The sequence below is a fragment of the Solibacillus kalamii genome (assembly GCF_002174535.1).
GTDB lineage: Bacteria > Bacillota > Bacilli > Bacillales_A > Planococcaceae > Solibacillus > Solibacillus silvestris.
In genome coordinates this window covers 1-115,343 of sequence record NZ_NHNT01000010.1, presented here as the reverse complement: position 1 = coordinate 115,343, position 115,343 = coordinate 1, and the positions used below count along the sequence as shown (strand labels likewise).

Here is a 115,343-nt window from a genome sequence, read left to right as displayed (position 1 = left end):
GCAATGACAAGGCCAGGAGAAAGAATAACTATACAAGGCCGTGTTGTCGGTGAAAATGAAACTTGCTGGATTTGTGAGGCAGAAGCAGTTAATGAGTCTGATGAAGTAAAGGTGAAAGCATTTTTTGAAATAAAAAAATAATTGCTTCCAACGTTGTTCTAGAGAGATGACTCGTTACGTAAAATTTGTGATGTTGACTGCAATATTTACAGGAGAATCTCTTATCATTACGCAGTTATGGAGTAACAAACAAAATTTAAGGGGGAGCTCGCAATGAGAGAATATGTAACGACTAAACAGGAAATCAACAAAAATTCACTACCGTATAATTTGTACCAAAAAGCAAAAAAGTTCGGAATCTGGAATCCGGTAGATATCGATTTTACGCAAGATAAAGAAGATTGGAAGAAATTAAATGAAGAACAGCAACTAGAGGTGCTTACTCAGTTTGCCCAATTTATTGGCGGTGAAGAAGCGGTCACACAAGATATTTTACCGATGATTATGGCGGTTTCTAAAAAGGGATGGTTCGAAGAGGAATCTTATTTAACAACGTTCCTTTTTGAAGAAGCAAAGCATGCTGAATTTTTCAGTCTGTTCCTGGAAGAAATCGGCGTAAAGGATGATTTGACTCATTTACTGTCACCAGGTTACCGGAAGTTATTTGATGAAACGTTGCCAGCAGTTATGGGCAGATTGATTGAAGATCAGTCACCGGAAGCAATGATAGATGCTGCGGTTACTTATAATATTTTTGCAGAAGGAGTTTTGGCTGAAACAGGTTACTGGTTCTTCCATGAAGCACTATCAAGCGCAAATTTGTTCCCGGGATTTATTTCAGGAATTCGAAACGTTAAGCGTGACGAAGGACGTCATATAGGTTTTGGTACATTCCTCATTCAGCGCCTAATTAGTGAGAATCCTGAACTGGAGCTGTTTGAACGCGTACAGCAAAGACTGCAGGAGCTGTTACCGATTGCGATGATGTTAACAGAAGGAAAAGAAGACAAACAAGTAACAAGTCTTGGAATTGAACGAGGAAAATCGATGGAATTTGCCATGAAGCAATTACAGGCACGTCTGACAGTTCTTTCCAGAGCTAAAGGAAAGACGTTAGAAGAAATCTATAATACGGACATTGCTTTAGAAGAAGTATAGGAAGTATTCATTCAGACGCTGTAATAAACAGTTTGCTATTTAGAGGGGGATGAAGGATGACGACAGACGTACAAGTTAAGATCTTTCCGCAGTTTATCAATGGTGAATGGACACCACCTGCTTCAGGTGAATTTTTTGATGTGATCAATCCGGCTACGTCAGAAATCGTAGCGAAAGTTTCAAAAGGAAATCAGGAAGATGTGAATAATGCGGTTCAAAATGCGAAAGAAGTTTTTGAATCAGGTGTCTGGTCAGGAAAAACGCAGGCAGAACGTGCACAGATCATGATGCAATTTGCGGGGAAAATCAGACAGCATGCGCAGGAAATCATTTTCTTAGAAGGGATTAGTACGGGGGCGACACTTCGTAAATTGGGTGGCGCAGATATTCGGCAGTTAGTGCTTTCTCTTACTCAAACAGCGGATTTATCGCTGAAATATGAGGCAGTAACAGCTCTTCCGGTCAACGAACAATTAGGTGCAAATCGTAGTCTGCTTGTTCGCGAACCACTCGGTGTAGTAGCGGCGATTACACCATTTAACTTCCCGCTAGTTTTGGCGATGTGGAAAATCGCACCGGCAATTGCGATGGGGAACTCCATCATTATTAAGCCGGCTTCCAATACACCATTAGGTACATTGAAGCTTGCACAATTAGCAGTTGAAGCAGGTATTCCACCAGGGGTCATCAATGTCGTAACAGGTCCTGGAGCTGAAGTGGGCGACGCACTTGTTACACATCCGGATGTATCGAAAGTGGCGTTTACTGGATCTACAGAAGTAGGCAGAAAAATTATGGCACAAGCTGCAGGTACAGTAAAGAAAGTTACGCTTGAACTTGGAGGGAAAGCGCCTGCGATCGTGCTTCCTGATGTAAATCTCGAAGTGGCTATCCCAGGAATTCTGCTCGGCGTATTTTTCCATTCAGGACAAGTATGTGAAGCGAGTACACGTCTCATCGTACATGAATCCATTTATGACATTGTCGTGCAACAACTAGTTGAAACAACAAAGAAAATAAAACTTGGCCAGCCGCTTGATATGACGACCGGAATGGGACCGGTTATCTCGGAAACACAGATGAATAAAGTCCTCGATTATATTCAGTCTGGCATTGATGAGGGTGCAAAACTTGTATGTGGCGGTAAACGTGCAGCAGGTCCAGGGCTGGAAAACGGGTATTTCATCGAGCCGACGATTTTCGCAGATGTGACGAACGATATGAAGATTGCGAGAGAAGAAATCTTTGGGCCGGTTCTATGCGTGATTAAATATTCAACAGAAGAAGAAGCGATCGCCATCGCAAATGATACGGAATATGGATTAACAGGCGGTGTTTGGGGCCGTGATGTGACGAAAGCAAATGAAATTGCTACGAAAATCAATGCCGGAACAATCTGGATCAATGACTGGCATATTTTCCGTACAGATGCTCCATTCGGTGGCTATAAGCAAAGTGGCTTAGGTCGTGAACAGGGAGCTCAAGTGTTTGATGACTACACAGAGCTTAAAAACATTTGCACTTCACTTACGACGGAAAATGCACAGCGCCCAGCTTTAGGACTAATCTTTTAATCGAAAAATGAATGGAGAGATACGATGAAAACGACTTCCTATTTTGAATTCACACATCGCCCTGAAATCCGAAGTGGTGCAGGTTCACATATTTTAGTACCCGATCTAATCCAAGGTTTAGGTGGAAAGCGCCCTGTTCTATTTTCTGATAAAGGATTGACGGATGCAGGCTTAACACAAAAAATCAAAAGCTTATTTGATATGGTCCCTGGCATAAAGCTCGCTGGCGTATTTGATGATATTCAGCAAGATGCGAAATCGAGCAATATTAACAGAGGCCTGAAATATTTTAAAGAATGCAATGGCGACTCCATTATTGCCATTGGCGGCGGGAGTGTTATTGATACAGCTAAAACTGTCAAATGGGCTCTTTACAATGGTGTTAACGAAGTTGAGTATATTTTAACAGGGAACGTTTTAGAGGTTTGGCCGGATGCAAAGCCATTCGGTATTCCGCATATTTCGATTCCTACTACAGCTGGAACGGGTTCTGAAATTTCCAGTATTTCAGTAGTGTTCAATGAAATGCTGAACCTGAAGTGCAATTTAATGAATCCGTATTTGAGTTCTGATATTGCGGTATTAGATCCTGACTTAACAGTTGGTTTACCGCCAAGAGTAACAGCGTTTACTGGTATGGATGCACTGACACATGCTGTAGAAGGATTTTTCTCAACAAAATCAACGAATTTCTCGGATGCATTTGCACTGCATGCCGCAAAAATCATTGTCGAAAATTTGACTACAGCTGTGCATGATGGGAAAAATGTGGCTGCACGTGCGAATATGCTACAAGCAAGTGCAATGGCTATCACAAGTTTCCAATCGGCCATGGCCAATATACCAATCCACAATATAGCCCATACGTATGGCGCGAAATACGGCATTCCACATGGGCTGGCAAATGCAGTTCTCATGCCGAGTGTGGTGAAAAATATGCCGAGCATGTATTTACCGAAAGTGAATGCATTTGCATCTGCACTGGGAATTATTCCAAACGCAGAAAATCCGCAAGAAACATTGGAAGAGTGCATCAATGTAATTGTTGACTTAAGAAATACAGTCAATCTACCGGACAGCTTCGACGAGTTTAATATTGATGCGGCAGATATTCCGCAACTTGTCCCAGCCGTACAAAATGACCCGTCATCATTAAGCTTCCGAATTCCTGATGACATCATTGTAAACGTTTCTAAAGAAGTAATCAGTTCTAAAGTAAGTATTTAATTAAAAGCAATTGCTCTTCATCAGGAAAGGGGGATCCTCCTTTCCTTTGATCGATAATTTGATAGTAGGAGGTTACTATTATGAATATTGTTGAATTGCTTAATTCAACAACTTCCCGTTTGCCAGATCAACCTGTCATCCACTTCAAAAGAGCTCAACTTACTTATAAAGAATTACAAGATAAAGTTTACAATGTCGCTGCAGGGTTGAAAGATCAGGGTGTCACAAAAGGTGCGAATGTGGCATTAATGATGACAAATCGCCCGGAATATATTATTACGTATTTTGCTATTTTAGCAAATGGAGGTACGGTCGTTCCGATCAACCCTACATTTAAAGAGCAGGAAGTAACATATATCGTAAACGATTCGGAAGTTGAATTGTTGATTATTGAAGATACGGCGAAACCGGTTATCGAAAACGCCATGGATCAATTCAAAACAGTCAAAACTATTATTAATTACGGTGATCATGTTGATGGACGATTTTTATCATGGGATCAGCTAGATACATCTGACTCTATTTCAGAAATTGTCCCCCTTCATGAATCTGACGTCGCACAAATCATCTATACTTCCGGTACGACCGGTAATCCAAAAGGAGCAATGATTACACACGGAAATTTAAACTGGATGGCGATTACAGCAGCCGTATACAACCAGTTAGTTCCGAGTGATCGTGTCCTATGTGTATTACCATTATTCCATGCTTATGCAAAACTTCAAGGCTTCCTGGCACCGATTGCTCATGGATGTGCAATCTATTTGGAAGAAAGGTTCCACCCGGTTGAAACATTAAAAGCGATTGCCGAACATGAAATTACAATATTTTTAGGTGTGCCGACAATGTATGCCTTTTTTGCCCAGGTTCCTCATTTAGTAGAGCAACTGGACTTCTCAAAATTACGGACAGCCGGTTCAGGTGGGGCAAGCTTACCAGCGGAGCTATTGCATAAGACGAATGAATCGTTCGGTGTCAGTATTTCTGAAGGATACGGTTTAACGGAAAGTACGGTCATGCTGATGACAACACATCGAAGCTTACCGAAAAAAGTCAATTCAGTCGGGATGCCATTACCGGGAATCGATTTAAGACTGGTAGATCCGGAAGGTAATGAAGTAGCCAATCATGAAGTAGGCGAAATCTTATTTAGAGGGCCGAATATGATGAAGGGGTACTATAAGAAGCCGGACGAGACCGCAAATACGATCAGGGATGGCTGGTTGTATACAGGGGACTTGGCGTACCGTGATGATGAAGGCTACCACTTTATCGTTGACCGTAAAAAGGACATCATTATTCGTGGCGGATTTAATATTTACCCTCGTGAAATAGAGGAGCTGCTGTATCAGCACCCGGCTGTCGTGGAATGCTCTGTAATCGGCAGACCGGACCCGTTATTCGGTGAAAAAACGGTAGCGTATGTCGTATCGAAAAACACCGAGTTAATAGAAGATGATGTTCGTGACTACTGCAAAGCGAAACTTGCCGAATACAAAGTGCCGGATTATATAATTTTCATTGAAGAAATTCCAAAGTCCGGAACAGGTAAAATTCTGAAGACGGCTTTGAAAGACTTAGACAAAAACGCACTGCCTAAATAATAAGCGTCGGTTGGTCGGAGTTCTTAAACTTCAGTACACGAACTAGAACGCAGATTATGTCGTTATGGACGAGCCGCGTATTGCGTAGCCCTAAATGACAAATAGGTTAATGATTGAACAGGAATAAGGAGGGGTTAATAGATGAATTTTGACCAAAAGGCATTTATCGTGACGGGTGGAGGATCTGGTTTAGGTGAAGCAACTGCACGAAAGATTGCATCTGCTGGAGGCTATCCTATCATATTGGACTTAAACGAAGAAAAGGGGCAAGCGGTAGCCGATGAATTAAATGGTTTATTTTTTAAAACGAATGTTGTGAAGGAAGAAGACGTACAGGCAGCAATTAACGGTGCAGTAGAAAAATATGGTTCGATCCAAGGTGTTGTGAATTGTGCAGGTCTTGGTACTTCAACACGTGTAGTGGGCAGAAAAGGTGTATTCCCATTAGATGAATTTAATTATATTATCCAAGTTAATTTAGTTGGTACATTTAATGTCATCCGTTTAGCTGCAGCTGCCATGATGACAAATGAACCGAATGAACACGGGGAACGCGGGGTTATTGTGAATACAGCTTCTGTCGCGGCATTCGATGGACAAATCGGTCAGGCTGCCTATTCTGCATCCAAAAGTGGAATTGTAGGAATGACATTGCCAATCGCAAGGGACTTGGCTAGCTATGGCATCCGCGTTATGACGATTGCACCGGGAATTTTTGATACACCTTTAATGAACAGTGCGCCTCAAGCAGTTAAGGAAGCGTTAGGAAAACAAATTCCATTCCCGTCCCGTTTAGGGGAAGCGGATGAATATGCCCATTTAGTAACGGCCATTTTTGAAAATCCAATGTTAAATGGTGAAACGATTCGACTCGATGGAGCGATTCGCATGGCCCCAAGATAAGGAGGATAACGGATGAACCTTGAAACAATGACGATTGAGAAGCTTAACTACGGTGTACACGTCGTAACAATTAATAATCCGCCTGCCAATACATTAAATGCAGGAATTCAGCAGGACTTAGTGCAACTGATTGAGGAAGTCGAAAAAAATCCGGCAATCCGGGCCATTGTGTTCAAATCGGCCAACCCGAAAATCTTTATTGCAGGTGCAGACCTGGGTGCAATGGGCAGCTCTGATGAAAACGTGGATTTTGCTGAAAGTTCAAAACATGTGCAGGGTATTTTCAACCGGTTGGAAGCATTGCGGGTACCAACTATTGCCGCTATTAATGGTCATGCATTAGGCGGTGGCTGTGAATTCGTGCTTGCATGCGATTTCCGTATAATGGGTGGCGGCACAATAGGATTAACGGAAGCATCATTGGGATTATTGCCTGGTGCTGGCGGTACACAGCGTATGACGAGATTAGTAGGCGGAGCAAAAGCGCGCGAATTAATGTATTTAAGCAAACGTTTAAAAGCAGAGGAAGCAGCAGCAATCGGCTTGATTACAGAAGCGGCAGCTCCGGAAGCGGTGGAAGAAAAAGCAATCAAATTCGCAACGCTGCTTGCTCAAAGTGCTATTGGAGCAATCGGGCTCATTAAAGAGAGTATTTTAGCTGCGGAAGAATTGCCGTTAGAACAAGGATTATTAGTAGAACGGGAAGCCTTCGCAAAAACATTTACTACAGGGGAAGTAAATGAAGGCATCCGTGCGTTCTTTGAAAAGCGCCCTCCAAATTTTTTGAAGCCGGTCACAAATCAATAAATGGAACATTTGGGGGCCGTGTTGAAAGTTCAGCTTTCAGTACGGCCTTTAATTTAATATGGAAGGATGAAAAATTTATGCTGTTAAAAGGATTAAAAGTGCTGGATTTCTCCACATTATTGCCAGGCCCGTTTGCAACGATGATGCTGGCGGATCTTGGAGCTGAAGTTGTACATGTTACCAAACCGGTAGAAGAAGGGAAGCAATGGGGGCCGAATGATTATTTGCAGCGCTCTAAAAAGTCGCTGGCGGTCGATTTGAAGTCTCCGGAAGTAGTCAAATCGCTAAAGGAGCTTTTAAAGGAGCAGCAATATGATATTGTAGTTGAGCAGTTCCGGCCTGGCGTGATGGCGCGCCTTGGTCTCGATTATGAAACGCTTAAAGCCATCAGTCCTGGCTTAATTTACTGTTCCATTACAGGCTATGGTCAAACAGGTCTATATCGTGAGCGTGGCGGGCATGATATTAATTATGTATCCTTGTCGGGAGTGCAAGGCTACTCCGGCACGAAAGAAAATGGCCCGGCAAATATAGGTTTTCAGGTGGCAGACTTGGCAGGTGGATCAATGCATGCAGTGATCGGTATTTTATCGGCTGTCATTTATCGGGATAAAACGGGGGTAGGGCAGCATCTTGATATTAGTATGACAGATTGCGCATTAACGCTAAATGCCTTGTTTGCCCATGATTATTTAGCAGAAGGAAAACCGCTGCCACGTGAAGAACTGATCTTAAACGGCGGCTCATTATATGGTTATTATGAAACGTTGGATGGTCGGTACCTTTCTGTAGGCAGTCTCGAACTGAAATTCAGACAGCAGTTATGTCAGGCAATCGGTCATCCGGATTTACTTCCATTAGCGATGAGTAATAAACCGGAAGATATTGCAAAGGTGAAAGAACAGCTGCAAAGTATTTTCCTGCAAAAGACGTTTGAAGAATGGCAATCTATTTTCTTCGAAGTGGATGCCTGTGTTGAACCGGTATTGACCTTTGAAGAAACGGTTGCACACCCGCTTTTCAAGGACCGGGATATGTTTGTGGAAATAGCAAAGCCGGATGGATCAACCCAAAAACAAATTGCATGTCCGATTAAGTCCAATCTCTTCAAAGCTTCGTATGGGACGGTCGGGGTACATGCAGGAACACATAACGATGAAATTTTAGGAAGCCTGTTAAAGAAGTAGGGAATGCGATACGGATGAATGCATGTATAAATATATCTCCTAAACTGCATAACACTGGAGGTATGGGAGTGCAAGTGTAAAAAATATTAATTTTTATTGCGTTCATATTAAAAATACTTAACATTTATAAGAGTAATTACTGTTCTTTTTTTGAAAAATATTTTAAGATATAAACGAATTACAAGATTGTTGAGCAGGTGAACTATGAAAAACTTAAAACTTAGTGTTTTCCTTCTAACCGTTCCACTTTTACTGGCAGGTTGTGAGAGTGTTGAGAACAAAGAAGGCTTCTTCTATTCAACATTTGTACGTCCGATGGATTGGACACTAAACACATTTGGTGAATTATTTAACGGCAGCTATGGTTTGGCTATTATTGCTATTATTTTAATTATTCGTCTCGTACTAATGCCGTTTATGCTTAAAACTTACCGCAGTCAAGCTACAATGAAAGTGAAAATGGATTTTGTCCGCCCGCAAATGGAGGATATCCAGACACGTTTAAAAGCAGCAAAAACTCCGGAAGAAAGAATGACAGTTCAGCAGGAAATGATGTCGCTCTACAAAGAACATAATATTAATCCGTTAAATATGGGCTGCCTGCCAGCGCTTATACAAATGCCGATTATTATGGGCTTGTACTATGCGATTTTATATTCAGCTGAAATTAAAACACATTCATTCCTATGGTTTGACCTTGGCTCTACAGATATTTGGATGACTGCAATCGCAGGTGTCGTTTATTTTGTACAAGCGAAAGTCTCGCTTCAAACCGTACCAGAAGCTCAGAAGAATCAAATGAAACTGATGATTTACGTATCGCCGATTATGATTGTCATTATTTCATTGTCTTCGATGGCTGCACTCCCACTGTACTGGGCAGTCGGAGGGTTATTCTTAATTGTCCAAACTTATATTGGACGCAAATTTTTCTCAAGCATCCCTGAAACTAAGGGAAATGAATAAATATAAGTTATGCCGCTGCTAAAGGCTTACTGAACTAAAACTACTGAGACGATGATTTCAGTAGTTTTTTTATGCTTTCCGCTTATCGTGTATTTATTTTCTAATAAACTTGTGGATTGTTCTAATATATTTTAAAAGCTTCTAATAAAAAACTTATTTTCTAATATATTTGTCAGTTGTTCAAATAAGTGGTCAAGATTGTCGAATAAAGCGTCCAGTTGTTCTAATTTGTCATAAGCATCTTCTAATAAACGTATCAATTGTTCTAATAAAGGCAATTTCAGGTATTTGAAAGCCCCATTAGTAACGGGAAAACTTAGCATACTGGCTATATTTCCGGTAATTTTCTAAAATATAGTCGCTATTGACTAATTAATATCCACCTCAGATTATCTAATAACAACGGTTATTTAGTAATTAAATTTACATACAATTTATATTGACATTGATTATCCTTAATGGATATAATTCAGTAAATTTAAATTCAATGAAAAAGAAAGTAATTTACAATTGTTTTGGTAAGCGAGCTGGGGATTGGTGAGAGCCTGGTGCAAAATATGTAAATGAAGCGCACTTTGGAGAAGCAGTCTGAACATAAGTAGGACCTGCCGGGGAGTCACCTCGTTATTAATGGAAAGTGGTCACAATTTGTGTGGCAACTAGAGTGGTACCACGGGAATTCAAAGCTCTCGTCTCTATTTTTGAGACGGGGGCTTTTTATATTGGGAGGAGATAATATGTATAAAAAAATTGCATCAATTATTCAAGATGCTGTGCCGCAGAAAATAATAACAAATACCGAAATTGAACAGCTATTAGAAAAGCCAAAGTATCAGCATTTAGGGGATATAGCTTTCCCATGCTTTACGCTTGCTAAATCATTAAAGAAAGCCCCAAACGTTATCGCTCTGGAAATAGGCGACAATATTAAAAGTGATTTTATTCAGGAAGTTCAAGTTGTTGGAGGCTATATAAATTTATTTTTAAATAAGTTACAGGTGACAAGAGAAGTCATTGCCAAAATTATGATCGCTCACGAATCATATGGACAACAAGAAATACAGCAGAAGAATATCGTGATTGATTTTTCATCACCGAATATTGCAAAGCCATTCTCAATGGGGCATCTTCGTTCTACGGTCATTGGAAATGCTCTTGCAAATATTGCAGAAAAGAACGGATACAATGTCATTCGGGTAAATCATCTTGGCGACTGGGGTACCCAATTCGGTAAATTGCTTGTGGCATTCCAATTGTGGGGAGAAAAAGAACGTGTTCAACAATCACCTATTGAAGAACTTTTGAAGCTATACGTGAAGTTCCATGATGAGGCAGAAACAAATGAATCCTTAAATGAGGAAGCAAGATCGGCATTTAAAGCGCTCGAAGATAATGACCCGCAGGCAATGGCATTATGGACCTGGTTTAAAAGTGCCTCCTTACAAGAATTTAAGCAAATCTACGAGCAGCTTCATATTCAGTTTGATTCGTATGAAGGGGAAGCTTTTTATAATGAAAAAATGCAGTCTGTTGTTGATGAATTAAAAAAGAAGCAATTACTCACAGAGTCGGATGGTGCGAATGTTGTTGAGCTTGGAGATATGCCACCTTGTTTAATAACAAAACAGGATGGTGCAACATTATATGCTACCCGTGATTTAGCCGCAGCTTTTTATAGACAGGCGCAATATGAACCATCCCAAGTTTTCTATGTGGTAGGGAATGAGCAAACACTGCATTTCAAACAAGTATTTCAAGTTATCTCAAAAATGGGCTATCCATGGTCGGGAAATCTGAAACATGTACCATTTGGAATGATGTTGAAAGATGGGAAAAAGATGTCCACACGTAAAGGCAGAGTCATTTTATTGAAGGATGTATTAAAAGAAGCAGTGGAAACAGCGTCGAGAAATATAGAGGAAAAAAATCCGACGTTAAATAATAAACAGAATGTTGCTGAGCAAGTAGGGATTGGCGCGATAATATTTAATGATTTAAAAAACTTCCGCTTAAACGATATTGAATTTTCATTACCTCAAATGTTGAATTTCGAAGGTGAAACAGGTCCTTATGTACAATATACGCACGCCCGTATCCATTCCATTTTAGAAAAAGCAAAGTTTACAGCAAGTAATGAAGTAACAGGGAAGGAATTGGAGGATTCAGCTTGGGAGGTTATTAAGCTGCTGCAACAATATCCTCAAGCAATTACAGATAGTTTCGAACAAGTAGATCCTTCCTTAATTGCGAAGTATGTATTGCAATTAGCGCGGCTGTTCAATAAATATTATGCAAATACAAAGATTTTAGTGGAAGATGAACAGCAGAAAAGTCGTTTACAGTTATGTTTTGCAGTAGCAACCGTTTTAAAGAATGGTTTGAAGTTACTGGGAATAAAATCACCGGAAAGTATGTAAGAATTAAATTTTCTTTGAACGATTTAAAAGTCCTCAATAGTATTTAATCGATGTTTAAATATAAAGATAAAAATATTAAATACTCATTGTATACCCAGACCAACTATGCGAAAATTTATTAGAATATTAGAAAAATAAGGGGTGGGACTATGTGGGAACAGCAGCTAATTGAAACGAAGCGTGGAATTTTTGAAGTTTTTACAAAAGGCGAAGGGAACCCGGTCTGTGTAACGCATTTATACAGTGAATTTAACGAAAACGGGAATCGCTTTGCGGAAATGTTTGTCCCGTACTATAAAGTGTATTTAGTGAACTTACGTGGCTGTGGAAAATCAACGGATGATGTGTCTGTTTTTAATTATGGCATGCAGGATAGCGTAGAGGATCTGGAGGCAATACGTTTAGCATTAGGTTATGACATATGGGGATTTGCCGGGCATTCAACAGGCGGGATGCTGGCATTAAACTATGCTATTTTGCATCCGGAAAGTGTAGAATTTCTCGTAGCTGGCGGCCTTTGTGCTTCTGCAGAATATATGCATCATCCCGCAAGTATTTACTGCAAGGAAAATCTGAACAATAAAAGAATTCTTGAGATTTTAGCGATGCTTCGAGATCCATCTTCAACGGTCGAACAAAGAAGAGCGGGTTCTAAAGAATGGGCGCTTATGTCGTTATATAAAGAACAAAACTATGACAACATGATAAGTCGTCCGAACAGCGGAAAAACAGTTTCGAAAAGACTGGATTATTTTTCATATAAAGAGTTGCCCAACTTCGATTTGCGACCACAATTACCGACTGTGAAAACAAGAGCTTATATATACGGCGGTTTATACGATGCGCAATGTCCATATGAATTTGCAGTGGAAGCGGCGGATTTACTGGCGAATGCGACATTGACGACATTTACAGAAAGTAACCACCACCCGGTTATTGAAGAAGAAGAAAAGTTCTCGGTATTTGTGCGCAACCTATCTCAACTGCAATCCATTCGATAGTGAATACAGGAGTCATGCTAAATGTATACAAAGAGCGAAAGAGAAAATTATTTTCGAAATGTAGTGTCTAAGATCAAAGGAATCCAGGATGTGGAAGGAATTATCCAGTTAGGCTCTGGAACTATTGGCTACAGTGATCAATACTCTGATATTGATTTAATGATAGCAACGACAGAACAGGTAGGTTTGGCAAAAGATTTCATTAAAGCTGAGCTTCAAAGGATGGGTGCCTATTATATAAAGGAAGGAAAGTTCAGCGATGAAATTTTTTTACTTATACCTTTCTTTGAAAATGGACTAGAAATGAATATATCTGTATTATCGACCACTCATCTGAATGTAAAATCACCTTTATGGAAACTTATATTTGACCGTAATGGTGGAGTTCAGTCAAAAATGATTGAAGAAAATGAAAATTTCTTAAAGCTAGATCAGCCTTATATGAAAAAGTTCAATATTACATTTGAATTTGCCTATCATTTGAGAAAATTGCGTATTGAAGTTCGACGCGGGAATTTAATATATGCGATGAAGATGCTTGAAGTATTGCGGGAGTTGACGTTAACAGCTCAAATATTAAACGAACAAAAAAAGCTTCATCAATTTAAAGCCTATCATACATTAGAGAACGATTTTGTGACTCAATTAATGGGTAGTTATCCTACATTAGTAGGCACTACAGCTATTGAGCAGGCTGCTTATAGAGTAACCGAACTTTTTAAAAGTACAGTAATGAAAAATGCAATGTTTGATTATGACGAACAATTATTTAAAATCACCGAGATTTGAAAAAGTGAAAAGGAGAAATATATGGAAGAAATAATAGTAGAAAACGACATCGTCAAATTAAGACCGGTCCAAATGAGCGATATTGAAGCTATTGCAAATGTTGCGAATGACGAGCGGATTTGGGAGCATATGTCGGTAACATTGCTTACGCAGGAAGCAGTTGAGAACTATATCGTAAATGCGATTAAAGAAAGAGAAAAAGGCATTTCGTATATGTTTGCGGTGATCGAGAAAAAAACGGATAACATTGTAGGCTGTACATCTTTTCTTGATATTTCATTTCCCCATAAACGGCTGGAAATAGGGGCTACTTGGTATAACCCGACTGTTTGGCGTTCAGCGATTAATACAAATTGCAAGTTTTTATTATTCCAATACTGTTTTGAAGTACTTAATTTAAATCGTATTCAAATTAAAACAGGGCACGAAAATTACCGTTCACAAAAAGCCATTGAACGCATTGGCGCAGTAAAAGAAGGCGTTTTACGCAATCATATGATACGAAAAGAAGGAACAATTCGTCATACCATTATGTATAGCGTCATTGTGAAAGATTGGGGAAAACTAAAAACCAGGTTCATTGATAGTTTGTTAAAATAAATTTTAAGATTAGTTAATGGCAATGATAAGTATTTATAAGAAAATCACATTTTTTCGAGCCTTTTAACACGAATTGTATGGAATAAACGAACATTATCGTGTCATATCCCAAATTTTCATATACAATAAAAGAGGTTAATCTTTAATAGGGATACTCATTACCTATTAAATATAGATATATTCGGTGTAGGTGAAAAATTTGGAACGAACGAAAACATATATAAGTATAGATATAGAAGCCGCCCTTATACGCGGTAAGCAGTATATTATTGAAATTGGTGCGGTTAAATGGTTGCCAGATGGTACAACAGAGACGTTTACACAACTTATTCAGCCTTATAAATTCAAAAAGCTGAACGCGCATATTCAAAAGTTAACTGGTATTACTACAGAGCAGCTAGTTGATGCACCTTCTTTTAAAGAAGCTTTTACTAAATTTAAACGTTGGTGTAAGCAGGATTATGTATTTTTAACATTTGGTGAATTTGATCGGAAAGTATTAGAAGAAGAGCTGTCACGCAATTACATAAAAAATGATTGCTTATATCCAATGATCGATTTTCAGCAAAAATATATGATTGCAAACGGTTTAAAAGAGCAGCCTTCATTAGGCGGGTTAATGGCACAGCTTGGATTGGAAAACGAAACACAGCACCGTGCTTTAGCTGATGCGGCAAGTCTGCTCTCAATTTTTGTTAAAGTGGATGGAGATAAAATCATTGAACAGCAGCAGACGAATGATTTTATTTTATTACTGACAAATTTCAAAATGCTGGAAACGACATATGAGCTTGTTATTTCTGCGACAAATTGCAAAATCGAAGATAACGGAATAACGATTCAATCAATGGAAACTTTCCGTGATGAGCTTCCTTTTACTGTTCAAATGGTTGAACGTCAAGGAGAAGACGGGGAAATGACAACAGTGGAAAAAGTTTCGATTAAACCGAATGTGCAGGCAAAGCAGCTGTTGCAGCAGATTTCCGAAAATATGTCCGGTAAAATTTTAATTTCCCGAACGGCATTACGTTCAATGTCAAAAATATTGAAATTACATCAAGTAACTATACCAAAAACAGAAGTGATGACATTAGTAAATTTATTGAAAAAAGAAGAGATTATTGCAAGATTTAATTTGGATGATGAACCTACAAATACATACGAAGCAAGGGTTTTACGTTTACTTAATAAGTATGAGCATATGTTTGTTTCCGAGTTTTATAAACGGGCATTAATCGAGGAAAATATAATACAAGTATAATAAATTCTCCATTTTTAGGAGAATTTTTTCTTTAATGCCGACTCCTATTACGTTATGATAGGGGGGTACGAATCACTCGTGGGATAATAAAGGAGATTAATTTATGTCAGCATGGATCGGAATTGATACAGGGGGTACGTTAACGAAGCTTGCCTATTTAGATGAACGTCAGGAGCTTAAATTAACGGTCTTTCCATCTAACGAAATGCATTTAGTAAAAGAATGGTTGGAAAATCATCCTCAAGTGGAAGAAATCGGCTTAACTGGAGGACGCACAGAGCAATTGCTGGACGTTTTAAAGACGATGAAGTCGATTGAATATATTGTAGAATTTGAAGCAACTTTAAAAGGTGTGCGCTATTTGCTGGAGAAAGAAGGCCACACAATAGATCAAAGTATCATTACAAATATCGGTACGGGTACATCGATTCACTATATGGATGGCAATACTCATGCCAGGGTTGGCGGTACTGGAGTAGGCGGAGGTACCCTGATTGGACTATCAACGATTATGACCGGAATTTCAGATTTTGATGAGATAAAAGCAAACGCTTTCAAAGGAAAGCGGGAAGGCATTGATTTACTCGTAAAAGATATTTATCAAGGAATGGATACACCGATTGACGGGAATTTAACAGCCAGTAATTTCGGGAAGGTCGGGATTACCGATCAACGTGAATTTGAACAAAATAATGTACTGGCAACAACACAGGGTCTCATCGGTGAAGTGATTTCCACGTTAAGTATTCAGCTTGCCGTACAGCATGAGACAGAGCATATCGTATATATAGGATCAACGCTGATCGACAATGAACAGCTTGTAAAGGTAATTGAACATTATACTATATTAAAAAAACATAAACCTATTTTCTTAGAGGATTGCGGATTTTCCGGTGCAATTGGTGCATTGTTGAATATTCGTGAGCACAGCAGAAAATAAAGGACAGCATTTAGGCTAGCAACATAGTTTAAATGCTTCTTTTTTGCCATTTTTATCTCATTTGCTTTACTTAGGTTTTTAGGAAGCGTAGAATGGGAAAGTAAATTATTTAGTTAGGTAAATAAGGAGTGATTGCGATGAATCCGTTATTTCATATATTTTTTCAGCAAAATCGTTATTTAGTAAATCAGTTAAATGATGTTTTAAAACAGCATGGACTATTCAGCTCACAATGGACGGTTCTTTTTTTATTGCATCAAAACGGACCAATGACACTTACAGCTATATGGAAATACCTTGATGTAGAAGCGCCAACTGTTACGCGAACAGTCACTCGTCTGGAGACGCTTGGATGGGTGGAGAGAGTTCATGGAGCGGATAAACGTGAAAAAATGATTGATTTAACGACCAAAGCAATTGAAAAATTTCCTCAAATAGAAGCATCCGTCGTTTCGTTCGAGCAAAAAATGACTGATAATCTGTCTGAGGAAGAACAGGTGCTCCTAATTCACTTACTAAAAAAGATGGAAGGTTAGAATAAATGGAGCTTCAAGAACAAACAAATAAAATTTTCACGAAACGATTTATTAGTCTATTCTTTACAAATATGTCGATATTCCTTGTGTTTTACGGATTAATCACAACATTGCCATTATATGCTATTGGTGAGTTAGGGAAATCGGATGACGATTCCGGACTCCTTGTTACGGTATTTTTAATTTCAGCGATTATCGTTCGTCCGTTCAGCGGAAAACTGCTAGATCTCTTTGGCAAGAAGCGATTGCTGATTTTAAGTCTTGTACTTTACTTTGCATGCACAGTATTGTACTTATTTTTTAAACCTTTTCTGCTTTTGCTTGCACTTCGTTTTTTCCAAGGGATATGGTTTAGTATTGCAACGACTGCATCGGGCTCTTTAGCAGCCGATATTATTCCGAAAAGACGTAAAGGAGCAGGATTGGGCTATTTTGCAATGTCTACGAACTTAGCTGTCGTATTCGGTCCTTTTATTGGGTTGCTCATTATTCAATATTCAGGATTTGATATGCTATTTATCGTATTGTCTGTATTGGTGGCAATTGGCGGTTTACTGGCACTAACTATTCAAACGAAGGACTTGCCAAAACCAGTAGTAACAGACCGCAGCTTTAAATTTTCATTTAATGATTTATTTGAACGAAGTGCATTGCCACTTGCCGCATTAGCTAGCTTGATCGCGTTTTCTTATGCGAGTGTTCTGTCGTTTCTATCTCTGTATGCCGAGCAGAAAGACTTACTGAGTGTTGCCAGTTATTTCTTTGCAGTATTTGCAGTTGCAATGATTTCGGTTCGTCCATTTACAGGAAGAATCTATGATACAATAGGCGCAAAATTTGTTATCATTCCGTCCTTCTTTATTTTTGCATTAGGGCTGATTATTCTAGGCAATGCAGATCAGGAAATACCGTTCTTATTATCGGCAATCTTTATCGGTGCAGGGTACGGTACGTTAACAACAAGTTTCCAGTCACTGTGTATCCAGTCAACATCGATCCAACGCAGCGGTTATGCAACGGCCACTTATTTTACGCTGTTTGACATAGGGATTGCTGTCGGGTCATATTTATTGGGGATGGTAGCGGTGAAACTTGGCTATGAATTTGTATATTACATTGCGGCATCCATCATCATTGTCGTATTTGCGCTTTATATGCTGTTACTTAATCGTCAAAAACACAAAATTGAACAATAATAAAAACGATTCATCGTTCCTTTACTGGAATAGATGAATCGTTTTTTGCCACAATTAGTTTTAGGGATTTTTGAATATTGATTTGTTGTAAATGAATGTTTGCTTAAAAATTTTACCGCTAATCCGATTGCTTCATGGAAGAGCCCTAACTATTTTTCAATATGGCCTCACGTGCAAGAACATCTGCTGCTTTGTTTTCTTTTTCTGGAATCCATTTTATGAAAAATAGGTCAAATTGTTCGATTAAAGAGAGGGCCTGCTCTAAATAAGGTTTGAAGTCCTCATTTTTCACATAAGCTTTGTCGATTGAGCTTACAACAATTTTTGAATCGGAGCGCATGGAAACAAAGGACGAACCGATTTTCAACGCTTCTTCCAAACCACGTAAAAGCGCAGTAAATTCAGCCTGATGATTGTTCGTATTACCGATTGGTTCACTGATTTTTACATGCTGACCTTCACCTTTTATAAATATTCCAATCCCGCTAGGACCTGGATTGCCGGCACTGGCACCATCTATATAGACTTCTAGCATAATTTCGCTCCTTTTATGTTCTGTTCGTTTAAGTATAACAAATACATGTAAGTTGGAGAAAATAAAAAAATAGCGTACAATAGTAAAACAAATTATTGGGAGGTACATGACTTGAATAAAGTAGATGTTATGAAAGATATTGATGAATTAATGGATATGTACTGTGCTGATTGTCTAGTCATTCAGGACCTTCGCAAAGAACGAGGTAAACATGGTGCACACCGTTTCTGCATTGAATCTTGTACAGTAGGGGAACAGCTTCAGTTTCTTGGAAAAGAGATAATGAAAGTTTCCGAAAAATAATAATTTTAAAACATTATTCATACTATTGAATATTAATGTTTTTTTGATATAATAATTAAGTATTTCTTATTTACCTAGTATAAATCTCTGGTACAGATTTATTATTAATAGGTAAATACTTCAGCGGAGTGGTTACCGTTGAAAAATTTCTTTATTTTTTTATCCTTTTTTATCGAAAAGGGAGAGACAACTTGTAATGAGTAGCGCATAACTACTATATTACAAGTTGTTTTTTTGTGAATTTGTTGTGAAAAAAAGCATAATAAAAAGCTACTTTCGACGTCTCGAAAGTAGCTTTTCTGTTTTGTGTTTAACTATTAACAAGTTGCTTTTCATTATAGAAAGCATTTAATTCCTGATAATATTTATTTAAAGAAGATGGGGAAACACTGAAGCTTTCGCCAATTTCTTTTACAGTGAATTTTTGATCAAATAAATCGTTCTCCTGACCAAATCGTACTGCACCGGCTGCTATCGCTCCCGCTTTACGTGCTGTAGGCTGCTTTTCGATTAAGTAATCTTCAACCAACGCTACGAAGCTCTCGTTATTAATTGCTTTTTCAGCCATGAATGCTTTTAACTGTTCCACTACTTCCTGCTCGAATGGTGTAAATTCTTCCCCTTCATAGCCGTTTTCGACTAAACCTTCCCATAATAATAAATGGTTTTCTTTTGTGAATTGCTCAACAGGTAAACGACTTGTTTTGTACGCTTCTGTAAACTGTTCAAACGAAATCGCATGCTCTTTATGGAAGAAGATTAGTGTAGAGACAGCTAATACGTGGTTTTCCTTGTTTGAACCATCCGGTAATAAAAAGGCGAACACACGCATTCCTAGAGGGATTGATTTGTGGCTTTCTCGCTGAATATGATATGTTGTGCCAGTTAAAGCAGAGATAGCTGTAAAGTAATCGTCTTGCACATCTTCGACAGTTCCGATGAAGAAAATCGGCTGTTCCCATGATTTCAATAATTCGATCATAGATGGGCGAAGTGCTTTCTTAGCTGTTTTAGCTAAGAAGTTTTGCCAAATATCAGGTCGTTGATGGAAGAAGTATTCGTCCAAAGCAACAGCTTCCACTAATTCCTTGTGTAATTTTTTTTCTAGTTTCGGTGCCCATGTACGAACCAATTCCATAAATTCACGGATATCTTTTCGTTCTGGATAATTACTATAGAAAGTTTGTAATACGTTTTCAATTTCATCTTGGAAAACGTTTTGTGAAGTTACTTGATTTTTTCCTTCACAACATTTTTTGTATTTTTTTCCACTACCGCATAGACATGGGTCATTACGTCCAATCATTGTAACACTTCCTTTAATACAACTTTTAAATACTAATGTCGCAGTATTGCTACTAATAATAATAACGTCAGATTGTTATTATGAAAACTGATTATGTTTTTAGAACTATCAGAAAAATTGTTGCATTTTACATTATATTAAACTTTACATAAAAATAGAACAATAATAGAGTTAATTCTATCATTAATCTATAAAAAAAGAGACATTGCACGCTCGATGCGATGTCTCTACCTATTATAACGTAGTTTCAGAGTGATTAGGTGCCGGAATTTTTTTCATTGCTATAAATTGTTCTAACTGAGCAACAGTATTGCCGATTAAAATAAATGCGCCACCAATCACAAGTTGTGCAGTCAATCCCTCGCCCAGGAAAATCATGGCGAAAAGAGCTGCGAAAATCGGTTCAAGTGAAAAGATTAACCCGGTATGTGTGGGAGAAGTATATTGTTGTACAACAGCTTGAGCAATAAAACAAAACGCCGTACAGATAATACCTAATCCAAGTACAGCAATCCAACTTGAAGAATTGGAAGGGAACATTGGAGATTCGAACATCACTGTGAACACTGCGCCAAACAAACCGGCAATACCTAACTGATAGACACCATAAGAAATAGATTCAACATTTTTAGTGAATTTGCTGTTTAATATTAAATAGATTGAATAGCAAACTGCTGCAATCGCAACTAATAAATCTCCTGTCTGGAACGTCAGAGATTCTTTCAATGTCAGAACCGTAATTCCAATCATCGTAGCAACAACGGCAAAGCTCACTGCTCGCGAAGGAAGCCGTTTTTCAATGAAGCTTGTCATGATTGGTACTAATACAACCGTTAGACTTAATATAAAGCCTGCGTTACCTGCTGAAGTCGTTTTCAATCCTAAAAGGGATAAGGCAAATATCGTGAACAATAAAAAGCCTTGTATCGATGCATATAAAATCGTTTTAATATTCACACGCAACATCTTCGGTAAAAAGATTAGCCCTGCAATGATAAATGCGATTAAGCATCGAAGTGCCACAACATTAAAAGCTTCCAAACTCTCCAGGCCCATGACCATGAATGTATACGATAGCCCCCAAAACATTGTAACAATCACCATTAAAATATTTGCTTTTCCTTGTAAACTCAAAGATGTCACCACATTTCTAAAAAGTAAGTTTTAAATAACCAGTAAAAATATGTATTATACGCCAAATTTAACTATAAGAATAATAGATTGAAAATGTTATATCATCTACAAATCCGATCTGTTATAAAACAGTATAAACACGATGTTGTGATTAGTAAAACGAATGTTTATAATGATTGATATGAAAATAATTCATGTTTAAAATTTATTAGTGGAGTGAATTATAATGAGTTTAGTAAAATACGAAATTTTAAATAAAGTGGCGGAAGTACATAGCTTTACTAAAGCGGCCTCTATTTTGGGCTTGACGCAATCAGCGGTAAGTCATGCGGTTTCAAGTTTGGAAAAGGAATTTGGATTTAATTTAATTCACCGAAATCGTACAGGTGTAACGCTGACTGAAGACGGTATGAAAATGCTCTATGAAATGCGCAAAGTATTGTTGGCAGAGGAGCATCTGCAGCAGACCGCATCCAATATTATAGGTGTAAGCCAAGGGACAGTTCGAATTGGCCTAATATCGACGATTTCTACACATTGGATGCCGAACATCATTCATATTATGGATTCGCAGTTTCCGGGTATTCGTATTGAATTGCGCGAAGGGGATTATTATGAGATTGAACAGTGGCTATTACAGGGGGAAGTCGACTGCGGATTTTTAAATCGGACAAGCTCCAAACAGTTCGAATTTATGCCTTTAAAACGCGACCCGCTGTTATGTATTGTCTCGTCGCATAGTCCGCTATATGATAGAGCAGAGATCGATTTATTTGAAATTGAAGATACCCCGATTATAATGCCTTCCTATAAAGGAACAAATGATGTTATGACAACATTTGAGAAATATGGTGTATTTCCGAATATACGTTTTGAACTTTATGACGAAAAAGCCATCGTATCAATGGTAGAACATAATCTAGGTATTAGCATACTGCCTGAAATGGCGATTTCGATGCTGCCGGATACTGTAAAGGCACTGCCTCTAGTACAGGAAAGTTACCGTATCCTCGGTTTATCGACAAAGCAGAAGCTGTCACCGGCATCGCAAAAATTTGTGGAAATATTAAAACAGTGGCTGGAAAACGAAGAACACTAAAAGGGGAAACTACAATGCTGACAGGAAAAAAAGTATTAATAACGAGTGGCGGGACATTTGAAAAATGGGATAATGTCCGCGGCCATACAAACTTATCAAAAGGAACGATGGGGTGCTATTTAGCAGAGGCCGCACTTGAAAAAGGTGCGAGTGTCATATATATGCACGGTGTATTTACACAGCTGCCGGAACATCAAAATAAGATGCAGCTTATTAAATTTGAAGGAATTGAGGACTTAGGAGAAAAGCTTAAAACAATTCTTGAGTCCGAGGAAATTGACTATATCATTATGGCGGTGGCCGGCTCAGACTGGCTTATTGACAAAGTGTTCGATCAGCAGGGCCATGAGCTGACGGAAAAAGGGAAAATGCCATCGGATGAACCACCGATTATCCATTTTAAAAAAGCGCCGAAAATATTGGCGCAAATTAAAAAATGGGCTCCTGAAACAACATTAATCGGTTTTAAACTGGAAGCAACGGATGATGAAACGTATTTGTTGGAACGAGCTTCTGCAAGAATGGAAACGGCAAAAGCGGATTATATGGTCGCAAATAGTTCCAAATCTTTATATGGTGCGATGGAGCCTCACTATATTATTCATAAATCAGGGGAGACTGTTAAAGTTGATGGGAAAAAGAACGCTGCAACTACATTAATCAGTGTCATTTCTTAAATGGAGTTTGCTCATTTTCGATTGTCTATATATGTTATAATTTAGAATATTTAATCTATTTTAAACTGAAAAGAGGTTGAAGCATGTACCAGTTCGATCATCTCGTCCATTTTGTTCCATATCCAGAACAGACATTGTTAAAACTACAAGAAGAAGGGCTTCATGTTGTGCCGGGAGGAAGCCATGAAGCGTGGGGTACATATAATACACTAAGCTACTTTGATTTGGCTTATATTGAATTGATCGGCATTGAAAATGAAGAAAAGTTTCAGGAAGCGGCAAATAAGAAGTATTCTTTACATGCGAGCTATAAAGAAAATCGCCGACGTGATGGATTGACGCGTTTTGCTGTTCGTACAACGACAATTGAACATGATGCGAAGCTATTTGCGCAAGCAGGTTTGGAAGTAGTTGGACCGGTACGTTATTCCCGAAAACGGGAAGACGGCTCTGAAGTAAGCTGGCAACTGCTTTATATTGGTCACCCGAAATCGAAAATTGAATTCCCTTTTTTCATTCAATGGGATGAAGCGGATACACTTCGACGCAAAGAACTGACGGACCGCGGTATTATAGCGCAACATCCGTTAGGGAATTTAACGCTTCAGGCTGTCCATTTTGTTGTACCGAATTTTGATGCAGTGGAGCAAATTGCCCAACTATGTGGTGCGACAATTTTAAAAAAGGTCAATGAGGAAGAGAATGTAGAATACTCGATTATTCTGCTTGATGAAGTGAAGCTTATATTTGTCAAGCCGATCGGTGAAGGAGTCGCCTGGGATTATATGCTCGAACATGGCTACGGCATAAAAAAGGTCGTCATATCAGGCGCGACAGAGCAAAAGCATTTTACAATTGATGGCGCACAATACGAAATTAATAAGAAATAAAAAAAGCTGTAAACGATGAAAATCTTTCGTTTACAGCTTTGTCTATTTTTTTATAACATTCGCTGCCTGTGGACCCCGGATACCATCGACTAAATCGAATTCAACCACTTGTCCTTCATCCAGTGAACGAAATCCTTCTTCTTGTATGCCAGTAAAGTGTACAAAAACATCTTCACCATCTGCAGATTCTATAAATCCATAACCTTTTTCATTATCAAACCATTTTACAGTGCCTTGGTGCATCCGCTTTCTCCTCCGATACTGTCAAAATCAATTGATGAAACATAAAGATTCCAGAATATTACGAATAAACTATATCCTATAAAGATAAGAACTGTCAATAATTTGTCGATTTACATCGCTTTTTATATTTAACTTCTATTAGCGTGTAAATAAGACACGCTAATAGAAGTAGCCGCTGGCAGATGTCACAGATTTGGTAAGGAGTTCTTTGCGTCAGCGCAAAGCCAAATCTGGACGCAAATACGCTAAAGCGTATTTGATTAATTCAGACAAAACAGACTATAATAAAGTGACTACATATAGAAAGCAGGGCAAAGCATGACAACAACTACGAAAAAACCATTATCAGATATTGAAATAGCCAACAAAGCGACAATGAAGCCAATTTTGGAAATTGCTGAAAATGCACAAATTCCATTAGATGCGGTTGAACAATATGGTCGCTTTAAAGCAAAAATTGATACAAGTAAAATTAGTGGTGAAGCAACGGCGAACGTGGTGCTTGTAACAGCGATAAGTCCTACACCTGCAGGAGAAGGGAAATCAACGGTAACAATCGGTTTGGCGGATGCATTGCACCAATTGGATAAGCGAGTAATGGTCGCTTTACGAGAACCTTCATTAGGACCGGTAATGGGTGTAAAAGGCGGTGCTACTGGCGGCGGTTATGCACAGGTATTGCCGATGGAGCAAATCAATTTGCATTTCAATGGCGATTTCCATGCAATTACGACTGCGAATAATGCATTATCTGCATTGATTGATAATCATATCCACCAAGGGAATGCATTGAACATTGATCCAAGACGAATTGTCTGGAAGCGTGTACTGGACTTAAATGACCGTGCACTGCGCCATGTAACGGTCGGGTTAGGTGGTCCCATGCAAGGCGTACCTCGTGAAGACGGATTTGATATTACAGTAGCTTCTGAAATTATGGCCATTTTCTGTTTGGCGACAAGCATGAAAGATCTGAAACAGCGTTTAGCACGCATTGTAATAGGTTATACGTATGATCGTAATCCGGTAACTGTAGGTGATTTACAAGTAGAAGGAGCACTTGCTCTTATTTTGAAGGAAGCAATGAATCCAAACTTGGTTCAAACAATTGAAGGCACACCGGCCCTGATCCATGGAGGACCATTTGCCAATATTGCCCATGGATGTAATTCAATTACAGCAACGCAAACAGCACGTAAACTTGCGGATATTGTTGTAACAGAAGCAGGATTTGGTTCTGATTTAGGGGCGGAGAAGTTTTTAAATATTAAAGCACGTGAAGCTGGATTTAAACCGAGCGCTGTTGTTATTGTTGCGACAATTCGTGCACTAAAAATGCATGGGGGTGTAGCAAAGGCTAACTTAGTGGAAGAAAATGTGGAAGCATTAAAACAAGGTATTGCCAATTTAGCACAGCATGTAGCCAATGTTCGTAACTTTGGATTAGAGCCGGTCATTGCTTTGAATCGTTTTATTACGGATTCTGAACAGGAACTGAAAGCTGTTTTACAATGGGCCGCAGCAAATGAAGTTCGGATTGCCCGCACGAATGTTTGGGAAGAAGGCGGTAAAGGCGGTATTGAGCTTGCCGAAAAAGTACTCGAAGTAATTGAACAGCCGAATACTTTCCACCATTTATATGATTTGCAAGAAACCGTGGAACAAAAATTAACGAAAATTGTACAACAGGTGTATGGTGGTGCAGGTGTGCAATTAACAGATGCTGCAAAAAAACAGTTAGCAGTCATCGAAAAAAATGGGTGGGACACTTTGCCGATCTGTATGGCGAAAACACAATATTCATTATCAGATCAACCAAGCTTAGTAGGCAGACCAACCGATTTCGTTGTTACAATTCGTGAAATTCTTCCGAAGTTAGGTGCGGGATTCCTTGTTTGCTTAACTGGGGATATTATGACAATGCCAGGCTTGCCAAAACAGCCGGCAGCACTGAATATGGATGTGGCCGAAGACGGAAGTGCACTTGGATTATTTTAAAATGAAAATATATAGCGACCGACAAGAAATTTCTGTCTGAGGACAAAATAACGCCGGAGCGATTAATAAAAGTAAAAGAAACGTATTCGTTTGATTATTCATTCGAATACGTTTCTTTTATTTGCTGTGAATATTTAGTTTAAATTTACGTTCGTCCATTAAAACATGATTTGTAGAAGGTTAGTCGCAATCATAAAAGTGGCACTTAATCCGTATGCAACCGATCCAATTAAAATTGGTGAAATAACAATTAGTCCCTTACGTTGACTTTCATTCATATTTGGTGCTACAGCTTGCATCATTCTTTGCATAATTAACACTCCTTTTTCCTGTTTTATGTTTCCTTATTTCTAGTATATGTCACAAATTTGTAAAAAACAAGCATTTAGTTCACATTTTGGACAAAAATTATCTCCGCATAATGAAGGATACTTGATTTTTTGTGTAAAAGTTGCTAGGGAGGGGGTTAGGGCAAGAGTGGGGAAGACGGAAACTTTTAGCAATAAACATGTCAAATAACTGAAGTCATCCCACTTCTCGTGGTAATATAATTATGTAAACTATAAAAAGAAAATGGTGAATGTAACATGTCCGAAGTAATCGTACGTTGTGAACAATTAGTAAAAGAAATTTATGAAACGATGGATGCAAGCCATGATTTTCAACATATTGAACGTGTCTATCAAAACGCTATGACTATCCTGAAATCAGAACCTTTAGCAAGTGGAAAAATCGTAAGTTTAGCCGTGCTGCTGCATGATGTCAGTGACGAAAAATATGCTGTTGATAAACAGCAGGAACAGCGGATTCTGGATGAACTTGATTTAACGCAAGAGGAAAAACAACATATCCAAACGGTTATTGCAGAGGTTTCATTTAATGGGGGCAATGAACGGGAAATTACAACAGTTGAATCCAAAATTGTTCGGGATGCAGACCGACTGGATGCGATTGGTGCGGTAGGGATTGCGCGGACGTTCGCATACGGTGGTGCGAAAGGACGCAAGTTATATGATGATGCCGAAGAAGTGCGTGTAAATATGACGAAAGAACAATATCGCAGTCAATCCACAGCCTCTGTTACGCATTTTTATGAAAAGCTTTTATTATTGAAAGATTTAATGGTAACTGCAAAAGGGCGCGAAATGGCTGAAGAACGTCATGCCTTTATGGTACAATTTTTAGAGCAGTTAAAAAAAGAAAGAGACGGGATTTCATGAGTCATTTAATCGTATCAAATTTAACAAAAACAGTTGGCGATAAAACGCTATTTCAAAATATTGAATTTACCATTTATGACGGGGAACGTGCAGGCTTAATCGGGATAAACGGGACAGGAAAATCAACTTTATTATCGATTATCGCTCGAAAACAAGATGCGGATTCAGTGGAATTTGACCATCCGAATAAATACCGCATTGCCTATTTGGAACAAGATCCCCAATTTCCGCAAGATTTAACGGTTTTACAAGCTGTATTTAGCGGAGATTCACCAATATTACAGTTAAACCGTGCCTATGAAGAGGCGGTAGCGGCATTGTCCCAAAATCCGCAATCTGAAAAGCTGCAAAATGAACTATTCCGGTTACAGCAGCAAATGGATACGGAAAATGCCTGGGATGTCAATGCATTGGCAAAGCAGGCATTGACAAAACTGGGGATCGATATGTTTGACCAGCAAGTAACGAGCCTTTCGGGTGGACAGCAAAAACGGGTTGCATTGGCAAAAGTATTAATCGAACCGGCAGACTTATATTTACTGGACGAGCCAACGAACCATTTGGATGTCACATCGACGGAATGGCTGCAAGAAATGGTAGCACGTCTAAAAGGTGCGGTCATCTTTATTACCCATGACCGTTATTTCCTGGATGAAACAGCAACACATATTTATGAATTGGCAGATAAAACATTGTACCGTCATACAGGATCGTATGGTGATTTCCTGGAAGCGCGGGCAATTCGTGAAGAAATGAATGCAGCTTCCCAGGCGAAACTGCGTAACCGCTACCGTTCGGAATTAAAATGGATACGCCGTGGGGCAAAGGCGCGTACAACAAAGCAAAAGGCACGAATTCAGCGTTTCGATGCATTAGATGAATCAATCGACCGTTCGAATGATCAGACGGATCTGGAATTAGGGCTGGCAACAACACGTTTAGGAAAAAAAGTGTTGGAATCAGATGGGATTTCCAAAGCTTATGGAGACCGAGTCATTATTCAGGATTTCGAATTTTTACTGCAGCACGGGGACCGTATTGGCATAATTGGCGCAAATGGCTACGGAAAATCGACACTCCTTAACATGCTTGCAGGGGAAATTGAACCGGACAAAGGTGAGGTCATTGTCGGGTCCACAGTAAAGCGTCTGCATTTCAAACAAGCATTGCCTGCCATGAATGAAAATGCACGAATGATTGATTATATCCGTGAAGCTTCAAATGATATTACCGATTCTGACGGTGTTCGTTACTCTGCATCGCAAATGCTTGAACGTTTTTTATTCCCGCTGAACTCACACGGGACACCGATCAGCAAGTTATCGGGCGGTGAGCGCAAAAGACTTCACTTGCTTCGTCTATTGATGGAGCAGCCAAACGTATTGCTTTTAGACGAACCGACGAATGATTTGGATATCGAAACATTGGGTGTACTTGAAGATTTCATCGAAAACTTCCCTGGCGTTGTTATTACAATCAGTCATGACCGTTTCTTCTTGGACCGTATTGCGAAAAAGCTGTGGATTTTGGATGGAAAAGGCGGTGTATCGGAAAGCCTGGATATCTATACCGATTATTTAGCAAAACGCGAGTCCGAGCTGCAACAGGAAGCGAAAGAAATGAAGCTGGAAAAGCCAAAAGTTGAGAAACAGAAATCAGAAAAGAAAAAGCTATCATTTAAAGAGCAGAAAGAATGGGAATCGATTGCTGATACAATTGCTCAAGTTGAAGAAAAAATTATGACAACTGAAGATGGAATTTCATCAGCTGGTTCGGATTTTACAAAACTTCAACAACTGACGTCTGATCTTGAAAAACTAAATCAGGAATACGAGCAATTAATCGAGCGTTGGAGCTATTTAGACGAAATTGCAAATGGATAGGAGCATAACAATGAAAATTTTATCAATTGAACCAACACCAAGTCCAAATTCAATGAAAGTAATCATCGATCAGGATTTACCATTTGGTAAAAGCTTTAATTATACAAAAGACAATATTGGTGAGGCATCACCTGAGATGCAAGCCATCTTTGGAGTAGAAGGTGTAAAAGGCATTTACCATGTATCGAACTTCCTGGCGATTGAACGTAATGCGAAATATGCATGGGAAAATATTTTAGCCGATATTCGCCGCGCAATTGGCGGAGAGGCAACGGAAAGCACGGAGTATGAGATGAATGAGCATTATGGGGAAGTAAATGTACATGTTCAAATGTACAAAGCGATTCCATTGCAAATTAAAGCATTTGATGGTGAAGGAGAAGTGCGAATTAGCGCTGGAGACCGTTTCACGACAGCTTTTAAACGTCTGCAATTCAGTGTGACTGACGAAAATTATATTTTTGAACGAAAATGGGTCGATTTTGGTGTTCGCTATGGCGATAAAGAACAAGTTGTACAAGAAGTGCTTAAAGAGGTAGATGCACTTTATCCGCAAGATCGTGTGGAAACAATTGTTCAGTCTGCTAACGAACAAGTTGTCACAGCAGCGCAAGAGCGTAAAGAAGTGACATTAGAACAATATGAGCGAGTGGAAGATTGGCAGCAACGCTTCCAGCTGTTGGATCAGTTACCGGATCCGGAAGTAAAGGATATTCCTTTGTTCGAAAAAGCGCTGGAAGATGATCAAATGTCGATACGACGCCTTGCAACCGTTTATTTAGGGATGATTGAAGATGTTGCGGTCGTACCAGCTTTGACGAAGGCATTGAATGATAAAAGTGCAGCCGTTCGCCGTACAGCAGGCGACTGTATGAGTGATTTAGGATTACCGGAATTTGAGACGGCCATGATCGCTGCATTAGGTGACAAAAATAAACTCGTCCGCTGGCGCGCGGCAATGTACTTGTATGAAGTAGGTACAGAGCAGGCAATTGACGCATTAAAAATAGCGAGTGAAGATAAAGAATTCGAAGTAAAACTGCAGGCAAAAATGGCGCTTGCCCGTATTGAAGGCGGGGAAGAGGCTAAAGGATCAGTATGGAAACAAATGACAGAAAGCCGCAAAGCATAAAATTTAAGCTGCTAACGAAATAATCGTCAGCAGCTTTTTTGTGTATTTAAATTTACATTATTTCGTTTGGTAAATGGTATAATTTGAGAATATGGTATATATTTAAAAATATACTAAAGAGAGGTGGGTCCATGATGGAGGAGCTATTGTTGAAAAATCCTAGCTCTTTAAGCGCTGAGCGTAAAGAGGCACTGTTAAAGTTACTTTATTCCGAACAATGCACTGACTCCATAATATTGAAAAGTGATGATTTTTATTTATTTTTTCATGATATTTGGTCACTTTTTGAAATTGGAGAAAAGTATGAAAGTGAAATTGTAGATGGAGATATTAGACTGAAAGAATGGCGGATTTTTATATTGGAATTTTTTTCTGCCAGAAATTTAGATAAATTGAACTTTGAGTACTTAACCAATTCCTCTGTAAAAAAATTTTTTATAGCACTATACATATGGAAAAAAATTAAAAGAGAATATTTTCTGGATATGCGGAAAACATTGAAGATCGAAAAATATAAGAATGAATTTGTGAAGGAACATGCCGATAATCAAGTTAATAAGGACATTTATCACGAAATGCATTTGAAGATTCAAAACAATTGGTACTTGAATTTATTTAAGTTCAATTCTATTTACGACAGAATTTTCGAAGAAGCCCTGGAAGAAACCAAAGCGGTAGAACTGCTATTCAGTGACACGATATGGGAAACAATCAGCAATGATAATTTAAAGAAATTAATGAGTTATATTGAATCAAGACACTTTTCAGAAGTTTTGTTTTGGAAATCCAAATTTCAGACAGAACAATTTCTGAAAGTTGGTCTGGATCCGAACAGTACATATGTATTTTGTGTTCAAAAAGATATATCAATGAAACGCAGCCTTACTTTACAAAAAGGATTGGCACTGGCCGTTTCGGAATTTTCACAAAAACATGAACACAATTTTGTTTTTTTACCATTCATAAACGCAATTGATCAGGAAATGATTACACATAAAGATACTACAGATTATAATTATTACTTTGAGCTGGATAAATCATTCGGACTTAAAACCGAACCGATTAACTATAAAGGTGTGATTAATTATGCCTTTACGATGTTGAAGTTAGAATTATCCCATAGCAGTAGCGGAAAAATCTTTTTAATCTGTAATGAATTACTATTTGATGACTTTCCAAATGAAGAAGATTGGATATCGGCTGTAACCCACTACAAAAAGGTAAAAAAGATTGAAATTGTCGTTATTTATATGGGTGATAAAACAACACTGCAGCAAATATGGTTTGCAGATAAAATATTGATTCCCCAACAACTGGTCCAGTTTAAATAATAAAAAATAAACTCTAAATAGTAAGCGCTTAAATTCAGCCCACTATTTAGAGTTTATTTTAATTTTGGATTTTATTGTGAACTACTTGTTTTACCTTGTTTACGGTTTGTTGAGGATAGAAAACGGTGTATAAAATACTTCCGAAAATGAGTACAATTCCGAGCACTTGCAATAAACCCGGTCGGAAGGATAGCAGCAAAGCATCCAATAATATGGCTACTACCGGATCGACAAATACGAGTACTGATACGATAACAGTAGGGAGGTCTCGAACACTGTCAAAAAATAAATAGTAGACAAATCCCGTATGGATTAAACCCGTACCAAGTATGTAGAGCCAGTTTGTATTCGTTAAACCTTCAAAAGCAGCAAAATCGCAAAATGGGAGCAACAGTATAATTCCGGTAATCGTTTGAATATATGTTAGTGCATAAGATGACATGCCATGAATGGTTTTACTCGTGAACATTGTCAGTGCATAGCAAATGGCCGAAAGAAGCGCCCATATAAATCCTGAATTCATAAATTGCGAAACGCTTGTAAAGCTCTCAATACCGATAATGAGAATGCTGCCGAAAAAGCAAATAGCTGTTGCACAAATTGAACGAATTCCCATTTTTTCTGCCAAAAAAACCGAACCTAAAATTAATACAAATATCGGCGCTAAATTATAAATCGAAATGGCGATTGAAATTGACATAACTTCGAACGCTTTAAATAAAAACACCCAGTTTAAGACAAGAAATATGCCACAAACGATTGTTTTCATCACTTCGCTTCTGTTCCAATCTTCTGTTTTATGACCACCTGTAATCAACCACAATCCGCCTAAAAAGATTGTCGCACATATACAGCGTACAAAAACTAGTTCCACTGCAGGCAATCCGGTTTGTGTTGTAAAGAAGCCGATAGAGCCGAAAATAGCCATGGAAATAGTAAGTTTAAGCATCGAACGTACATTCATATGGTGAACCTGCTTTCTTTATCCCGCATTAACGGGTAGTAAAATGTATCTGCCTCGAAAGGGTAGGGGCACAGGCAAGACTCCGCCTCCAGACAATGATCGAAGTTTCACTTTACAGAAGGTGAAGGATAATACTATTCACGGATCTGGCCGTTGCCATGAATATAATATTTAGTAGATGTTAATGCTGGTAAACCCATTGGGCCTCGTGCATGCAGCTTTTGAGTAGAAATTCCGATTTCAGCCCCATACCCGAATTCAAATCCATCCGTAAAGCGGGTGGACGCATTATGATATACTGCTGCCGCATCAACAGAATTTAAAAAGATGTCAGCATTATGACGATCATCCGTGATAATGGCTTCCGAGTGATTTGTTCCGAACTGATTAATGTGATGGACGGCTTCAACTACGTCCTCCACTACTTTGACACTTAATGTCAGCGCCAAAAATTCTTCAGCGTAATGTGTCTCTGTTGCCTCGATTGCTTCTGGCAGTACAGCACATACTTTTTTATCGCCATAGATTTTGATATTAAGTTCACCCTGTAAGTAATGTAAAAATTCTGTACCGTAGTTTTGGAAAAATTTCTGGTGAAGCAATAAACTCTCCGCTGCATTGCACACCGACAAACGCTGTGTTTTCGCATTTTTTACAATTGATTTTGCCATTTCAATATTAGCGAATTCGTCCAAATAAATATGGCAATTCCCTGCACCGGTTTCGAGGACAGGAACCGTTGATTCACGCACGACCAAATCGATCAGGTTCTTCCCGCCACGCGGAATAAGTACATCCAAGTATTCAGTCAATGTAAATAAAGATTTCGCTGTTTCACGGCTCGTATCTTCAATAAGCAAAACGGCGTCTTTCGGATAGCTGACAGCGTCCAATGCGCGGTGAATCGATGCAACGAGTGCAATATTAGAGTGTTTGGCAGATGAGCTGCCTCGTAAAATGACCGCATTACCGGTTTTAATCGAAAGTGTTGCTGCATCAATCGTTACATTCGGGCGTGCTTCATAGATCATGCCGATAACTCCGAGTGGAACACGCTTTTTAATAATTCGCAGACCATTTTCTTTCGTAATCTGTTCGACTACTTCACCAACAGGATCCTCTAATTCTATTAGCTGTAAGATTGCATCGCTCATCGCCTGAATACGGCTTTCATTCAGTAAAATCCGATCTAAAGTAGCTTGATCGAGTCCGTTCGCTTTTCCGGCAGTAATATCTTTTTCGTTTTCCGCCAGCAAAACATCCAAATCGGAAAGAAGCTGCCGTGCAATACTTCTTAATGCTTCATTTTTTTCTGCTGTTGATTTGGTATTTGTTAAATAGCTTGCCTTTTTTGCGCGCTTGCCTTTTTCCACAACTTCGTTTGTTATCGTTTTTGACATAAAATGACCTCCTTAAATTTTGACCCATTGATTCCGGTGAATAACTTCAATCGGGTAATGCATAAGCTCTGTCGTTCTTTTCCCCATCGCTTGCTCCAATTCTGTTGAAGAATAAAGAATTTCTCCACGCCCGATACAAATATGCCGGTCAAAAACTTCTACAACATCACCTTTTTCAAATTGTCCTTCAAATGCATAGACACCGGCCGGCAATAAACTTTTTCCGCCAAATTGCAATGCTTGAACTGCACCCTCATCTATAAAAATTTTCCCGGAAGATTTTGAGAGCTGGACCCACTGTTTATTTGTCGGTATATACTTTTCATTGCGTTCAAAATAGGTACCGTCCCCATTATTATCGAGAATATCTGTTAGTTTTGTATGGCCGATACCTGTGCCGATAAAGACTTCGACACCTGTATTGACGGCATAATTGGCTGCAACAAGTTTTGACTGCATCCCGCCGGTACCAACTTTTGAGCTTGACCCGGAAGCAAATTGAAGCATTTCTTCTGTTACTTTTTCGATACGATCAATACGAACAGCATTTGCGTTTGTTAAAGGATTTGCCGTATAGAGCCCATTCACATCTGTTAGAATAATTAACTGATCTGCGTGAACGAGCCCACTTACTAAAGCGGAAAGCATGTCATTATCACCAAAAGTCAACTCAGCAACAGATACAGTATCATTCTCATTGATAATTGGGATAATTGAACGCTCCAATAGCTCTGTTAATGTTTCATAAGCATTTCTATAGCGCTGTTTATCATTAAAGTCAGAGCGTGTAAGTAAGATTTGGGCGGACGTCACATTATATGTGGCAAATTTATCTGCATAAGCTTGGATTAATATACTTTGGCCCACCGCGGCAGCAGCTTGTTTCCCTTTAAGGGTAATTGGTCGAGAAGGGTAGCCAAGTTTTTTGAAACCTGCCGCTACTGCCCCTGAAGATACTAAAATGACTTCATGACCTGCCTGTTTCAATGTGGCAATGGCAGCAACATGGTCATGAAATTTTTCATGATCAAGCTCACCCTTACTATTTGTTAAAGAACTGCTTCCGATTTTTACTACAACTCGTTTTCTTTCCACCAAAAAATCCCCTTCCATAGAAATATTGAAATTATCCCGCTTTAACGGGTAGTTAGACTCCCGCATTTGGGCGGGAGGTCAACTACTCGTAAAAGCCCGATTGGTTCAACTAACAATCAGTGGGGAGGTAAAGATTCCCCACTGATTGTAGTTTCACTTTATCCCGCATTAACGGGTAGTTAGATTCCCGCATTTGGGCGGGAGGTCAACTACTCGTAAAAGCCCGATTGGTTCAACTAACAATCAGTGGGGAGGTAAAGATTCCCCACTGATTGTAGTTTCACTTTATCCCGCATTAACGGGTAGTTAGACTCCCGCATTTGGGCGGGAGGTCAACTACTCGTAAAAGCCCGATTGGTTCAACTAACAATCAGTAGGGGAGGTAAAGATTCCCCACTGATTGTAGTTTCACTTTATTACATTAAAAAAGCACATTTCGATCCTATCGATTAGGACGAAATGTGCTGTTTCCGTGGTACCACCTAAATTGAACGCTAATACTTGCATTCCACTTCATCTCATAACGCTGAGTCTGCGCCTATTTTTCTAGGAGCTGTTGAAGTAGGTTCGGCAGGTTTTGCTATGCCATTCTTTCAGCCTGTGGAATGTGCTCTCTTGTTTAGCCAATTGCTACGTACTCGTCTTCAATATGCCTTTATATTTTCTAATAGCATGCATGATAGCCGGTTTTTTGTCAATATCGTTAAGTCTGATTTATTTGAAAACTATGCGAAAATCTTCTTTTTGTACCGATTTACTGCATAAAAGTGTGAATTTTACGACTATTTTCTATTCAAATGTTATTTTTCATGATAAATCCGTACTTTGTTTCTTTTTAATTATTTTTTAAATTTGTAGTACCTAGGAATAATCAGTTGTGCACAGCTTAAAGGATTTGGAATCATGCTGGATGTGGAGCAACTTATTTTTGAAAATGAAACATTAATAAAAAAGGTCATTTTTAATCTTAAAATTTATCGAGATATTGATGAATATATGCAAGTAGGGAGGATCGCTTTATGGCAGGCATTGCAAAAATTTGATGAATCAAAAGGGGACTTTGCGATGTTTGCTTACATGAGCGTTAAATATGCAATTATTCGAGCGTTATCCAAAGCCAATCATGTATCTGAGCATGAATTAACAGTGGAAGATGACGTAATGATCATTAATTCGCAACATCATTTTATTACATCTAATATGGAGTGGCCCGAATGGTTTGAGGAGTTAAATAATGATGAGCAATTTCTGTTGATCGAGTTGTATGAAAAAGAGCTTTCGGTAAAGGATATTGCTGACAAGTATAGGCTGAATTATGAAACAATAAAGAAAAGACGGCAGCGATTATTGTCGAAATTAAGAGGTTTATTAATATAATTTAGGAGTTTTTGATATATAAAAAGTGGAAGCTTATGAAGTTTCCACTTTGTAATGTTTTATTGAATTGTATCCAAAAACGCTGTTCGCTGCTCTTCGGATTGCTGTTCACCATCAACAAGCATTGCCCCAATACGGTAATCTGTTTGTCCTTTTTCAACAACATACTGTAAATTAACAGGCTGTACTTTGTTATCAATATTGCATTTACCTTTAAATTCCACAACATGCTCCATCATTTTAGTTTGGAAATATTCCCAGCGGCTTTCTTCACAATAATTTTTGAGGGCATCTTCTATTGTAATATCGCTATTTTCCATAACGGGTGTAGCATGAATATATGTAATGTAGTCGTTATCTGTTACGGCTTTTTGTGGACCGAAAAAATAAAAAAATACCCCGATTACCCCGATTGGTATGATCCAAAATATCGTCCGCTTTCTTTTCTCCATAAAATAAATCCCCCTTTTTGTATCATTAGTATAACATTGAAAAGTTCATATTTTCTACATTGGGATAATATTTATCTCGGTGAGGATTATTGTTGGTCAATAACACTGTTAACGGTTTTAGATGGATTTGAACATGTATTTCAAATCAACATATCGTTAAAGGAGGAGCTTCCTTCATGACGCTGCTCCTAGTTATTGTTTGGATATCAAAGGGATTATTACGAACTTTATAGAATATGAATATTAAGTAGTTAAAAGTGACCGAGGAAGGGCTGGGCTGGAGAGAAATGAAGAAAATCTTGAAATCATAAGGGTAATATTTTGAGTGTATATGGACGAAAGGAGTACATAAATGAAAATGAGACAAATAATTGCGATGGGTGGCGGGGGTTTTTCAATGGAACCCGATAACCCGTTATTAGATCGCTATATTTTAAAACAAGCGAAGACTGCTAATCCGAAAATCTGTTTCCTTCCTACAGCTAGTGGTGATTCCGAACAATACATATCAAGGTTTTATAGTTTTTTTAATGACCAAAATTGTGAACCTTCACATTTATCTTTATTTAACCCACCTTCTCGGGACTTGGAAAGTTTTGTTTTAGAAAAAGACATTTTATATGTAGGTGGCGGAAACACGAAAAACCTTTTAGCTTTGTGGAAGGAATGGGGATTAGACAGTATTTTGAGAAAAGCATGGGAGGAAGGTGTTATTTTAGCTGGGCTGAGTGCAGGAGCAATCTGTTGGTTTGAACAGGGGGTGACGGATTCCTATGGGGATGGACTTGAGCCTATTCACTGTTTGGGGTTTTTAAAGGGAAGTAATTGTCCGCATTACGATGGAGAAACCGAAAGAAGACCTGCATATCATAAACTGATGGAGACCAATAAATTACACTCTGGAATTGCTTTAGACGATGGCGTTGCGATTCATTATAAAGAACAGGAAATTCATAAAATCGTAAGCTCAAGACCAAATGCCAAGGCATACAGTGTGTCTCTGGAAAAGGGCCTTATAGAGAGGGAACTCCATGCAGAATATATGGGTTCTGAATAGTTTAATTTAGACGAGTGAATAAAATTCTGATAAAAGTGAGCTGTTCAAGTATGTTTTTTGTACAAATGTCCGGGTTCCCGGGGTCTGGCAAGTCGACGCTTTCTCGACAGATTGCCGAGAGAACAGGGGCAGTCATAATAGATCATGATATTGTAAAATCCGCGTTACTGAGGTCGCTAGAGGAAATTTCGATCGATGAAAAACTTGTTGGTAAAATGGCCTACAATGTTGATTGGTCTTTAGTGGAATTTCACTTATCTCAAGGACAAAATGTCTTGTTGGATAGTCCATGCCTCTATCAGGAAATGGTGGATCGAGGCATCGAGTTGTCAAAAAAGTACAAAATCACATACAAATACGTGGAGTGTTATCTGAATGATTTTCAAGAAATTAATAATAGATTGAAGAGCCGAAATAGGATGGTTAGCCAAATTGAAGTGGCCAGCTCAGAAGAAACATTTAAATTTACCATTGAAAATAGTAAGAAACCAAATGAAGGTTCATACATCGTTGTAAATACTAAGCAACCTTTAGAGAGATACATAGATCAGGTAATCCGTTTTATTAAGGAGTAAGCCATACTCTGCATATTGTTTTTTTATTTAAGGAAATTGTAAGTGGGAAAGGGTAAAAAAAGGGGGATTTTAAATGAAAAGCAGAATGTTAATCCTTTTGTTTAGTGTTGCTCTTTTATCTGCCTGCATACAAAAAGATTATGTGTTTTTTGGTGAAAGTGAAAATTGGAGAGTTCAATATGTAGTGACTGACGATAATGGCTGCAATTCTACTAAAGGCTATATAAAATACCTAAATAATGATCCGCTGCCTGAGCAATTGGAGTTTAGTGTGGATAATAAAGAAGGGGCCTCCATTTCTTTAGATGAAAATGGAATGTTTTTTATGCCTTATGGCTGTTCGAATGCAACGGAAGGATCAGAACTTAAAGCGACTATAAAGTGGAACAGTCAATCAGAAACAATCCAATTACAGTTAAAATGATAAATGCTTTTTTAAAAAAAGGCAAAGTGTTTTATAAACTATATATTAGTAGGAGGCTCTATTATGAAACAGTCGACTTATTTAATGGGAGCAGTACTGTTGGGTTTATCTGTTGTAATATCTGCTTTTATATTAAGTAATTCAACGAACATACCGAATTCCGATATAGATTCACAAAATGTCAGTAGTTCAATACCAGATTTGATGACAATCACTCAACTGGCTGACTACCTTCAAATAAGCGAACAATCGATTGAAATCATTATATCGAATGATGCTTCGTTAAGAGAGGGGTTAAGCAGCTATGATACTTATCAGTTCATCCCCTATGTATTGCTCGATAATCAGAAAAGATTTATGAAAACAGAAATAGATGCGTGGTTAAAATACAGGAATGATAACAGGTTAAATTATTGATTAAGAGATAAGAAAATTACCCCGAAAGTTAAATGTTCGACACTAACTTTCGGGGGGATATCTTTTAAAGGAAGTTGATTACTTTGTATTTGTAAACTTAAAACTTGTCTTTCGTTCCTTCTCGTCCCAAATGAGGTGGGCGTTGAAGATTTTACCGCCTCTTTTAAATCCTTTGATCAAGTCTGTTTCACCGGAAGCCAAAAGTTTCTTCAAATTCGTTTGCGTAATTGTTTTTCCGAGAATTTTTTTGGAAACCGAGAATTTACAGTTGGCTTTCTTATAATTCGAACAACCGTAAAAAGTACCGTGGTCGACAATGGATCCATCACAAAGGATGCATTTACCGATAACTGTTTTTACTTTGTTATACTTTTTCGTATATGGATTGTTTTCGGTAATTTTCTCCACATCATTTTGGTTGAATACCCACTCTTTTTCACGTTCGCCTGCATCTACTATCATTTTATCGGCCAGTTTTTTCACCTGTTCCATAAATACTTGCGGGGAAGCGTTCCCTTCACCAATTTCAGAAAGGCGCTGCTCCCATTTAGCTGTCATTGAAGCGGACGTTAAAATGCTTTCACCTAGTGCTTCAATGAGCAGCATTCCTTTCGTCGTTGCAAACACTTGGTTTTTCTTCACTTCGATATAGTTCCGGTCTTTCAGTGTACCAATAATTCCGGCACGTGTAGCTTCCGTCCCTAAGCCTTCCGTTTTCGATAAAACCTTTTCCAGTTCCGCATCTTCCAAATGTTTGCCCGCTGTTTTCATAACTGTAATTAAATTACCTTCCGAATAGCGGTTTGGCGGCTGGGTTTCTCCTTTTTTTACATTTGCCTTCTCGACAGTCCCTTGCTCATTTTCTTGCAGAAGGGGGAGCAGTTCATCTTTGTCAGCACTATCTTTCGAATGATGAATGACTTTGCGCCAACCTTCCTCCAGCAATACTTTCCCTTTAGAAATAAACTCAGCACGATTTTCGACAAGTGAGTGAATCGTTGTATAGGAGAATACGGCATTATTGTAATGTGCCGCAATGACTTGTCTTGCAACTAAATCATAAATCTTTGCTTCTTCGGCACTGAGCTTTGCCATATTCGGAACTTGTTCTGTAATGATAATGGCATGGTGATCGGTTACCTTTTTTTCATTCACGAACCGTTTATTGTTCATAAGTGAAGTTGTCGGTGGAGGCAACAGATTTTTATATTGATCTAACTTACCTAGCTGTCCGAGAATGGCCGGCAATGTTTTCGCTTCCTCATTAGTCAAAAATTGGGAATCTGATCTAGGATAGGAAACGACACCTTTTAAATAAAGCTTCTGTAAAATATCGAGCGTCATTTGCGGTGAAAATTTAAACGCTTTGTTTGCTGTTGCCTGTAGTGCAGACAGATTGAACAAAAGAGGTGGTGCATATTCCTTCGTTTCCTTTTTGATATTCGTAATTTCTACGTTTTTATTGATGCAAAAATTGGCGGCAGCAATTGCTTGGCGTTCCTCTAGAAGCCTTGTCACGCTATTTTTATGCCATTTCGCTTTTAGTATCTTGCCGTTAAAATTAAATTCCGCTTCCACTTCCCAAAACGGTTCAGGTTTAAAGTTTGCAATCTCATGCTCTCGTTTTACAATGAGTGCTAGTGTCGGTGTTTGAACTCGTCCAATGGAAAATACATCCTTTACTCCATTTCGCTTAAGGAGCACCGTGTACAATCTCGATGTATTAATCCCGATTAGCCAATCGGCACAGGAGCGGCTGAGTGCTTCAAAATAAATATTTCTCGTTTTTTCTTCCGGTAGTAAGTTTGCAAATCCGTTTTTCACCGCATTTTCCGTTAGCGATGATATCCATAAACGTTTCATTGGTTTATTCACGCCGCAAACTTTTAAAATGGTCCTTATAATAAGTTCACCTTCGCGCCCTGCATCCCCGCCGATGATAATTTCCCGAATATCCGGTCTTTTCACGAGTGTCTTAATAATATTAAACTGCTTATATTTTGTTTTCGTTACTTTATACTCGAAACGTTCTGGAATGATCGGCAATGTTTCCAATGTCCATTTTTTCCAGGAAGCGTTGTATTCTTCCGGGGCCTTCAATTCACAAAGATGACCTATTGCCCATGTTATAAGAGCACCTTCCGGAAAATATGTGTTTGGCTTTACTTCAAAATAACCAGCCTTTTTAGTAAATGAAAATGGGGCAGCCAATTTTGCAGCCTGGTCTGGTTTTTCTGCAATTACTATTTTCATATATCCTTCTCCTACTAATAATAATTACAACTTCTTTTCTAATAATTATAGATTAATTTGCAGTAGAATGGGGGAACAAACATTTTTTCATTGCTAGGGATTGACGGAAAGGTTGTTTAACTATTGTGACACTTCATCTGCCTAACAAATTATATTTATTTTTTATTGTAAAAATGTTATAAAATTGAACAAATAAATATCATTTTATATAAAAATCTCATATAATATATTGACAAAATGACGAATTATTCGTATTTTGACAAATAGATTAATGAATTTACTGAATAGTCTTGACTGAAATAGGATAAATTTGTACACTGTGTAAAGTCAAATGTTTTTTCGGTGAGTACAAATATCAATTTTGAGAGTAAGGATATGATGAGATGATAGTATGTAAATTTGGCGGCACATCTGTCGCGAGTGCAGAACAAATCAAAAAAGTAGCAAGCATTGTGAAGTCTAATCCTGAAAGAAAGATTGTCGCTGTTTCTGCGCCTGGTAAGCGTTCAAGTGATGATATTAAAGTGACGGATTTATTAATAGATTTAGCAAACACCGTGATTAATAAAGGCGATGTTGAAGCAAAAATTAAAGCTGTTGTAAATCGTTACCGTAATATTGCTGAAGATCTTGGTTTAGACAATACAATTTCAGATATTATTGAGCAAGATATACGCGGGCGTGTGACAGAAAATTGGTCAGACAAAGACTTATTCTTAGATAATATGAAAGCAAGCGGTGAAGATAACAACGCAAAATTAATTGCGTGTTATTTTAATGCAATTGGCATGCCCGCAAAATATATAAGTCCAAAAGATAAACTAATTTTAAATGACTTCCCGGAACGTACGTATGCACTGCCAGAAGCATACGAAAACTTAAGTGTATTGAAAAATACAGAGGAGATTATTATTTTCCCGGGATTCTTCGGATATACAAAATCAGGCGTATTACGTACATTTGACCGTGGCGGATCTGATATTACTGGTTCGATCTTGGCATCAGCTGTTGGTGCTGAGCTATATGAAAACTTTACGGATGTGGACTGTGTGTTCGCTGCTAACCCTAAAGTCGTAAACGATCCAGTCGATATTAAGGAAATTACGTATCGCGAAATGCGTGAGCTATCGTATGCCGGTTTTTCCGTGTTCCATGATGAAGCATTAATGCCAGTCTATAAACAAGGTATTCCGGTCAATATTAAAAACACAAATAACCCCTCTGCATCTGGGACGTTAATTTTACCGACTCGTCCGGCAACGAATCGCCCGGTTACAGGGATTTCGGCAGATAGTGGTTTTTCAATTCTATATGTATCAAAATATTTAATGAATCGAGAAGTTGGCTTTGGCCGCAAGCTTCTTCAAATTATTGAAGAGGAAAACATTTCTTATGAGCATACACCATCTGGTTTAGACGATATTTCAGTTATTATGCGTTCAAGCCAGCTGTCACAAGAAATTGAAGCGCGAATTGTAAAGCGCGTTAAGGAAGAACTATGTGCAGATGATGTTCAATTCAGCCATAATTTTTCAATGATTGTCATTGTCGGGGAAGGCATGCGCCATAATACAGGGTTGGCAGCACGTGCAGCCACTGCGATTTCTGCAACAGGTGCGAATATTGAGATGATTAATCAAGGTTCTTCGGAAGTTAGTCTTGTATTTGGCGTTCGTTCGGAATATGAAGATCAAATATTAAAGGGACTTTATGAAGAGTTTTTTGCAACAATTACTTCATTTTAGATAATATTTAGTCGAATCCATGTCGGGTTCGGCTTTTTTCTTTGGATTTTTGGGTATTGTAATAAAAAACCCATAGAATAGAGGGATATAATTACATAATTATTAGGGGGAGACAATATGAAAATAGAGATTTTTTCTGATTTTGCTTGTCCGTTTTGTTATATCGCTAAAACGAAGTTATTCCAAGCAATCAAACAATTAAATTTAGATGAAGAAACGGAAGTCGTTTACAGAGCGTTTGAAATAAATCCTGCCGCTTCAAAAACGGAAACGTTATCTTATGTGGATTCCATTTTTAAAAAGAAAAATAATGATCTCCGCAAAACAGAGGATTTCATGGAAGCGTTGCAAATGCATGCACAGGATGTAGGAGTCGTATTCAACTTGGATAAGATAGTTCTCGCCAATACGAAAAATGCGCATCGCTTAACTAAGCTTGCAAAACTCTATGAAAAAGAACTGGAGTTTGTAGATGTTGTAATGGAACATTATTTTTCGGAAGGTCTTAATTTAAATGACACTGAATCACTTCTGGCCATTTGCGAACAGATTGGCATCGATCGGAGCATGGCACAAAAAATAATAAAGGAAGAACAATTCACAGAAGAGTTAGTGCTGGATCGATATGAAGCACAGCAACTTCAAATAAAGATTATCCCTTTTTTCGTATTTGAAGACCATTACGGAATTAGAGGGGTGGAACCAATGGAAGTATTTACAAATACTTTGCTTCAAACAAAGGAATATATTAAGAAAAACCAAAAATAGAGATAGAATTGACTAGTCGGAGGAAGCCTTGTGGACAGAATTAAACGCGTTATTCAACTGATTTTCAGAAATCTATATTATTATCGAGTCGATTATATACGGACGTTTGCGATATTACGGATTGTGCAGGCATTCATTTTACTGCCTATCATCTGGCTGATTACCGCAGTTGTCATGGATATTACCGGAGTACAGGTAATTACGCAAGATAGTATCCTTTATTTACTGACAAATCCGTTTGCGTTATTTGGAATAGGAATTATTTTATTTATCGGAATTGTATTCATTTATTATGAATTAGGATTTTTAATACTACTGGCATACTATCAGCAGCGTGGAATTCCATATACATGGAAAGAGCTTTTAAAACGGTTAAATCAGAAGGTTGTCTATTTTATCAGCTTGCAGACATTATTAATTGCAGTTTACTTACTATTATTGATTCCACTTATTTCATCATTTTTGCCAGTTTCGTTGATTCAAAATATAAATATACCAAGCTTTATTATAGATGAACTTTTAAATTCTCGTAATGGTACGTTTCTATATGTTGTGCTAATAATTATATTGAGTTTTATAGGCTTACGTTTCATTTTTACATGGCCGTTTTTTACGGTTTATCAAGAGGTATCAATAGTTGAAGCATTAAAGATGAGCTGGCAGTTTTCAAAAAGAAAACTAATTGAGACGGTCGGGATGATCGGGGTTATTGTCATCGTCAATATAACGCTTTTGTTGTTCGCGTTATTTATCGTATTGACACCGCTCTTTATCATAGAAAAATTTAAGCCGAGCTGGGGACTTGTCACTGCAAGTTTTACAATGACACTTGCACAGGGCGTCATCATCCTGTTCTTCACAATATTGCAGGTTTTGTTTACTCAGCTAATCGTTATGGTGGCATTCCAGTTAACACGCCATAAACCGTTAATCATACAGGAAGAGCCATTTAGACTAACAATTCGTCAGTGGTCCTTTCTAATTGCTGTATATGCGTTTTTCCTTGTGAGCGGTATTAATTATATCAATTTGGGAAAAACGATTTACGAACCGGACACAAATATTGTTTCCCATCGCGGCTTTATGGATGGCGGTGTGGAAAATACATTGAGTGCGATTGAAGCGGCTAAAGAAGCAGATGCGGATTTAGTGGAAATCGATATCCAGCAAACGAAGGACGGGGAGTTTGTCGTCTATCATGATAAAACTTTATCACGTTTGTCAGGGGAAGATGATATTATTTATGATTTAACGCTAAATGAATTAGTCACAACAACCGTTTTGGCGGATGGATTCAGTGACACGATCGCTTCATTTGAGGAAGTGCTTGAAATGAGTCATGATTTAAATATAAAATTGCTTATTGAGCTGAAAACTCATGGTTTTGAAACAGAGGACTTTTTACAGCGCTTTGTTGATCTGCTTGATGAATATGATGCCTTGGATTATCATTATGTTCAATCACCTGATTTACCGACAATGGAGCTGCTTGAAGAACTGGAACCCCGTGTTCATACTGGGCATGTGTATTCCATCGCATACGGCAAGTTACCAGAATCCAATGCCGACTTTATTTCGGTGGAGCAGTCTTTTGCTACGAAAAATATCCAGCAGCAAGTAGAGGATCGTGATATGGAGCTGTTCGTCTGGACGATTAATGATGAGTCGGATATGCAGAAATTTTACGAGAAAAATGTAAATGGTGTCATTACCGACCATCCTGATGAGGCACTTTCGATACGGAAAAAATTTGATGAAAAGCAAAATTTTTTACAACGGATACTCAATAAAATTAAGATTATTTATTAAGGGGAAATCAATGCAGACTTATACGTACGAAGTATTAGGAAATATAAAATCAACGGAACAACAGCCTGTTTACAATGAAGCGGGGGAGCAAATCCTAAAAGTTCAGCGTATTTATGATAACGGTTTGAAAAAACTGCTGGACGGCTATTTCGATCACCGCTATTTTTTGAAATACAAGGTGCTTGGTAATGATGGACAATCATTATTCGAAGTGAAGAAAATTTTCAGACGCGGAAAAGTGTGGTTTGAAGGAAAAGATCTTGTTTTAAACGAAAAATATATCATTAATTATGAGAACTGGCGTATTGGCGTTCCCGAACTGTTTATATCAAGCGATAAATTTAAAATGAAAATTGATAAAGAAATGGAAGACTGGTCCAACTTTATTATAAATGACGAGGTTATCGCAAGGTGGCTTGCTGTTTATAATGAACAATCAGATATGTTTTCGGTTAAGCTGGTAGTATGGGATGAAGCACCGGTACAGGACCCGGCGTTTTATATCGCCATTGCGCAGGCGACACTATTCATAGGGGTATAGGAGAGTAAAAAAGATGAATGTTGTATTTGTATTAACAGAAACGGCTGAAGAAGTATTGCAGATGGTCAGTAATGATGTTGCGGGACTGCTAGCTGCTGTAAAAGGCGAAAGCGTTTCATTTCCATTTGGCAGCTATCAGTATGACAGCCATACACTTGATCATTATTTACTGGAAAATGGTACATATCAGCAAGAGCTTGTCATATATTTAAAGCCAGAGCAGAAAAATAATGAAACGATTTTGCCATTACCAAAAATGCAGGATTAACGTAGTTGACTGCATCAATTAGATTCATGTTTCACCTAAATAAAGGAAATTAAATTCACTTGTCGAATGTAATGTTGAATACATATTGGCAGGTGAATTTTTTTTGCGGCAGCTAAATTTATTTGAACTGGAGTTTGAACAGCATCAGCCGAAGTTTCAATTGATGGACACTGTAAAAGTTATCTTAATCGATGAACAATTGGATAGTGAAACGTATCATTATCGCAAATTTTATGAAGCCCATATCATCAATAAAGTAGGGGAAATAACAAACATTCATATAAGTCCAGCCGGAGTCACCTATGAAGTGGATATATACGGAGCAAAATATTATTTGCTTGAAGAGGAACTGATTTAAAAATGATATAGGCAAAGGGAAAATTCCGAGTACTCATGCGGTACTCGGGATTTTTATTTATTTTTCCGTTCAAGTTTCATACCGATAATGCGGATGACGATGCCGATTAGGATAAACACCCATCCGATGCCGATAAATACATAATTCAATGTTTGGGTAGTGTTAGGCAGGATGCCAAACAAACCTAAACAAACGACTATAATGCCGGAAAATGATACAAGCATTCCTGCTGTTACAATATTCACGAACTTCACCTCTGAAAGATTCTATCATGACTTACTATTGAACACAATCTATAGTATTTTCCTGGAAAAAAGTAATAATTTTATAAAATGTACAATATATTGAAACTATTGCCAATAATTAGGCGTATAATAGATAGAACACAAAGGAGGAATTGAATATGAAAAAATGGACAACCGCTTTAGGCATGTCGATTGTTTCTTTAGGATTGATTGCCAGTCCTGCTCTTGCAGAGGCTTCTGTCAATCCGAAAGAAGAAAGGGTACCCATCTATGTTGCGATGACAGATGAAAGTGTAACAAAAGAACAGCTGATTAAAATTTTGAAAACGAAATTACCGGAGATGTTTGCTACATACTCTGATAGTGATTTCCAAATGACTTCTATGAGTTATCATTATGCCGATGATTTGACTACACGTTATGAATTAATGTTCCAGAAAAAGGTCAATAAACAGATGGAAAGCGGCAGTGTTTCATTCAGATCGGACAACCTAGAAATTGAGCATTTATATTTCAGTCCTGCAAGTTTGAAGGATGCTTTATTCCCAGGTAAAATAACAGAAGAACAAGGACGTAAAATTGCAGAAGATTTCGTTAAAAAGGTGTCTTCGTCATCCAATTACGTAATATCAACTGAAACACCTAGTTATTTCAGCCGTCTAATTACTGAGCCGATCACGTACAATTACAGCTTCACTTCAACCGAAAAAAATATTCCAATTCAGGATCAGTCAATTATAGTAAGTGTACTTGGCGATGGTAAAATCCAATATTTCACACAAATGAGTCCTGATCAAAAACGCATGTCGTTTGAAGAGACGACAAATGTTGTTACAAAAGAAGCAGCGTTAGAAAAAATGAAAAATCAACTAAATTTAACTTTGCAATACACGGTTGATTATTCCCTAACATCTTCCAAGCCTGCTGTTAAACTTGTTTACTTGCCAGCCCCAAATGTAATAGGTTTACATGCGACTTCTAATAAATGGGCAACTACAACAGGCAAAGTGGATTCGTTAAATGGCAAAGTAGCATTACAACCGCTTGCGCCAAACCAATTAAAAGAACCATCACCAATTACAATTGATGACGCAAAAGAAATTGCAAAACAGTTAGTAGCAAGCCAGGGGAATACAACAAAATTCACAATTGACCATGCCTATGAACATGAAATGAATGATCAAGCCGTAATCAGTGTTTCATATTCTTACCGCTACCGAAACGGCTCGTTCGGTTCATCAATCGAATTCAATAAAAACACAGGGGAACTTATCTCTTACTCTGACTTCTATAGTCCACTACCGCTTGAAGATGATGAAACGGAAAACACAGTTCCAAGACTGGATAAAGATAAGGTCCTCGCAGCAGCGGAAAAATATGTGAAGGAGCTTGCTCCAACATCCGTACATGAATATGCGAAGGCACATACAGATCCGGTTTATGATAAAGAATCAAAAGTGCATTATGTGAATTTCCCACGAATTAAAAATGGACTGATTGTAAATGGTGACAGTCTATCGGTAACAATTGATGACGAAGGGAAATTGAAATCATTCTATCGCTATCCATTGGATATTGAGGAATGGCCAGATGCATCAGCAACAGTTTCAGGCGAAAAGGCAAAGAAACTATTTGCAGATGCACTGGATGTTAAACTTGTTTACCACCGACTGCAAAATGAAGACGGTAAATACGAGCTTGTATATGTGCCGACAGTAAAGGGACAAGAGTACTACCAAATTGATGCCAACAGTGGCGAGATTGTCAGTCCGTATGTACAAACTGAAAAAGCGAAAGTAACTCACCCGACTGCCGAAAAGGAACTGAATTATTTAATTCAGGCTGGTGCAATTGAAGTGAAGGATCCGAAAACTTTCAATGCGGATACGGCCATTTCACAAGGGCAGGCGCTTCAAACAATCATTAAGTCCATTACTTATTTCTATGAGGATTATTATGCATATCGTCCGGAACAGCCACCAGTTTCATTCGATGAAATCAATCCGGATCATCCGTATTATAATGTAGTGGAAACAGCAACACGTCTAGGCATTTTAAATCCGCTGGAAGATGAATTAAACATCGACCAAAAAGTAACAAATGAGCAATTAGCCGTTTGGTACATCCGAACACTAGGTCTTGAGCAAGCGGCAAAGCATGCGGACATTTATCAGTTAACGATAAAAGATGCGGCTGATGTTGATCCGGAAAAAATCGGATATGTGGCAATTTCGCATGTATTAGGACTTCAAGGAGCGGAACAATCGATGTTCTTACCGAAAAAAGAAGTAACATATGCACAGCTTGCAAAATCTATTATTGAACTTGCTTATGAAATAGCAGAAAAGCGCAATAGCGGTTCATATTACTACTAACTTTTATAATGGTTTTAAACTCGTGAAGTTTCTAAAGACTCCACGGGTTTTTTTATTTTTTTCATAAAATAAGGAATATACGTTCTCTTTTGTGCAATAGTTAGTGGTTTAACTGTACCGACTTGTGATAAAATAATTTAAAGTGCTAAACTGAAAAAAATCGCGATAATTTTTTTGAAACGTTGTAAGATAGTACAAGTAACGAATCAATAATGGAAGTTGGGAAAAAAATGCAAAAAAATAAATATCGAATTCATAGTAATGTTCTGTTTGAAATTGCACAAAGCCGTTCATTCACAGAAAAGGATAATATCGAGGAACGTTTTGATGAAGAGGGAAAAATCAAATTATTAAGTGACCGAGCTGGAGCGGATTTATCACTATCGATTGTAAAAACTGAAGATGGGATCGCTTATTCAGTAAAATGGGATGACTCGGAAGAAGTTTTCAAAGGTTGGAACATGGCTTGGGAAGAATTTATTTGGTGCCTAGGTGTTGTCAACAAACCACTTGAAGAAGCGGCGAAAAAAGCTGCAGAAGAAGCGAAACGTCGTGCAGCTGAAGAAGCATTGCTAGCAGAAGAGAATGCAGAACTTGAAGAAGCTGTAGCAGAAGAAGCGTCAACTGAAGAAGCTTCGGCTGAAGAATCATCTAAATAATAATGTTAAACGCCTTCTCAATATAATTGAAGAAGGCGTTTTGATTACGCCATACAATAGTAAGAAGCCGATAATTTAAATGGATTACAAATAAAAAAACATCCATCTCCTCACATAGGGGGAGATGGATGTTTCAATATATCTATTTATCTGAACTAACAATGGCATAGCGTTCCCATTTTCGACTGCGCCAGCGGAAAATAACGAGCACTGCGCGGATCCATTCATCACACGCAATAGCAAGCCATACACCGACAAGGCCCAAGTCAAGAACGAAGACGAATAAATAACCTAGGGATAAACCGATAACGATCATGGAAATAAAACCAATACGGACAGGATAAGCGGCATCCCCTGAAGCACGCAAAGAATTAATGATCGTAATGTTAATCGTACGTCCTGTCTCCAGTAAAATACTTAATAATAGTACGCTCGCCCCGATTTGAATAATTTCTTCATTGTCAGTAAAGATGCGCATGAACGGTTCTCTAAAGAGGATGATAATTGCGACCATGGACAATGTAAAAATTAAAGCCGATTTTACACCAAACCATACTTTACTATAGGCAAGTTCTTTCTCGCCTGCTCCGACATACCGGCCGACTAAAATAGCTGTCGCCATCCCGATTGCCATTGCAAAAAGATAAGTAAACATCGAGATATTCACGGCATACTGACGGGCAGATAATGCCTCTGCTCCAATAAATGTTACATAATAGAGAAGGACAATTTGATTTGTCTGGTAGAGCACCTGCTCAAGGGCAGACGGGATTCCGATTTTCAATATTTTTGAAATATAGTTTTTGGACAATCTATAGTAATCTGCCCATTCAATACGAACCTCCAACGCCTGGTATAAAAGCCAGAAAAATACAACCGATGCCAGGACACGACTAACAACAGAAGATATCGCTGCACCTTCCACGCCAAGTTCCGGCATTCCAAACTTACCAAAGATTAAAATATAGTTTAAAACAACGTGTACAATATTCATTGCAAGCGACACGTACATCGTTTGCTTCGTCCAGCCCTGCACACGAATAATTGAAGACATGGAAGTAATTAAAGCCTGAACGAATATAAAGCCTCCAACAATGACCAAATAGCTTTGCGCCGCTTCCAATACAGCACCTTGCAGGTTCATCATCTTCATTAGAACATCGGAAAATAATATAAATAACCCACTAATGACTAAACCGACAAGTAAATTGAGTGTTACCGATAAAGCTGCGATTTGGGATGCTTCAGCAATTAGGCGGGAACCTAAATATTGAGAAACGACAATGGATGCACCCGTACCGATTACCCCTAATAATAAAATTGCAATTTGTATATATTGATTGGCTGTTCCAACGCCTGCTACTGCATCATCCGATACAGCACTTAACATAAATGTATCCGCTAACCCCATCAGCATAAATAGGAACAACTCTAAAAATAATGGCCAAGTTAACTTAAATAAACTCAATTCTTTCGTGCTATTTTCCAATCAGTTCACTCTTTCTATTGTTTAAATCAAAACAAAAAATATATTAGCATAAATTGTTACTGTAGGATAGTTTTTTACTCACCGCTCAAAAGAAGGTAAAAAGTCATGCGAAAATTGTTAATAATTCAGATATTTGTAATATATTCTCGACATATTTCGACTTTTTGTTATCGAATTGTAATATTGACGGCATGAAGATGTCATCTCACTGAAACATTGGGAGGTTATGCTAGGTCATGTTGAATCAAAAAGATTTTTCACGACACTTTTTCTGGAGGGAAATATTCAAGTATGATCAAGAAAATAGTAGCATTTATTGCGGTTATGATCGCAAGCACATTTATTTTTGCAGGAACGTCAGAGGCAGCTTCACATACAATTAAAAAAGGCGAGAATTTAACAATGCTTGCGAAGAAATATGATACATCAGTAAAACAACTTATGGCATTGAATGATTTAAAGACTACAAAAGTACAAATTAAACAAGTCCTTAAGTTACCAAGCCATATTAAAAATAAGCCGGCAGCAAAGAAAGCGACAACAAAAAAATCAGCTACACATCCTTCTAATGTAAAAAAGACAATTAAGATGTCATCAACGGCTTACACAGCTAACTGCAAAGGCTGTTCTGGTATTACGAAAACCGGGTTAAATTTACGTAAAAATCCTAGTTTGAAGGTCATTGCAGTAGATCCGAAAATCATTCCGCTTGGCTCTAAAGTATGGGTGGAAGGCTATGGTATTGCCGTTGCGGGTGATGTTGGCAGTGCCATTAAAGGAAAGAAAATTGATATTTTTATGAGTAAAAAATCGACAGCTAAAAATTGGGGTCGAAAAACAGTCACGGTTAAACTTTTAAAATCATAAAACAAAGCCTATTGCGATGAAAACTAACTTTTCGCAATAGGTTTTTTTTATTTTAAGTTATAATATAAAAAGATTTTGCGGAAGGAATGGATTAGAAATGTTTTTTTATGAGACAACTTGCCTGTATTGCCGGAAGCCAGTCAAGTTGATGGAGGGTACAAAAAAATATAACCAATATAAAAGTAAACCGACAAGCAAGCATCAGTTGTGATGATTGTGAACGGCGGATCGAAGCAGATTCAAGAAAATATTTGTTTAATCGGGATTAGGGTTTGCCCATCATTTTTCTTATTTGCCGAAGTTCCCGAATTAATTTATCGATTTCATCTTGCATTTGCTTAAAATCAGATTCGCTGCCATAGGAAGCAGAAGCCTGCTGTCCGTTTTGCTCCTCAAGCAGCTTTAATGAAATTCCTGCAGAAATCATAGACAATACATCGCCAATTGTTGTAACAGCAGCACCTGCATAGGCAAGCCTGGCTGCGATTACTTCTAAAGAGGGTGTAGAATCCGAACCATTTTTCAATTATATTCCTCCTATTCATAGGCAGATGCCTTTACCTTATGTATATACGCCTGAAAAATTTTCATTACAGGTATCATTGCGTTTAGAACGAAATAAAAGGAGTTGGTAGTCATGGATGGCAAAAAAGTAGAAATTGAATGCAGAAACTGTCATGAAAGGATGACAATAGATTTTTCTACAGATCATTTTTCTTCGGAAATCCAAATATTCAACGGAAAAAAACAACAGAAAAGGACTTATATTAAGGAATGTCCGCATTGCCAATCTATTAACTCCGTCACGAGTGATAAAAAAGAGGAATGGGGCGGTAGGAAAGGACCGAATATAAAACTTTTTATGTTTTCAGGCCTATTCGGCTGCTTAGGATTTATCGTAATTTGTTTCCTATTACTTTATTTTGCTTTTAAAGGTTTCGGTTTTTTGGTCGATTGGTTATTTAATTAAGGAAATGATAAATTTTCATGCTATAATAAATAGCTTGTGGAGGTGTAGTTAATGTCAAAAAAATGGACAATCCATTCGATTCGCGAATATGTAGAAAAGAATACAGATACAAAATTAATATCAACAGAATTTAAAGGGTTTTCGCAAAAATTAGATTTCCAATGTGCATGTGGGAACACATTCCAAAAACCTTGGAAAAAATTCAAAGAAAACAAACAGCAAAAATGTGAAGTGTGCCAGCCACCGAAAGAATCACGCTAATGAAATAAACGGTATTCAAATACGTCAAAAACGCTGTCTAGCAATAAACTGGTCAGCTTTTTTGACTGTTGCTCCGTTTTTTTTATGAATGGCTAACGATTGTCAGATTTAGTTATTATAAAGTTCATAAAAACTTTTATGTTCAGTATTTTCTGCAGAGCCTATATAAACAACACTATTTTTAAAGTGCAGGCTGTTTGACAGTACTTCATAATATTTATCAGAAATGTACAGAAACTTTGAACGTATATCAAACTAATATAGGCTCCAATTTAATAAAAAAGGAGCTAATTCAGAAAATTAGCCCTAATTCTATATTATATTATTCAGTTACAGGTTCTGTTTCTAATTTCACCTTTTTCAGTTCAGGGTGAGCCATTTCCAATATAGAAGGGCGGAGTAATAATAGTACGATACCGATTAGGATCAGCCCGCTGACAATTAAAATACATTGGGCCGGAATGAATTCGTATAAAATCCCGAATACAAGTGTTCCGGCTGGCATAGCACTCATCGCCATCATTTCAATAATTCCAAAAACCCGCCCCCGGTATTCTTCTTCAATCGAAGTTTGCATCAATACGCCAAGCGGGGTATTTGTAATAACACCCAATGCTCCAAATAAAAACATGATAATTAAATAATAAATGAAATTCATCAATGCCGAAAATGTTACAATGAGCGGCAGTGCCGATAAAATGACAACAATAGAAGAGGCGAACACGGACCGTTTAACTGTCAGTAAAGGAAATTTGACGGTTGCTCTTGATGCGAAATAAATGGAAGTAATTAAAATTCCGACTGCACCTCCAGCCTCTGTAAAACCGATGTATTTTGGATCTAAATTCAAAATCGTCAATAAAATATAATCCCCGCCAACATTGATTGCTGTGAAAAATAAGTTTAACCAGAGTGCTGTCCATAAAATCGCTTTAATAATCGGCTTTGTATTGACATAGCGGAAGCCGGCTTTGAAACTTTCGAACATCGATTCTTTTTCAGCATTATCATGTATTGTTTCTTTCTTATATAGTACAAAATTCATTGTTGATTCCAGCATTAATGTCATTACAGCAGCGCAGATAAAGATAATAAGGAACATTTCCATCGATACAAAACCAAATAACATCCCGCCGAAGATCGGTCCGCCAATTCCTGAAATAGAATAGGACAACTGATTAAAGCTCATCGCCTTTTGCAGTCTTGCTTCATCGACCAGATTGGCAATAGATGCGGAAAACGCTACACCGGAAAAAGTACTGGAAATACTATTGAACACCGTTGCAATATAAATCGCCATTAAAGATAATCCGAATTCATGCGTGTAGAGCAATAAGCCGCTTACTGTCAGGATGACCCCGGTTTGCCCACCGAGCACAAGCCATTTCCTGGGGAAACGATCCCCTAAGAGACCTGCAATCGGTGACATGATTGTGCGCGGCAAGTAGCTTAAAATAATATTTGTCGCAAAACTAAGCGAAGAGCCTGTCATCGATAAAATATACATACTGATCCCAAAGCTGTAAACATGTGACCCAAGTGCACCAATCATTTTACTTACTAGAAACGTGTATAAATGATACGTTGCTTTTTTCAATTTCTGTTGTTCATTCATAAACAAACCCCTTTGTTTAATTTAATTAAACTTATTATATGGCGGAGTTTTTTGAATTGCAATACAAAAGTTTAATATAATTAAAATTATTTCTCTTTTTTACATTAAACTCCGAATAAAATGTTTAATAAGGTTAAAATATTCGCCTTTTATATGATTTTTGGTAAACTGAATGTAATGAGGTGACGACGTGTTAAATATTGGCGCAAAAATAAAAGAACTAAGAAAAGAACGTAAAATGACGCTTGCCCAAGTAGCGGGGGACCGAATAACAAAAGGGATGCTCAGCCTGATTGAAAACGGGAAGGCACAACCGTCAATGGAGAGCCTTCAGCATATTGCGAAACAGCTCGACATTGATGTGTCCGAGCTTATGCAAACCGAAAATCATCAGCAAATGAAAGAACTATACCGTGATGTTGAAATAAAACGTTTAGCACTAAATAAAGAGCATGATGATAAAAAAATAAACGAAAAAGTTCTCGAACTGTATCATATGATTCATCCATTTCATGAAAATGGCAGCCTTAAAGGGGCAACTTTTGAGGAAGTACGCATTTACGAAGTGTATTTGACAATGCGCTACTTTGCGAAAATGGATTTATCGGAAAAGCCATTCGTCAAGCTCGTTAGAATGTATGAACAAGTGCATGGCTATTCGAAAATATTGAAGATTTTTGGTCGCATGGGAAACATTAAGTTTCTGGAAAATAATTATGCGGAAGGTCTGCGCTATTTACACGAAGGGGAAAAGTATATCGAAAAATACGGAGATTTGATTGATGATCTTGAAAAACTCGATTTATACTATAATATTACGGTTTCATATGCAGCGCTAAATGATGATGTTCAAATGGAAAAGTATTTGGAAAGAGCATTAAAATTAGCAAAAGAGAAGAAAATCGTATATCGGTTAAATGATTTTTACCGCTTTTTATTTTTCATTCACTGTTCAAAAGAAGAAGGGGAAAAAGCTTTTTATTATTTTAAAAAAATCCGGGCATTCGCAGAAATTATGGAAGACCCGAATGAAACGCTCATGGAGCAGCTAGTTACGCTTCTATATACAAATCAAATTGAAAAAGATTATGAAAAAACGGTTGCGACCAGATTTGAGACTAATTTTGCATTAGAAGGCGTTTCATACAGCGCGGATATTTTCTTTAATGGACAATATGGTTATGCCTACTACATGCTTGAGCGGTATGAAGAAGCATTGCAAACTTTGAAAGACATCGAAATAGTAGAATACAATCAGCACCCTATTGATTTATCGATGATGTACAGGGCGTTTGCTGTAAGGTCATTATGTTATTTCAAACTAGGGGACAAAGAAAACGCCAAACGTGATATCCTATATGCAATGGATGGTGTGAAAGATTTGAAAGTCACAAAAGAAATCCAGTTCATCATTGATGCATATGAAGAAATAATGAAGTAATCGAAGACACGGATAATCCTAGAGATTATCCGTGTTTTTCTGCTAGTAAATACATGTTAAATTTCCAGGAATTATTTTGGATTAAGTTCTAATCATTTTGTGGGACGAATAGATTGGTAGGGTGAGTTTAATTTTTGTGACATGGAGGAATGAAGATGATCAAACGAGTAAATCCAGAATTTTTAGCCGGTTTAGAATCATTTACGGACTTTGATTTTAAGGTAGAACAATTGGAAGCTATGCGTGAAGGTATGGCACAAGCGGTACAGCCTTTAACGAGCACTGAAACAGTGGATATTAATAATAAAACAATTACTGGCATTGATGATAATGAAATTCGCGTTCGTATTTATAAACCAGCCCATCAAGATCAAGAATTACCGGTTTTACTGTGGATTCATGGCGGGGGTTATATACTAGGTAGCATTGAAGACAATGATCATCTTTGTGTACAAGTTGTAGAAACAGCAAACTGTGTCGTCGTTTCCGTGGATTACCGTTTAGCTCCGGAATATCCTTACCCTGCACCACTTGAAGATTGCTACAGTGCGCTTGCATGGATTGCGGACAATGCATTAGAACTGCAAATCGACAAAAATCGTATTGGCGTAGCCGGGGCAAGTGCCGGCGGTGGGTTGACAGCGGGTTTAACATTGCTAGCGCGTGACCGTGAGTATCCGTCAATTTGTTTCCAAATGCCGCTTTACCCGATGATTAATGACAGTAACGATACACCTTCTGCCAACGAAATTACGGAAGGTATGATTTGGAACCAAAAAACGAATGATTTTGGCTGGAAATGCTATTTAGCCGAATTGCACGGACATGATGAAGTACCGATTTATGCTGCACCGGCAAGAGCTGAGGATTACCGTAATCTTCCCTATACGTATACATGTGTAGGTCAGCTGGATCCTTTCCGTGACGAAACAATTACGTATGTATCTAAATTGGCACAGGCAGGTGTTGATGTGGAATTCCACTTATATCCTGGCGCATACCATGGTTTTGAATCACTGAATCCTCAGTCAGAACTTGCTCGGAATGTGATTAAAGAATATGTAAATGCAATTAAAGTAGGCTTTGACCGCGTGAAAGCAAATGCTGACCAAGTGGAAGAAGTGAAATAAATTCATTGTTTTTAAATAGACAAGTGCTCGGTTCTAAATTGAACCGGGCATTTTTATTCTGAGAGGTGTTACTGAATTTAAAGATAGGATTTAAACGAGAGCACGTTATAATTCCGTTTTTCATACAGATCGATTATATGAGCGGCTAATTGCTGAAGTCCGAGATGGATTTTGGTTTCATTTACTTGTGAAATACTTAGTCGAATTGCTTTCTGACTATATTCGCTTAAAAACATCCTCGAAGCATTATCTACATAAATATGGTTTTCATGCAGCATGTAAATTAATTTATCGACATCAATACCGGAAGGCAAGAAGATGGTGAGATAAAAACCGGTTTTAGGCTTTGTAAATTGTACATAGTTAGGTAAATGCAATGAACAAGCTTCTAATAATAGATTCATTTTATTTGAATATAATTTTTTCACCTTTTCTAAATGGTATTGAAACATCCCGTTTTTTAAATAGATTTCCAAAGCCCCCTGTGAAAGTGGCGATGTATTGAAATCCGCACTGAATTTACTGTGTACAAAGGAAGAAATCATTTTTTCAGGCAGAACCACTGTTGCGATTCGCAGTCCAGGCAAAAATACTTTGGAAAAGCTCTTAACATAAATGACTCTTTCATTAGGTTCATATGCAAACAAAGGATCCGCTTTTAAATCTGTATCAAGTTCTGCCAAGTAATCATCCTCTACAATATAAACATCGTATTTTTCTGCAAGAGCAACAATTTTTTTCTTTTCCTCATTAGTGTAATGATGTCCTAATGGATTGTGGCATCTTGGGATGATGTAAAAGAATTTAATATCAGCGGAGCGAAATAACTTCTCCAGTTTTTTTAAATCCATTCCTTCCATCGTCACTTCAATTCCAAATGTTGTAATCCCGTTTACTTGTAAGGCATCAATCATACCAAAGTAAGTGGGCTGCTCAATTAATACATTCTTTTTCCCGTTTGGAAACGGCATGGCAGAAAGAATATGGAGGGCCTGCTGTGATCCGGACGTAATGACCAGTCGATCGGGTTTCGCAAATACTTGTAAATGTTGTAAATACTTCGCAAGCTCCTTACGTAAAGAAAAGAGTCCCTGTTGATCACTATAAGTAAATAATTGTTCTTTATAATGATCGATTGCCTGGTTAATACAATGTTGAAAGTCCTCATAGGGCATAATCCTTTGATCTGGACCGGCCGATAAAAAATCGATAGCAATGTCCTGATGATGAACGGATGTGTTATGATTATCCACTACATAATAGCCACTTTTCGGTTTAGCGTAGATAATATGCTGTTTTTCCAACTCAAGTAATGCTTTCGCGACCGTATTTTTGCTGCATTGAAATTGTTCAGCGAGAAGTCGAATTGATGGTAATTTATCTCCTGTTTTTAACTTCTCATCCTGGATTTGTTGTTTGACCCATGACAAAATGCCAATATATTTAGTTGTCATCCAGTTCTCCTTTGCTATCTGTCCCATGACAGATGGGGAATTCTCTTATTTTAAAAAGAGCGGATATTCCTTACAATCTGTTTAATTAGCTTAATCATATTAACTAATTATGGAATATTTTTTTAAAACTGTGAAGGGGGAACGAAATGGAAATCAGTATGAAAAAAGGGATGCTGTTAGGCTTTATTGGAATCGTTTGTTTCAGTTTTACATTACCCGCTACAAGTATTGCTGTCCCTTATTTTGGTGAGACAATTGTCGGATTGGGTAGGACAGTTATTGCAGCAATTATAGTAGGAACAGTATTTATTGTGAAAAAGCAGCCTTTACCGAGTATAAGCCAATTTAAGAGCTTACTTATTGTCGCTGTTGGAGCTGTACTGGCTTTTCCGTTATTAACAACTTATGCGATGAAGTCATTGCCGGTTTCACATGGTGCAATTGAATTGGCCTTACTTCCACTTGCGACAGCAGGCTTTGCGATGTGGCGAGGAGGCGAAAGACTTTCGAAACGCTATTGGATTGCGAGTGCAACAGGGGCGATAACGGTCATTATTTATGCCATCTATTTAGGATTAGGGCAATTGCATAAAGGAGACTTTGCTCTGATTGCAGCGGTCATATTACTTGGATTAAGTTATGCAGAAGGTGGCAAACTTTCAAAGGAACTTGGTAGCTGGCAAGTAATTGCTTGGGCTATTTTAATTGGTGCACCCTTTTTTATTATTCCTGTAGGCCTTGGTTTATCTGACAGTATGCTGGATGCGCCTATCGAAGCTTGGATCAGTTTGTTCTATTTAGGGATCGTCAGTCAGTTTTTAGCTTATGTAGCATGGTATGGTGGTATGTCTTTAGGAGGTATAGCTAGGGTAGGGCAGATTCAATACTTGCAGCCTTTTTTAATGATTGGATTTTCTGTATTATTCTTAGGAGAATCGATCACATGGATAACAATTGTTTTAGCAATGATCGTTGTGCTTTGCGTTATAGTAGGGAAAAATGCTGACAGTAGACAAAACTTACAAAACTTGGTACAGAAATAGAGAGATGCAAAATTTATAGATTATCTAAAGAATGATTTCCGTATTGGATTTCATTCTTTTTTATGTGGTGAAAAAGGGTAAAAACGCTTTTTGTTGAAGATAATTACATAGGACTGCTGTACATATGTTTGTGATAAATGATTAAGCGTGGTATAAGTGTAAATGAATTTTATTCGGGAATCTAAACGCTATAAAGGAAGTGAACGTATGTCAAAAATCGTGATTATAGAAGATACAGAAACGATAAGAGAAGAATTGAAAAGCTTTTTAAACACATATGGATTTGAGGCAATTGCACCGACAAACTTTGAAAATATTATTCAAGAAACGCTAAACGAAGCACCGGACCTTATTTTGCTGGACATTAACTTACCCATTTTTGATGGTTACTATATTTGCAGAGAAATAAGGAAGCAATCGGATGTGCCGATCATTGTCGTGACGAGCAGGGATAATGAAATGGATGAACTGATAAGTATGAATTTAGGCGCGGATGATTTTATTACAAAACCTTATAACACTCAGATTCTTTTGGCGAGAATTGAAACCATTTTAAGAAGAGTTCAGGGGTCAAGTATGCGGGATACCCTTGTTTATAATGACTTAAAGCTCAATTTATCCAACGGTTCTGTTATTTATAAAGGGGAGAAGGCAGAGCTCACTAAAAATGAAATCAAAATACTTTCCTGCCTATATAAAAACAAAGGAAAAATCGTATCAAGGGACGATCTAATGGATTTTATGTGGAACGCAGATGTCTTTGTAGATGATAATAACTTGTCGGTCAATGTCACCAGATTAAGAAAAAAACTCGAAGCGTTAGGTATGGAGAAAAATATCGAAACGAGACGGGGGTTAGGATATATACTTCCATGACATTTAAAGAATATGTTAAAGACAGAACAGTTTTCGTACTCATTAATGTCATCTTATTTATCATTATTGGCGGCATTATGGTACTTGTCAGGATGAATGTCCAAACAGTTTTTCTTGTTTTCTGTATTTGGTTTTTCCCTCTCATCACATATGTATTGATCGAATATTTTAAGCAGAAAATATTTTATAATGAATTAACTAGCATCATAGAAAATTTAGATCAGAAATATTTGCTGCCGGAAGTTATGAAAGAACCTGAAACTGTGGAAGGTAAGGCATTGTATGAGGTATTGCGTCAGGCAAATAAAGATATGCATGAGCATGTAAAAAGTTATCGGGATCGGGAAAATGAGTATAGGGAATATATTGAAACATGGATACATGAAATTAAAACACCCATTGCCTCAACACGGCTGATCATTGAAAATAATCAAAGTAGCGTTACTCGAAATATTAAAGAGGAAGTTAAGAAGATTGAAGAATATATCGAGCAGGTTCTCTATTATTCAAGAAGTAACAATGTGAGCAAGGATTACCTCATAAAAGAGGTTTCTTTAGTTGATCTTGTAAGAAGTGTTATAAAAAGAAATTCAAGAGACTTTATTAGTAAAGGGATTTCGATTAATCTTGAAGAAGTTGAAGGGACTGTTTTCAGTGATGCAAAATGGCTGGAGTTTATCTTAAATCAGCTGATCGGGAATGCAATTAAGTATATCCGTGAACGTGATGGAAAGGTGATCATCCATACGGTCAGAAATGAAAATAATATTGTCCTTACGATTGAGGATAACGGTATAGGGATTACAGAAAAGGATTTACATCGGGTTTTTGAAAAGGGGTTTACCGGGGAAAATGGACGGAAATTCGGGAAATCTACCGGTATCGGGCTTTATTTATGTAAAAAACTCGTAGATCAGCTTGGCCTAGGACTTACAATCACGTCAAATATGGGCGAAGGAACAAAGGTGAGTATTATTTTCCCTTTAGCCAGTGGGAACTTCATACAGTAATACAACATAGAATAGCGGATTTATAGAGATTGTTCATTACAATAGCTATAGATCCGTTTTTCAATTATTAGGGAATCATTATCGCATTGTAAATCCCTTAAACTAAAAATTTTATTTGCGTCTAGGCTAAAGCGCCAACTCCTTGGCCATTTCGGCCCCTCGTGCAAAAGTGATGGTACGTTTACTTTTGCGTCGGGACCTCCAATGGCTGGCGGAGTTAATCGGGCGCTTTAGCGCTTTTGTTTATAATCTTGCAAAAATGTCACTTTAATAAAATATAAACCAATATGTCTTCCCCAGAGCTATTGATAAGATACAGTTAGAAATCAATTAGGGGGAATAAAAAATGAAAAAAGCTATTCCAATAGTATTAGGAATCTTTCTGTTAGGTCTTGGAATTTTCCTGGTGTATGAATATGCGACAGAACCAAAAATTGTAGAAGGTGTCATGTCAAAAGCGATTGATGAAAAAGGCAAACCTTCTGATATAACGAATATGTTTACACAAGGGGAAACAGTTTATTTTTCCGCAAAGAAAAACCGATTCTGGATTAATGAAGCCGAAATCGTTTGGTATAAAGGCGAAATAAAACGAGAGAATCGATTTTTAGTGGAGGAAGAAGTACTTGTGAACGATGCAAAATATTACACTGCCGAGCTATCTGTTCCGGAAGGTCTTGAAGAAGGGCACTACGGTGTCACGATATATGTAAAAGGGAAAAAAATTATGGAAACATATGCCGAATTTGATGTGAAAAAATAGATGTATCTTGGAGGAAAAGCATGCAACCGATATTAAGCGTAGAAAAAATCGAAAAATACTATGGAAATAAAGGCAATATTACAAAAGCAATTGATAATATCAGCTTTAAAGTCAATGAAGGTGAGTTTTTAGGAATCATGGGTCCTTCCGGGAGCGGAAAGACAACACTGCTGAATTGTATTTCGACAATTGATCATGTCACAACGGGAAAAATTATTATCAATGATCAGGATATTACGACTTTGAAGAAGAAAGGCCTTGAAGCTTTCAGACGTGACGAGTTAGGTTTTATCTTTCAGGATTTTAACCTGCTGGATACGCTGACAGCTTATGAAAACATCGCTTTGGCGCTGACGATTCAAAAAAGAGAAGCAAAGGAAATCGATCAACTCATTAAAGCCGTTGCACAAAAGCTTGATATTTCCAGCATCCTTAGCAAGTTTCCATTTCAACTGTCAGGGGGGCAAAAGCAAAGGGTCGCTTGTGCAAGAGCGATTGTTACGGAACCTTCCCTTATCTTAGCCGATGAACCAACGGGTGCACTTGATTCGAAATCATCACGATTATTGTTGGATTCCTTTGAAAAGCTGAATAAAGAATACCAGTCAACAATTTTGATGGTTACCCATGACTCGTTTACGGCAAGTTATGCCAATAGGATATTGTTTATTAAAGACGGTAAAATCTTTAATGAACTCTTGCGCGGAAATGATACGAGAAAGGAATTCTTCAATAAAATCATTGAAGTGGTGACTTTACTTGGAGGCGATGTCGGCAATGTTCTCTAAAATCGCAATCAATAATGTTAAAAGAAGCTTTAAGGATTATTCAATCTATTTTCTGACATTAACTCTAGGAGTGTGTATATTTTACAGTTTCAACTCTCTTGACTCTCAAAATGCTATCCAGGAAATGAACAAAAATACTGTTTTTCGTGAATCATTGGAATTGCTTATGTCTGGAACATCAGTGTTTGTATCAGTTATTCTTGGAGGTTTGATTGTATACGCCAATAACTTTTTGATCAAAAAGCGGAAAAGAGAACTTGGCTTATACATGACATTAGGTATGTCAAAAGGGAAAATCTCGAGAATTTTAATCGTCGAAACTCTCCTGATCGGTGTAGTTTCTTTAATTGCGGGAATTGGACTTGGGATTATTGTATCGCAGGGCCTGTCGGTGCTGACGGCAAACATCTTGTCTATGGATCTTGATAAATATAAGTTTGTTTTTTCACTTGGAGCCATGATGAAATCGATTGTCTACTTTGGCATCATCTATTTACTTGTCATAATTTTCAACCAGTTTACGATTTCCAAACACAAACTGATCGATATGTTAAATGCTTCAAAACGTAATGAAGAAGTAAAGCTGAAAAATCCTTTCGTATCAGTGCTAACCTTTATTTTATCAGTAGCATTTCTGATATTCGCATATATGAGAATCCTAGAGACAGGTTTAAATGCTGAAGGTACGGATCTGATAATTACGATCTTAATGGGGATCTTCGGAACGCTCCTATTCTTTTTCAGCCTATCGAGCTTCTTTATACAAATTGCGCAAAAGAATAAGGGATTCTATTTTAAAGATATAAATATTTTTGTCTTAAGACAAATAAACAATAAGGTCAACACGAACTTTCTTTCGATGACAATTATCAGTCTAATGCTTTTTTTAACTATTTCACTCATCTTTACCGCGTTTGATTTAAAAGGAACGATTGATAAAAATTCAGCAAATACTTCTCCTTTTGATGCTTCGGCATTTCTTGTTGTTAATCAAGAGGAAGAGGATCCTGCGGTAAATGATATTGAAGCTTATTTAAACAATATTGACTTTACATTTGAAGCATATGAAAAACATGCCTTCTTTGATGAATATCTTCTTGATTTAACGCTTGAGGATCTGTTATCAAAGTATTTAAGCGACCAGGAACAGATTGCTATACAGGAAAATTACATGTATGGTCCGGTATCTGCACTAAAAATATCGGATTATAATGCAATTATCAATCTGAAGGGGCAAGAGTCTGTTGATTTAAAGGAAGACGAAATACTCGTTGTATCAACCTATGGCGAGATGATTCAAGCTTTGCCTGAGTATATGAAAAATGAAGAAAATATTATCATTGAGGATAAAGCATATACAATAAAAAATGATGTGCCTATTGAAGAAAATATAAGAATTAACAAGGGCATTAACTTCTTTTATCTTATCATTCCTGATAATTTTACAGGAAACCTTCAATTAGAGTACACAAGTTTTAACGTAATATATGAAGATCGCTACATTGAAAAATCAGAAGAGAAATTTTCAAACCTGTTTAATGACCTTGATAAAGATAAATATAGAACCATTAATCCGGGATTTGTCATCGGAAGTACAAAAGATCAGATTAAAGAGCAGGAAAATGGTTCAGCGGCATTATTTATATTCCTTGGTCTGTTTTTAGGGCTCATCTTTATTATATCGAGCGCGGCCGTAATGGCATTGCAGCAGTTATCTGACGCAAGTGACAGTCTGGAACGATATAAGTCGTTAAAAAAAATAGGTGTCACGGATAAATTAATTAACGAGGCAATATTAAGACAGTGCCTCATTTATTTTTTACTCCCTTTAGGTCTGGCTGTCATTCATTCCATTGTCGGAATCAAGGCGGTAAGCGGAATGTTCCATTTCAACTACGATAGTGTACTGATTAGCTCAATAATTCTTGTCATAATTTATAGCGGATATTTTTATGCGACTTATGTGGGCGTGAAGAATATCGTTAAAGGTAGTAACTAATAAAAAATCGCTGAATTTAATACAAAGTAAGACGAAGCAGAAATACCATTGGATAAGAAGAACTAAATAAGGAACGGATAGCACTCAGCAAAAAATGCCATTTTTCTCTCAGAGAAAAATGGCATTTGGGTTATGTCCTGCCCCTATGCTGTTTTATAGCGGTTATGAATTAATATCTAGAATCACTTTCTCCAAGAATTCACCCATGCGTTTAACAGTTGACTCTGAAAAGTCAAAATCGACGCCGGTTTCTTTATAAATCGCTGCAATGGATTGATTGTAATCGGCACTTGCACCTTTTTTATAAAATTCGACAGCTTGCTGAGGATTCTGTTGATATTTTTCAAGTAATTGAAGAGCACCGAGCATTGACATCGAGTATTCAATATCATAGAAAGGGTATTGAATGAAGTGTAGGGTACCGATCCAGCTCATGCCAATTACCTCTTCAAAACCGGTCGTATCAACTGGGTTCAACCCGTAACGTTTTGAAATTTCATAGAATTTCTCATCACGTTCCTGTGCTGTATGTTGAGGATTTGTATACATCCAGTGCTGGAAAAGGTCTCCTGATAATGGGCCGAATAACATCGTAAATGCCCGCCTCAGTTCTTCACGTTGTGCGCTTTTGAATTCCTCTTCTTCCGGATAAAATAGATTAAATTTATCCAATAATAACAATTCCATTCCGTGTGAATACAATTCAGCTATTTCCGCCCGCCACTGGAATTCTTCAATTGGACCTTGTTCTGAAGCTTGGAGGTAACCATTCACCGCATGCCCCATCTCATGGATTAAAGCAATGAGCGAGAAGAAGGAAGGACTAAAGTTTGCAAAAACAAATGTATCACCGGAAACAGGTAACGGGACACAGAAACCACCCGGACTTTTACCTTTACGGTCTCCAAGATCAAGTAATCCATGTTCTCTCATGTACTGCAAACGGTCTGAAAAATACGGGTCGGTCTTTCCTAACATTTCAGCAACCCCGTCCAAAAGCACTGATGTCTCTGCGTAAGGAGGATTTTTCAACAGTTTTGCAGTGTTATCCCAAGGCCGATATGTTTCGACACCAAGTTTAGACTTGAAAACATCTGCAAGCCTGTTCCAAGCCGGGATAATATGCTTTTCAACATTTTCATGAAAGTCGTAACAATCTTCAATACTGTACTCACGGTTTTTTGCGACAAACATATAATCACGGTAATTTTCAAATCCGGCATTGATTGCGATTTGGTGGCGTAGTTGAACGAGTTCATCCATGAGCGCATCCGTATCCGGCTTAATTTGACGGTAAGCAGCTCTAATTAAATGATAAGCTTTTTCCCGAACGTTTCTGTCCAAATTGTCAAGCTGCGATTCGATAAAAGGGAAAGGTTTTTCCTCTCCGTCCCATTCCACAGTGAGACCACCCATAATTTCACTGTACTTTGTGCATAGTTCTTGTTCCTTAACTAATAGAGGGATATTCTCATTTCTAAACAGTTTCACTTTTGACTCACGAAAACGTTTCATTAAGCCGTAATGATTTTCATCCAACTCATTGAAATAAGGGGATTCACAGCATTTATCATTTAACTTTGCCTCGTATGTCATTAAAAGAGGCTGAATGACTTGCTGATCCTGAAGGTAGGTTGATTTGATATGCGGATCTTCTGTATTTCGGTAGAAGTCGACAAGATGGCCTGTTAACGCCTCTTCGATTTCAAAGCGTATATTTTTTTCATCCTCGATCCAATTCTCCAGATCATGGATGGATTCAATTGAAACATCAAGTAAACGTTGAAACTGGGCTTCAATCCCTTCGATATCTTTCAAATCAATTAATTCTTTGTAATAGTTAATACTCTTCGTTTGAGACATGAATAATTCTCCCTTTACCTTCAGATTATTTTGACTAATGAATTAATTATATTATAGATTGCTGGTCATTCATTCTTTTTTTGAAAATAAATTACTAAATAATAAGAGGATGAAGAGAACAGTTTGTAAAAGAAGAAACAAAAGGATAACATGGTCTCATTGGAAATCGATCGGTAAAAGGAGTTCTTGTCATGATTTCAAGAGAATTGCTTGAAAAGAATCAAGTAACGATATATATCATAACTTTACTATTGGCCGGAATTACAGGATTGAATTTTCTGGAGTTTCAAAATGAATTGGAAAAATTAATCCCGTTTATCCTTGGCATATTAATGTACAGTATGTTTGTTCAAATTCCATTTGCAGCTTTAAAAGAATCTTTTTCAAACCGGCTTTTCTTTTACGCACTCTGTATAGTCAATTTTATTGCGGTTCCGGTTGTCGTATGGACCCTGACGTTCTTTCTTCCAGATTATCCGCCACTACTTTTAGGCGTTTATCTTGTTTTACTCACTCCATGTATAGATTATGTCATAGTATTTACAATGCTTGGCAAGGGGAATGAAAAAGCGATGCTCAGTGCCACACCCTTTCTTTTTGTTGCACAAATGCTGTTACTGCCGTTTTATTTATGGTTGTTTATCGGCGAACAAGCGGCAAATATAGTAGAAGTGGCTCCATTTTTTGAAGCGTTTGTCTCATTTATTGTTTTTCCATTAGTTGTTGCACTTATTGTACAAATTTCATCAAAAGAGGGCGGTCGTGGTTATGAGATATCTTCGTGGCTTCCGGTACCATTTATGGCTTTAACTCTTTTTGTAATTGTTGCATCACAAATCGGCAAATTGTCGGGTTCATTTGAATGGATTTTAAAAGTAATCCCCATCTACATAGCATTTATGATCATTATGCCTTTCATCTCAAAGATCATCGCGAAAAGGCTTCAGCTGGATATCCGGACAGGCCGTGCATTGATCTTTAGCGGATCGACACGTAATTCACTTGTTGTATTACCGTTTGCACTTGCAATGCCTGAGGAAATCCGATCGCTCGTTGTGGCGATTATTGTCACCCAGACACTTGTTGAAATTGTGGGGGAGCTTATCTATATTCGCATCATTCCACTTATCATCTTGCGTGATGAATAGAGAAGCACTTTATTAGCTATTGTCCGTTAGCTGTTTTACAATTTTGAAAAGAAGGGTCAAACTGCGCGTTTTGTGTAGTATAATCTTCATTACTATGTATTTTAAATAGAAAAGGAGTTTTAGCATGAAAATCGAGGACTGGTTAAATAAAGAAACATCAACAATCGCTAATAAGCTAATCGACTATAACAAAAAACATATTGAAGTTGAAAAATCGATTGGATTCACTGGCCGTGATCAAATCCATCATATATTGGATAGTTTTTATGAAGTTTTCTTCCCGACGATTTATAATCAAGGTGTTGTCGATGAAACACGTACATTGATGAAACTGAATAATAATCTTCGTCAATCAGCGTTGGATTTGCGTGATATTATCGAGAAAGTATTAATCTACCAAAACTTTGATAATTGTGATGGCCAATGCCGAGAAAAAGCGGATCATGTTGTAATGAAGTTAATGGACCGTTTCCCTGAAATCCGTGAAACAATTCAAACAGATATCCAGGCTGCATATAACGGAGATCCTGCTGCTACATCAACGGAAGAAATCATGTTAAGCTACCCGTCTATACGTGCTGTATTTATCCATCGTATTGCACATGAACTGTATAAAATGGATGTCACAATCGTTCCGCGTATCATGTCTGAATATGCACACCAGTTAACAGGAATCGATATTCATCCAGGTGCCAAGATCGGCCATTCGTTTTTCATTGACCACGGCACAGGTGTCGTTGTTGGAGAAACGTGCACAATCGGCAACAATGTTAAAATCTATCAAGGTGTAACGTTAGGTGCATTAAGTTTCCCGCTTGATGAAAACGGTAACCCGATTAAAGGTGTAAAACGTCATCCAAATATTGAGGATAATGTTGTCATTTACGCTGGAGCTACAATTTTAGGCGGGAAAACGACAATTGGTCATGACACGGTGCTTGGCAGTAATATTTGGCTGACATATTCGGTGCCGCCATATTCACGTGTTTATAATTCACAGCCATCTCCGAATATTAGCAATAGTAAAGAAGTTGTAATCGAATACGAAATTTAATCGGAAAAAAGAATATGTTGAACGGACGGTATGGAGTCATATAACTTCATTCCGTTTTCTAGAAAGATTCTATTATGGCGTTAATAGGGATTAAAGAATGTGCCATGGAAGAAAGGAAAGCAGGTGTAACCATTAAAAAGGATACACCTGCTTATTCATTACTTAATATATTTATTGCTCACCAGCACATCCTGAAGCAGCTCTGTCGGAATTTCAAATGTTACAAGTCCCATAAAGCCTGGTGCTGCTTCATATTCATCAAAGGAGATCACAAGCTTACCTGCTTCTGTAATATAGAAGTTTTGCTCAGGTGAAATGCCTTCAAAGACACCAAATGATTCGTCATGCCATTCAGTTCCGCCTACCCAGTACATTTCATCACCTTTCGTTTCAATCATTTTCCTGCGCATTTCATCTTCCAAATAGCGACTGATAATTTCTACGTAGCGATCGTCTTTAAACAGACTCGGTAATGTAATGACCGTTTCCGCCTGTTTATCAATCGTAGTGTACTGCATAACAGATGAAGAGGAGGCGACAATAACTTCTACATAACGACCGACTGACAATATTTCATCGGTATCTGTTTCGATAACGTAGCCGCTGTTCACTGCCATATTTCCAGCTTCCATTTCCTCAATATCCGTCTTGAACTGCTCATAAAGTATTTTACCTTCCTGAGCGTATTTTTCGTTCAATGCTTCGATGTCAGCAGAAGAACCAGAAATTTGAGGCACTTGGATATCAGCTGTATATTCATCCTTGACCATTTCATATTCTGTAAATGTAAGCACCTTGACGACTTGACCGATGACTGGTACATCAGCCAAATTTTTCGCCATCGCAGGATTTGTATTAAGGCCTACTGTAAACAGTATTGCCGCCGCAGCAACAGATGTTAAAAAAAGAGGCAGTCTACGTTTTCTCTTCATAGGAGGTCGTTGCAGATTTTTTTCAATCATCATCTCAAGTTCCTGTGGAATCGGTATATCCTTATATTGTGTGTGTAGCTTTTTTAATTTATCATTCATGATTTAAATCTCCTCCGTTTCAAGCTCAATTTTTAATAGCTTTAACGCTCTATAAAGTCTTGATTTCGCCGTGCTTAGAGGAATCGTCAAAATGTGCGCGACGTCTTCGATTTTCAGATCCTCAAAATAGCGCAGCACTACCACCTCACGCAGCTGTAGAGGTAAACGATGCAATGCCTGCTGTAAATCAAGATTGAGGTATGAATCTTCCTCAGATAATAGCAGAAGGGAATCGTCCCCAATGAGCTCGACCCGCTTTTGTTTACGTAGTAAATCAATCGCTGTTCGGACTAAAATCGTATAAAACCAGCTTTTCATCTGATCACGGTTTGTCAGTTTCTCAAGTGCAAGCCAACCTTTTTGAATACTGTCCTGCACGACATCGAGTGCATCCTGCTCGTTTTTTGTATAGCTATATGCCAGTAAATATAGCGAATTTTGCTGCGTCCGGATAAATGTAATAAATGCATTTTCTAATTCTTCAATCATTATTTGAAGCTCCTTTTTTACTCTGTCGACAATTATAAGACGAATGATGGTAGGTGGAAAGTTTAAAAGGGTGAAACTTTTTAATAAAATACCATTCTATACACTTGTATTCACCAATTTATGAAGAAGAGGTACCCCCCACATAAGCAGCCGATGCAATTACAATCCTTCAAAACACCAATAAAGAAAAAAATTATAAGAACCACTTGACGTTTGTAAAATCCTTTGTTATATTTATCTCAAGTTCGAGATATTTAATTTCGGAATTTATTTTTGTGATATATCTTGAAATCGAGATAAAATGGAGGAGAATTTAAAATGACAACATTTACAGTCGATCAAACGCATTCAACAATCGGTTTTGAAGTAAAACACATGATGGTATCAAAAGTAAAAGGTCAATTCAATGACTATACTGCTAATGTAAAAGCAGAGGATTTAACGGATTTAACGACAGCGACAATTAACTTTGAACTGGATGTAGCAAGCATCAATACAAGTAACGAAGACCGCGATAACCATTTGAAATCTGCAGACTTCTTCAATGCAGAAGAATTTACGAAAATCAAATTTGCTGCTACGAACATTGCGAAAGACGGCGATGACTATAAAGTAACTGGTGACTTAACAATAAAAGACGTAACAAAGCCGGTAACATTTGATGTGGAATACGGTGGTAAAGGTACGAACCCATGGGGCGTAGAAGTATACGGTTTTGAAGCGGAAACAAAGATTAATCGTGAAGATTTCGGATTAACTTGGAATGCTGCTTTAGAAACAGGTGGTGTACTCGTAGGGAAAGATATCAAAATTAAAGTAGAGTTAGAATTTAACCCTGCTGCTTAAAATTTGAAGGCATTTATAAGGATAAATTGTCAGCAAAACGGCAATAATGATTTACGTTACTGATAAGAATGCATAATAGTACAAAATTAAAATTTGAGGCAAAAACTTCAATTCTTTATATGCATACCTAAATCAATCTATTAAAACCCTCAAATTTTTAATTGATATCTTATTTCGAGATAATTGAAGGAGTGTAAAAAATGGGATTCATCAGTAAACTATTTGGAAATAAGAAAATGGAGGAAACAAAAATGGAAAAATTAAACATTGGTATTATTTTAGGATCAACTCGTGAAGGCCGTGTAAGCCCTCAAGTAGGTGCATGGGTAAAAGAAATCGCGGATAAACGCGGAGACGCGAACTATACAATTATTGATATCGCGGACTTCAAACTACCATTGCTAGGCGAACCTGGTGGGGATGCGTCAGGTGCTGCCGGCTGGTCTGAAGCAATCGCAAAACAAGACGGTTTCGTATTCATTGTTCAGGAATACAACCATTCAATTACAGGCGCACTGAAAAATGCATTAGACTACTTACGTGAAGAGTGGAACAATAAAGCAGCTGGTATTGTATCTTACGGTTCTGTAGGAGGAGCGCGCGCTACTGAACATTTACGCGGTATTCTAGGGGAATTATTGGTTGCGGATGTACGTGTACACCCGGCATTATCATTATTTACGGACTTCGAAAACGGAACAGACTTTAAACCAGCTGTCCACCAACAAAACTCAGTTAATGAAATGTTAGACCAAGTAATTCCATGGTCAAAAGCTTTAAAAACAATTCGTTAATTAACAATCATCGGTCTAGCACATGTTATTTCATGTGCTAGACTAATTACATAAAAATTGGACAGAGTGTTTTATCAAATAGAATATTGTGTTCAGTTTTTACGAATGGAGGAAATGAATATGAAAAAACATACAACGGGTATTCATCATATTACAGCAATCGTCGGTCATCCTCAGGAAAATGTCGATTTCTATGCAGGTGTTCTCGGATTACGACTTGTAAAAAAAACAGTCAATTTCGACGACCCGGAAACATATCATCTATATTTCGGGAATGAAGGCGGGGAGCCAGGGACAATCATTACATTCTTCCCTTGGCCGGCAGCATATAAAGGCAAAATCGGCGATGGTCAAGTTGGCGTGACGACATACTTGGTGCCTGTGGGAGCAATGGACTTCTGGAAAGAACGGTTAACAAAATTCAATATACTATTTAAAGAAGAAACGAGATTTGAAGAGAACTATCTACAGTTCGACGATCCACATGGACTGCATTTAGAAATTGTTGAACGTGATGGGGGTTCAACAAATGGCTGGACGTTTGGTGGAATCACTGCGGATGTAGCAATCAAAGGCTTTGGAGGTGCAATTTTATATTCATTGCAGCCAGAACAAACAATCAATACATTAGTTGACGTAATGGGACTTGAAGAGATTGGCCGTGAAGGAGACTTTGTACGACTAAAAGCAACAGCATCAATTGGCAATATTGTCGACGTAAAAATGACGGTCGGCAATCGTGGGGCAATGGGTGTAGGAACGGTACACCATATTGCATGGCGTGCAAACGACGATCAAGATCATAAAGAATGGCAGGAATACGCGTTGGATAAAGGTCAGCATGTAACGGAAATAAAAGACCGCAATTATTTCAATGCTGTTTACTTCCGTGAGTCGGGTGAAATTTTATTCGAAATCGCGACAGACCCACCAGGATTTGCGCATGATGAAACACCGGAAACAATGGGCGAGCAGCTAAAGTTGCCGATACAATATGAAACCTACCGAGACCGTCTGGAAAACTCTCTGTTCCCGATTAAAGTGAGAGAGCTAGATTAATAGTGTGACACAATGAAAAGGGGTTTACTCAGTCTTACTTGAGTAGACCCCTTTTATAATTAAAGTAATTTTGCCATATATAGTTCACTTACATATTGTCCGTCAATAAGTAAAGAATTGCTTTTTACACCTTCAACTTCAAACCCCATTTTCTTATAAAGATGGACAGCTTGTTCATTATGTTCAATGACCGTTAATTCCAGTCGGTGGAGCTGCACCTGTTTTGCCCACTGAATCATATGGGCGAACAAAGCGGTACCGACCCCTTTACCGCGACTTTTACTATGTACACCGACAGCAATTTGAGCTCGGTGAGAAGTGCGGGATAACGTTTCCGCTTTTAAAAGGAGATACCCTAAAATCTCATCCTGATGCTCTGCGATAAAGAAACCGGATGTTGGTGTTTGGTTAATGGAATTGATTAACTTGCTTAAAGCAGCTGGTGCCATGTTTCTTTCATCCGGTGCAAAGAGCATAAATCCGGACTGTTCTGCATCTTTCATCACTGCAAGTATTTGTGATGTATCACTTTCGTTCGCTTTTCTGACTATACTTTCTTCACCGATTTTGTTCATCTAATTCACCTCTATTTTATTGTAATAAAATTATATCATTTCCAGAATATATAAACTAAAATTAATTATAATGAAATTCAAAGGGGACTAAATATGAAATTATTAAAAAACGGGTTTATCGTCAATATGGAAACAGGGGAGTTTAGTAGGCAGGATCTTTATATTGATAATAATGAAATCATAAAAATAGCTCCCAATATTCAAATGGATGATGTAGAAGTAATTGATTGTACGAATAAATGGCTAATTCCTGGATTGATTGATATGCATGTGCATATCAAAAAGCATTTTGCCAATTACTTTACAGCAGCAGGTATTACAACGGTTCGCAATACTGCAGGAAGCATTATTGAACTTAAACCATTTATCGATGCGAATGGGAGTAAAATGGAGCCGCGCGTTATTTCTGCAGATCGTATGATTGACGGACCTCCAGGGTTATGGGGAGATGATACTGCCTATAACATTAATGTCGACAATGCAGATCTTGCAAAACAGGAAGTAGCGCGGCAAGTAGAGCTTGGTGCACATTTTATTAAAGTTTACGGCTGGCTTGATCCGGAATATATGGAAGTAGTAGTAAGTGAAGCACGAAAACATAATTTAGAAGTAAGCAGTGATATATTATATTCAAAAAAAGTAGATGCACTTCATGCGGCAGACATAGGGATTGATTGGCTGGAACATGGCTCTGGTATAATTCAGGCGATGTATCCAGAATGGTCAATGGATGCACCGAAAGAAATCTGGGATTCAATACCTTGGGAACAGCCGGATGAACAATTGATAGAAAGTGTATGTAAAGAATTGTTAAAAAAGGATATTAAACTTTGTCCAACAATCGTTTTATATGACCAAATGCGATTAGCAGATCGCTATTGGACAACAACACATGAAGTTGTTCATCATATGGAAAATAGTGACTACTTATTTAAGCATTGGCCACAAGCTGTACAGGCAAAACAAGGACAGGTTACGTTTGGAACTCAAACGAAAACGATTCAAAAAATTGCCTATACCTATTATAAAATGGGCGGCACTGTCGTGACAGGTACAGATACTCCTGCGGGAAGCTTTACATATCCGGGCTTTGCGTTACACCGGGAGCTTCAGCTGTTTGTTGATGCCGGATTTACACCATTGGAAGCACTTCAGCAAGCAACATTGAATGCGGCAAAAGCATTGAAAATAGTCAATTTAGGAGATTTAAAAGAAGGTTATATCGCAGATTTTTTAATATTGAATGAAAATCCATTGCGTAATATAGAAAACACAATGAAAATCGATCGTATTGTAAAGGATGGCAAACTGTATGCCATTGATGAGTTACTTGAAAATATTCCGACGGAGCAAGAGATAAACGATTATACCAAAGGATTAATTAAAACTTTTGAAGAACTAGGATTAAATGCAGGAAATTAGATATCATCAGGTTTAGTCTTGAGGGCAAGAGGGGAATTTCTATTATCGAATATGTTGTGAAGTATTTGGAGAAATTAAATGTAAGTAATTACACGTAAAGGGGCTCTAAAGTACATGAGAAATAACAACGATAAAGAAGTTTCGCGCCGTAACATGTGGTCAGGTATTTTGTTTGGTGTCGGTTTGATTGCCTTTATTGATGAAACCGTTTTTCACCAGTTATTAAGATGGCACCATTTCTACGATAAATCGACAACGGATATTGGGTTGATTTCCGATGGTATTTTTCATGCATTCAGCTGGTTTGCAACGATTGCAGGATTATTTTTATTTGCGGATCTGCGTCGGAGAAATGGCTTAATCTTTCAACGCTGGCTTGGAGGCGTATTACTAGGGATTGGAATATTCCAGTTGTATGACGGCCTTATTCAACATAAATGGATGCGAATTCACCAAATTCGTTATGTGGATAATGTCATCGTTTACGATATTGTATGGAATGTCAGTGCCTTTATCATTTTACTTATCGGTCTTTTTCTTTTATTCCGCACATCCCAAAACAGTAAATTAAAAGAGAAGACTGCAAATGAGTAGCCTGTACTTGTTGCATAGTCATAACCATGCTGAAATGAACCATTCGGCGCCTGTTATCAACATTCAACTATTGTTCGGATTATTGTTAATACTGTTATTTTCCGCATATATTATCGCTGTTTTCATAACGAACCAGCGCTATAAAAAATGGCCCGTTTTCCGTACAGTTTTCTGGACAATAGGGATCGGGTTTGCAATTGTCACCGTTGTCGGTCCGTTGGCAAGCAGCGCTCATACCAATTTTACGGCACATATGGTGAGTCACTTATTATTAAGCATGATCGCACCGATTTTTATGGCGATTGCCAAACCAATGACTTTACTGCTCAGAGCAGCAAACACAACATTAGCACGTAAGCTGACGTCCATTTTAAAAAGTCGTTTGCTAAAATTCATTTCGCATCCGATTACTGCCGCCGTCTTAAATGTAGGCGGACTATGGCTGTTATATACAACGAATTTATATACTTACATGCATGAAAATGCGTTTATTGCCTTATTTGTTCATTTCCATTTTTTCATTGCAGGGTATGTATTCACAATTTCCATAATATATTTCGATCCGGTCTACCATCAGTATTCCTACCGGTTCAGGGCAGCTGTTTTAATTGCTGCGATAGCCGGTCATGATATATTGTCGAAGTATATGTATGCGAATCCGCCGGCAGAAGTTTCACGGCAAGAAGCAGAGATGGGGAGTATGGTCATGTACTATGCAGGGGATTGGATTGAAGTGGTGCTCATTGTTATTTTTTGCTGGCAATGGTATAAATCGACGAAGCCGCGCAGAAGTGCTGCAGTTGAGTTCAATCGGGACGAACAGGTTGCTTTGTATGGAAAGGAAGGTTAGTCTTTAAGTCTTTTCAACTCCTTGTAACGGTAAAACTTTTATCACCCTCGACTAATACAAAAAAAAGCGCCGCAAATTTGCGGCGCTTTTTATTTGAAAGTCAGCCATCTTTTTTCTGACCATCCGGGGTATGCTGTTTTTTCGGTCGAATATATAGTCCTAATTTCTTCCGTTCTGCCATTAATGATTTGTAGAGTGAAAGCATCATTAGTAATATGATAAACGAAAACGGGAAGGCAACTATAATCGCTGCATTCTGCAGTGCGGTCAGACCACCTGAGAATAAAAGACTTGCCGCAATGGCAGCCTGTAAAATTCCCCAAATCAGCTTAATTTTAAATGATGGATTCATCGATCCAAAAGTTGTTTGCATACCTAGAACAAATGTAGCCGAATCGGCTGAAGTAATAAAGAAAATCGCAACAAGCAGCAGTGCGATAATTGATAATATAAAACCGAATGGCATATTACCAAATACACCGAACAATAGTTGCTCTGTCGGTAATTCAACTAGTGTCTGGTCTTTCGTAAGGTATGTTTCTATCGCTGTAGTACCGAACGTAGCAAACCAGAAAATACTAACAAGTGTCGGTGCTAAAATAACACCCATTAAAAATTCACGGATTGTCCGTCCTTTTGAAATACGTGCAATGAAAATACCGACAAATGGTGACCACGACATCCACCATGCCCAATAGAAAATGGTCCATCCATTAATCCACTCACGACTGCCCGCATCACCCGGTTCCATGCGTAAGCTCATATGCACGAAATTCTGCAAATAGCTGCCAAGCCCCGAAGTGAAATCATTCATTATTGCAACAGTAGGTCCAATAAATAACGTCAATAATAGTAAGGTAGCTGCTAAATAGAGGTTCCAGTTACTCAATAGTTGAATCCCTTTATCAAGACCTGTTGAGGCTGAGACAATAAAGAGTACCGTAACAATGACGATAATGATTAATTGAACAGTAAAGTTTATCGGAACATCAAATAAATAGGATAGACCGCCATTAATTTGTTGGGCACCTAAACCTAGTGTAGTTGCCACGCCGATTACCGTAGCGAATACGGCAATAATGTCTATTGTGTAACCGATAGGACCTTTTGTTTTTTCGCCAAAAAGAGGGAAAAGCGTTGAACTTATTAAACCAGGTGCTCCTTTACGGAAATTGGAATAGGCAAGTGCAAGAGCAACTACACCGTAAATGGCCCAAGCGGAAATTCCCCAATGGAAGAATGTGAAGCGAAACGAATCTTTTAATGCCTGTTGGGAACCTTCAGGAGCTTGGGGGGAACTAATAGCGAAATGTGATAATGGCTCTGCAGCACCCCAAAATACTAAACCAATTCCCATACCCGCACTGAATAGCATCGCAAACCAAGAGGCATTGCTATAGTCCGGCCTGTCAGTCGACTTCCCGAGGCGAATGGCACCAACAGGACTTAGGATTAGAAAAACACAAAATGCAATAATGATTGCAACGACTAATAAATAATACCAGCCGAAATTATAAGTAAGTAAATTTTGGACATTCTTTGTTACTTTTTCCAATGTTTGTGGCGCAAGTACACCAACCAGAACAGCCAGCATTACTAAAGTAAACGAGCTCCAAAAAACAATGCCTACTTTTTTCATTTAAATTACCTCCGATCAGCGACATATAAATGTATTTCCCAGTTTGAAAAAAATAAACATTTTTATTCAATTATTTAGCAAATAGCGCAGTACTTATTAAGAATCGTACGTTTAAGCATTATTCGGCCATTAAATATTTATAAGGAAACAACACTTGTTTTTCTTTATATTACCCAAATTTGCAGACTTTAACTAAAATGAATAACCTTTTTATAAATTTCCTATACTGTGTCAAAAAGGGGGGAGTCGTATTGACACAAACATTGGAAATTAAGCAGGAAATTAAACGACTAAATAAGGAATTCCTCCATTCATCGGATTTCACAGTAAAAGAAATTGAATGGAATCAAGATGAGCAGGTAATTATATGCTATTATTCTTCGCTCGTAAATAAAAATGAAGTAGACCGAAACCTTTTTTTTCTAAGACAAAAAAGCAATACATCAATGCAGTCTAATAAAAATAAAGAAAATTCCAATGAGCACCAAGAAGAACAAAAAAAATCAAATGAAAACAGTAAAAATTCAATGTCTGGAAATCCTGAAAGCCAGGGTAAGTTTACACACGATGATTCAGTAACAATTACTACAGAACAATATGATTTTAAAAAACTTATTGAATATATTTGTGATGGAGAAACGATCATCATCTTACTGCAATCACAAAAAATGATCAGGCTTAGTAGTCCTGAATTTGTACATGGTACACCGGATGAACCGGAAAATGAACAAATATTGCGGGGATCGCATGAAGGATTTGTTGAAAGTTTTGATGCAAACATATCACTTATACGGAAACGTATAAGAAATAATAAGCTCATTGTAAAAAAAGTTATTATCGGCAAGAACACAAGGACCGTCGTTTATTATTATTATTTGGATGATTTGGTGGATAAAGAAGCCTTAAAAACTGTAGAAAACAGATTAAATGCAATTGAAAGCGACGAATTTTACACGATCGGACAGCTAAATGATACTTTGGATGATCAAGTGTGGTCTCCATTTCCTCAACTTCTAAACACTGAGAGACCTGATCGTGTCACTGCGAATATTTTGGAAGGCAAAATCGCTATTATGACAGATTTATCACCGACTGCTCTAATTGGTCCAGTGACTTTTTTTTCATTTTATCAGACACCGGATGATTTTAATTCACGTGTGTTGGTAGGAACATTTTATCGGTTATTGCGGGGGTTTAGTCTTCTATCAGCGGTTTTTTTGCCGGCTTTCTATATTGCAATCATCAGTTTTCACTTTGAAGTGTTACCGCTTGAACTCGCAAATAAAATAAAGACGGATATTAATCAAATTCCATATCGACCTTTAATAGAAGCCATGATAATGGAATTAACAATTGAACTAATTAGAGAGGCAAGTGTTCGTCTACCGAAATCAATCGGGCAGACAATTGGTATTGTAGGGGGGCTTGTCATTGGAGATGCGATTGTAAGTGCGGGGCTCGTGTCAAATTTAATGGTAATCGTTGTAGCTTTTACTGCCATTTCAAGCTTTGTCGTTCCATCCGTGGAGCTTAATTCAACAATTCGTTTGCTTCGCTTCCCATTTATGCTTTTGGCTTCGTTGTTCGGTTTTTACGGAATTGTAATAGGTACATTTATATTAGTGGTTCATTTATTAAATTTAAGTTCATTAAAAAGACCATACTTATCACCGATTGTTCCATTTGACCCTAAAGGGCTCACTAAGGTATTTTTCCGTAAGCCCTATTACAAAACGAAGAAACAAGTAACAAGTTTTTCGCCCCAAAAGGATGACAAAGCATGACAATCAAATTGACGAAAGTACAATTGTTTCTATTAATGTTCGTTATGCAAACGGGTTTTGTGTACACCTCTTTTCAAACTTCGATAATTGAGCATGGTAAGCGAGATGCAACGATACAGTTTCTCTTAATTGCGCTTATCTTTTTTTTACAATTATTGTTTTTCGAAAGAATGCATAAATACTTTTTTTTAAATAATGTTACAAAAACTATCTACCTACTATATTGGGGATTATATATTATTGCCTTTGTTATATATATAACGTACGTATTAACAACTTGGGCATTTCCAAATACACCAACGAGTGTAATAATATCCATCTTTTTATTGGTATGCTTTTATGCAAGTATCAGTAGACCTGAAACAGCCGTCAATATAGGAGTCGTTTTGTTACCAATGCTCTTCTTATTTATAATTTTTATGATGGTAGCAATTCCAGATTTGTATGCTACGAATTTGCTTCCATTATTTTATGATAGAGGGGGAACATGGTGGATGGGGTTTTTGTATTCTACTAGTGCATTTGGCGGGGCAGAAATGTATGTAATGCTCCGCAAGTATTTATTAGAAGATGAGAAGATAAATAAAAAAATACTGACAATATATTTTACTATTTTGACAAGTTTTTATCTATTATCCCTTACTTTTACGTTAATGTTTTTTGCTTTAGAGGAAATTAGGCTAATTCCGGAACCGATTTTGTATATTTTGCACGCAGTAGAGGTTACGTTTGTAAAACGGCTTGATTTATTTTTTGTTTATATATGGCTATCTTGGTCGTTGGTAACAATCGTAAATTATGTACTTGTAATGCGGCTTGTCTACTTTGAAAAAAAACGTAAATCACCTGTTATACAGCAATTTATATTTTTTGCAGTTGTTGGTGTAGCCGCCAACTATCTCGTTCGTTTCTCTGTATTAGATTTTATTAAGGGTAACATTGTTTATGTCAATATTATATTTACTTTTTTAATTCCAATAGTAATTATTATCGTAAATAAAATAAGGGGGCGAACTGTATCCGAGTCCCATACATCATCTTAATATTAGCTTCACTATTACTCGCTGGTTGCTGGGATGAAAGACTTTATAAAAATTCATCAGTAGTATCGCTGACGGGCTTTGAAGGGGAGATGGGCGATTTAACCGCATATTATGCCTATCCGGAAGCAACTACAGCTGAGATGAAAACTGTTCTGATTACTGGGAAGGGATTAACACCTCGAGATGTTAGAATGGACGCTGAGCTAAAAGTTGAGCAAACACTCGATTTATCTGGACTGGCGACAATTCTGATTTCAGAGGATACAGCCAAAGGTAAATTGTATGAATATTTGGATTCCTTCTTTCGTGATGCAAACAGTCCGATTTCTTCAAAAGTTGCAATTGTTCAGGGCGAATTAAAGCCTTTTCTTGAAATAAGTGAGCAAAAGCAGACTACAGCTGGTGAATATTATGACCGGCTTATTACCAGTTTGGAAGAGAATTCAATTGTTATTCCTTATACTCTGCAAACAGCCGGTTCAATACTTTTCGAAGATGCACAGGACTTGGCCTTGCCATATTTAAAAATGAATGAAGAGGATCGGCCGGCTGTCGACGGAATTGCTCTGTTTTCGGGCGACTCCTTCACTGGTAAAACGTTGAATACCAAGGAAGGTGTTTTATTGAATATATTAAATGATTCGCTAGGTTTTGCGACTCGAATTTCTTATTTATATAACAATAGTCCAATAACCATTCGACAAATTAATAAATCTAAAAGAGATATCGCAGTCTCTAAAAATAAAATTGAAATTAACGAAAAAATAGAGGTTGCCATTTCGGAGTTTCCGCAAGATCACTTAAATGATGATCATGTGAGAAAAGAGCTTGAAAAATTCCTTACTGAAAAATTAGAAAAAGAAATGAATGAAGTAATGAAAAAATTGCAAGAAGCTAAATGTGATGCCCTTGGACTTGGTCGAAACGTCCGTGCTTTTCACCCGGATTTATTCAAAAAAGATTGGAGCGAACATTTTTCTACATTGGATATAAATATTAAAGTAAAGGTTGAAATTATGAAAACGGGTATATTAAAGTAACTGACAACATTAAATTTTTCAAGGAAGGTGCTATTTTGGATAAAAATATGAACTACGGTAAAGATTATAAATTTATTCCCGCTACATCTGTACAAAGTGGTGTAAGTCAGGAAATATTGCCGGATTTGTATGCACACACAATTCAAATTGCAAATATTGTTTTTTACAGCATTCCAGGCAGTAACGACTTTGTTTTAATAGACGCGGGTATGCCGAAAAGTGCGGAAGATATAATTGCTGTTGCAGAGAATAGATTTGGGGAAAATGCAAAAGCAAAGGCGATTATTTTGACACATGGTCATTTTGATCATGTGGGCGCAATCATTGAGCTTGTGGAGCGCTGGCAAGTTCCGGTCTTTGCCCATTCACTGGAACTACCTTATTTAAAAGGTAAACTGGATTATCCGGAGCCGGATCCAAGTGTGGACAGCGGATTGGTTGCAAAGATGTCCCCGATGTTCCCGAATGAAGCGATTGACTTAGGGGATTGTGTTCATGAACTTCCATCAGATGGGGCAGTACCATTCATGGAAGGGTTCAAGTGGATCCATACACCAGGTCATACACCAGGACATGTTTCATTATTCAGGGAAAGTGATGGAGCACTGATTGCAGGGGATGCTTTTGTGACGGTCAAACAAGAATCATTATATAAAGTGTTTACCCAGGAAAAAGAGGTGAACGGTCCACCGAAATATTTGACACCGGACTGGGACGCAGCGTTTGAATCGGTAAAAAAATTAGCATCACTGAAACCTTCTGTAGCGGTAACCGGACACGGTGTACCAATGAAAGGGACAGAGCTTACTGATGGACTGGCAAAGCTTATCCATCAATTTAATCAAATCGCACTGCCGAAAAATGTGAAATAATGAAGCCTGCCTTTGACTAAATAAAAACCATCCATTTACTCATCGAGAAAATGGATGGTTTTTTAGTTGAATGGGGCAGGTGTTAATTATTCAAATCGTATAATCCTGGGCTATGTTCATTTGGCATGTCAGGCATTATCGGTACCGGAAAACCTACAGGTGGCGGTGTAACTTGATAAGTACCGCCATTTCGGCTCGGGGACTGTCCTTGAAGTATTTCACCAATTCTTGTCTGATCCAAACGGAAGTTAAATTGACAGTTATGATAGCCCATATCGACAAATTTACGGCACTCAGGATATTTATTTATATCATAATTTGGTACAGGGAATAGTTTGCCCCAATTTACACCTAAAGTCTCAAGCGCTTTAGCGAAAGCGTTTTGATGTGCGTTATCGCGAACAATCAAAAAAGCGAGTGTTTCACGGAATGTTTGGTTGGAGCTCATTTCGTAAATTCGCGTTTTTTGCAGTACCCCTGTTGATTCCAAAACGAGGTTGTTCAGTAAATCGGCGATGAGGTTTCCGTGAGAGTAAACCCATGATCCATTCCATGGATTTCCTGCTGCATCAACAGGTAACGATGCCTGTGCACCCATAATATAGTGGTGAGGATTTGCATGTCGTACCGCTTCATCCAGCGGGGATTGGTCCATACCATTATTTCCGGGAGCAGATGACTCTCCGGAATCATTCAATAACTGATTGATTGTATTTTGAACAAGTTCGACATGGGCAATTTCTTCTAAAAAAATACCACGCAGCAAGTCTCTAAATTGTGTATCTTTTCCTCGGAAATTGGAACTTTGAAAGAAAAATTGCATCATTGTCCGCATTTCCCCGTAATGTCCGCCTAAGATTTCCTGCAAGACACGCGCAGCTGCCGGATCTGGTTTATCAGGCTTAATAATATTGATGAGTTCTTCTTTGTAGTAGTACATAGTTCCCCTCGTTTCTTATTTTATATTGTAGAAAGAAATATCAATTCTCTCGTTGTTGTTATGTTCAAATTAAATGAAATTATGCGATATTTGTAATTACGAGAATTAGAAGTTCTGAACTTTGGAGAATTAAATATTACGATTATATTTCACGGGAATATATTTTGAAAAAGTAGGGTAGATAAGCAATAGAGATGGTTGAGCATAACTAATCTTGTGAAACTTGCTATTTTTTATGAGGAGGATGTAACTTGGAGAACAACAATAAAAAAGTCGAACAATTGAAACAATTCACTGCGAAAGATGAAGGGCAGCCGTTAACGACGAATCATGGATTAAAGTTAACGAATGATGAGCATTCATTAACAATAGGCGAGCGCGGTCCAACAATTATGGAAGACTTTCATTTCCGTGAAAAAATGACGCATTTTGACCATGAACGAATTCCTGAGCGTGTTGTGCATGCAAGAGGATCGGGAGCTCATGGGGTATTTGAAAGCTATGGAGATGCTTCAGATATAACAATGGCTCATTTTTTGGGTGAGAAGGGGCGACAAACGCCTGTTTTTGTTCGCTTTTCAACAGTAGCAGGGTCACGAGGTTCAGCAGAAACCGTTCGTGATGTACGAGGATTTGCTACGAAGTTTTATACGGAAGAAGGCAATTACGATTTAGTAGGAAATAATATCCCTGTATTCTTTATTCAGGATGCGATAAAATTCCCTGATTTTGTCCATGCCGTGAAGCCGGAGCCTCATAATGAAATTCCACAAGCGCAAAGTGCCCATGATACTTTTTGGGATTTTGTCGTAAGCAATGAAGAAACGGCACATATGACAATGTGGCATATGTCGGACCGAGCGATTCCAAAAAGTTTCCGTACAATGGAAGGATTTGGTGTCAATACATTCCGTTTTGTCAATGCAAACGGGGAAGCCCACTTCGTTAAATTCCATTGGAAACCAGTATTTGGCGCACATTCTTTAGTGTGGGATGAAGCTCAAAAAATAGCAGGTAAAGATCCGGATTTTAACCGCCGTGACCTTTTTGACAATATAGAAGCAGGTAATTATCCTGAATATGAGCTTGCTGTTCAGCTAATTCCACAAGAAGATGAATTCAAATTTGATTTCGATATTTTAGATCCAACAAAAATTTGGCCGGAAGAACTGATTCCGCTGCGCAAACTTGGAAAAATGACATTGAATCGAAATCCGGATAACTTCTTTGCTGAAACGGAACAAATTGCATTCCATGTAGGACATGTCGTTCCGGGAATCGATTTCTCAAACGATCCTTTACTACAGGGACGCTTATTCTCTTATACAGATACACAATTAATTCGATTAGGTGGGCCAAACTTCCATGAGTTACCGATCAACCGTCCTGTATGCCCATTCCATAATAATCAGCGTGACGGCTATGGACGTATGACAATCAATAAGGGCCGTGTTGCATACGGGAAAAACAGCTTGCAAAATAATACACCGCATGTTGTGACTCAAAATGAAGGCGGCTATGCTCATTACCAGGAAAAAATTGAAGGACGTAAAGTAAGAGCCCGAAGCTTATCCTTTGAGGATCATTATAGCCAAGCTCGTCAATTCTGGTTAAGTCAAACAGATGTGGAAAAGCAGCACATCATTAATGCTTTCAGTTTTGAATTGGGGAAAGTAGAAACAATCGAAATCCGCAAGGCCACAGTCGATATGTTTGCCCGAGTAGACCGTGCAATGGCTGAGCAAATTGCCCAAAATATCGGTGTTACACCACCAGATGAATCTATCCAGCAAGTTGCAGATCAACAGCCGTCTGATGCTGTTAGTATATTGAAAAATCAAGTACCGTATTTAAAAACAAAAAAAGTTGGTATTATTGTTGATACAAACAGCAATTTAGAAGAACTTGTTACACCTCTGGAAAAAGAGGGGGTTGTCGTTGAATTAATCAGCGATAAGCAAGGAAGAATCGGTCAGCGTGAAATTGACCATACGCTGGAAACTGCATCTCCAGTACTTTATGATGGCTTAATTGTTGCTGCAACTTTTGAAGGTGTAGTACCAAACCGAAAAGTCCAAACGTTTGCTGATGAAATTTTCAACCATTACAAAGCATTGGGATATGTATCCGTTGAAAGTATGGATAAAGACTATGCCAATGCACCGGGTGTCGTAACGGGAGTTACGGAATTTGTAGAAGCATTGAAAAATGGCCGCCACTTTGACCGAACAGATGCAACAGGTTGATTCTCCATACAAAACTTAAGAATCACAAAGTCCAAAAAACATTTTTCTCATTGAGAAAAATGTTTTTTTAATTGCACAATGTTTCAATCTATATCTCTATTTTCCTACTCGATTTATAAAAAATGAATATTTTGAATAATAAAATATCATAATAATAGTGTGCTATAATATAAAAATTGTAGTTAATTTAAAATCGGAAGGGGATATTTAGGGAGAAAACTGAAAAGGGCTATAATAAATGAAGAATTTAAAATGGGGAATCTAGCTTTAGTAATTATTTTAATAAAATACATAGTGATCGAAGGATTAAAAGGGGAGTTAGACGTGTGAAAAATATATTAAAAATTGGAAGCGCATTTATTGGCGTAATCGTGGGTGCAGGGTTCGCTTCAGGACAAGAAATACTGCAATACTTTACGAGCTTTGGAATACTCGGGATATTCGGAGCAATCTTATCAACGGTACTGTTTTCAGGCATTGGTATGCTTTTAGTATGGCTTGGCAGTTATACAAAAACGACATCACATAAAGATGTTATTTACAGAATTAGCGGGCGTTATCTTGGTACTGTAATCGATTTTATTCTTATCTTTACGTTATTTGGTGTAGGTGTCGTTATGCTAGCGGGTGCCGGTTCAAACTTAAACCAACAGTTTGGATTACCGATCTTTGTAGGTACGACTCTTATGACAATACTCGTATTATTAACAGGTTTTTTGAAAGTAAATCGGGTCGTTTCCATTATTGGAAGCATTACGCCGATTCTCATTATTTTTGTTATATTTATTGCGATTTACAGTTTTCTAACGATGAATGGAACTTTTACATCTCTAAATGATATAGCTCTAGCAACACCGACTACTTTACCAAACTGGTTTATTTCCAGTATTAATTACGTTTCATTTAATATTGCAGTTGGAGCATCGATGTCAATTGTAATGGGTGGGGCTGAAAAAAATCCAAAAACAGCAGCGTTAGGCGGATTAGTTGGAGGACTTGTATTAGGAATTCTCATTTTATTAATTCATTTAGCCATTTTCTCGAAAATCGTAGAAGTGGGCACATTGGACATGCCAATGCTGGGAATAGTTAGTAATTTATCGCCAACACTAGGTATTATCATGTCATTAGTTATTTTTGGTATGATTTATAATACAGCGGTTGGAATGTTCTTTTCTTTCTCAGCACGCTTTGCGGAAACAGGGACAAAGAAATTTAAAACATTCTTTACGATTACAATGATTATTGGCTATTTGGCAAGTTATGTAGGCTTTACTGGTCTCGTTAGTTATTTTTATCCTCTAATCGGTTATCTGGGAATTATCCTCATTCTTGCTTTAGTGGCAGCACCATTTATTATTAAGAGACAAGAAGCACGATAATTTTTTAAGACGAATGAATAAAGCATTAAAAAGTAAAGCTACCATTTTCTCTTTTAGGAAAAATGGTAGCTTTTTTGCTGTATCTTAACTAATAGTTTTTTTCTGTATGTTGTAATCAATATGTAAAAACTTCATTCCAAATAGTTTCATTTCATGTGTTGCGGTAAGCATTCCTTTTTGTTCCTTTATTACAAAATACTCATGGAGCGGCAGTTTGAAAACATAGGAACCGATCGCCAAATATGTACCTGCATCGCCTTGTCCATCACTTGTTAAGTAAAGTGCCCGGTCTTTTGCGGAAGGCTGTAAGATTCCGTGCATTGAAGAGAATGGCAAGGGCAGGGCGATATTCATATAGGTATTGGTTGCATCATTATGCTGCGAATAAATCGCATTAAATACAGGTTCGCCATTGATCGACCGTTGCCAGACACGCGGTTTATCCCGGCCATCATTTTGCGGTTCAACTTGCCAAATTTCACCGTCCATCATAATCGTTTTTGAAGAAAATGGTAAATTCAACTGTCCCATTTTCCGGCTAATAAACTGATACACAAAAGCAAAAGGTTTAAACCATGGTGCCCACTGAACAGATGCTTTTAATTCAAACTGCGTAGTACGTTCATAAAAATCAGCGATTAAAACAGGGATATCCTCTTTATTAATATAAGAAGACATCTCATCAACCAATCCGTGAGCCGGCTTGTTAGTCGGAGAAAAGTTGCCTCGGATTTTACTTACAGGAAATGAATAATCGTTATGCTTTGTCGGCGGAATATAAAGACTCCAGGCGATTACAACGGCAATACCAAACCCTAAACAATTTAAAAGCCCATGAAAGTCCAGCATACCCGGAATATCCACAATAATTATTCCAGTTAAATTACTGTAAGCGTATAAAAATGACCAAATGATTGTAAAACATAACGTTATAAAGGCCAGCCGGATAAAAAGGCTTTGCACAGGCGGTAACCGCCATTTCATGACATAGAAGCTAATACTGAAAATAGCAAGTACATATAAGCTGACCGAAATGATTTCAATAATTCTTGAAAAGGTAATCCCGACAGCTACTAGCATTGGTCCTGCGGCAATAACAGCACAGCAAATTTTATAGTATCGGGTCATATGAAGACGCCCAATCAATCCGACTGTAATACATAGTAAAAAGGCGGAATAATGAAAGTGAATAGCAGTTAGCCATGTAATAATCGGACTAAATCCTGTATTCAACTGCAAATGGAATGCTAAAAACCATAGTCCACCCATCACAATATAAATCAGTCCGATATCAATCATTATTTCAGCCGTGTTCGTAAATCCCCGTCTCAAAAATCGGTTGACCCCATGGGAAGCAATGACAAGAGTACTTAGCAAATAAGCCATCACACAAAGTAGGATGAGGAAATCCTGTTGCGTGAAATAAAGCATTGTTACAGCGAATTGACCGATTATAATTATCAGCTTTTGCCAATTTTTCAGCAAAACTAACTGTTCCAGTATGACTGGTACAAAGATAAGCTGAGCTAGCGTCAAATAATAATACATAGATGTTGTTTCGTTAAATAACAGAAGACAAGCCATACAAACAAGGCCAATGATTGTTAAAGGTCTACTGAGAACATGGCGTAAACTGACCAGCATACATCATCATCCTTCCAATCAAATCATTGTAAATGGAGACATGGATCGTATACACATCCAACACATCGTCATAACCTTCCGTTACAACTACTCGACCTGTCAGTTTCTTTGGCAGGGCAACCTCAGTCTGACCAATGACAGCACGCTGATCTGCGGAGCGTATCATTAAGGAACCATCATTTGTAACATCCATTTTTAAATCTGAGTAGAACAGGGCTGGATTCCCTAAATAATCTTTTACAATTTGCCGCTCCAAATCGACCGTCATTGTCGCATTGAACTTGCGTGTTGCCTGTGGAAAGAGAAAAGTGCGCTCCCAGTATACTTCAGCTTCCTTTTCATTGTTTAATCTTGCTGTATTCGTTATTGTAAAAGGAATTTCCTCACCATTTTCGGGAAAAAGAAAATCGGTTTTCGTAAACAAATGATACATCGGACGTAAAAAACGCGGTCCGGAATGAATGACTTGCATTGTTCCTTGAGCATGAAAAGGCTGACCTAAAGGAAGTCGGTATCTTTCCTGCAGTTTTGGATGCAATCGATTAAAGTTTTTTCCCAACAATGTTTCGTAAATCATATTAAGCACCTCTTTTTCGTTTGCAAAATCTTGCAGTCGGTAATTCTTTAGTTAGCAGTATAGCAATAATTGAAGCAATCCATAATCCAATATTCAATGTGACAACATTAAATGGTGCTGTTGCAACTGATGGCGCAGCAATAATTGCGCTTAATGTCAGCAAAGGGAACAACATAATTTGCGCCTTTAACAGTAATGGCTGCAATTTCGGTACCAAAAAAAGAATTCCAATAATCATTTCCAAAATACCTAATGCAATAATGGCCGTCGATGCTTGCCCCAATGATAGCGGCGACAGGTTCATCAGCATATCAATTTCAAGTGGATGCTTCATTAACACTTTCGGTATGAAACCTTGGTAGAGCCAAGTAAAACTGAACAGGAAGCAGAGCAAATAATAGCTGAAAAAACGCCGGTACTGGGTTGCCGGTTTTTCTCCGGCTTCAATCCATCTGGCCAGTACATTAAAACTGAGTGCGGTAGCCCAGCCGATAACAGGGCGAAACAGTTGGTCGAATACTTGACCGAATTGACCAAACCGGACGTCGTAGTCATACTGGGTTAAAAAGGTAACACGGTCACCATTCGGAATATATTGCCAATAGCCACGACCTTCCTTAATTGGGGAGATCCGTTGCGGTGTCCCGAAATGGAGAGAAGATGTTTTAACACCACTTGCTTTTTCGTGTGTTCCTTTACTTTCACCCCAACCTGAAACTGACAGGCAGGGCATGATTTTTGTCGTATATGTAAATGTTTGAGATACGTCCTCATGTCGTTTTTTGTTGTAAGTGATGGATGTAAATCGCAAATCCCACTGTTCATGCAGATCGGGTTGCTGTGTATAGTGCCATACCTCTTCGATCGAGCTGTCTATTACGGTTTCCACATAAATTGGCTTTTTCTTCAAGATGTTCAGCTCCTTCATTAAAATGAAATAATGTATTCTTCCCATTCATCATACCTTAATATTCCTCCTGTGATTAGTCGGAATTTACAATATATTGATTTTGCAGAATGAATATGAATCTTTTACATTATGAAGTAATATAAATGATAGGTAGACCGAGTAACCGATTTTAAGGGGTGAAGCAATGGACTTTATTTTAGATTATAAGTGGTTTTTCCTCATTACTGCGGAAGTTGTTTTCTGGGTGTGTGCGATTGCCTTTTTATTATTACGCTACTGGTTTAAGTTGAAAAAGCTGAGTTTATTTGTTTTTGTCATTTTTATCTTGAATGATTTATGGATTGCACTATTGGCTTATTTGGATTACCAGCGAACTGGTGAATTTTCGATTTACCAAATCATCATCGTCATTATCATTGTGTACGCAATGACATTCGGAAAATCTGACTTTAAAAAGCTGGATGCCTTTATTAAAAGATGGGTTGCTAAAAAACGGGGAGAGCCGATCGATGAGTCACTTCAACCTGTCAAACTGTATGGTAAGGCATATGCGTTACATGAATGGAAGCAATTCGCGGGGCATTTCGTTGTTTTTATCATTGTTCATATAGGGTTTGCTATTGCAGTAGGTTTTTCAGACAGTTTGCAGCAAATGGCACTCAATGATTTTTTCGGCATGTGGTTCGATGATGACAACAGTAATTTCCCTTTTAAAAATGAAGGGATTAATAAATTCAGTCAAGTATGGCTGCTAATTCTGGCCATTGATTTTGTGATTACATTATCGTATACATTATTTCCGAAAAAGAAATCATAAAGTGAAAATCCGGCTAATCAGCCATAATAGATTATTTGGAGTGAGTTTTGAAGAAATTATTATACCCCTTTTGATTATTCATTCAAAAGGGGTTTGGATCATATTATTATCGCTTAAATATTTCAGTCAATGCTCGGCCGTCTGTATTTCCAAAGTCCAAATCCAAAATGTGAGCAATTGTCGGACCGAGATCGACGACACAAGCTTCGCCAATGTCTGAGCCGGCTATTACATTGTTGCCGGAAATAATCAGATTGCTCGTATAGTCAGGTTTAGTTGGCGAGTAGCCATGAGTTGCGTACTTTTTACCGACTGCATGTAAGTCGATGACAGCTTCCTGTAAATGGTCATCTTCAAAAGCATAGCCTTCTTTTGCCTCTATCATATAGCAGAACTGACTGTCTACATGAAGCTCTTGTAACTGCTGCGTACTCAAAATGGCTTCGATGCCGTAAGTTTCTTTGCGTGCAGCTTCCTGTAAAATAGAAAGAGCTAATTTTTCTGCTTCCGTATCGCCTGGCTGTATATGCAAATAAGCAGCTCCGCCGGCACCTTGGACATATGCGCGCCAATGCCATTTCCCATTTTCCTCATAAATAAGACCTTCCTCGTATAAAATTCGGTTCAAATACACTTTGTACTGAACATCGAGCTGACTATGGTCTCCGACAATTATAAAAGTCGTTTCTTCATAAATACCTGCATCTTTTGTCGCCTGGACTAGATCTCCAATCCGACGGTCCATCCGTTCGATTACTTCTTCAATATGTGGTCCTTTTGTTCCAAGTAAATGCTTCGTATCATCGAGGTCAATTAAGTGCATTAAAAGTAAATTCGGCTTTCTCTTCTTAATCGTATCTACTGCGCATACTGTTGTGAAGTCATCTAAATGAGGCTGTTGAATCCCTTGCCGAACTTTTCCGTACTTCATTTCCATTTGCATTGTAAACAATTTACTGCCGCTTTTCAGTATTTTTAATGCCTGATTCTCGTTTTTGATCGCTTTTATTTCCGGGATATTAAAGTTAATATTCGCTTTTCCTGATACTGGCCACAAAAGCCCGGCTGTCGTGTTTCCTTTTTCTCGAGCTGCTTCATATACAGTTGGAGCTTGGATATCACTGCGGAACCAGTGCCAGTTTTGCTCGTTTTCAGGGACGAAAGGCTGGAACGGATTATTATGGAAAACACCGTGCCGGTCTGGATAGACACCAGTCACATAGGAACTGTGTATGACATACGTGAGGGTTGGATACACACTTTTCAGTAAATTTGTAGAGGCCCCTCGTTCAATCAGTTTGGCTAAATTCGGTTTTGACGCTGCACTTTCCCAATTATCCTTAGAAAAGGCGTCATACGAAACAACAATCACATAATTACTTTTTTTCTGCATCTGATCACCTTACTAATTTAGTTTGTTCATGCGCATCTTTTGGCAGCATTAAAAAGACAATGAGCCCAATTATGAATAGAGGGATAATCGATAAAATGCTATATCGGGCATCACCGGTCATCGTTGTTGTCAGTGCCATTAGAAAAGGGCCGATAATTGCAGCAAATTTACCGAAAATATTATAGAAACCGAAAAATTCGTTGGAACGCTCTTTCGGAATAATTTTCCCGTAATAGGAACGGCTTAATGCCTGAATCCCGCCTTGAGCAGAACCAATCATAATACCTAGAATAAAGATATGCCACATTTCAGAAATGAAAAATGCTGCGACACAGGCAATGACATAAGTCGTAATTCCGACGATTATTAACGCCCGAGTCGAATATTTTTTTGCAAGTGACCCATAAAGCAGGGCAAACGGGAATGCTACAATTTGAATAACGAGTAAAATGGCCAACAGCATAAAGGTATTCAACCCGTCGGAACCTAAAACGCTTGTCGCGTACGGAACAACCATTTTAATAATTGTATCGACACCATCGATATAGCAGAAATAGGCGATTAAAAACATGAATACTATTTTATAGTCTTTTATATTTAAAAAGGTTTGCCCTAATCGTTTGAAACTATTGCCGATCGGATTCGGTTCGGGTTCAATATAATGGCGCTGTTTGACGTCCTTAATCATCGGGATTGTCAGTAACCCCCACCATAGCGCGGTAATGCAAAATCCGATTTGATATCCGATTGCGGCATCCATACCCATAATTAAGATGACGACTAAACTAATCCCAAATGGAATGACACTTGAAATATAGCCAAAAGCAAAACCGGATGATGATACTTTATCCATTTTCTCATCTGTCGTCACATCGACTAAGAAAGAATCATAGAAAATATTAGCGCCGGCAAAGCCGATACAAGAAAGAATGTACATGACGATTAATAGCTGCCATTGCCCGCTATCCGGTGAAATAAATGTAAAGGAAAGAGTAGAAATAATGCCGACTAACGCAAAAAATGTGAAGAAACGCTTTTTCTTGTCCTTATAGTCCGCAAAGGCTCCTAAAATTGGACTAAGAACGGCGACTAATATGCTTGCAAGTGAATTGAAATAGCCTAAATCCATGTTGTTCACACCTTGAAACATCCCAAAGACAATCGGGAAAAGGGCGGTCGTAATCGCAATGGAGTAAGCAGAATTCCCGCAGTCATACAAAATCCAGGACTTTTCTTCTTTTGTCAGCTTCACTTAATTAAAACCTCCTAACCTATTATTTTCAGTCATTATACCATTATCTTGAAATTAAATATTGAAGACATACAGAAATTTCATATTAGTGAAATATTGTTTACGTAAACTCTGTATAATGGAAGTTATCTCTAAAAATTTACAGGAGGCAGGCTATGGAAAGGATTTTTAACTATTTTCATCCACTTGTATGGATTATATTAAGTGGGACGATTTTTGTACGGACTGCGAGCTTCATGGCAATCCCGTTTTTAGCTTTATATTTACATAACGAACTTCAAGCCTCGCCGTTATTAATCGGGGTTACGATTGGAATTGCGCCGCTGTTCTCAACCTTTGGCGGATTGATCGGCGGCTATTTGACCGACAGATTTGGACGAAAAGCGGTTATTATTATTACAGTCTTTATATGGAGTCTTACCTTTATTGGTTTTGCACTGGCTCCTTCAGCTGTGTATTTTGTCGTGTTGAATGCAGTGAATGGGCTATGCCGTTCATTTTTTGAACCGGGTACCCAAGCACTGATGATTGATTTTACAGAGGATGCGAAAAAAAGACGGTTATTTTCTGTACGCTACACGGCCATTAATATTGCTGCTGTAATGGGACCACTACTTGGTGTATGGGTCGCAAGCTTATCAAGTCCAGCGACCCCGTTTATGATTACCGGCATTATGTATGCGTTGTATGGCATATTTTTACTCGTAATATTAAACCGCTATGAAATGAAACAAAAAAGACTTGGTTCAAACCAACAAATCCGAACGATATTACGTGCAGTTATCCAAGATCAAAAGCTGTTGCTGTTTATCGCAGGAGGGATTTTGATTACAGTTGGTTATTCCCAGTTCGACTCGACACTGCCGCAATTCATTAATATGAATGTGGAAGATGGGGTGAAGCTCTTTTCCTATGTGATTGTCGCAAACTCCATTACAGTGCTGGCATTTCAGCTGCCTTTAACAGTATTAAGCGAAAAAATTTCAATTTATAGTTCACTGAAAATTGGCGTCGTCATTTTTGCGGTCGGATTATTTCTGTTTGGCGTTTCCGGCAGTTCTTGGATGTTCATTGCGAGTATGATAGTATTTTCGGTCGGTGAGATTTTCTGTTTCCCGATGATGAATGCCGTTATTGAGGAAATTGCGCCTGAGGATCAAAAAGGGACATATCTTGGTGCGTCTCAGTTTAAAAATATAGGCGGATTTATCGGGCCGATTATTGGTGGCTGGCTATTAACAGCTTATATAGATTATATGTTTGCAATTATTTCATTAATCATGCTTTGCAGTATTTATATATATAACCGCGCGCAAAGGCTGGCTTAAAATCTGTAAAACTGTCGGCGCTATGTAATAAAACAAAACAGCAGCTCATAAAGTGAAGCAGGTTCCTCTAATGAAAAAACTTGATAAATAGAACTCTGTTAAGTACAATGAACTCTTTGAATACATAACGAGTTCGCGGTAACATCCGCTAAAAGACTTTACAACAAAGAGGTGGCAACATGAAAGGTCGAACACATTTAACGATTGGGTTAGGAATCGGGGCAGTAGCATCTGTCAGCCAAGCATCTGAAATGATTCCGGTCGTCTTAGCTGTATCTGCTGTAGCTTCACTGGCTCCGGATTTGGACGGAAACAATCTGTTGAATAAACATGTAACGAAAACGGCGAAACAAATAAAAAAAGGCGGACAATTGGTCGGCGGTGTGATAATGGTTCTGTCCTTGGCAGCTTATTTAAACTTTCTGCCTTTTTTGGATGGTGAATGGTTTACACAACAAAATAAACTGCTGTTTTTAGCATTGGGCGCCATCATCATTGCCTTATCCATGAGAAGTCAGGAAACGCTTAAAAATATTTTAATGACTATTTTGAGTTTATTCCTTCTGTATTATGCGATTACCGATGAGATGTGGTGGCTCGTACTGTTTGCTGTATACATTGGGGCAGCTGGATGGTTTCCGCATCGAGGATTTACCCATACGATTTGGGCGGTGGTCTTTTGGGCATATATGTCCCATCTGCTGGAAGAGAGTACAGGCACGGAAAATTTAGCGATTATCTCAACGATGGCTTATTTATCTCATATTTTAGGTGATATGATGACGAAAAAAGGGGTTAAATTCATCGCTCCTATTACGAATAAAGTATTTAAAATACGAATATAGATTTTAGGAAAGGTCTTTCATCAGTTGTTTTAATGAACTGTCGGGAGATCTTTTGTTTTTAGTTAATTATTATTGAAATAACATCGTATTATGCATAAGCTATAATAAATTAAGGGATTATAATTTAGAAATATAATAATAATTTTAGCCCAATATGGATGTTAGAGGAAGGTGAATTATGATTGAAATGCATCGTAGAAATTCTTTATTACTTCTTTTAATAAGTATTTTTTACTTTACACAAATAATATTTAATATTGTCATTGAAGGAATAGAGAGCATATTTCCTCCAGCAATCTTTTTTGGGGTATTTGGGCTCATCATGATATTGTTGATTCTAAAGAAAGTAAATGCCAAATTTACAATGTATGTAATGGTCGGTAGCATGTATATTTATTTTTATTATCTGCTTAACGATTCTCCGTATTTAGTAAATTTTCTCTTCATGTGGCTCGCTCTGCCGCTAAGTGCCATTTATCAACAGATAAAAGCCGTTTTAATGTCAGGGATCGCTTCGATTATTCTTACATTCTATTCGTTCTTTTACCTTCACGATGAAATTTTTCCGAACGTCATCAAAGAGGACTTTATTTATTTAGTACTGTTTGGAATTTTTATTACGATTTTTCATATTACATTCATTCTTAAAGTTAGAGCGGCCAATGACAAATTACAGGACTTAGCCTATCATGATCCATTAACCGGAGCAGCAAACCGTTTATTGCTTAAGGAAAAGTTTGATGTGATGAAGTATGAGAATGTCGACTCAATTGCATTATTGTTCCTTGATATGAATGGTTTTAAAAACGTAAATGATACATATGGCCATGATGTTGGGGATCAGTTATTGCAAATTATTGTTTTAAGGATAGATGGTGTATTGAGAGATACGGATTTACTTTGCCGATTAGGTGGAGATGAATTTATCGTTCTAACGTCTAATATCGATCAGTCTATATTAGAAAAGATTGCAGATAGAATCCAATCTGCACTAGAGAAACCAATGATTTTAGATCAATATATAATTAATGTTTCGGCAAGTATTGGATGGCACTACACGACGGAAGTTTTAAATGCAAATTTAGATGAGATGATTAAAGAGGCGGATCGAGCAATGTATAAAGAGAAAGAATTAAAAGATTTACCAGGCGGTACGATCAACTAATAAAAAATATATTAGAGGCTAGAATAAAAACCGCCTCAAAATGAAAAGCCGTTCAAATTTGAACGGCTTTATTTGTGACTAGTTCGTAGCAGGAGGAAGCTTCCCAGGGGCAAGGTAGATGTTTAATTCCTCGTTTTAAACAATATAATTTGAGTATTTTTCGACTTCTGTTTTTAATATAGATAGTAAATCGAACTGATCTAAAACTTCCAACATGTTCATCCCTTTATGACTCCAATATAATCCGCATTTGCCCATATTGTTCAAACAAATACCCTTACGTATATAACAGATTGATAAATTAATAAAATGTTTTTCTATTTTACACAATTCGATTGAGTTTTCTAATTGTTTTAAAGCCATATTATAATCGCTATTTTTTAAATATAGCAGCGATAGATTAATTAAGAAATTTATTTTTATCCGATTTATATTCTGGAAATTTTTGTACTTTTCAATGTGCCGAAAAGCAAATGTTTTCATTTCTACAGCAGTTTCAATTGGAAAAATATATAGTATAGAATTTAGTAAAAAGATATCGGATAAATACAAATTGTCTCTACGAGATAGTTCTTCCCAAATGGGCTCAGCAAGTAATTTTGCATAATGAATATCGTTAGTATTGGCTAATATAGCTAGACTTTTTATAATAATATTTATTTTATTAATTAGTTTATCCTCTGGAAATTCTTTTAAGAATGAAATACAACTTTGCTGTAATTGCAATAATTTTTCCGAATTATTATAGGTTTGATTATAAAAATTATTAATAATTTCATCTCTTAAAGGCATGGTATATCCATTATCGATATATCTAAATTCTTCATAGGAAGTTTCTATACGTACTAGAAATTCACTTAAGGTAGAGTGTTTTATATCTTTATTTTCTCCTAGTTCAAATTTGGAGAAATTACCTTGAGTACAGATATTGTTTGATACATATTTTTGCGAAAATCCTTTGCCAACTCTGATTTTTTTTATAGTTTCTCCATAATTATTCATAATATCCTCCCAAATATTCTTTTACTAATATTATAAGCCGGGAAAGTGTAAATTATGTAAAATAAGTAAAAAGGGGGGTGAGAACATGATTGATATAATTATTATCGCTCTAGATTTGTGGTTAGTAGGAATTGGGGGAGGTTAATAAGACTTTTTTACAGTAGCATTTGGTGTGTGATAACGGGATGGCACCAGTATCAAGTAGTAAGATTCACAACTATTACTGCTGGTGCTCATCTGGTATTATCTAGTGTACCATCAAGGTTGTAAAATTACATCAATAGGGATATTTTTAATATCCCTATAACTAAATTTTTGGTTGTATTATTCTTTGGAATTTCCCCTATATATAATAAGAAGGTAAACGTTCTATTCGGTCTTTTTTAATTAAAAACGAACGGAAGTTCATGTTTTAAGAATAAAAAGATAAGGGGTTTGAGGAATGAAAATTTTAAATCCTGATGTCGTGAATAGTAATGTGTTTAAACGGTTTTTAGAGATTGAAAAATATAACAAACTGTATAATGCATACTTACAGGAACCGACAAATACTAATGCGGATTCTTTAAATGAACAATTTAAATATTTTGAAAGACAGATCATACGTATCGCCTATATCAAAAAAGCAATTATTTATGAATCCAGAAAATTTGATTCAAAGTTAAGAGAGCACAATAGGAAGTATGAATTGAATTTGGATGCTCCAATAAATGAAGGCCTGGCAATGGTAGACACAGTTCAAGATGAAAAATCTTTTATACAATTCGAAAACATTTTTGAGAATGACTTAGAGAGCTTGTTGAGTGATGAACTGTTAATAACCTTATTAAAACGTTTAAATGCTAAGCAAAAACAGGTTTTGTATTATCGGTATGTAAACGAGTTAACTGAGAAGGAAATTGCGAAGATATACAATGTATCACAACAAGCTATTTCTAAGATGATTCATAAATCAATTAATATTTTAAGAGAAGGGAGGGAGGGGGATGATTGAAGGACAGCTGTTTCAAATATTAGGGAATTTCGGGTTTCCTATTACCATTGCGATTTATTTATTAATGAGATTCGAAGGCAAAATTGATTCATTGCGAAATTCGATTGACTTATTATCGAACGACCTCACGAAGTCAACCCATGATAGGAGTAAAAAATAGAGGGGAGGTTAACTATGGTCGAGCAGTTAGATCCAAATGAAATTATTCAAGTAATAAAAAGAATGGAACCTGTCATTTCATATTCTTCACTGCAAACTAGAATGGAAAATCGGGATGACCTTAAGCAGCATCTTTATGAAGTTACCATTAAAACTTTAAAAAATACGGTTTTTGTACAACCAAAAGGATTGTTTAAATGAATAGAATAGTTGGTGAGGCATTTTGATATCTAAGGAGTTCGTTGCATCTTTGGATTATTAAAATGCCTTTTTAATTGATATTTGCCTTTCGCATGGATGTTATATAAAAATAATCCAAGAAACTCGCCTGATATTTCAAGGGTGTTAAAAGTGATACATAAGGTGTTTTACCGTATAAAATAAACTATTTGGGGATTTTCATATTATTAAGTTTTTAAATCAGTAATAATAGGGAGAAAAATGTATTTTTTATTTAGACAATTTTTACTGACACGAGATATATGTAAAATAATTTAACCTAGTTATACAGTAAAGGAAATTACATGAAAAACATACAGAGCAAGCATGAAAGCGTAATCATTCTATTTTAATAGAATGATTTTGGCTGTATTTATTATTTCGTATGTTGCAAAATTCGAAAAATTCGTAATGGAGGCAACAACTCTTTTAATCTGAGTTAAACAATATTGTAATATAATTTTGGTATATTCTTAACAGGCAGTAGATGGTGCTGCCAAAAAAATTGAGGAATCATTTTACTCGGTTCAATCAGAGGTGAAACGATCAATACCGGGAGTAATGAAAAATCCATCCTATCAGTACAAAATACGAATTAGGAGCGATCAAGTAATGAATAAAAAACAAATGGACTCTAAAACAGCAAACAAAAATTTTTCTAAGAAAGTAGCGCCACTAGTGATGTCAACATCATTTATAGCTGCATCATTTTTAGCGGCTGGTGCACCTATTTCTGCAGCAGAGCTAGATGCAAAGGATGTTAATCCGGAAATTATTGAACACGCAAAAAATCATGGACAGAAAGTGTCTGAATTTGCAAAGAGCCTGCCAGGTTCTCCTGAAAAAGGGAAGCTTGTTAGCCAAGTAGCCCAACAAAAAACCGAAACTACGGATGAATTAGATAATATAGATGAAACAACAGATGAGGTTGTTGAAGATGGTGTAGTAGAAGAGCCAGAAACACCGGCGACTGAAGAGGATCAAGCAGGAGAAGAGGTAACTGAAGAACCGGCAGCACCTGTAACTGAAGAGGACCAAGCAGAAGAAGGTGCAACTGAAGAACCGGCAGCACCTGTAACTGAAGAGGATCAAGCAGGAGAAGAGGTAACTGAAGAACCGGCAGCACCGGTAACTGAAGAGGATCAAGCAGAAGAAGGTGCAACTGAAGAACCGACAGCACCAGTAACTGAAGAGGATCAAGCAGAAGAAGAGGTAACTGAGGAACCGGCAGCACCGGTAACTGAAGAGGATCAAGCAGAAGAAGGTGCAACTGAAGAACCGACAGCACCTGTAACTGAAGAAGATCAAGCAGAAGAAGAGGTAACTGAAGAACCGGCAGCACCGGTAACTGAAGAGGACCAAGCAGAAGAAGGTGCAACTGAAGAACCGGCAGCACCTGTAACTGAAGAAGATCAAGCAGAAGAAGAGGTAACTGAAGAACCGGCAGCACCGGTAACTGAAGAGGATCAAGCAGAAGAAGGTGCAACTGAAGAACCGACAGCACCAGTAACTGAAGAGGATCAAGCAGAAGAAGGTGAAACGGAAGAACCGACAGCACCTGTAACTGAAGAAGATCAAGCAGAAGAAGAGGTAACTGAAGAACCGGCAGCACCTGTAACTGAAGAAGACCAAGCAGAAGAAGGTGAAACGGAAGAGTCAGAAACACCAGTAACTGAAGAGAACCAGGAAGAAGATGGTACATCAGAAGGTGACGTTACTTCATGGTTAGAAGGATCTTATCAGTTTATCGATAATAGCTATCAAAGCCTAATTAACTACTATCAAACTCATATTGAACAATATTTAAGTAATATTGATTCTGAACAATCTAATGAAGAACCTGAAAATGTTCCAGTAATTGATGAAACAACTGAGGCTGATACTGATGTTGTTGAAACGGTTCCAACGGATGTAGAGGAAGATACGGCACAAAATCTTCCGGTTGATGATACAGCTCTACCAACTGAAACTGAAGAAACGTTGGAAACTCCAGTAAATGTAGATATTGAAGAGCTACCTTCTACTGTAGAAACTCCAGAGCAGGTAACTGAAGAAGGGGAGAACACTGTTTCAGAACCGGTACAAGAACCCGTACCAACAGAAACGGAAGAAATTAGTGTAGATCCTGAAACGGAACAAAATCAAAATGATAAAATCGCATTAAAAGATAAAGTGGTTGGTTACTATCAAGATCTTGTAGCATCTTTCTCTAACTTTTTAAGCTTCCTAAAATAAGAGGGACAAAGTGAAAATAATTAAATAACAGCTAGTAAAAGCTTGGAAAGCCTTAATTAATAAGGTTTTTCCAAGCTTTTTATTTGTTAGGAAAGCAATTTATTTAAAGTGGAACACTAATGTGCAATAAATAAATAATGAAATTTGATATAAATTTATTGATTATCGATAAATAATGTATTAAGATCAAAAGTGAAAATAAAGAAGTGAGGTGCGTTTTTATGGAAAAAGTAACTACGTTGTTTTTAAAAGTTGCTGTTATTTTTTTGGGAATTCCAGTTTTGGCGCTGTGTATCTTTTTAGTTCCTGAGCTGGCAAATGTTGCAGCTGAATTGCTTCCGGATTTTGCTTTCGTAAAGTATTTTGTTTACATTGCTTTCGATGCTTCGGCGATTCCTTTTTTCTTTGCTTTGTATCAGGCTTTCCAACTTTTACGCTATATCGATAATAATAAAGCGTTCTCCGATTTAGCTGTGAAACCTCTAATGAAAATAAAATACTGTGCGATAACAATCAGTGTTTTGCATGTGCTAGTTTTACCGCTTTTTTATGTCTTTGCGGAATTGGACGACGCACCGGGAGTTATCTTTGTCGGATTGATTGTTCCTTTTGCTTCATTGGTAATTGCAGTCTTTGCAGCTGTTCTTCAAAAACTTTTACAAGAAGCAATTAATTTTAAATCTGAAAACGATTTAACGGTCTGAGGTGAATAGCAATGGCAATTATAATCAATATTGATGTGATGTTAGCAAAAAGGAAAATGAGCGTAACAGAACTTTCGGAAAAGGTGGGGATCACGATGGCGAACCTTTCTATATTAAAAAACGGGAAGGCAAAAGCAATCCGGTTAACAACTTTAGAAGCCATTTGTAAGGCGTTAGAATGCCAGCCTGGTGATATTTTAGAATACAAAAGTGATGAAGACAGTTAACTATTACAGCGAAAATAAAGGGAGGGAAATCAATGGAGAGTAGTAATTTGGTTATTGAAAATAGTACTAAACCCGATGTACTTGAGAGAATGTATAGAAAAGACCCGAAAGCTTTTACCAAGTCATTCAAACAAGCATGGGAACAAAATCCTGATTCTCCAATTCTGAGTGTTTGGTATGAAAGATTGAATTTCAGCGATAAGGAAAATACAAAGAAGTCGTCGATGCTTGAAAATGGATTTATTTTCATGGGCATACTAGCGATTATGGCAGGGGTAAGTACAAGAATCATATTCCATTTTGTCGAACAGGAAACAATTGCTCCCATTAATTTGGCATTTGGTATTATTCCCTATATTGCCGCCTATTTTGTTTACAAGCATACTCCTAAAAGAAGTATTATTTATTCTTTAATAGCATTATTTCTAGTTTCGGGAGTATATTTGAATTTGCTGCCCTTAGATTTCAACAATGATAGCATTATTTTAGCTTATTTACATTTCCCCATATTCTTATGGGTGTTGTTAGGGCTTGCATATACAGGAAATGATTATTTACAAAGCAGTACAAGATTAGCATTTATTAAATTTAATTTAGAATATGGTATTCTCTATGCCAGCATGGCAGTTAGTGGGATGGTTCTTGCATTATTAACGATGCAGTTGTTTAGCTTTATTGGCCTGGATATCGGGGACTTCTATTTTAGTAATGTCGTGTTATTTGGTGCAGCGGCACTTGCAATAGTAGGTGTGCACCTCGTTTCAATGAATCTAAAGCTTGCTAAAAATGTTACACCATTTATAGCGAAAATTTTTAGCCCTTTAGTTTTAATCACTTTGCTCGTATATCTCGTAACAGTCATATCAGTCGGAAAAAATCCGTTTTTGGACCGCGATTTCCTGATTGCTTTCAACGGAATACTACTTGGCGTCCTTGCTGTTACAATATTCTCCATTACCGAGAAAGAACCGGACGATAAAAAGAGCATCTTTGACTATGTCAATATGGCATTAATCGTTGTTGCGCTCATCATTGACAGTGTTGCATTATCAGCGATTATGTTCAGGCTTACTTCTTATGGTATTACCCCTAATAGGCTCGCCGTTTTAGGGGTAAATATACTGATCTGTGCAAATCTACTATGGATTATGATTTCCTATATGCGTTTTCTACAAAACAAATCCGGACCGATTGCTATCCAAAATGCCGTGACGAAATATTTGCCGGTATACGGAATATGGGCAGTTTTCGTTATATTTACTTTTCCGGTGATTTTTAATTAGTCATATAGCAATTACAAGCAAAATATAAAACGACCTCTGCTTTTTTGAGCAAGGGTCGTTTTATTTTTCTATGGACTTTACAAATATAGTGGACATTCTATAAAGCGAATAGTCATCATTCTAAAAATATCAGCGATTGAATATTTATTAATAATAACAACTTAATAATAAATTTTAGAAAGAAAGGTGATGGAGATGGAACAAAAAGTATTATCGATGTCCCAACAACTGTTGATAGGGGAAGCGCTTAAATATGCTGCACATAATGTTCCTGAAAGGGATGCGTTTATTTATGGAAATCGTCGAATAACCTATCGGGAACTTTTGACGCGTTCGATGCATTTAGCGGGATGGCTTCAAGCGCGAGGGATTGGTGTAAATGATAAAGTTGGATGTTTGCTTAAAAATGGGCTGCCCTTTGTCGAGCTATATTTTGGTGTCTCTTTATGTGGTGGCGTTTTTGTCCCGATCAATTTCCGTTTAGTTTCTAAGGAGATTGAATATATCGTTAACCAATCCGATGTAACTATATTATTTATTGAAGAAGAATTTATCGAAAGCATTCGCTCGATTAACTTGCCTCAAGTTAAACTCATTGTCCCAATTAAATGCGGGGATTCCGAACTTCAAACAAAAATGATTTCATATGAGGCAATATATAGTACACCTGCTGACTACGAGGAAGTAAATTTCACTGACGAACATGCACATGCAATTATTTATACATCAGGTACAACAGGTAAACCAAAGGGCGCAGTGTTAACCCATAAAAATTATTATATGAATGCGATGAATAAACTCTATCATTCTCCACCTAGAAAGGGAGCAAAGCAACTGATTATTCCTCCTCTTTTCCATGTTGCAGCTCTATCCTCTCTTTTACAAAATTGTCTAATAGAAGGGACTATTATTTTGCATCGTGAGTTTCAACCGGACGTAGTTCTGAAAACAATCCAGGACGAAAAAATTGAAACAATGTTTATGGTTCCTGCGATGTGGAATTTTCTGTTCCAAGTGCCAAACTTATTAGAATATGATTTAAGTTCGATGACAAATTGCGCTTTAGGAGGAGCAATCTGTCCAATTGAAATAAAAAAGAAGATTTTGCAAGTATTTAAAAATGCAAGTATTTTAGAAGCATTTGGGCAGACAGAAATGAGTCCCTCCACAACATATTTAGCGGGTGAAGATGCACTAAGGAAGACTGAATCTGTTGGAAAACCTTCTATAAATGTAAGAGTAAGAATCGTGGATGAAGAAATGAATGATGTGCCTGTTGGAGAAGTGGGAGAAATTGTGTATCAGGGACCCACTACAATGAAGGAATATTATAAAAATAAGGAGGCAACAGAGGAAGCATTTAAAGGGGGATGGTTTCATAGCGGCGATTTAGTCCGAATGGATGAAGAAGGATTCATTTATGTAGTAGACCGGAAAAAGGATATGATTATTAGTGGCGGTGAAAATGTTTATCCGAAAGAATTGGAAGATGTTTTATATTCTCATCCGGATATTTTGGAAGCTGCCGTAGTGGGTATTCCCGATCCTCAATGGGGTGAGGCTGTCAAAGCATTTATTGTCTTAAAGCCTGGTAAACAGATGACTGAGGAACAGGTAATTCGATATTGTCAAAATAGCATTGCCTCGTATAAAAAACCCCGGGCAATTGAATTCATGGAATCTTTGCCTAGAAATGCAACAGGAAAGGTACTCAAAACGGTTTTACGTACGGGAGCTTACCAATTATAACTACAAGAATGTACAGAATTTAGGTTTTAAGTTTTCGGAATAGTCGTAATTTTCCGGGAAATAATGAAGGAGGCAGAAGCGGCTTGCTTAACAAAACGATACAAGTGACAATTGCAGAAAATGGTGTTTGTACCGTTAAATTAAATCGCCCTCAAGTGAGAAATGCGCTAGACCTCCCAATGCGGGAAGAATTAAGAGATTTCTTTACTGAAGTTAAAAACAATGATGATGTGAAAGTGATTGTTTTAACAGGTGAAGGAAATACGTTTTCTGCGGGCGGGGATTTAAGTGCGTCAAAAGATGTTGATGGGGCAAACGGACGGAAGAGACTGCAATCGGGACATGAGATGGTTTCTTCCATTGTAAATCTTGAGAAACCTGTTATCGCTGCTGTAAACGGAGCGGCTGCTGGAGCAGGGGTAAGTCTGGCATTAGCTTGCGATTTGATCATTGCAAATCATTCTGCTGTATTCATTCAAAGCTTTTCAAAAGTTGGGTTAATTCCTGATTTAGGTGCAATCTACTTTTTACCCAGACTCATTGGAAGACATCGGGCACTTGAAATGATGTTTTTGGGAGACAAAGTATCAAGCGAGCAGGCCCTAGAACTTGGGATTGTTAATCGAGTAGTTGGAGACGAGTCGTTGACAAATGAAGTTTACAAATTAGCGGAACAGCTTACAGAAGGTCCACAAATGGCTCTAGGATTAATGAAGAAATTAGTAAATAGAAGCGTTCTTGATGATCTGTCCCATTCTATGGAGCTAGAAGGATTTGCACAAGCAATGTGTTTTGAGTCGGCAAATTTTAAAGAGGGTGTCGAAGCCTTCTTTGAAAAACGAAAACCTGTTTTTAATAAATCATAAATCGAAAAAATTGATTTCATGAAGAATGTACCGGGTGCATTGACAATCCTAATTTCTCTGCACCGGGTACATAATGAAATAGAATGATTATGAAAGCTTGAAACGCAAATGCAAACGCAAAAGGATTAATTAATAATAAAGCTCCCAGCAAAGAATGAGTACGACGAGCAATAATGCTGACATATATGAACATACATAGCGAATTTTTATACCACCTGCAGGCTTTATTTTTCTCCAGTTTAAAAATAACGTTACTAGACAAATGGCTACGAAGGCGATATATGCGAAATTCACCCAAAAATGAATTTTTAAGGCTGAATAAGAAACATAATTTAAAGTTCTATAAGCTAAAATCATGATATTTATAAAAGGTATAATATTAGTGGAAAGTATAAGCAATTCCCATTTATCTATAACTGTCCCTCGGATTGCTTTTTTTCGATTGATGATTTTTTTGATGAACAAAATCACTAAAACTATGAGCGTATACAAACCACTAAAAGCTGCCGCTATGATACTAAAAATATTAATGATTTTCATACTTTGATAGACAGGCAAAAAATCACTTGTCGGCATTGAAATCTTTTCCACGCTACCACCATTCATCGTAACATGAAAATATATACGGTAATCATCTAAAGATCTATAAAGATAAGGCGCGATTTGTTCAATTTCCATCCCAAAAGCATTCACTCTGTTTGTTTCTGTCGCTTCAAAATGACCAATACTAAGGGCGCTGTACAGTTTAGTGAAACCTTTATAAGGTTGCCTTGCCATAAAGTAACTTCCATCAAGCTCATGCGCATTTGGCATTATTTGCTTGCCAACATCAGCAGAATACTCCCCGTACACAAGGGTTGGCAAACCGTAACTCAGTCCTGCTTCACCCGCCTGATTAGTAAAAACAATTACGCCCAAATTCTTATCTGAAAAGGTAAAATTGCTCGAAAAACTATCTGTATTTCCCGCATGTTCAAACACTTCAACTGTATATAGACCTTTCCAAAAACCATGTGCATTACGTGGTACGCCATCGTCATAAAAATCACTTGTCGTCAGCATTTCATCTAATGTACGATTATTGTGAAACAACGGGCTGTTCTCCCCGTCTGCCGGCATAAGAGCCAACATGAATTTAGCTGCATCCTCGATCGTACCAATTGCACTTCCTGCGGGATATAAACCGATAAAGATTCGTTCATTTTTAGAAATAGTAAATTCACCGTCGCTGCTCACAATATATCCATAAATTTCATCTCTTTTTATTTTTACATTTTCGTTATCTTCCTGTGTCGGATGAATCGTTGTGTCCTTCATACCTAAAACAGAAAATATATGATCGTTCACATAATCATAAAAGGGCTGTTCTGTAAGCTCCTCCACAATAAAGCCTGCGAGTGCTACACCATAGTTTGAATAGGCGACTACACTTCCTGGTTCGTGCACCTGATAAGGCTCAGTAATGTGAAGCATTTCTTTCAAAGGCTTTATTTCGTTTGCTGACATATAGAATAGATCTGTAAATTTTTCTTCCCAGCCAGCATTATGGTGCATAAGGTTCAACATTGTAATCGGAGCATCATGCCGTATTTTTGTCAAAAATCCTTCCGGTAAATACGTACGAATATCTTCATCTAATTTCAATTTCCCTTGCTCTACAAGCTGCATCACACTGGTCCACACAAGAAGCTTCGTAACAGAACCCCATTCAAATACAGTATCAGTTGTGACTTTTACCTGATTTTCAACATCAGCAAAGCCATACGACGTATTCAAGAAAATTTCTCCGTCCTTTATAATCAGTACATTGGCTCCAGCTGTAGAAGTCCCGATGTATTTTGAAGCATATTCATTCACACGGTCCTTTAGCTCGGTATAAGCAATCCCTGAAGGTGTAGATATAAGTTCTTTTGCAGAAACAACTGGTACAAAACTTAGCCCCAGTACAACTACCAATAAAATTATTTTTCTTATTATTTCTCTCCTCCTCTTATATCAATACATACTAAACAATTGAAATATTACAATTTTAAAGAAATTACATATGTTTTTAAGCGAAGCTATCTCTATACAAATAGTAATTTTTCTAATATTCTTAATACAATATAGATAATGGGGTGAAGTTAAGTGAAAACGATTCGAATCAATCAATTTGGTACTTCAGAAAATTTAGTAGTTGAGCAGGCCGAATTGCATACGCCAGCTGAAAATGAAGTACTGATAAACCTACATGCAGCAGGTGTGAATCCAAGTGATGTTTATACTTCTACAGGTACATATGCGATAAAACCGAATCTTCCGTATACACCAGGCCTAGACGGTGCTGGGATTGTGGAAAAGATCGGCGAGCACGTGACAAACGTAAAAGTAGGGGACCGAGTATTTATAGCGAGCTTGCCGAATGGTAAGGCGACTGGTACATTAGCACAACAGATTGTTTGTGAAAGCCGCTTTGTTCATCCGATTCCACAGCATATTTCGTTTGAACAAGGAGCAGCATTAGGAGTTCCGGCATTGACTGCATACAGAGCAGTAGTTGGAAGAGCAAACGTGCAGTCAGGGCAAACGGTTTTCATTCACGGAGCTAGTGGCGCTGTAGGTTTACAGGCTGTTCAAATCGCAAAAGCTTTAGGTGCAAAAGTGATTGGAACAGCAAGCCGTGATTCCGGGAAACAGCTTGTAAAAGAAGCCGGCGCGGATGTCGTGCTGGATCATATTAAAGAAGAAACAATGGATGCAGTTTTGGAAGCCAATGACGGCAAAGGCCCGGATGTTATTATTGAATTTCTGGCTAACGAAAATCTGCAGACCGATTTGCAGATGATTGCCAAGCACGGCGTAATCGTTATTGTCGGAAACCGTGGAGAAATCGAGATTAATCCTCGTCTAATTATGCAAAAAGAATGTGATGTACGGGGCATGGTGCTGTTTAATGTGTCGGCTGAAGAACATCAGGAACTGATTCAAGGTGTGGCAAAGCTACTTGAATCAGAACAGCTCAAACCTGTTGTTGGTTACAGTTATCCGTTAGAACAGGCTGGCAAGGCATTTGATGCCGTGATCAATGGTGAACATAACGGGAAAGTAGTTGTAAAAACTCAATAATGGATTTTTGGACTAGTAAATATACTAGTCCTTTTTTTATCTAACAATACTCATAAATAATTTGAATACTTATGTTACTATTTTGTTAGATTACAACTATTTAACAAAAAGTTATCAAAGATTGTTATGATAGTTGTATAGAACGAGAGGAAAAGGTAGCAAACAAATGGGATTTAAAGAAGAATTTAAACGGGAAATGCGCAATGTCAAAAGCGATGTTGCGAAAGAAGTGGAAAAGTATTGGGTCCTAGATTTTGAAGGTCATCAAATAGAAGTAATGAATGGCATGATGGAAGAAGTATTAAAAGTTGATGGACAAATTATTGCAAAGAATGTACGGAAATCAATCTGGTCGCATATAGTACCATTTTCAACGCTGAAGGGAACATTCCAATCAAACAGCGGTAAAACACATAAAGTATATGTGAAAATAGGCGGTTTTGTTAAATTGAATGTAACAGTAAAAGTGGATGGTAAACAGCTGATGCATGAGGCTTTGAAACTTCATTTTTTACCTTGGACAAATAAGGAGTACATTGTTCCTTTTTTAGAAGAACAATTTCAACAGTACCAGCAGCTTATAACAAAAGATTTGCCGGATGACGAGTTTTTATATGATGAACACCATCCGAAATTTGCACCGGGGTTTGCAGACCAGCTTCATCAGGAAGCCGTAACGCCTTTTTATACGAAAAAGCTGATAAAGTTATTTTTGGAACAGGCCGCGAATCCAAACGACCAGACAAGGAAAGCAACTTACGAAAAAATTAAAGATGAAAAGGTTATCAGCTACTTCCATGAATTTCTGGAACTGTTTTATGAAGCGGAAAAGGATGAAAATCGTGTGAAAGAAGAGGCAATTTGGCTTCTGGAACATGCGGCCCATCGTGAAGTCGTTAAATTTGCACTGCTTGTTCTGGGTACTGTGAAATGTGAAGAGTATAAGGAACGCTTGAAAGTAATTGCATTGCATGAAGAATTCACCGGCGTTGCGTTATATGCATTGACTAATGGTACAACAAACAGTAATGAGACGGTGTGGCATATTGCGAAAAATGTTTCGGACTGGGGTAAACTCGAAGCATTGAATTTCCTGGATGCTTCAAATGAAGAAATTCGCCAGTGGATATTACTGGAAGGGCTGAAAAATACCGTACCGGGAAATGCCTCAGCATTAATGTGTGCTGAAAAAGGAAAACTTGATATTGAACTGCACGAAAAAATTATTTCCGGGAAAATATTTGACGGTTCAGGGGTGATAATATTAGCTCTTCTATACGAAGGGGCGTATCAAAGATTGGACGAGTATGAATACGCGGGTCAAGTACTGATGCGCTATACGCACCATGCGAAAACACATTGCCGTACGTTCAACCAGTTTTACATTTTGACACAAATTCATGAATACTTGCAATATGATGAGGCAACATGGGAAGACCGCTTTTCTTCTAACTGGAAACCGCATGAAAAGCGTGCGGTTGAAGAAAATATTGAAGAACTTTCCCGGAATCCTATATGGCTGCAGCAAGCGTTGGAAATTCTGCAAAATGACCAAGAGGGTGAAGATGAGGCGTTAGCTGTAGCCCAATTTTATAAAGCGGATATTACGGACATCGTATTCCAGAAATTAAAGAATAATCCGGAAAACGTACAATATTATTATTCATTATTTGCTGTAAAAGATCCGAAAATTATCGAACGGCTAATAGGAATTACGGAGTCATTTGGAGATTTCAATGAACTGACGAACGATCAGAAAGTTGTTGTTTTATCTCTTATTGAAGAATTGGATCAGTATAATGGTGTTGGTCTGAATTTCATTGGGCAAGCGCTAAAAACTACTGACGACCATCTGCAGTACATGGCGATTCTGACATTGCACTCATTCGATCGTGCGTATTGGCGAGGTACGGAAATCGAACAACTTGTTGGACGTTATGCAAAAGAATCCAAAGATGCGGATGTGAAAGAAATCGCTAAGCAATTGCTTTCAATAAATGAATAGATAACGCTGTTAAAAAATTCGAAGTGCTATTACAGGCTTCGAATTTTTTGTGTTCTAAGGTGAATTTCAAATGTTTACAGACAAGCACAAAGGGAATATTTTTTATAAGTCGATTTATAAAGGAGTTTGATTATGCTAAATCATACAAAACAGTACATCAATGGGGAATGGGTTAATTCTACTGGAACAGATACTATTGAAGTTATTAATCCGGCGACAGAAGAAGTAGTTGGTAAGATTAGCAGCGGAACTGAGGAAGATGTGAATCGAGCGGTCCAGGCAGCAAAGGAGGCGTTCCCTGCATTTTCTAAAATGTCAGTGAACGACCGTATAAAGCTTTTAGAGGCAATTGCTGAAGAATATGAAAAACGTAAAGACGATTTAGTAAATATAATGACAGCTGAACTAGGTGCGCCTATTACAAAGTCGGAGGAAATCCACTATAAGATGGGGCTTTCACACTTTAAACAGGCGGCAGAACAATTAAAAACCTTTAAGTTTACTGAAGAACGAGAGAAATCCTATATTCAAAAAGAACCGATTGGTGTAGCAGGTCTGATCACACCGTGGAATTTCCCTACAAATCAGATTTCCACTAAGCTTGCCAGTGCATTGGCAGCAGGTTGTACGATGGTTGTGAAACCTGCTTCCCAAACACCATTTGCAGCAGTAATTCTGGCGGAAATTTTGGATAAAGCAGGTGTTCCAAAAGGCGTATTTAATCTTGTCAATGGTTCGGGTTCAACAGTTGGTGAGGCAATCAGTTCTCATCCGGATGTGGATATTGTATCGTTTACAGGATCTGGAGAAGTAGGCAGCGGTTTAATGAAAAATGCTGCAGAAGGTATTAAAAATATCTCCTTGGAACTTGGAGGCAAATCGCCATTCGTTATTTTAAAAGATGCAGATGTAAAAGAAGCAGCAAAAACGGCATTAGCTCAAATTGCTATGAATACAGGGCAAGTATGTTCTGCTGCTACACGCATGATTGTACCGGCAGAAATGCATGATAAATTCATAGAGGCAATGAAAGAATTAGTACCTGAATTCCCAGTTGGCGATCCGCAGGACAAAAACACATTTATGGGACCGCAAGTTTCAAAAGACCAATGGGAAACGGTTCAGTCCTATATTAAAAAAGGTGAAAAAGAAGGCGCAAAAATTGTAATCGGCGGCCCTGGCAGACCCGATGGAATTGATAAAGGATTCTTCTCACAAATAACAGTTTTCACAAATGTGAAAAATGATATGACAATTGCACAAGAGGAAATCTTTGGTCCGGTTATGTCGGTTATCACTTATAAAGATTTAGACGAAGCAATTGATATTGCCAACGATACGATCTATGGTCTTGCCGGTTATGTATTCGGAAATGATAAAGAAGAACTGAAAAAAGTCGCTTTATCAATCCGAGCGGGACAAATCCGGATTAATAATAGTGAAACGGATCGATCGGCACCATTTGGCGGCTTCAAACATTCTGGTATTGGCCGTGAATGGGGCGATTATGGAATCGAGGAATTTCTTGAGCCAAAAGCGATTATGGGAATGCCGCTATAATCGTGAAGCTGTCCAAGTATCAGTGACTTGGGCAGCTTTTTTTTGCTTTTGGAGAAACGCTAGGATTTTATTAGAACAGTTGGTCTTCCGTCAATATTTCGGACAAACGTTAAGAGACTTTTTTGCTACCGCCCTTCGGTTGCTCTGCTTTTCATCCCTCCATGCCCAGACCTGGGCATGGAGGGATGAAAACCCTGTAAGAGAACTTTATGAGGCATTTTGACAAAC

At 37.7% G+C, this 115,343-nt stretch carries 106 protein-coding genes, 2 pseudogenes and 1 other annotated feature (1 of these 109 running past the window's edge); of the genes and pseudogenes, 80 read left to right on the top strand and 28 right to left on the bottom strand.

What is annotated here, in order from left to right:
- The 17 genes and pseudogenes from CBM15_RS14205 to CBM15_RS14120 all read left to right on the top strand — a co-directional run.
- Positions 1-141 (top strand): annotated as a pseudogene (locus tag CBM15_RS14205) (MaoC/PaaZ C-terminal domain-containing protein) (it extends 241 nt beyond the left edge of the window).
- Positions 142-267: 126 nt separating this feature from the next.
- A pseudogene (locus CBM15_RS14200) lies at positions 268-1,158 on the top strand (R2-like ligand-binding oxidase); the annotation flags it as partial.
- A 56-nt stretch (positions 1,159-1,214) separates the two neighbouring features.
- A complete protein-coding gene (locus tag CBM15_RS14195; protein ID WP_087618020.1) occupies positions 1,215-2,732 on the top strand; it encodes an aldehyde dehydrogenase family protein in 1,518 nt (505 codons plus the stop codon).
- A gap of 24 nt (positions 2,733-2,756) precedes the next feature.
- Positions 2,757-3,959 (top strand): iron-containing alcohol dehydrogenase, encoded by a 1,203-nt coding sequence (locus tag CBM15_RS14190; RefSeq protein ID WP_087618019.1) that lies wholly within the window; start codon positions 2,757-2,759, stop codon positions 3,957-3,959.
- Positions 3,960-4,039: 80 nt separating this feature from the next.
- On the top strand, positions 4,040-5,563 hold the full coding sequence (locus CBM15_RS14185; protein ID WP_087618018.1) for a class I adenylate-forming enzyme family protein: 1,524 nt from the start codon (positions 4,040-4,042) through the stop codon (positions 5,561-5,563).
- Between the two features lie 141 nt (positions 5,564-5,704).
- Positions 5,705-6,466 carry a 3-hydroxyacyl-CoA dehydrogenase gene (locus tag CBM15_RS14180; protein WP_087618017.1) on the top strand — a complete coding sequence of 254 codons (762 nt, stop codon included), beginning with the start codon at positions 5,705-5,707 and terminating at the stop codon, positions 6,464-6,466.
- Between the two features lie 12 nt (positions 6,467-6,478).
- Entirely contained in the window at positions 6,479-7,273 is a 795-nt protein-coding gene (locus CBM15_RS14175; RefSeq protein ID WP_087618016.1) for an enoyl-CoA hydratase/isomerase family protein, read from the top strand.
- 77 nt (positions 7,274-7,350) lie between these two features.
- Positions 7,351-8,460: a CaiB/BaiF CoA transferase family protein gene (locus CBM15_RS14170; protein ID WP_087618015.1), complete on the top strand. Its 1,110-nt coding sequence runs from the start codon at positions 7,351-7,353 to the stop codon at positions 8,458-8,460.
- A gap of 204 nt (positions 8,461-8,664) precedes the next feature.
- On the top strand, positions 8,665-9,426 hold the full coding sequence (gene yidC, locus CBM15_RS14165) for a membrane protein insertase YidC (protein WP_008404756.1): 762 nt from the start codon (positions 8,665-8,667) through the stop codon (positions 9,424-9,426).
- A gap of 478 nt (positions 9,427-9,904) precedes the next feature.
- Positions 9,905-10,126, top strand: a binding site (T-box leader).
- A gap of 37 nt (positions 10,127-10,163) precedes the next feature.
- The gene (gene argS / locus CBM15_RS14155; protein WP_087618013.1) at positions 10,164-11,843 is read left to right on the top strand and encodes an arginine--tRNA ligase; all 1,680 of its coding nucleotides are present in this window, start codon (positions 10,164-10,166) and stop codon (positions 11,841-11,843) included.
- 149 nt (positions 11,844-11,992) lie between these two features.
- On the top strand, positions 11,993-12,844 hold the full coding sequence (locus CBM15_RS14150; RefSeq protein WP_087618012.1) for an alpha/beta fold hydrolase: 852 nt from the start codon (positions 11,993-11,995) through the stop codon (positions 12,842-12,844).
- Between the two features lie 21 nt (positions 12,845-12,865).
- Positions 12,866-13,633 (top strand): aminoglycoside 6-adenylyltransferase, encoded by a 768-nt coding sequence (locus CBM15_RS14145; protein ID WP_087618011.1) that lies wholly within the window; start codon positions 12,866-12,868, stop codon positions 13,631-13,633.
- Between the two features lie 21 nt (positions 13,634-13,654).
- The gene (locus CBM15_RS14140) at positions 13,655-14,233 is read left to right on the top strand and encodes a GNAT family N-acetyltransferase (protein WP_087618010.1); all 579 of its coding nucleotides are present in this window, start codon (positions 13,655-13,657) and stop codon (positions 14,231-14,233) included.
- A gap of 199 nt (positions 14,234-14,432) precedes the next feature.
- Positions 14,433-15,494: a 3'-5' exonuclease gene (locus CBM15_RS14135; RefSeq protein ID WP_087618009.1), complete on the top strand. Its 1,062-nt coding sequence runs from the start codon at positions 14,433-14,435 to the stop codon at positions 15,492-15,494.
- Between the two features lie 103 nt (positions 15,495-15,597).
- The gene (gene coaW / locus CBM15_RS14130) at positions 15,598-16,434 is read left to right on the top strand and encodes a type II pantothenate kinase (RefSeq protein ID WP_014824241.1); all 837 of its coding nucleotides are present in this window, start codon (positions 15,598-15,600) and stop codon (positions 16,432-16,434) included.
- Positions 16,435-16,571: 137 nt separating this feature from the next.
- Entirely contained in the window at positions 16,572-16,970 is a 399-nt protein-coding gene (locus CBM15_RS14125) for a MarR family winged helix-turn-helix transcriptional regulator (protein WP_087618008.1), read from the top strand.
- 5 nt (positions 16,971-16,975) lie between these two features.
- On the top strand, positions 16,976-18,166 hold the full coding sequence (locus CBM15_RS14120; RefSeq protein WP_087618007.1) for an MFS transporter: 1,191 nt from the start codon (positions 16,976-16,978) through the stop codon (positions 18,164-18,166).
- A 145-nt stretch (positions 18,167-18,311) separates the two neighbouring features.
- On the opposite strand, the gene CBM15_RS14115 is transcribed toward CBM15_RS14120, so the two are convergent.
- Positions 18,312-18,701, bottom strand: coding sequence for a reverse transcriptase-like protein (locus tag CBM15_RS14115; RefSeq protein WP_087618006.1), 390 nt, complete (start codon positions 18,699-18,701; stop codon positions 18,312-18,314).
- Positions 18,702-18,812: 111 nt separating this feature from the next.
- Here CBM15_RS14115 and CBM15_RS14110 point away from each other — a divergent pair, with 111 nt between their 5' ends.
- Complete coding sequence (locus CBM15_RS14110; protein WP_008404740.1) at positions 18,813-19,004, top strand: zinc-finger domain-containing protein; 192 nt, start codon at positions 18,813-18,815, stop codon at positions 19,002-19,004.
- 310 nt (positions 19,005-19,314) lie between these two features.
- Here the strand turns inward: CBM15_RS14110 and CBM15_RS14105 are convergent, their stop codons facing one another.
- Together CBM15_RS14105 and CBM15_RS14100 are read right to left on the bottom strand one after the other, a co-directional pair.
- Entirely contained in the window at positions 19,315-20,310 is a 996-nt protein-coding gene (locus CBM15_RS14105) for a YecA family protein (protein ID WP_087618005.1), read from the bottom strand.
- 234 nt (positions 20,311-20,544) lie between these two features.
- Positions 20,545-21,453 (bottom strand): DMT family transporter, encoded by a 909-nt coding sequence (locus CBM15_RS14100; protein WP_239835855.1) that lies wholly within the window; start codon positions 21,451-21,453, stop codon positions 20,545-20,547.
- Between the two features lie 217 nt (positions 21,454-21,670).
- Here CBM15_RS14100 and CBM15_RS14095 point away from each other — a divergent pair, with 217 nt between their 5' ends.
- The 3 genes from CBM15_RS14095 (at position 21,671) to CBM15_RS14085 (ending at position 24,110) form a co-directional block, all read left to right on the top strand.
- Complete coding sequence (locus CBM15_RS14095) at positions 21,671-22,543, top strand: LysR family transcriptional regulator (protein WP_014824237.1); 873 nt, start codon at positions 21,671-21,673, stop codon at positions 22,541-22,543.
- A gap of 14 nt (positions 22,544-22,557) precedes the next feature.
- Positions 22,558-23,220 carry a phosphopantothenoylcysteine decarboxylase domain-containing protein gene (locus tag CBM15_RS14090; protein ID WP_087618003.1) on the top strand — a complete coding sequence of 221 codons (663 nt, stop codon included), beginning with the start codon at positions 22,558-22,560 and terminating at the stop codon, positions 23,218-23,220.
- 83 nt (positions 23,221-23,303) lie between these two features.
- The gene (locus CBM15_RS14085; RefSeq protein WP_087618002.1) at positions 23,304-24,110 is read left to right on the top strand and encodes a VOC family protein; all 807 of its coding nucleotides are present in this window, start codon (positions 23,304-23,306) and stop codon (positions 24,108-24,110) included.
- A 42-nt stretch (positions 24,111-24,152) separates the two neighbouring features.
- Here the strand turns inward: CBM15_RS14085 and CBM15_RS14080 are convergent, their stop codons facing one another.
- Positions 24,153-24,353, bottom strand: a complete 201-nt coding sequence (locus CBM15_RS14080; RefSeq protein WP_008404734.1) for a cold-shock protein — start codon at positions 24,351-24,353, stop codon at positions 24,153-24,155.
- 318 nt (positions 24,354-24,671) lie between these two features.
- Here CBM15_RS14080 and CBM15_RS14075 point away from each other — a divergent pair, with 318 nt between their 5' ends.
- Positions 24,672-26,351: a formate--tetrahydrofolate ligase gene (locus CBM15_RS14075; protein ID WP_087618001.1), complete on the top strand. Its 1,680-nt coding sequence runs from the start codon at positions 24,672-24,674 to the stop codon at positions 26,349-26,351.
- Between the two features lie 158 nt (positions 26,352-26,509).
- On the opposite strand, the gene CBM15_RS19380 is transcribed toward CBM15_RS14075, so the two are convergent.
- On the bottom strand, positions 26,510-26,662 hold the full coding sequence (locus tag CBM15_RS19380; RefSeq protein ID WP_008404730.1) for a hypothetical protein: 153 nt from the start codon (positions 26,660-26,662) through the stop codon (positions 26,510-26,512).
- A gap of 276 nt (positions 26,663-26,938) precedes the next feature.
- Here CBM15_RS19380 and CBM15_RS14070 point away from each other — a divergent pair, with 276 nt between their 5' ends.
- The 4 genes from CBM15_RS14070 to CBM15_RS14055 all read left to right on the top strand — a co-directional run bounded on the left by CBM15_RS14070 (position 26,939) and on the right by CBM15_RS14055 (position 31,917).
- Positions 26,939-27,571 carry an HD domain-containing protein gene (locus CBM15_RS14070; protein ID WP_087618000.1) on the top strand — a complete coding sequence of 211 codons (633 nt, stop codon included), beginning with the start codon at positions 26,939-26,941 and terminating at the stop codon, positions 27,569-27,571.
- Positions 27,568-29,454 (top strand): ABC-F family ATP-binding cassette domain-containing protein, encoded by a 1,887-nt coding sequence (locus tag CBM15_RS14065; protein ID WP_087617999.1) that lies wholly within the window; start codon positions 27,568-27,570, stop codon positions 29,452-29,454. Before CBM15_RS14070 ends, CBM15_RS14065 begins: the two co-directional genes overlap by 4 nt.
- A 10-nt stretch (positions 29,455-29,464) precedes the next feature.
- Positions 29,465-30,586 carry a virulence factor gene (locus tag CBM15_RS14060; protein WP_087617998.1) on the top strand — a complete coding sequence of 374 codons (1,122 nt, stop codon included), beginning with the start codon at positions 29,465-29,467 and terminating at the stop codon, positions 30,584-30,586.
- Between the two features lie 134 nt (positions 30,587-30,720).
- Complete coding sequence (locus CBM15_RS14055) at positions 30,721-31,917, top strand: aldehyde dehydrogenase (RefSeq protein WP_087617997.1); 1,197 nt, start codon at positions 30,721-30,723, stop codon at positions 31,915-31,917.
- 58 nt (positions 31,918-31,975) lie between these two features.
- Here the strand turns inward: CBM15_RS14055 and CBM15_RS14050 are convergent, their stop codons facing one another.
- From CBM15_RS14050 to proB, 3 genes are all read right to left on the bottom strand, one after another.
- Complete coding sequence (locus CBM15_RS14050; RefSeq protein WP_087617996.1) at positions 31,976-32,881, bottom strand: DMT family transporter; 906 nt, start codon at positions 32,879-32,881, stop codon at positions 31,976-31,978.
- A gap of 134 nt (positions 32,882-33,015) precedes the next feature.
- Positions 33,016-34,281, bottom strand: a complete 1,266-nt coding sequence (locus CBM15_RS14045) for a glutamate-5-semialdehyde dehydrogenase (RefSeq protein WP_140405572.1) — start codon at positions 34,279-34,281, stop codon at positions 33,016-33,018.
- Positions 34,282-34,293: 12 nt separating this feature from the next.
- The gene (gene proB, locus CBM15_RS14040; protein WP_087617995.1) at positions 34,294-35,376 is read right to left on the bottom strand and encodes a glutamate 5-kinase; all 1,083 of its coding nucleotides are present in this window, start codon (positions 35,374-35,376) and stop codon (positions 34,294-34,296) included.
- A 903-nt stretch (positions 35,377-36,279) separates the two neighbouring features.
- Between proB and CBM15_RS14025 the strand changes: the two genes are divergently transcribed.
- Complete coding sequence (locus tag CBM15_RS14025) at positions 36,280-36,753, top strand: sigma-70 family RNA polymerase sigma factor (RefSeq protein WP_087617994.1); 474 nt, start codon at positions 36,280-36,282, stop codon at positions 36,751-36,753.
- 59 nt (positions 36,754-36,812) lie between these two features.
- Here the strand turns inward: CBM15_RS14025 and CBM15_RS14020 are convergent, their stop codons facing one another.
- The gene (locus tag CBM15_RS14020) at positions 36,813-37,205 is read right to left on the bottom strand and encodes a glucosamine 6-phosphate synthetase (protein WP_087617993.1); all 393 of its coding nucleotides are present in this window, start codon (positions 37,203-37,205) and stop codon (positions 36,813-36,815) included.
- Between the two features lie 358 nt (positions 37,206-37,563).
- Here CBM15_RS14020 and CBM15_RS14015 point away from each other — a divergent pair, with 358 nt between their 5' ends.
- The 4 genes from CBM15_RS14015 (at position 37,564) to CBM15_RS14000 (ending at position 39,678) form a co-directional block, all read left to right on the top strand.
- Entirely contained in the window at positions 37,564-38,262 is a 699-nt protein-coding gene (locus tag CBM15_RS14015; protein WP_087618056.1) for a Type 1 glutamine amidotransferase-like domain-containing protein, read from the top strand.
- Positions 38,263-38,312: 50 nt separating this feature from the next.
- Entirely contained in the window at positions 38,313-38,837 is a 525-nt protein-coding gene (locus CBM15_RS14010) for a P-loop nucleotide/nucleoside kinase family protein (RefSeq protein ID WP_087617992.1), read from the top strand.
- Positions 38,838-38,910: 73 nt separating this feature from the next.
- Entirely contained in the window at positions 38,911-39,261 is a 351-nt protein-coding gene (locus CBM15_RS14005; RefSeq protein ID WP_087617991.1) for a hypothetical protein, read from the top strand.
- A gap of 63 nt (positions 39,262-39,324) precedes the next feature.
- The gene (locus CBM15_RS14000) at positions 39,325-39,678 is read left to right on the top strand and encodes a Clp protease ClpB (RefSeq protein WP_087617990.1); all 354 of its coding nucleotides are present in this window, start codon (positions 39,325-39,327) and stop codon (positions 39,676-39,678) included.
- A 78-nt stretch (positions 39,679-39,756) separates the two neighbouring features.
- Here CBM15_RS14000 and CBM15_RS13995 read toward each other — a convergent pair whose 3' ends face one another.
- Positions 39,757-41,931, bottom strand: a complete 2,175-nt coding sequence (locus CBM15_RS13995) for a DNA topoisomerase III (protein WP_087617989.1) — start codon at positions 41,929-41,931, stop codon at positions 39,757-39,759.
- A 383-nt stretch (positions 41,932-42,314) separates the two neighbouring features.
- Between CBM15_RS13995 and CBM15_RS13990 the strand changes: the two genes are divergently transcribed.
- From CBM15_RS13990 to CBM15_RS13965, 6 genes are all read left to right on the top strand, one after another.
- On the top strand, positions 42,315-43,676 hold the full coding sequence (locus CBM15_RS13990; protein ID WP_087617988.1) for an aspartate kinase: 1,362 nt from the start codon (positions 42,315-42,317) through the stop codon (positions 43,674-43,676).
- Between the two features lie 117 nt (positions 43,677-43,793).
- Positions 43,794-44,444, top strand: coding sequence for a DsbA family oxidoreductase (locus CBM15_RS13985; protein ID WP_087617987.1), 651 nt, complete (start codon positions 43,794-43,796; stop codon positions 44,442-44,444).
- Between the two features lie 30 nt (positions 44,445-44,474).
- A complete protein-coding gene (locus CBM15_RS13980) occupies positions 44,475-46,253 on the top strand; it encodes a glycerophosphodiester phosphodiesterase (protein WP_087617986.1) in 1,779 nt (592 codons plus the stop codon).
- Between the two features lie 10 nt (positions 46,254-46,263).
- Entirely contained in the window at positions 46,264-46,794 is a 531-nt protein-coding gene (locus CBM15_RS13975) for a tubby C-terminal domain-like protein (RefSeq protein ID WP_087617985.1), read from the top strand.
- Between the two features lie 13 nt (positions 46,795-46,807).
- The gene (locus CBM15_RS13970) at positions 46,808-47,062 is read left to right on the top strand and encodes a thymidylate synthase (RefSeq protein ID WP_079526108.1); all 255 of its coding nucleotides are present in this window, start codon (positions 46,808-46,810) and stop codon (positions 47,060-47,062) included.
- Between the two features lie 103 nt (positions 47,063-47,165).
- The gene (locus CBM15_RS13965; RefSeq protein ID WP_087617984.1) at positions 47,166-47,420 is read left to right on the top strand and encodes a hypothetical protein; all 255 of its coding nucleotides are present in this window, start codon (positions 47,166-47,168) and stop codon (positions 47,418-47,420) included.
- A gap of 53 nt (positions 47,421-47,473) precedes the next feature.
- On the opposite strand, the gene CBM15_RS13960 is transcribed toward CBM15_RS13965, so the two are convergent.
- On the bottom strand, positions 47,474-47,665 hold the full coding sequence (locus CBM15_RS13960) for a hypothetical protein (protein WP_087617983.1): 192 nt from the start codon (positions 47,663-47,665) through the stop codon (positions 47,474-47,476).
- 158 nt (positions 47,666-47,823) lie between these two features.
- On the opposite strand from CBM15_RS13960, the gene CBM15_RS13955 reads away from it, so the two are divergent.
- Both CBM15_RS13955 and CBM15_RS13950 read left to right on the top strand, forming a co-directional pair.
- Positions 47,824-50,040 carry a YcdB/YcdC domain-containing protein gene (locus tag CBM15_RS13955; RefSeq protein WP_087617982.1) on the top strand — a complete coding sequence of 739 codons (2,217 nt, stop codon included), beginning with the start codon at positions 47,824-47,826 and terminating at the stop codon, positions 50,038-50,040.
- A 230-nt stretch (positions 50,041-50,270) separates the two neighbouring features.
- Positions 50,271-50,699 (top strand): hypothetical protein, encoded by a 429-nt coding sequence (locus CBM15_RS13950; protein WP_008408458.1) that lies wholly within the window; start codon positions 50,271-50,273, stop codon positions 50,697-50,699.
- Positions 50,700-50,841: 142 nt separating this feature from the next.
- Here CBM15_RS13950 and CBM15_RS13945 read toward each other — a convergent pair whose 3' ends face one another.
- Positions 50,842-52,188 carry an MATE family efflux transporter gene (locus CBM15_RS13945; RefSeq protein ID WP_014824216.1) on the bottom strand — a complete coding sequence of 449 codons (1,347 nt, stop codon included), beginning with the start codon at positions 52,186-52,188 and terminating at the stop codon, positions 50,842-50,844.
- Between the two features lie 291 nt (positions 52,189-52,479).
- On the opposite strand from CBM15_RS13945, the gene CBM15_RS13940 reads away from it, so the two are divergent.
- Complete coding sequence (locus CBM15_RS13940; protein ID WP_087617981.1) at positions 52,480-53,055, top strand: 3D domain-containing protein; 576 nt, start codon at positions 52,480-52,482, stop codon at positions 53,053-53,055.
- A 265-nt stretch (positions 53,056-53,320) separates the two neighbouring features.
- Here CBM15_RS13940 and CBM15_RS13935 read toward each other — a convergent pair whose 3' ends face one another.
- Complete coding sequence (locus CBM15_RS13935) at positions 53,321-53,581, bottom strand: hypothetical protein (RefSeq protein WP_087617980.1); 261 nt, start codon at positions 53,579-53,581, stop codon at positions 53,321-53,323.
- Between the two features lie 111 nt (positions 53,582-53,692).
- Here CBM15_RS13935 and CBM15_RS13930 point away from each other — a divergent pair, with 111 nt between their 5' ends.
- Positions 53,693-54,025 carry a redox protein gene (locus CBM15_RS13930; protein ID WP_087617979.1) on the top strand — a complete coding sequence of 111 codons (333 nt, stop codon included), beginning with the start codon at positions 53,693-53,695 and terminating at the stop codon, positions 54,023-54,025.
- Positions 54,026-54,076: 51 nt separating this feature from the next.
- A complete protein-coding gene (locus CBM15_RS13925) occupies positions 54,077-54,286 on the top strand; it encodes a hypothetical protein (RefSeq protein ID WP_008408453.1) in 210 nt (69 codons plus the stop codon).
- Between the two features lie 322 nt (positions 54,287-54,608).
- Here CBM15_RS13925 and CBM15_RS13920 read toward each other — a convergent pair whose 3' ends face one another.
- Complete coding sequence (locus CBM15_RS13920) at positions 54,609-55,901, bottom strand: MFS transporter (protein WP_087617978.1); 1,293 nt, start codon at positions 55,899-55,901, stop codon at positions 54,609-54,611.
- Between the two features lie 190 nt (positions 55,902-56,091).
- Between CBM15_RS13920 and CBM15_RS13915 the strand changes: the two genes are divergently transcribed.
- Positions 56,092-57,342, top strand: a complete 1,251-nt coding sequence (locus CBM15_RS13915; RefSeq protein WP_087617977.1) for a helix-turn-helix domain-containing protein — start codon at positions 56,092-56,094, stop codon at positions 57,340-57,342.
- Between the two features lie 155 nt (positions 57,343-57,497).
- A complete protein-coding gene (locus CBM15_RS13910) occupies positions 57,498-58,472 on the top strand; it encodes an alpha/beta hydrolase (RefSeq protein ID WP_087617976.1) in 975 nt (324 codons plus the stop codon).
- 77 nt (positions 58,473-58,549) lie between these two features.
- Here the strand turns inward: CBM15_RS13910 and CBM15_RS13905 are convergent, their stop codons facing one another.
- Positions 58,550-59,926, bottom strand: coding sequence for an aminotransferase-like domain-containing protein (locus CBM15_RS13905; protein WP_087617975.1), 1,377 nt, complete (start codon positions 59,924-59,926; stop codon positions 58,550-58,552).
- A 146-nt stretch (positions 59,927-60,072) separates the two neighbouring features.
- Between CBM15_RS13905 and CBM15_RS13900 the strand changes: the two genes are divergently transcribed.
- The 6 genes from CBM15_RS13900 (at position 60,073) to CBM15_RS13875 (ending at position 66,405) form a co-directional block, all read left to right on the top strand.
- Positions 60,073-60,969: a DMT family transporter gene (locus CBM15_RS13900; protein ID WP_087617974.1), complete on the top strand. Its 897-nt coding sequence runs from the start codon at positions 60,073-60,075 to the stop codon at positions 60,967-60,969.
- 207 nt (positions 60,970-61,176) lie between these two features.
- Complete coding sequence (locus tag CBM15_RS13895) at positions 61,177-61,845, top strand: response regulator transcription factor (RefSeq protein WP_087617973.1); 669 nt, start codon at positions 61,177-61,179, stop codon at positions 61,843-61,845.
- Positions 61,842-62,855 (top strand): sensor histidine kinase, encoded by a 1,014-nt coding sequence (locus CBM15_RS13890; RefSeq protein WP_087617972.1) that lies wholly within the window; start codon positions 61,842-61,844, stop codon positions 62,853-62,855. Before CBM15_RS13895 ends, CBM15_RS13890 begins: the two co-directional genes overlap by 4 nt.
- A 346-nt stretch (positions 62,856-63,201) precedes the next feature.
- Positions 63,202-63,618, top strand: coding sequence for a hypothetical protein (locus CBM15_RS13885; protein ID WP_087617971.1), 417 nt, complete (start codon positions 63,202-63,204; stop codon positions 63,616-63,618).
- A gap of 20 nt (positions 63,619-63,638) precedes the next feature.
- Positions 63,639-64,406, top strand: a complete 768-nt coding sequence (locus tag CBM15_RS13880) for an ABC transporter ATP-binding protein (RefSeq protein WP_087617970.1) — start codon at positions 63,639-63,641, stop codon at positions 64,404-64,406.
- Between the two features lie 166 nt (positions 64,407-64,572).
- Entirely contained in the window at positions 64,573-66,405 is a 1,833-nt protein-coding gene (locus CBM15_RS13875) for an FtsX-like permease family protein (RefSeq protein ID WP_239534904.1), read from the top strand.
- A 162-nt stretch (positions 66,406-66,567) separates the two neighbouring features.
- On the opposite strand, the gene CBM15_RS13870 is transcribed toward CBM15_RS13875, so the two are convergent.
- Positions 66,568-68,268, bottom strand: a complete 1,701-nt coding sequence (locus CBM15_RS13870; protein WP_087617968.1) for a M3 family oligoendopeptidase — start codon at positions 68,266-68,268, stop codon at positions 66,568-66,570.
- A gap of 191 nt (positions 68,269-68,459) precedes the next feature.
- Here CBM15_RS13870 and CBM15_RS13865 point away from each other — a divergent pair, with 191 nt between their 5' ends.
- Together CBM15_RS13865 and epsC are read left to right on the top strand one after the other, a co-directional pair.
- Complete coding sequence (locus CBM15_RS13865) at positions 68,460-69,416, top strand: arsenic resistance protein (RefSeq protein WP_087617967.1); 957 nt, start codon at positions 68,460-68,462, stop codon at positions 69,414-69,416.
- 124 nt (positions 69,417-69,540) lie between these two features.
- Positions 69,541-70,470 carry a serine O-acetyltransferase EpsC gene (gene epsC / locus CBM15_RS13860; protein ID WP_008408424.1) on the top strand — a complete coding sequence of 310 codons (930 nt, stop codon included), beginning with the start codon at positions 69,541-69,543 and terminating at the stop codon, positions 70,468-70,470.
- Between the two features lie 158 nt (positions 70,471-70,628).
- Here the strand turns inward: epsC and rsiV are convergent, their stop codons facing one another.
- The gene (gene rsiV / locus CBM15_RS13855) at positions 70,629-71,501 is read right to left on the bottom strand and encodes an anti-sigma-V factor RsiV (protein ID WP_087617966.1); all 873 of its coding nucleotides are present in this window, start codon (positions 71,499-71,501) and stop codon (positions 70,629-70,631) included.
- A 3-nt stretch (positions 71,502-71,504) separates the two neighbouring features.
- A complete protein-coding gene (locus tag CBM15_RS13850) occupies positions 71,505-71,990 on the bottom strand; it encodes an RNA polymerase sigma factor (RefSeq protein WP_087617965.1) in 486 nt (161 codons plus the stop codon).
- A gap of 318 nt (positions 71,991-72,308) precedes the next feature.
- Between CBM15_RS13850 and CBM15_RS13845 the strand changes: the two genes are divergently transcribed.
- The 3 genes from CBM15_RS13845 (at position 72,309) to CBM15_RS13835 (ending at position 74,689) form a co-directional block, all read left to right on the top strand.
- Entirely contained in the window at positions 72,309-72,836 is a 528-nt protein-coding gene (locus CBM15_RS13845) for a YceI family protein (RefSeq protein WP_087617964.1), read from the top strand.
- Positions 72,837-73,036: 200 nt separating this feature from the next.
- On the top strand, positions 73,037-73,630 hold the full coding sequence (locus CBM15_RS13840; protein ID WP_087617963.1) for an NADPH-dependent FMN reductase: 594 nt from the start codon (positions 73,037-73,039) through the stop codon (positions 73,628-73,630).
- 120 nt (positions 73,631-73,750) lie between these two features.
- Entirely contained in the window at positions 73,751-74,689 is a 939-nt protein-coding gene (locus CBM15_RS13835; protein ID WP_087617962.1) for a ring-cleaving dioxygenase, read from the top strand.
- Between the two features lie 59 nt (positions 74,690-74,748).
- On the opposite strand, the gene CBM15_RS13830 is transcribed toward CBM15_RS13835, so the two are convergent.
- Entirely contained in the window at positions 74,749-75,264 is a 516-nt protein-coding gene (locus CBM15_RS13830) for a GNAT family N-acetyltransferase (protein WP_087617961.1), read from the bottom strand.
- 93 nt (positions 75,265-75,357) lie between these two features.
- Between CBM15_RS13830 and CBM15_RS13825 the strand changes: the two genes are divergently transcribed.
- From CBM15_RS13825 to CBM15_RS13815, 3 genes are all read left to right on the top strand, one after another.
- Positions 75,358-76,686 carry an amidohydrolase family protein gene (locus CBM15_RS13825; protein ID WP_087617960.1) on the top strand — a complete coding sequence of 443 codons (1,329 nt, stop codon included), beginning with the start codon at positions 75,358-75,360 and terminating at the stop codon, positions 76,684-76,686.
- A gap of 114 nt (positions 76,687-76,800) precedes the next feature.
- Positions 76,801-77,280: a DUF2243 domain-containing protein gene (locus CBM15_RS13820; RefSeq protein WP_087617959.1), complete on the top strand. Its 480-nt coding sequence runs from the start codon at positions 76,801-76,803 to the stop codon at positions 77,278-77,280.
- The gene (locus CBM15_RS13815; RefSeq protein ID WP_087617958.1) at positions 77,273-78,130 is read left to right on the top strand and encodes a cytochrome c oxidase assembly protein; all 858 of its coding nucleotides are present in this window, start codon (positions 77,273-77,275) and stop codon (positions 78,128-78,130) included. Before CBM15_RS13820 ends, CBM15_RS13815 begins: the two co-directional genes overlap by 8 nt.
- 100 nt (positions 78,131-78,230) lie before the next feature.
- Here CBM15_RS13815 and CBM15_RS13810 read toward each other — a convergent pair whose 3' ends face one another.
- The gene (locus CBM15_RS13810) at positions 78,231-79,769 is read right to left on the bottom strand and encodes a glycine betaine uptake BCCT transporter (protein WP_087617957.1); all 1,539 of its coding nucleotides are present in this window, start codon (positions 79,767-79,769) and stop codon (positions 78,231-78,233) included.
- A gap of 251 nt (positions 79,770-80,020) precedes the next feature.
- On the opposite strand from CBM15_RS13810, the gene CBM15_RS13805 reads away from it, so the two are divergent.
- The 4 genes from CBM15_RS13805 to CBM15_RS13790 are packed head-to-tail and all read left to right on the top strand — an operon-like array spanning position 80,021 to position 84,508.
- Positions 80,021-81,553, top strand: coding sequence for a spore germination protein (locus tag CBM15_RS13805; RefSeq protein WP_087617956.1), 1,533 nt, complete (start codon positions 80,021-80,023; stop codon positions 81,551-81,553).
- Positions 81,550-82,596, top strand: a complete 1,047-nt coding sequence (locus CBM15_RS13800) for a GerAB/ArcD/ProY family transporter (protein ID WP_087617955.1) — start codon at positions 81,550-81,552, stop codon at positions 82,594-82,596. Before CBM15_RS13805 ends, CBM15_RS13800 begins: the two co-directional genes overlap by 4 nt.
- Positions 82,572-83,636 (top strand): Ger(x)C family spore germination protein, encoded by a 1,065-nt coding sequence (locus tag CBM15_RS13795; RefSeq protein WP_338057551.1) that lies wholly within the window; start codon positions 82,572-82,574, stop codon positions 83,634-83,636. Before CBM15_RS13800 ends, CBM15_RS13795 begins: the two co-directional genes overlap by 25 nt.
- 35 nt (positions 83,637-83,671) lie before the next feature.
- Positions 83,672-84,508, top strand: coding sequence for an MBL fold metallo-hydrolase (locus CBM15_RS13790; protein ID WP_087617953.1), 837 nt, complete (start codon positions 83,672-83,674; stop codon positions 84,506-84,508).
- Positions 84,509-84,590: 82 nt separating this feature from the next.
- On the opposite strand, the gene CBM15_RS13785 is transcribed toward CBM15_RS13790, so the two are convergent.
- Positions 84,591-85,448: a manganese catalase family protein gene (locus CBM15_RS13785; RefSeq protein ID WP_087617952.1), complete on the bottom strand. Its 858-nt coding sequence runs from the start codon at positions 85,446-85,448 to the stop codon at positions 84,591-84,593.
- Positions 85,449-85,699: 251 nt separating this feature from the next.
- On the opposite strand from CBM15_RS13785, the gene CBM15_RS13780 reads away from it, so the two are divergent.
- Together CBM15_RS13780 and CBM15_RS13775 are read left to right on the top strand one after the other, a co-directional pair.
- A complete protein-coding gene (locus tag CBM15_RS13780; protein ID WP_087617951.1) occupies positions 85,700-87,694 on the top strand; it encodes a catalase in 1,995 nt (664 codons plus the stop codon).
- Between the two features lie 326 nt (positions 87,695-88,020).
- Complete coding sequence (locus CBM15_RS13775) at positions 88,021-89,076, top strand: YkvI family membrane protein (protein WP_087617950.1); 1,056 nt, start codon at positions 88,021-88,023, stop codon at positions 89,074-89,076.
- An 84-nt stretch (positions 89,077-89,160) separates the two neighbouring features.
- Here the strand turns inward: CBM15_RS13775 and CBM15_RS13770 are convergent, their stop codons facing one another.
- The 3 genes from CBM15_RS13770 to CBM15_RS13760 are packed head-to-tail and all read right to left on the bottom strand — an operon-like array spanning position 89,161 to position 92,207.
- Entirely contained in the window at positions 89,161-90,720 is a 1,560-nt protein-coding gene (locus tag CBM15_RS13770) for a YndJ family protein (protein WP_087617949.1), read from the bottom strand.
- Positions 90,689-91,297 carry a DUF4166 domain-containing protein gene (locus tag CBM15_RS13765; RefSeq protein WP_087617948.1) on the bottom strand — a complete coding sequence of 203 codons (609 nt, stop codon included), beginning with the start codon at positions 91,295-91,297 and terminating at the stop codon, positions 90,689-90,691. The genes CBM15_RS13770 and CBM15_RS13765 overlap by 32 nt, the downstream gene beginning before the upstream one ends.
- Before the next feature lies 1 nt (position 91,298).
- Positions 91,299-92,207: a DoxX-like family protein gene (locus tag CBM15_RS13760; RefSeq protein WP_087618055.1), complete on the bottom strand. Its 909-nt coding sequence runs from the start codon at positions 92,205-92,207 to the stop codon at positions 91,299-91,301.
- A gap of 184 nt (positions 92,208-92,391) precedes the next feature.
- Between CBM15_RS13760 and CBM15_RS13755 the strand changes: the two genes are divergently transcribed.
- On the top strand, positions 92,392-93,024 hold the full coding sequence (locus CBM15_RS13755) for a hypothetical protein (RefSeq protein WP_087617947.1): 633 nt from the start codon (positions 92,392-92,394) through the stop codon (positions 93,022-93,024).
- Positions 93,025-93,130: 106 nt separating this feature from the next.
- On the opposite strand, the gene CBM15_RS13750 is transcribed toward CBM15_RS13755, so the two are convergent.
- Positions 93,131-94,417, bottom strand: a complete 1,287-nt coding sequence (locus tag CBM15_RS13750; RefSeq protein WP_087617946.1) for an alkaline phosphatase family protein — start codon at positions 94,415-94,417, stop codon at positions 93,131-93,133.
- Between the two features lie 4 nt (positions 94,418-94,421).
- A complete protein-coding gene (locus CBM15_RS13745) occupies positions 94,422-95,669 on the bottom strand; it encodes an MFS transporter (protein ID WP_087617945.1) in 1,248 nt (415 codons plus the stop codon).
- Between the two features lie 155 nt (positions 95,670-95,824).
- Between CBM15_RS13745 and CBM15_RS13740 the strand changes: the two genes are divergently transcribed.
- The 3 genes from CBM15_RS13740 to CBM15_RS13730 all read left to right on the top strand — a co-directional run bounded on the left by CBM15_RS13740 (position 95,825) and on the right by CBM15_RS13730 (position 99,007).
- Positions 95,825-96,997 (top strand): MDR family MFS transporter, encoded by a 1,173-nt coding sequence (locus CBM15_RS13740; protein ID WP_087617944.1) that lies wholly within the window; start codon positions 95,825-95,827, stop codon positions 96,995-96,997.
- Positions 96,998-97,176: 179 nt separating this feature from the next.
- Positions 97,177-97,842 carry a metal-dependent hydrolase gene (locus CBM15_RS13735; protein WP_087617943.1) on the top strand — a complete coding sequence of 222 codons (666 nt, stop codon included), beginning with the start codon at positions 97,177-97,179 and terminating at the stop codon, positions 97,840-97,842.
- A gap of 178 nt (positions 97,843-98,020) precedes the next feature.
- Positions 98,021-99,007: a GGDEF domain-containing protein gene (locus CBM15_RS13730; protein ID WP_087617942.1), complete on the top strand. Its 987-nt coding sequence runs from the start codon at positions 98,021-98,023 to the stop codon at positions 99,005-99,007.
- A 135-nt stretch (positions 99,008-99,142) separates the two neighbouring features.
- Here the strand turns inward: CBM15_RS13730 and CBM15_RS13725 are convergent, their stop codons facing one another.
- Positions 99,143-100,009 carry a transcriptional regulator gene (locus tag CBM15_RS13725; RefSeq protein WP_065217123.1) on the bottom strand — a complete coding sequence of 289 codons (867 nt, stop codon included), beginning with the start codon at positions 100,007-100,009 and terminating at the stop codon, positions 99,143-99,145.
- Between the two features lie 442 nt (positions 100,010-100,451).
- Here CBM15_RS13725 and CBM15_RS13720 point away from each other — a divergent pair, with 442 nt between their 5' ends.
- The 9 genes from CBM15_RS13720 (at position 100,452) to CBM15_RS13680 (ending at position 108,445) form a co-directional block, all read left to right on the top strand.
- Positions 100,452-101,003 (top strand): sigma factor-like helix-turn-helix DNA-binding protein, encoded by a 552-nt coding sequence (locus tag CBM15_RS13720; RefSeq protein ID WP_014824182.1) that lies wholly within the window; start codon positions 100,452-100,454, stop codon positions 101,001-101,003.
- Positions 100,996-101,163: a YvrJ family protein gene (locus CBM15_RS13715; protein WP_008408942.1), complete on the top strand. Its 168-nt coding sequence runs from the start codon at positions 100,996-100,998 to the stop codon at positions 101,161-101,163. Before CBM15_RS13720 ends, CBM15_RS13715 begins: the two co-directional genes overlap by 8 nt.
- Before the next feature lie 14 nt (positions 101,164-101,177).
- Positions 101,178-101,363: a hypothetical protein gene (locus CBM15_RS13710; RefSeq protein ID WP_008408944.1), complete on the top strand. Its 186-nt coding sequence runs from the start codon at positions 101,178-101,180 to the stop codon at positions 101,361-101,363.
- A gap of 630 nt (positions 101,364-101,993) precedes the next feature.
- A complete protein-coding gene (locus CBM15_RS19295) occupies positions 101,994-103,616 on the top strand; it encodes a midas domain-containing protein (RefSeq protein WP_087617941.1) in 1,623 nt (540 codons plus the stop codon).
- A gap of 221 nt (positions 103,617-103,837) precedes the next feature.
- Positions 103,838-104,320, top strand: coding sequence for a DUF2975 domain-containing protein (locus CBM15_RS13700; protein ID WP_087617940.1), 483 nt, complete (start codon positions 103,838-103,840; stop codon positions 104,318-104,320).
- 11 nt (positions 104,321-104,331) lie between these two features.
- Entirely contained in the window at positions 104,332-104,547 is a 216-nt protein-coding gene (locus tag CBM15_RS13695) for a helix-turn-helix domain-containing protein (protein WP_008406512.1), read from the top strand.
- A gap of 32 nt (positions 104,548-104,579) precedes the next feature.
- The gene (locus CBM15_RS13690) at positions 104,580-105,830 is read left to right on the top strand and encodes a DUF4153 domain-containing protein (protein ID WP_087617939.1); all 1,251 of its coding nucleotides are present in this window, start codon (positions 104,580-104,582) and stop codon (positions 105,828-105,830) included.
- A 195-nt stretch (positions 105,831-106,025) separates the two neighbouring features.
- The gene (locus tag CBM15_RS13685) at positions 106,026-107,579 is read left to right on the top strand and encodes a class I adenylate-forming enzyme family protein (RefSeq protein ID WP_087617938.1); all 1,554 of its coding nucleotides are present in this window, start codon (positions 106,026-106,028) and stop codon (positions 107,577-107,579) included.
- A gap of 83 nt (positions 107,580-107,662) precedes the next feature.
- The gene (locus tag CBM15_RS13680; RefSeq protein ID WP_087617937.1) at positions 107,663-108,445 is read left to right on the top strand and encodes an enoyl-CoA hydratase-related protein; all 783 of its coding nucleotides are present in this window, start codon (positions 107,663-107,665) and stop codon (positions 108,443-108,445) included.
- Positions 108,446-108,574: 129 nt separating this feature from the next.
- On the opposite strand, the gene CBM15_RS13675 is transcribed toward CBM15_RS13680, so the two are convergent.
- Positions 108,575-110,401 (bottom strand): serine hydrolase domain-containing protein, encoded by a 1,827-nt coding sequence (locus tag CBM15_RS13675; protein WP_239534903.1) that lies wholly within the window; start codon positions 110,399-110,401, stop codon positions 108,575-108,577.
- 171 nt (positions 110,402-110,572) lie between these two features.
- Between CBM15_RS13675 and CBM15_RS13670 the strand changes: the two genes are divergently transcribed.
- From CBM15_RS13670 to CBM15_RS13660, 3 genes are all read left to right on the top strand, one after another.
- Positions 110,573-111,550, top strand: a complete 978-nt coding sequence (locus tag CBM15_RS13670) for an NADPH:quinone reductase (protein WP_087617936.1) — start codon at positions 110,573-110,575, stop codon at positions 111,548-111,550.
- A gap of 166 nt (positions 111,551-111,716) precedes the next feature.
- A complete protein-coding gene (locus tag CBM15_RS13665; RefSeq protein ID WP_087617935.1) occupies positions 111,717-113,555 on the top strand; it encodes a hypothetical protein in 1,839 nt (612 codons plus the stop codon).
- 132 nt (positions 113,556-113,687) lie between these two features.
- The gene (locus CBM15_RS13660) at positions 113,688-115,115 is read left to right on the top strand and encodes an aldehyde dehydrogenase family protein (RefSeq protein WP_087617934.1); all 1,428 of its coding nucleotides are present in this window, start codon (positions 113,688-113,690) and stop codon (positions 115,113-115,115) included.
- The last annotated feature ends 228 nt before the right edge of the window (positions 115,116-115,343 follow it).

Excerpts from the sequence above, each read along its gene's own strand:
- CBM15_RS13920 (WP_087617978.1), bottom strand. The coding sequence starts at position 55,901 with ATGAATGAACAACAGAAATTGAAAAAAGCAACGTATCATTTATACACG.
- CBM15_RS13765 (WP_087617948.1), bottom strand. The coding sequence starts at position 91,297 with ATGATTTACGAAACATTGTTGGGAAAAAACTTTAATCGATTGCATCCA.
- CBM15_RS13770 (WP_087617949.1), bottom strand. The coding sequence starts at position 90,720 with ATGCTGGTCAGTTTACGCCATGTTCTCAGTAGACCTTTAACAATCATT.
- rsiV (WP_087617966.1), bottom strand. The coding sequence starts at position 71,501 with ATGAATGATAAATTAAAAAAGCTACACACACAATATAAGGATATACCG.
- CBM15_RS13815 (WP_087617958.1), top strand. The coding sequence starts at position 77,273 with ATGAGTAGCCTGTACTTGTTGCATAGTCATAACCATGCTGAAATGAAC.
- CBM15_RS13785 (WP_087617952.1), bottom strand. The coding sequence starts at position 85,448 with ATGTACTACTACAAAGAAGAACTCATCAATATTATTAAGCCTGATAAA.
- CBM15_RS13720 (WP_014824182.1), top strand. The coding sequence starts at position 100,452 with ATGAAAATTTTAAATCCTGATGTCGTGAATAGTAATGTGTTTAAACGG.
- yidC (WP_008404756.1), top strand. The coding sequence starts at position 8,665 with ATGAAAAACTTAAAACTTAGTGTTTTCCTTCTAACCGTTCCACTTTTA.
- CBM15_RS13835 (WP_087617962.1), top strand. The coding sequence starts at position 73,751 with ATGAAAAAACATACAACGGGTATTCATCATATTACAGCAATCGTCGGT.
- CBM15_RS13715 (WP_008408942.1), top strand. The coding sequence starts at position 100,996 with ATGATTGAAGGACAGCTGTTTCAAATATTAGGGAATTTCGGGTTTCCT.
- CBM15_RS13950 (WP_008408458.1), top strand. The coding sequence starts at position 50,271 with ATGCAAAAAAATAAATATCGAATTCATAGTAATGTTCTGTTTGAAATT.
- CBM15_RS13750 (WP_087617946.1), bottom strand. The coding sequence starts at position 94,417 with ATGCAGAAAAAAAGTAATTATGTGATTGTTGTTTCGTATGACGCCTTT.
- CBM15_RS13845 (WP_087617964.1), top strand. The coding sequence starts at position 72,309 with ATGACAACATTTACAGTCGATCAAACGCATTCAACAATCGGTTTTGAA.
- CBM15_RS13730 (WP_087617942.1), top strand. The coding sequence starts at position 98,021 with ATGATTGAAATGCATCGTAGAAATTCTTTATTACTTCTTTTAATAAGT.
- CBM15_RS14045 (WP_140405572.1), bottom strand. The coding sequence starts at position 34,281 with ATGTCAAAAACGATAACAAACGAAGTTGTGGAAAAAGGCAAGCGCGCA.
- CBM15_RS14070 (WP_087618000.1), top strand. The coding sequence starts at position 26,939 with ATGTCCGAAGTAATCGTACGTTGTGAACAATTAGTAAAAGAAATTTAT.
- CBM15_RS14095 (WP_014824237.1), top strand. The coding sequence starts at position 21,671 with ATGAGTTTAGTAAAATACGAAATTTTAAATAAAGTGGCGGAAGTACAT.
- CBM15_RS14005 (WP_087617991.1), top strand. The coding sequence starts at position 38,911 with ATGAAAAGCAGAATGTTAATCCTTTTGTTTAGTGTTGCTCTTTTATCT.
- CBM15_RS13955 (WP_087617982.1), top strand. The coding sequence starts at position 47,824 with ATGAAAAAATGGACAACCGCTTTAGGCATGTCGATTGTTTCTTTAGGA.
- CBM15_RS13895 (WP_087617973.1), top strand. The coding sequence starts at position 61,177 with ATGTCAAAAATCGTGATTATAGAAGATACAGAAACGATAAGAGAAGAA.
- CBM15_RS13930 (WP_087617979.1), top strand. The coding sequence starts at position 53,693 with ATGGATGGCAAAAAAGTAGAAATTGAATGCAGAAACTGTCATGAAAGG.
- argS (WP_087618013.1), top strand. The coding sequence starts at position 10,164 with ATGTATAAAAAAATTGCATCAATTATTCAAGATGCTGTGCCGCAGAAA.
- CBM15_RS14000 (WP_087617990.1), top strand. The coding sequence starts at position 39,325 with ATGAAACAGTCGACTTATTTAATGGGAGCAGTACTGTTGGGTTTATCT.
- CBM15_RS14150 (WP_087618012.1), top strand. The coding sequence starts at position 11,993 with ATGTGGGAACAGCAGCTAATTGAAACGAAGCGTGGAATTTTTGAAGTT.
- CBM15_RS13710 (WP_008408944.1), top strand. The coding sequence starts at position 101,178 with ATGGTCGAGCAGTTAGATCCAAATGAAATTATTCAAGTAATAAAAAGA.
- CBM15_RS14080 (WP_008404734.1), bottom strand. The coding sequence starts at position 24,353 with ATGCACCAAGGCACTGTAAAATGGTTTGATAATGAAAAAGGTTATGGA.
- CBM15_RS13985 (WP_087617987.1), top strand. The coding sequence starts at position 43,794 with ATGAAAATAGAGATTTTTTCTGATTTTGCTTGTCCGTTTTGTTATATC.
- CBM15_RS14050 (WP_087617996.1), bottom strand. The coding sequence starts at position 32,881 with ATGAATGTACGTTCGATGCTTAAACTTACTATTTCCATGGCTATTTTC.
- CBM15_RS13725 (WP_065217123.1), bottom strand. The coding sequence starts at position 100,009 with ATGAATAATTATGGAGAAACTATAAAAAAAATCAGAGTTGGCAAAGGA.
- CBM15_RS13800 (WP_087617955.1), top strand. The coding sequence starts at position 81,550 with ATGACAATCAAATTGACGAAAGTACAATTGTTTCTATTAATGTTCGTT.
- CBM15_RS13660 (WP_087617934.1), top strand. The coding sequence starts at position 113,688 with ATGCTAAATCATACAAAACAGTACATCAATGGGGAATGGGTTAATTCT.
- CBM15_RS19380 (WP_008404730.1), bottom strand. The coding sequence starts at position 26,662 with ATGCAAAGAATGATGCAAGCTGTAGCACCAAATATGAATGAAAGTCAA.
- CBM15_RS13665 (WP_087617935.1), top strand. The coding sequence starts at position 111,717 with ATGGGATTTAAAGAAGAATTTAAACGGGAAATGCGCAATGTCAAAAGC.
- CBM15_RS19295 (WP_087617941.1), top strand. The coding sequence starts at position 101,994 with ATGAATAAAAAACAAATGGACTCTAAAACAGCAAACAAAAATTTTTCT.
- CBM15_RS14025 (WP_087617994.1), top strand. The coding sequence starts at position 36,280 with ATGCTGGATGTGGAGCAACTTATTTTTGAAAATGAAACATTAATAAAA.
- CBM15_RS14170 (WP_087618015.1), top strand. The coding sequence starts at position 7,351 with ATGCTGTTAAAAGGATTAAAAGTGCTGGATTTCTCCACATTATTGCCA.
- CBM15_RS13975 (WP_087617985.1), top strand. The coding sequence starts at position 46,264 with ATGCAGACTTATACGTACGAAGTATTAGGAAATATAAAATCAACGGAA.
- CBM15_RS13875 (WP_239534904.1), top strand. The coding sequence starts at position 64,573 with ATGTCTGGAACATCAGTGTTTGTATCAGTTATTCTTGGAGGTTTGATT.
- CBM15_RS13740 (WP_087617944.1), top strand. The coding sequence starts at position 95,825 with ATGGAAAGGATTTTTAACTATTTTCATCCACTTGTATGGATTATATTA.
- CBM15_RS13825 (WP_087617960.1), top strand. The coding sequence starts at position 75,358 with ATGAAATTATTAAAAAACGGGTTTATCGTCAATATGGAAACAGGGGAG.
- CBM15_RS13850 (WP_087617965.1), bottom strand. The coding sequence starts at position 71,990 with ATGATTGAAGAATTAGAAAATGCATTTATTACATTTATCCGGACGCAG.
- CBM15_RS14065 (WP_087617999.1), top strand. The coding sequence starts at position 27,568 with ATGAGTCATTTAATCGTATCAAATTTAACAAAAACAGTTGGCGATAAA.
- CBM15_RS13830 (WP_087617961.1), bottom strand. The coding sequence starts at position 75,264 with ATGAACAAAATCGGTGAAGAAAGTATAGTCAGAAAAGCGAACGAAAGT.
- CBM15_RS14145 (WP_087618011.1), top strand. The coding sequence starts at position 12,866 with ATGTATACAAAGAGCGAAAGAGAAAATTATTTTCGAAATGTAGTGTCT.
- CBM15_RS14120 (WP_087618007.1), top strand. The coding sequence starts at position 16,976 with ATGGAGCTTCAAGAACAAACAAATAAAATTTTCACGAAACGATTTATT.
- CBM15_RS13880 (WP_087617970.1), top strand. The coding sequence starts at position 63,639 with ATGCAACCGATATTAAGCGTAGAAAAAATCGAAAAATACTATGGAAAT.
- CBM15_RS13755 (WP_087617947.1), top strand. The coding sequence starts at position 92,392 with ATGGACTTTATTTTAGATTATAAGTGGTTTTTCCTCATTACTGCGGAA.
- CBM15_RS14085 (WP_087618002.1), top strand. The coding sequence starts at position 23,304 with ATGTACCAGTTCGATCATCTCGTCCATTTTGTTCCATATCCAGAACAG.
- CBM15_RS13990 (WP_087617988.1), top strand. The coding sequence starts at position 42,315 with ATGATAGTATGTAAATTTGGCGGCACATCTGTCGCGAGTGCAGAACAA.
- CBM15_RS14185 (WP_087618018.1), top strand. The coding sequence starts at position 4,040 with ATGAATATTGTTGAATTGCTTAATTCAACAACTTCCCGTTTGCCAGAT.
- CBM15_RS13995 (WP_087617989.1), bottom strand. The coding sequence starts at position 41,931 with ATGAAAATAGTAATTGCAGAAAAACCAGACCAGGCTGCAAAATTGGCT.
- CBM15_RS13970 (WP_079526108.1), top strand. The coding sequence starts at position 46,808 with ATGAATGTTGTATTTGTATTAACAGAAACGGCTGAAGAAGTATTGCAG.
- CBM15_RS13885 (WP_087617971.1), top strand. The coding sequence starts at position 63,202 with ATGAAAAAAGCTATTCCAATAGTATTAGGAATCTTTCTGTTAGGTCTT.
- CBM15_RS14060 (WP_087617998.1), top strand. The coding sequence starts at position 29,465 with ATGAAAATTTTATCAATTGAACCAACACCAAGTCCAAATTCAATGAAA.
- CBM15_RS13910 (WP_087617976.1), top strand. The coding sequence starts at position 57,498 with ATGATCAAACGAGTAAATCCAGAATTTTTAGCCGGTTTAGAATCATTT.
- CBM15_RS13695 (WP_008406512.1), top strand. The coding sequence starts at position 104,332 with ATGGCAATTATAATCAATATTGATGTGATGTTAGCAAAAAGGAAAATG.
- CBM15_RS14190 (WP_087618019.1), top strand. The coding sequence starts at position 2,757 with ATGAAAACGACTTCCTATTTTGAATTCACACATCGCCCTGAAATCCGA.
- epsC (WP_008408424.1), top strand. The coding sequence starts at position 69,541 with ATGAAAATCGAGGACTGGTTAAATAAAGAAACATCAACAATCGCTAAT.
- CBM15_RS14020 (WP_087617993.1), bottom strand. The coding sequence starts at position 37,205 with ATGGAGAAAAGAAAGCGGACGATATTTTGGATCATACCAATCGGGGTA.
- CBM15_RS13865 (WP_087617967.1), top strand. The coding sequence starts at position 68,460 with ATGATTTCAAGAGAATTGCTTGAAAAGAATCAAGTAACGATATATATC.
- CBM15_RS13820 (WP_087617959.1), top strand. The coding sequence starts at position 76,801 with ATGAGAAATAACAACGATAAAGAAGTTTCGCGCCGTAACATGTGGTCA.
- CBM15_RS13810 (WP_087617957.1), bottom strand. The coding sequence starts at position 79,769 with ATGAAAAAAGTAGGCATTGTTTTTTGGAGCTCGTTTACTTTAGTAATG.
- CBM15_RS14090 (WP_087618003.1), top strand. The coding sequence starts at position 22,558 with ATGCTGACAGGAAAAAAAGTATTAATAACGAGTGGCGGGACATTTGAA.
- CBM15_RS13690 (WP_087617939.1), top strand. The coding sequence starts at position 104,580 with ATGGAGAGTAGTAATTTGGTTATTGAAAATAGTACTAAACCCGATGTA.
- CBM15_RS14140 (WP_087618010.1), top strand. The coding sequence starts at position 13,655 with ATGGAAGAAATAATAGTAGAAAACGACATCGTCAAATTAAGACCGGTC.
- CBM15_RS13840 (WP_087617963.1), top strand. The coding sequence starts at position 73,037 with ATGGGATTCATCAGTAAACTATTTGGAAATAAGAAAATGGAGGAAACA.
- CBM15_RS14195 (WP_087618020.1), top strand. The coding sequence starts at position 1,215 with ATGACGACAGACGTACAAGTTAAGATCTTTCCGCAGTTTATCAATGGT.
- CBM15_RS13735 (WP_087617943.1), top strand. The coding sequence starts at position 97,177 with ATGAAAGGTCGAACACATTTAACGATTGGGTTAGGAATCGGGGCAGTA.
- CBM15_RS13890 (WP_087617972.1), top strand. The coding sequence starts at position 61,842 with ATGACATTTAAAGAATATGTTAAAGACAGAACAGTTTTCGTACTCATT.
- CBM15_RS14075 (WP_087618001.1), top strand. The coding sequence starts at position 24,672 with ATGACAACAACTACGAAAAAACCATTATCAGATATTGAAATAGCCAAC.
- CBM15_RS13685 (WP_087617938.1), top strand. The coding sequence starts at position 106,026 with ATGGAACAAAAAGTATTATCGATGTCCCAACAACTGTTGATAGGGGAA.
- CBM15_RS13700 (WP_087617940.1), top strand. The coding sequence starts at position 103,838 with ATGGAAAAAGTAACTACGTTGTTTTTAAAAGTTGCTGTTATTTTTTTG.
- CBM15_RS14015 (WP_087618056.1), top strand. The coding sequence starts at position 37,564 with ATGAGACAAATAATTGCGATGGGTGGCGGGGGTTTTTCAATGGAACCC.
- coaW (WP_014824241.1), top strand. The coding sequence starts at position 15,598 with ATGTCAGCATGGATCGGAATTGATACAGGGGGTACGTTAACGAAGCTT.
- CBM15_RS13905 (WP_087617975.1), bottom strand. The coding sequence starts at position 59,926 with ATGACAACTAAATATATTGGCATTTTGTCATGGGTCAAACAACAAATC.
- CBM15_RS13940 (WP_087617981.1), top strand. The coding sequence starts at position 52,480 with ATGATCAAGAAAATAGTAGCATTTATTGCGGTTATGATCGCAAGCACA.
- CBM15_RS13925 (WP_008408453.1), top strand. The coding sequence starts at position 54,077 with ATGTCAAAAAAATGGACAATCCATTCGATTCGCGAATATGTAGAAAAG.
- CBM15_RS14105 (WP_087618005.1), bottom strand. The coding sequence starts at position 20,310 with ATGATTGGACGTAATGACCCATGTCTATGCGGTAGTGGAAAAAAATAC.
- CBM15_RS13900 (WP_087617974.1), top strand. The coding sequence starts at position 60,073 with ATGGAAATCAGTATGAAAAAAGGGATGCTGTTAGGCTTTATTGGAATC.
- CBM15_RS14125 (WP_087618008.1), top strand. The coding sequence starts at position 16,572 with ATGAATCCGTTATTTCATATATTTTTTCAGCAAAATCGTTATTTAGTA.
- CBM15_RS14180 (WP_087618017.1), top strand. The coding sequence starts at position 5,705 with ATGAATTTTGACCAAAAGGCATTTATCGTGACGGGTGGAGGATCTGGT.
- CBM15_RS14115 (WP_087618006.1), bottom strand. The coding sequence starts at position 18,701 with ATGCTAGAAGTCTATATAGATGGTGCCAGTGCCGGCAATCCAGGTCCT.
- CBM15_RS14175 (WP_087618016.1), top strand. The coding sequence starts at position 6,479 with ATGAACCTTGAAACAATGACGATTGAGAAGCTTAACTACGGTGTACAC.
- CBM15_RS13870 (WP_087617968.1), bottom strand. The coding sequence starts at position 68,268 with ATGTCTCAAACGAAGAGTATTAACTATTACAAAGAATTAATTGATTTG.
- CBM15_RS14055 (WP_087617997.1), top strand. The coding sequence starts at position 30,721 with ATGGAGGAGCTATTGTTGAAAAATCCTAGCTCTTTAAGCGCTGAGCGT.
- CBM15_RS14010 (WP_087617992.1), top strand. The coding sequence starts at position 38,313 with ATGTTTTTTGTACAAATGTCCGGGTTCCCGGGGTCTGGCAAGTCGACG.